Source organism: Luteimonas wenzhouensis (assembly GCF_007859305.1).
Classification (GTDB): Bacteria; Pseudomonadota; Gammaproteobacteria; order Xanthomonadales; family Xanthomonadaceae; genus Luteimonas; species Luteimonas wenzhouensis.
Map to the genome: position 1 here is coordinate 228,829 of NZ_VOHE01000003.1, position 111,455 is coordinate 340,283.

The window sequence follows — 111,455 nt, forward strand, 5'->3', positions numbered from 1 at the left end:
GGCCGCGTGCGCCCGCCGCGGTGGTGGTGCTGGCCACGCTGGCGGTCGGCTATACCCTGTGGGCGGCGCAGACGGTGCTGCTGCCGGTGCTGCTGGCGATGTTCTTCGCCCTGGTCAGCAGCCCGGTGATGCGGCTGCTGCGGCGGCTGTGGGTGCCGCGCTTCCTGGCCGCGCTGCTGGTGCTGTGCGCGGGACTGTCCGCGACCGGCGCGCTGGGCTACCTGATGCTGCCCTCGGCGGCGGCCTGGGCGCGCGAAGCGCCGGGCGAACTGCGCCAGCTCGCGCCCAAGCTGCGCGAACTGGCCAAGCCGGTGCGCGAGGCCAACCAGGCCGCGGAAAGCTTCGCCCGCGCCGCCGGCGGCCAGACCGGGCGCCAGCCGCAGCTGGTGCGCACCGAGGCCGATCCCTGGCGGCACCTGGTCACCACGCCGCGGCTGCTGGCCTCGCTGCTGGCGGTGGTGCTGCTGGCGTTCTTCTTCATGGTCTACGGCGAGAAGCTGCAGCGCGCCGCGATCGCGCTGCTGCCCGGGCGCCAGCAGCAGAAGTTCACGGTCGAGATCCTGCAGTCGATCGAGCGCGAGGTCTCGCGCTACGTGCTGACCATCAGCGTGATCAACGGCGTGGTCGGGCTGTCGTTCGCCTTCGCGCTGTACCTGATGCAGATCCCGCTGCCCGAGGCGCTGATGTGGGGCACGATGGTGGCGCTGCTCAACTTCGCGCCCTACGTGGGCCCGCTGCTGGGCGTGCTGGCGATGCTGCTGGTCGGGGTGATCACCTTCGACGAGCTCTGGCAGCAGCTGCTGCCGGCCGCGGTGTACCTGGTGCTGCACACCCTCGAGGGCCAGCTCGTGACCCCGATCATCCTCGGCCACCGGATGGCGCTCTCGCCGCTGGTGCTGATCCTGGCGCTGATGCTGTTCGGCTGGCTGTGGGGGCTGGTGGGCCTGCTGCTGGCGGTGCCGCTGCTGGTGTGCGTGAAGCTGGTGCTCGAACGCGTCGACGGCATGGAGGGCTGGGCGCGGCTGCTGGAGTAGCGCGCGGGCGCGGCGTGCGCGCCCGGCCTACAATGGGGCCGTGAACGCCAGCATCCGCGCCGTCACCCTCGACCTCGATGACACCCTGTGGCCGTTCGCCCCGATCGGGGCGCGGATCGAGCGCGTGCTCGACGCATGGATGCGCGAGCACAGCCCGGCCACCGCGGAGATGTTCCCGGTGGAGGCCATGCGCGCGCTGCGCGAACGGGTGTGGCGCGAGAACCCGCACTTGGCCCACGACATGGGCGCGCTGCGGCGGATGACCCTGGAGCGTGCGCTGCGCGAGAGCGGAGGCAACCCGGCGCTGGTGGACGCGGCGTACGAGGCGTTCTACGCCGAGCGCAACCGGGTGGAGTTCTACCCCGACGCGCTCGACGCGCTGGCGCGCATCGCCGCGCGGGTGCCGGTGGTGGCGCTGAGCAACGGCAACGCCGACCTGGTGCGCTGCGGCATCCACCAGCACTTCGCCTTCCAGGTGCATGCCCACGAGCATGGCGCCGGGAAGCCGGAGGCGAGCTTCTTCCTCGCCGCCTGCGAGCGGCTGCGCTGCGCTCCGCACGAGGTGCTGCACGTGGGCGACCACGTCGATGCCGACGTGCGCGGCGCGGCGCTCGCCGGCCTGCGCAGCTGTTGGATCAACCGGGTGCAGGCGCGCTGGCCGCACGAGGACGTGATCCCGGACCTGCACTTCGATTCGCTGGCCGGGCTGGCCGACTGGTTCGAACGCGTGGCCGAACCGGCCTGAGCGGCGCTTCAGTCGCTGGACAGGCGCCAGGCCAGCGGCCGCCAGGCCCGCGCGGCGTGCAGCGCGAACCGCGCCGGCCGCGACAGCGAGAACGCGCCGCTGGCCACCGGCTCGCGGTCGGGCAGCAGTTCGGCCATGTAGCCGCCTTCGCCGGACATGCTGTCGAAGCAGCGCAGCCCGGGCCAGGCGTCGGGCAGCGCCCGCATCAGCATCCACTCGTTGAGCCGGCCGGGGCTGTAGCGCTTGAACGCCGGGTCCCAGCCGCTCTTGAACGCGTGCAGGGTGTCGCCGAGCAGGATGTTGCTGGTGGAGGCGATGGCCTGGCCGTCGAGCACCAGTTCGCCGAACACCATTGCCCCGACCGCGCGGAAACGCGCGCACATGTCGCGGAAGAACGCGGCCTGGCGCTCGCAGGCCAGCAGCGAGGTGCCGGCCTCGCGCTTCCAGCCCTGGTGCTCCAGGCGCAGGTGGCGCTCGACCGCGGCCTCGCCGGCGTCGTTGCCGTGCAGCAGGCGGAACTCGACCGCGCCCTGCTCGCGCAGGCGGCGCAGGCGCCGCTCCAGGTCCTTGCGCACCGCGGCCGGCACGCGCGCCTCCACCGGGCCGGCGTCCAGGCGCAGCACCGGGCGCTCGAAGCGCGCGCGCTCGTGCCAGCTGCCGCCCAGGCGCGCGGCGCTGCGCTCGAGCTCGCGGCTGAGCGGATCGCCCAGCGCCAGCCGTTCGAACGACAGGCCGTGCCGCCGTCGCGGCGCCGCGGTGCGGGCCGACTGCAGCAGGGCCCGGGCCACGACGTCGTCCTCGCCGTCGCGCACCAGCAGCCCGCAGCGGTAGGAGTGCAGGCTGCGGAAGCTGCCCAGGCGCCGCAACGGCGCGAACAGGTCCGGGCCCTGGTCGACGAAGCAGCCCACCCCGAGCAACGCGTTGCCGCGCAGCACGCGCACCACGGCCGGCTCCGGGCCCTCCAGCCAGCGCGCCGCGGGCAGCACGAACTCGGGCATGGCGAACGGGTTCGACCACGACGTGCCCCGGCCGAGCGCGCTCCACTGTGCGAGTTCTTCCGCGCCGAGGGTCCCCAGCGGTCCCCAGCGCACGATCACGTCGTCCAAGATGTTCCGATCTGCTACCGATCCCCGTCCGTCCAAACGTCGAACGCGCCGTGGCCCGGCCACCGCGCGTGGGCAAGCGCGGCCGATTCGGTCAAACTTGCACGATGGACCAGCACCCCCTTCCGCCGGGCTTCGCGCCCCAGGACGCCGACGCCGCGCCGCTGCACCTCGTCGGCCACGACCGTTTCCAGGACTGGCTGCAGGCCCAGCCCGCGCTGGTGCAGGCCTGGCTGTCGCGGCAGCGCTTCACCGCCGCCGCCGGCAGCGTGGCGCTGCTGCCGGGCGAGGGCGGGGTGGCGGGCGCGGTGGTCGGGATCGGCGATCGGCTCGATCCCTGCGCCTATGCGCACGCGCCCACCGCGCTGCCCGGGGGCGACTGGCGCCCGGTCGCGGCGCCCGAACCGGCCGCCGCGCGTGCGCTGCAGCTGGGCTGGGGCCTGGGCGCCTACCGCTTCGACCGCTACAAGGCCGGCGGCCCGGCGCCGGCGCGGCTGGCGCTGGCCCTGGACCCGGAGGTGCGCGACGTGCTTGCCGCGTGCGTGCGGGTGCGCGACATGGTCAACACCCCCGCCCAGGACATGGGCCCGGCCGAACTGGAGGCCGAGATGGCCGCGATCGCCCGCGCCCACGGCGCCGGCTTCGCCAGCATCGTCGGCGACGCCCTGCTGGAGCAGGGCTTCCCGGCGATCCACGCCGTCGGCCGCGCCTCGCACCGCGCCCCGCGCCTGCTGCGCCTGGACTGGGACGCCGGCGGCGAAGGCAGCCGCCCGCACCTGGTGCTGGTGGGCAAGGGCGTGTGCTTCGATACCGGCGGCCTGGACGTGAAGCCGGCCGACGGCATGCGCAACATGAAGAAGGACATGGGCGGCGCGGCGCACGCGATCGCCCTGGCCGAACTGTTGATGGCGCGCCGGCTGCCGCTGCGCCTGACCCTGCTGGTGCCGGCGGTGGACAACGCCATCGGCCCCGACGCCTACCGGCCCGGCGAGGTCCTGGCCACGCGCAAGGGCGTGAGCGTGGAAATCGACAACACCGACGCCGAAGGCCGGGTGGTGCTGTGCGACGCGCTGGCCCTGGCCGGCGAGCTCGGGCCCGACCTGGTGCTGGACTTCGCCACCCTCACCGGCGCGGCGCGGATCGCGCTCGGCCCCGACCTGCCGGCGCTGTTCGCCAACGACGACGCGCTCGCCGCCGACTGGCTCGCGGCCGGCGAGCGCGAGCGCGACCCGCTGTGGCGGATGCCGCTGTGGCGCCCCTACCTGCGCTACCTGACCAGCCATGTCGCCGACATCGCCAATGCCGGCTCGCGCATGGCCGGCGCGGTCACCGCCGCGCTGTACCTGGAGCGCTTCGTGCCCGAGGGCACCAAGTGGGCGCACCTGGACGTGTACGCCTGGAACGACAACCACCGCCCCGGGCGCCCCGCCGGCGGCGAGGCGCTGGGCCTGCGCGCGGCCTACGCGATGCTCAAGGCGCGCTGCGGCGGCTGAGCCGCCTCAGCGCAGCCAGCCGCGCGCGGCGGCGCGGCGCGCGTACAGCCACAGCCCCAGTGCCACCAGCCACAGCAGCAGCGGGAACACCGCGCCCGCCGCGCCGGTCAGCGCCCATACCGGCGTGGTCGCGTACACGGCGACGAACTGCACGACCAGCGCCAGCAGCGAGGCCAGCAGCAGCGGCGTGGCCCAGCGCCGGCGCAGCAGCAGCGCCAGCATGCCGAGCACGCCGCCGATGGTGGCGATGGCGAACGGCAGCATGATCCAGCGCGGCATCGCGAGGGTGATCTCGCGCTGGGCGTCGGGCAGCGCCGCCACCGCTTCCGGGCTGATGGTGAGGTTGAGCCAGAACATCGCCAAGCCGTAGAGGTTCCACAGCAGGCCGAGCACGGCGATGACCCGGAACGGGACTGGCACGGAACGCGACATGGCGGCGGCTCCCGATGGACGTGGGCCGAGTCTAGACCCGCGCCGCGGGCAGGGCATGCTTCACCGCGGGATGGCCCGCGCCGGCGCTACAGCCAGCCCTTTTCGCGCGCCAGCCGGTAGGCCTCGATCCGGTTGCCCACGCCGAGCTTGCCGATCGCCTCGGACAGATAATTGCGCACCGTGCCGTGGGACAGGCTGAGGCGGCCGGCGATCTGGCCCGCGGACAGGCCCTCGCCGGCCAGGCGCAGCACCTGGCGCTCGCGGTCGCTGAGCGGGTCGGGTTCGCTCCAGGCTTCCAGCGCCAGCTGCGGGTCGATCGCGCGGCCGCCGCGGTGCACCTGGCGCAGCGCGTCGGCCAGCTGTTCGACCGGCGCGTCCTTGAGCAGGTAGCCCGACACGCCCGCGTCCAGCGCCCGGCGCAGGAAGCCGCCGCGGGCGAAGGTGGTCACGATCACCACCTTCACCGGCAGCCCGTGGCGCTGGATGCGCTGGGCGAGTTCGAGCCCGGTGAGGCCGGGCATCTCGATGTCGGTGACCAGCACGTCCGGCGAGAGCCGCTGCAGTTCGCGCCAGGCCGATTCGCCATCGCCGGCGGTGCCCACCACCTCGATGTCGGATTCCAGCCCCAGCAGCGCGGCCAGCGCGCTGCGCAGCATGGCCTGGTCCTCGGCCAGCACGACGCGGATCATCGGTTGGACCTGGGCGCCTGCATGGGGCGCAACGTTAGCAGTTCGACCCGCGGTGGCGCCGTCACGGCGTGCGCGTTCCGTCGTCGTCGGCCGCCAGCGGTACCCGCGCCTCGACCAGGGTGCCGCCTTTCCGGCCAGTGTCCACGCGCAGCCGGCCGCGCACGGCCTCGAGCCGTTCGCGCATGCCCGACAGCCCGTTGCCCGGCACGATCGTGCCGCCGCGCCCGTCGTCGACGATGCGCAGCACCACCTCGTCCCCCTCGAGCGTGAAGCTGACCTCGGCACTGCCGGCGCGGGCATGGCGCTGGATGTTGGTGGCGGCCTCGCGCACCGTCAGCGCAAGTGCGCTCTCCACGCCCGGCGGCAGCGCGCTGTCGCTGAAGCCCTCGTCGAAGCGGTAGGAGAAGGCGACGCCGTCGGTCTCCAGCAGCAGCTTGGCCGAGGCCAGTTCGGCGGCGATACCGGCGGCGCGGATGCCGCTGACCGCGCGCCGCACCTGCGCCAGCGCCTCGCGCGCGACCCGGCTGACTTCGCCGATCTCCGCGCGCGCGGCCTGCGGGTCGCGTTCGAGCATGCGCCCGGCCAGGTCGGACTTGAGCGCCACCATCGACAGCGTGTGCCCGAGCAGGTCGTGCAGGTCGCGGCCGATGCGTTCGCGTTCGGCCAGCGCCGCCAGCCGCCGCACTTCCTCGTGCGACAGGCTCAGGGCGGCGTCGCGCTCGCGCCCGATGCGGTCGAACATCACCAGCACGCAGACGATCGCGGTGACCATGGGGATCCACACCAGCGCCTGCCATGGATAGCCCAGGTGCAGGGCGTAGCCCACGAGCACCGCGTTGAGCGCCACCAGCGCGAGCAGGTAGGGCGCCAGCGACCGGCCGCTGCGCGGCTGCAGCATCACGCAGCCGAACACGAAGTAGCTCATGCCAGACGGATACCAGGGCAGCAGCAACAGGCACATCGCCACCATCGCCAGCGCGGCCGCGTAGGCCTTGCGCGGCGACTGCACCACGGTCATCGCGTACAGCCACAGGAACAGCGGGAACGACACCGCGGTGATCCCGGCCCAGCGCAGGGTGTAGCCGGCGAGGCCGCCGGCGAACGCCGGGGTGACGAACAGCCAGGCCGACCAGACCACGTGCACCATCGCCTGGCAGGGCGAGCGGCCCATGCGCTGGTCGGCCGCGGCGATCGATCCCGGCCGCGGCGAGAGCGCGTGCCGGAGCAGGCGCACGAGCGCCGCGCGCAAGCCTGCGGCGCGGCCCGGCCCGCGCGCGGCGGCGGAGGCGGGAAGCGGCTCGGGTCCGGATCCAGGGCCGGTGGTGGTCATGCGGTCCTCGGGTTGGATGCCGCCGGTCATCCGCCGGCGTGCAGGCGTCGCCGGGCCAGGGCGAAGAACGCCACCGTCGCCAGCGCCAGGACCGCGACGTGCGCCCAGGTCCGGCCGCCATCGTCGTGCCCCACCACCTTCAGTGCAAGCTGGCCCAGGTGGTAGGCCGGCCAGGCCGGTGCCAGCTTCGCCAGCCAGCCGGGCAGCATCGACAGCGGTAACCAAAGCCCGGACAGGAACGCCATCGGCAGATACAGCACGTTGAGCAGCGCCGGCGCGGCGTTGCCGCCGACCAGGGTGCCGATCCACAGCCCGATTGCCGCGAACGGCAGCACCCCGGCCATGTTCACCAGCGCCAGCCCGGCCCACTGCGCGGGTGCCAGCCGGACCCCGCCCGCGGTCGCCGCCAGTGCCGCCAGCAGCAGCGAGATCGCGGCGGCGAACAGCATCGCCATCGTCATCCTCGCCAGCAGCAGCGAACCCGGCGGCGTGGGCAGGGTGCGGCGCAGGCGCAGGTAGCCGCGGTCGCGGTCGACGGCGATGGTGACGCCGAAGCCGAACATCGCCGCGCCGATCACGCCGAACGCGCCGTAGCTCGCCAGCAGGTAGCCGGCGGCGCCGGGGTTGCCGCGGTTGAGCACCACCGCGAACAGCAGGTAGAACATCGCCGGGAAGCCGAGCACCGGCAGGCAGAACGCGGGCTCGCGCGCCATCCGCAGCAGTTCGCAGCGGGCCTCGGCGAGGTGGGCGCGCAGCGGCGCGCGCAAGGTGGTGGCGGCGTGCATCAGGCGGCCTCCTGCCGGGCGTCCGTGGAACGGGTCAGGGCGAGGAAGGCGTCGGCCAGGCCGGCGCGGCGGATCTCCAGTTCGCGCAGTGCGGGATCGGACTCGAGCAGGCGCCGCACCACCGGCTCGGCCGGTTCGGCGGCGATGCGCAGCGCCTCGCCCTCGCGCGCTGCCTCGACCACGCCCGGCCACTGCGCCACCGCCTCGGCGGCCAGGCGCGAGCGGCACCGGATCCGCCGCAACGAGACCCGCGCACGTACCTCGTCCACGCTGCCTTCCGCGACCAGGCGGCCGCCGTCGAGCACCGCCACGCGGTCCGACAACGCCTCGGCTTCCTCCAGGTAATGCGTGGTGAGCAGCACTGCGCTGCCTTCGGCCACCAGCTCGCGCACCGCGGCCCACAGACCCTGGCGGGCGTCGATGTCCAGGCCGGTGGTCGGCTCGTCGAGGAACAGCAGGCGCGGGCGGCCGCAGATCGCGAGCGCGAACTGCACCCGCCGCTGCTGTCCGCCCGACAGCTTCCCGTAACGGCGGCCGAGCAGCCCGTCGAGGCCGGCGAGCGCGACGCAGTCGGCCACGCTGCGCGGCCGCCGGTAGCCGGCGCGCACCATGTCCAGCAGTTCGCCCACCTCGAGCCGGTCGGGCAGTGCCGCGGTCTGCAGCATCGCCCCGCACTGGCGCCGCACCGCGAGGCTGCCCGGCGCCCGGCCGAACACCGAGGCCTCGCCGGCATCGGCCGCCAGCAGCCCCAGCAGCAGTGCGACCGCGGTGCTCTTGCCGGCGCCGTTGACGCCCAGCAGGGCAGTCACCTGGCCGGCGTGCAGCCGCAGGTCGACGCGGTCGAGCGCGCGGGTGGCGCCATAGCGCTTGCAGGCGCCGCGCAGCACGGCGAGGGGTGGTGTCGATTCCATGGGTCGTGCTCCGTCGTGGCGGGACCTGCCGGCATCATGCGGCGGCCGCGCGGACCCTGGCAGCCACGCACGTCAACGCATTCGGGTGACAGCTGTCAGGGGGCGCGCGCGCTCCCGGCCGCTATCCTTGTCCTGCCGCGGCCCATGGGTCCGTCCACGCGGTGGGTCACAATGGCCGCCGGCCCACGTCTGGTTCAACGATGAACACCAACGCCGACCTGCTCAGGGAACTCCGCATCGACCGCTCGCCCGGACCGCCGCCCTCGCGCAAGGGGCTGTGGATCGTGCTGGCGAGCATCGTGCTGCTCACGCTGCTGGCGCTGGGCGGCTGGTGGCTGTTCGGACGCCAGGCGCCGGTGCCGGTGCAGACCGCCACTGCGGTGTCGCTGTCGGCCGGCAACGCGCCGGCCTCGGTGCTCGACGCCTCGGGCTACGTGGTGGCGCGGCGCATGGCCACGGTCTCGGCCAAGATCACCGGGCGCGTGCGCGAGGTGCTGATCGAGGAAGGCATGCGGGTCGAGGAAGGCCAGGTGATGGCGCGGCTCGATCCGATCGACGCCGATGCCCAGCGCGCGCTCGCCCGGTCCCAGCTGCAGGCCGCGCGCAGCCAGGCCGGCAGCCTCGAGGCGCGGCTGAAGGAGGCCGAGGCCAACGCCGAACGGCTGGCGCAGCTGGTCGGCCGCCAGCTGGTGTCGCAGGCGCAGTACGACGAGGCGATCGCCCAGCGCGATGCCATGCGCGCGGAGCTGGCGGCGGCGCGGCGCAACGTCGAGGTCGCCGCCGACGGCCTGCGCATCGCCGACATCGGCGTGGACAACACCGTGGTGCGCGCGCCGTTCGCCGGCGTGGTGGTCGCCAAGGCGGCGCAGCCGGGCGAGATCGTCTCGCCGCTGTCGGCCGGTGGCGGCTTCACCCGCACCGGCATCGGCACCATCGTGGACATGGATTCGCTGGAGGTGGAGGTCGACGTGGGCGAGGCCTACATCGGCCGGGTGCAGCCGAAGATGCCGGTCGAGGCCACGCTCACCTCCTACCCGGACTGGAAGATCCCGGCCGAGGTGATCGCGATCATCCCCGCGGCCGACCGCGGCAAGGCCACGGTGCGGGTGCGGGTGGCGCTGAAGGAGAAGGACGCGCGCATCGTCCCGGACATGGGCGTGACCGTGCGCTTCCTGGAGAAGGCGCCGGAGGACGGCGAGGAGCCGCGCCCGGGCGTGCGCGTGCCGGCCTCGGCCGTGGTCCGGCGCGACGGCGCCAGCGCGGTGTACGTGGTGCGCGGCGACGGCACGGTGGAACTGCGCCAGGTGGAGGCCGGCGCGCCGCTGGCCGAGGACCGCGAGGTCGTCTCCGGGCTGGCCCCGGGCGAGACGGTGGTGGTCCGGCCGCCGGACGGACTCGCCGACGGCGCGCGCGTCGAGGCCGGCGCGAGGTGAACGCGGCCGGCACTGCATGACCTCCGGGCGCGGCGCGGCGACGCGCGGCGCACGGATCCCCGGGGACATCCCCGCCAACCCGACACAGCGAGGCAACGCCATGGCACCCCTGGTATCGATCCGCAGCCTGACCAAGACCTACCAGCGCGGCCCCGAGAAGGTGGAGGTGCTGCACGGCATCGACCTTGACATCGAGCAGGGCGATTTCGTCGCCCTGATGGGCCCGTCGGGCTCGGGCAAGACCACACTGCTGAACCTGATCGGCGGCCTGGACTCGCCCACCTCGGGCAGCATCGAGGTCGACGGCCAGCGCATCGACCAGCTCGGCGGCGGGCGGCTGTCGCACTGGCGCAGCCAGAACGTGGGCTACGTGTTCCAGTTCTACAACCTGATGCCGGCGCTGAGCGCGCAGAAGAACGTGGAGCTGCCGCTGCTGCTGACCAGGCTCGGCGCGGCGCAGCGCAAGCGCAACGCGCAGATCGCGCTGACCCTGGTGGGCCTGGCTGACCGCGTCTCGCACAAGCCGGGCGAGCTGTCGGGCGGGCAGCAGCAGCGCGTGGCGATCGCGCGCGCGATCGTCTCCGACCCCAAGCTGCTGATCTGCGACGAGCCCACCGGCGACCTCGACCGCCAGTCGGCCGAGGAGATCCTGGGCCTGCTGCAGACGCTCAACCGCGAGCATGGCAAGACCATCGTGATGGTCACCCACGATCCCAGGGCCGCCGGGTACGCCAGCCACACCCTGCATCTGGACAAGGGCACTCTGGTCGGGCAGCAGGCCCACGTGGCCTGAGCCGGGAGGCGCGCGATGAAATATTTCCACCTCATCTGGGCGGCGCTGTTCCGGCGCAAGGCCCGCACCTTCCTGACCCTGGCCTCGATCGTCGCCGCGTTCCTGCTGTTCGGCATGCTCGACGGCATCCGCACCACGTTCGCCCAGCTCGGCCAGAACGCCGACGGCGCGCAGCGGCTGCAGACCATGTCGCGGCTGTCGATGGTGCAGATGCTGCCACTGGCGCTGCGCTCGCGGCTCGAGCAGGTCGACAACGTCGAGGCGGTGACCTGGGCCAACTGGTTCGGCGGCGCCTACCAGGATCCGCGCAACCAGCTGTTCACCATCGCGGTCGCGCCCAACTACCTCGACCTGTATCCGGAGATCCAGGTCGATCCGGCGGAGCTCGAGCAATGGAAGGCCACCCGCAACGGCATGCTGGTCGGCGAGGACATGATGGCCCGCTTCGGCTGGGAGGTGGGCCAGACCATCCCGCTGCAGTCGACGATCTTCCCCAACAGCGACGGCAGCCTGAACTGGCAGTTCCGGATCGTGGGCGTGATCCGTCCGCGCGACGCCGAACAGGGCGGCTTCTTCGGCGCGATGATGCTGATGCACTACGACTACTTCGCCGAGTCCACGCCCTACGTCGACGACCAGGTGGGCTGGTACATCAGCCGGGTCTCGGACGTGAACCGCAGCGACGCGGCGGCCAAGGCGATCGACGCGCTCACCGCCAACTCGCCCAACGAGACCCGGACCATGACCGAGCAGGCGGCGATGGCCGCGCAGATCAAGCAGGTGGCCGACATCGGCCTGATCGTGGGCTCGATCATGGGCGCGGTGTTCTTCACCCTGCTGCTGCTCACCGGCAACACCATGGCCCAGGCGGTGCGCGAGCGCACCTCGGAACTGGCGGTGCTCAAGACCATCGGCTTCACCAGCCACAGCGTACTGGCGATGGTGCTGGCCGAATCGGTGCTGCTGGTGGTGCTGGGCGGCGTGCTCGGGCTCGGCCTGGCCGCGGCGCTCGGGCCGGTGGTCGGGGCGGCGAGCCGCGGTGCGATCAGCCTGCCGCCGATCGGCCCGGGCAGCTGGGTGCTGGGGCTGGGGCTGATGGTGGCGATCGGGCTGCTGGTCGGCGCGCTGCCGGCGATGCGGGCCATGCGCCTGAACATCGTCGACGCGCTGGCCGGGCGCTGACCCGCACTGGGAGGACATGCGGATGAACCTGATGAAGACACTGCTGCGCGGCCTCGGGATGGTGCTGTTGCTGATCGCGTTCCTCGCGGTCTGGGTGCTCTTGCCGTGGTACGGCGCGCTGGCGCTGGCGGTCGCGCTGGCGCTGTGGATGGCGCTGACCCGCACCGGCCGCCAGGCCGCCTCGGTGACCTGGGTCGGGGTTGGCACGCTGCGCCAGCGGCTGGGCGCCTCGTCGGTGGTGGTGGTTGGCATCGCCGGCGTGGTCGGCGTGCTGGTGGCGCTGCTGGCGATGGCCGAAGGCTACCGGCACACGGTCAGCAGCGCCGGCAGCGAGGACGTGGCGATCGTGCTGCGCGGCGGTTCCTCCGCGGAGCTGATGTCGGTGCTCTCGCGCGACGAGATCCTGGCGATCGAGCGCGCGCCGCAGATCGCGCGCGACGCGCAGGGCCGGCCGCTGGCCTCGGCCGAGCTCGTGGTCTCGGCCAACGTGCCGCGCCGCGACGGCGAGGAGGGCAGCGTGACCCTGCGCGGCGTCGGCAAGATGGCCTGGGCGGTGCGGCCGGGCGTGCGCCTGGTGGACGGGCGCCGCTTCGAGACCGGCCGTCGCGAACTGGTGGTGGGGCGCGGCGCGCAGCGCCAGTTCCAGGGCCTGGAGCCGGGCAACGAGGTGCAGCTGGGCAATGAACGCTGGACCGTGGTGGGCGTGTTCGAGTCGGGCGATGCCACCGAGTCGGAGATGTGGGCCGACGCCGAGGTGGTGGGCGCGACCTACCGCCGCGGCAGCAGCCGCGCCTCGCTGTACGCCAGGCTCACCGCGCCGGAGGCGTTCAACGCCTTCAAGGCCACCCTGGCCGCCGATCCGCGGCTGCAGGTGGACGCCGACACCACCCTGGGCTACTTCAGCAGCCAGTCACGGACCCTGACCACGGTGCTGCGCGTGATCGGCATCGTGGTGGGCTCGATCATGGCCATCGGCGCGGTGTTCGGCGCGCTCAATACCATGTTCGCCACGGTCGCCGCGCGCGCGCGGGAGATCGCGACCCTGCGCGCGATCGGCTTCCGCGGCCTGCCGGTGGTGGTCGCGGTGATGCTCGAGACGATGCTGCTGGCGCTGCTGGGCGGCCTGCTGGGCGGGATCCTGTCCTGGCTGGTGTTCAACGGTTACACCGCCTCTACCCTGGCCGGCGGTGTAGCCAGCCTGAGCTTCGAGTTCCGCGTCTCGCCGCAGCTGCTGTGGGAAGGCCTGAAGTGGGCGCTGGCGATCGGCTTCGTCGGCGGCCTGTTCCCGGCCGTGCGCGCGGCCACCCTTCCGGTCACCGACGCCCTGCGCGCGATGTAAGGGCGCGCGCAGTAGCGCTCCTTCCCCCGCTTGCGGGGGAACGCCGGGATGGGGGTGCACGGCAAGCGCGTGGCGCAGCAGGCGCGGCGACCTGCCGGCCCCCGCCCCGAGCCTCCCCCGCAAGCGGGGACGGCGCAGTGGGGTGGGGCTACGCCAGCAGCCCCGCCTCCCGCAGCGCCGCTTCCACCACCGCCTGGTTGGCCTCGGCCAGCGGCGTCATCGGCAGCCGCAGCGCGCCTCCGCAGCGGCCCAGCCGGGACAGCGCCCACTTCACCGGGATCGGATTGGCCTCGACGAACAGCTGCCGGTGCAGCGGCAGCAGCCGGAGCTGGATCTCCATCGCGCGCGCCACGTCGCCGGCCAGCGCCGCCGCGCACAGCTCGCGCATGAGCCGTGGCGCGACGTTGGCGGTGACGCTGACGTTGCCGTCGCCACCGCACAGCATCAGCGCCACCGCGGTGGCGTCGTCGCCGGAATAGACCAGGAAGCCCGCCGGTCGCTCGCGCACCAGCCACTGCGCGCGCTCGATGTCGCCGGTGGCTTCCTTGATCGCGCCGATCCCGGGCACCTGCGCCAGCCGCATCACCGTCTCGTGCCGCATGTCCGCGGCCGAGCGCCCGGGCACGTTGTAGAGCACGATCGGCAGGTCGCCGGTGGCCTCTGCGATCGCGCGGAAATGCCGGTACAGCCCCTCCTGCCCCGGCTTGTTGTAGTAGGGCACCACCTGCAGCTGGGAATCGGCGCCGACCTTGCGCGCGTACTCGGCCAGCGCGATCGCCTCGCGCGTGGAGTTGCCGCCGCAGCCGGCCATCACCGGCACGCGCCCGGCGGACTGCTCGACCGCGACGCGGATGATCTCGCAGTGTTCCTCCACGTCCACCGTCGGCGATTCGCCGGTGGTGCCGACCACGCCGATGCAATCGGTGCCCTGTTCGACGTGCCAGTCGACCAGCCTGCGCAGTGCGTCGTAGTCGACGCTGCCGTCCTCGTGCATCGGGGTGACGAGCGCGACGATGCTGCCGCGCGGGAGGCTGGTGCTGGCGTTCATGGCGTGGGCAAGGAGGCTGCGGGGCGTGGAGCCGCGCATTGTAGGCCGCGCCGCGGGCGTGCGCGCAGCGCTGCCGTTGCTCACCGATGCAACCGTTGCGCGGCGGCGCGCACCCGCCGGGCTACGCCTGCTGCGCGACCACCCGGCGCCGCGCGGCGAGCACGCCATCGGTCGCGAACACCGCCAGTCCGATCCAGATGAAACCGAATCCGATCGCCCGGTCAGGCCCGAAGTACTCGCCGAAGAACAGCACGCCCAGCAGTAGCTGCAGGGTGGGGCCGATGTACTGCAGCACCCCGACCACGCTCAGCGGCACCCGGCGCACGGCGTAGGCGAAGAAGATCAGCGGGATCGCGGTGAGCGCGCCGCCCATCACCAGCAGCAGGTCGGTCCAGCCGCCCCAGCGCAGCGAGAAGAAGCCGCCGTCGCCGCCCAACTCGATCCACGCCAGCCAGGCCAGCGCCGGTCCCAGCACGAACATGTTCTCCACCCCCAGCCCGCGCACGGCCTCGATTGCGGCGAACTTGCGGATCACCCCGTACAGGCCGAACGAGCCGGCCAGGCACAGCGCGATCCACGGGAAGTCGCCATAGCGCGTGGTCAGCCACAGCACCCCGCACGCGGCCAGCGCCACCGAGATCCACTGCGCCGCCGACAGCCGCTCGCGCAGGAACAGCACCCCGATCAGCACGTTGAGCAACGGGTTGATGAAATAGCCCAGGCTGGCCTCGACCACGTGGCCGGCGTTGACCGCCCACACGTACAGGCCCCAGTTGGCGGCGATCAGCACGCCCGACGCCGCCAGCATCGCCGCCAGCCGCGGCCTGGCCAGCACCTCGCGCAGCCAGCCGCGGCCGTGGCGCAGGGTCAGCCAGGACGCCACCAGTACCGCGCACCAGATCGCCCGGTGGAGCACGATCTGCAGCGAGGGCACTTCGCGCAGCAGGTGCCAGTACAGCGGCATCAGGCCCCAGATGACGAAGGCGCCCACCGCCACCCACAGCCCGCGCCGGTCGGGGATGCCCGGGCTCATGCCTGGTCGCCTGCGACCGTGCGCGCCGGGACCGCGCGTGCCCTGGCCAGGGTGATCGCGACCACGCCCGACAGCACCACGGCCATCGCGCCCAGGTCCTGCGGGCCGAAGCGTTCGCCGGCCAGCCACGCGCCCAGCAGCACCGCGATCACCGGATTGACGTAGGCATAGCTGCCGGCGAGCGCCGGGCGCACGTGGCGCAGCAGCCAGATGTAGGCGCTGAACCCCACCAGCGACCCGAAGCTGGCCAGGTACGCCACCGCCCACAGCCCGCCGGCCGTGGGCCAGTCGTCGAGGCGTTCCCCGATCGCCAGTCCGGCGACCACCATGGCCGCGCCACCGCACAGCATCTGCGCGGCCGCGGCCATGAACGGCTGCGGCAGGTCGCGGCCGCGGCTCCAGATCGATCCGTAGGCCCAGGCGATGGTCGCGACCAGCAGCGCCACCAGCCCGACCGGGGTCGCGGCCAGGCGGCTGCCCGCGTTGAGCCAGGCCACGCCCAGGAAGCCCACGCCCAGGCCGATCCATTCCGCGCGCCGCGGGTGCTCGCCGCGAAGCGCCGTGAACAGCGCCATCCACAGCGGCACCGACGACACCGCCACCGCGGCCAGCGCGACGGCGAGCGGCGACGCGGTCGGTCCGACCGGTGCGGAATCAGGGCGCATCGGGCACCGTGGGCAGGGAAGCGGCCGACGCGCCTTGCGTTGCGCCGGGGCGACATTCTACGGCGCGCGGCGCCGCGCCGGCAGGGCGACCGGACGGGATGGTGCTTCCCGATGGCGGTGGTCGCGCGCGCGCTGGCGCAGGGGTCTAGAGCGCCAGCGCGGCGTGCAGCGGGGCCGGGTCGTCCCAGCGGTCGCGGCCGCGCAACATCGACAGTTCGACCAGCACCTGCGCGCCGCAGACCCGCGCGCCCTGGCGGCGCAGCAGCGCGACCGCCGCGCGGAGGGTGCCGCCGGTGGCCAGCACGTCGTCGACCACCAGCACCCGCGCGCCCGCGGGCAGCGCGTCGGCATGGAGTTCCAGCCGGTCGCGGCCGTACTCGAGCGCGTACTCCTCGAACAGGGTCGTCCCCGGCAGCTTGCCGGGCTTGCGCACCGGCACGAAGCCGCAGCCGAGCTCGCGCGCCAGCGCCGCGCCGAGGATGAAGCCACGCGCCTCGATGCCGGCGACCGCGTCGGGGGGCGCGGCGCGCCAGGCCCCGGCGGACGCGTCGATGGCGCCGGCGAACGCGGCGGCGTCGGCCAGCACCGGGGTGATGTCCTTGAACACGATCCCCGGGCGGGGGAAGTCCGGGACATCGCGGATCAGGCGGGACCAGTGGGGCACGGCGGCACTCCTGGACGGGGGGCGTCCGGCGCCGGTGGCGTGCCGGCTCAGTCCTTCGGCGCGAGCCGCAGCAGGCGCCCGCCCTTGCCGTCCTCGATCACCCACAGCGCCCCGTCCGGGCCCTGGCGCACGCCGCGGATGCGTGCGCCCATGGCAAAGCGCTCGGCCTCGCGCGCGCCGCCCTCGCCGTCGAACTCGATCCGCACCAGCGACTGCGACGACAGGCCGCCGGCGAAGGCGTTGCCCTTCCACTGCGGGAACAGGTCGCCGTCGTAGAACATCAGGCTCGAGGGCGAGATCACCGGAGTCCAGGTGATCGCGGGGGCGTTGAACTCGGGCCGGGTGGCGTGGTCGGGGATCGGGCGGCCGTCGTAGTGGTCGCCGTTGGAGACGATGGGGTAGCCGTAGTTGGCGCCGCGCTCGACCCGGTTGAGTTCGTCGCCGCCCTTCGGGCCCATCTCGATGTCCCAGGGCTGGCCGTTCGCGTCGAAGGCCAGGCCCAGCGGGTTGCGGTGGCCCAGGGACCATACCTGCGCGGCGACCCCGCCCTGGTCGGCGAAGGGGTTGTCGTCGGGCACGCTGCCGTCCTCGTTGAGGCGCAGCACCTTGCCGAGGTTGGACTGCATGTCCTGGGCCGGGTCGAACTTCTGCCGGTCGCCCGAGGAGATCCACAGCTTGCCGTCGTGGAACGCGATCCGGTGCGCGTAGTGGCCGCGGCCGGTGACCTTGGGCACCTGGCGCCAGATGACCTCGAGCCCCTCGAGTCTGCCGCCGCCGGCCTCGTCGAGCAGCAGCCGCGCGCGCGCGACCGCCGCGCCGGCGGTGTCGTCCTCCCCGGCCTCGGCGTAGCTCAGGTACACCAGCCCGTTCTCGGCGAACTGCGGATGCGGCACCACGTCGCCGAAGCCGCCCTGGCCGCCGTACACCACCTCCGGTACGCCGGTGATCTCGCCGGCCTGGCGCGTCTGCGGGTCGAGCAGGCGCAGCGTGCCGGGCTTCTCGCTCACCAGCAGGCGCCCGTCGGGCAGGAAGTTCAGCGCCCAGGGCTCGTTGAAGCTGGCGATGGCCTCGACCTCGAAGGGGCCGATCGTGCGCGCCTCGCCGGCGGGGGATGCGGCCATGGCCTCGCCGCCGTCCGCGGCCGCGCTCGCGGTGGCCGCGTTGCCGTCGGCGTTGCAGGCGGCGAGCAGCGCGAGCGAGAGCAGGGCGGTGGTGATCGCGGATCGTTGCATCGTGGACCTCGTTCGGGTGCGGTACCGGGGGCATCATAGCGTCCACGCGGGCCGCCACCACGGCCCGCCGGAGCCGGAGGATGGACCTGCGCCCGCTCGGCCACGGCCACTGTCCCTGGTGCGGCGAGCCGCTGGAACTGGGCCTCGATCCGGGCGCCGGCGACCAGGACCGCATCGAGTACATCGAGGACTGCCAGGTCTGTTGCCGGCCGATCCTGGTGTCGGTGACGTTCGATCCGGAGGGCGCCGTCCGGCTGTCGCTGCGGCGCGAAGGCGACTGATGCCGAACGCGCGTGATGGCCGATGCGCGGCGCACGGATGGGTTGCCCGGGTCCGTGGAACATCCATGCGTCGGGTCACGCGATCGTGCGGCCTTCCTGAACCCGCGCCTGCGGCGAACGTGTTCTTAACTCCAGCCATGCGCCGGTCTTTATGGACGCGCCGGCAAGGTGGGCCCGTGCGGAAGCGGAACGACATGCCCGTCATGGACGCAATGCCGCGCACTTCCCCCATCCCTGGAGAACGTGATGAAGAATTCCCGCAAGCCGCTGGCCGGACTGATCGCCCTGGGCGCCGCCCTCGCCATCCCGATGGCCTTCGCCCAGGACGCGACGACCGCGCCGCCGCAGGATCCGGCGACGCAGGACTACCCGACCCAGTCCACCGCGCCGTCCACCAGCCAGCAGCCGCTGACCTGGGCCGACCTGGACGTCGACGGCAACGGCACGCTCAGCCGCACCGAGGCGGCCAGCCTGCAGTCCCTGGCGCAGGTCTTCGACCAGGCCGACGCCGACAGCGACGGCGAGTTGACCCCCGACGAGTACAAGGCGTTCGTGGCGGCGGCCAACGCCAGCCAGCCCGAGGGCGGCGGCACCGACTGACCGCGGCTGACGCCCGCTTCACCCGCCGGTGGCCCCTGGGGCCCCGGCCCACGGATCGGCGGCCCCCCGGGGCCGCCGATGCCGTGTCCGCACCCGCATAATGGCGCCATGGACACCGCGATCGAGATGGTCGGCTTCGACGCCGACGACACCCTCTGGCGCAGCGAGGATTACTTCCACGCCGCCCAGGACGAGTTCGAGCAGATCCTGGCGCGCCACGTCGACCTCGCCGACGCCCGCGTGCGCGAGCGGCTGTACGCGGTCGAGCGCGGCAACATCGCGGTGTTCGGCTATGGCGTGAAGGGCATGGCGCTGTCGATGGTGGAGGCCGCGGTGGACATCACCGGCGGCTCGATCCCGGCGCGCGACCTGCACCGCATCGTGCAGATCGCCAAGGACATGCTGCGCCACCCGGTGGAACTGCTGCCGGGGGTGCGCGAGGCGGTGGAGGCAGTGGCCGCCGAACACGCCGTGGTGCTGATCACCAAGGGCGACCTGTTCCACCAGGAAGCCAAGGTGCGCGACAGCGGCATGGCCACCCTGTTCCGCCGGATCGAGATCGTCAGCGAGAAGGACATCGCCACCTACGCACGGCTGATGGAGGAGTTCGGGATCCGTGCCGACCGCTTCGTCATGATCGGCAACTCGATGCGCTCGGACATCGTGCCGGTGCTGCGGCTGGGCGGGTGGGGCGTGCACGTGCCCTACCACCTGACCTGGGCGCACGAGAACGATGCCGAGGACGTGGTCGGCCATCCGCGCCTGCGCCAGGTGGCCTCGGCCGGGGACCTGCCGGCGGCGCTGCGCGACATCGTCGCCTCCGCCGCGGCCGCGCCGGTGGCACCGTGAGCCCCGGGCCTGCCGCCGCGGCCGCGGTGCTCGCGCTGGCGCTCGCCACGGCGGCGGGCGCCGCCGCGCAGGAAGCCGGCGGCGGGCCGCAGGCCGCGGCGGAGGAGGCGGCGCGGCCGGGGACCGGCGACGACTGGATCGACCTGCGCCTGGACGACATGGACCGCTACGCGGCGCGCTACCGCGACGCGTTCGTCGACGAGGTCGCGCGCTACCTCGAGGCGCCGCGCGCGCTGGTCGTCGATGCGCTCGGGCACGGCATGCGCCCGGGCGACGTGTATTACGCCTGCGCCCTGGCGCGGGCCTCCGGGCGCGCCTGCCGCGGCCTGGTCGAGGCCTGGCGCGAGGATCCGGGCGGCGGCTGGCCTGGCGTCGCCGAGCGGCTCGGGCTTGCGCCGGACGACCTGCATCGGCGCGTCCGCGACGACATCCGCGCCAGCTACCGGCGCTGGGCGCGACCCGACGGCCACCTCGCCCCGCGCCGGGGGCGCTGACGCGCCGCGCTTCTCGCCGCGTTGACGCCGTCCCGGCCCAAGATGGCGGCGATCGGGAAGGCGGGGCATCGGCATGATCGACGTGGCTATCGTGGGTGGGGGACCCGCGGGACTCACCGCGGCGCTGTACCTGCGTCGCTTCCACCGCTCCTGCGTGGTCTTCGACACCGGCGAGAGCCGCGCGCGCTGGATCCCGGAAAGCAACAACTGCCCCGGCTTCCCCGGCGGCGTCGGCGGGCGCGAGCTGCTGCAGCGCCTGCGCCGGCAGGCCGGTTCGGTGCAGGTGCCGTTCGAGCCGTTGCGCGTGGACCGCATCGCCGCCGCGGACGAGGGCTTCGACGTGGACGCCGGCGGCCGCCGCTGGCAGGCGCGCATGGTGATGATCGCCACCGGCCTGCGCGACCGCCTGCCCGGACCCTGGGGCGAGGAGGCATTGGCCTGCGGCGCGCTGCGCCTGTGCCCGATCTGCGATGCCTTCGAGGCCAGCGACGCCCACATCGGCGTGTACGGCCACAGTCGCGACATCGGCTCGCACGCGGGCTTCCTGCGCGCCTTCTCGCGGCGCGTGAGCGCGTTGCCGTACGACGGCGGTGATGGCGGCGAGGACGGCGCCGCCGCGCGCGCGGCCGGGGTGCGCTGGCTGGGCGCGGGCGAACTGGAGTTCGACGGCGAGCGCTGTCGCTACCGCGGCGACGGCGAGACGCTCGAACCCGACACCGTGTACTCGTTCCTCGGCTTCACCACCTCGGTGCCCACCGACGGCCTGGACCTGCGCCGCACCGACGGCGGCGAGATCCTGGTCGACCGCCACCAGCAGACGCGGACGCCGGAGCTGTACGCGATCGGCGACGTCGTCGGCGGGCTCAACCAGATCGCGGTTGCGGTGGGGCAGGCCGCGGCGGCCGCCACCCATGCCCATGGCCAGCTGCCCGAGCTGGCGCGCGGCGGCGCGGGCGGCCCGTGAACCCGGACTGGATCGGCTGGGCCGCCTCGGCGATCCTGCTCGCCACGCTGGTGCGGCAGATCCGCAAGCAGGTGGCCGATGGCGGAGCGGGCGTGTCGCGCTGGCTGTTCATCGGCCAGAGCCTGGCCTCGGTCGGCTTCATCGCCTACAGCGTGCTGCTCGACAACTGGGTGTTCATCGTCACCAACACCTGCATCCTGCTCACCGCGATCGTGGGCCAATGCCTGCGGCCCCGGAAACACTGAGCCGACGAGGCAACGCGCAGCCCCCTGCCACGACTGACGCCGAAGCGACCCGCAACCCCACGAAACGCGCATCACCGGGGGCGCGGCGCAAAGGCATCGGGCAAACAACGTCAAGCCGGGACGGGGCGGCCGCGATCCATCGCGCAGTCGTGCCGCGGGCGCGGTCGCGGAAGCACCGCCACGGAGATCCGGCGCGGCGGAAAAAAAGATTTCCGGACATGGCAATCTCCCCGAAAGGGGTACCACGTTTGCGACACGCCTGTGGCGGCCATCGGCCGGCGCATGCGGCTGCTTGCGGGCGTCGCGGCCGGGATGGCCGCAACGGTCGTGGTGCGAGGAGCCTGCACATGTACATCGGAGTCGGGGAATGCAAGAAATTCTCGCCCACGGCCGGGGCCGCGCACGTCGCGTGCGGCGGGCACTGCTGCCCGTGGCCTGCGCGATCCTGTCCGCTGCGCCCGCCGGGGCACAGGACACGCCGTCCATCGCCGGCTGGCAGCCGGGCGACCAGCAACAGGCGCTGAGCGCTCCCGCGTCGCCGCCACTGCTCGACACGATCACCGTCGACGTGCCCGCGCCGCGCGAGCGCGCCGGCGCGCAGGCCACCGTGCCCACGCGCGGGTTCCGCGTCGCGGGCGTCGGCGAACATCCGCGCCACGGCATCACTCCGGCCTCGATCCAGGCGCTGGTCGACGCGCGCTTCCGCGCGCTCGCCGGCGATGCGCCGGAGGCCGCGCTGACCTTCGCCCAGCTCCAGGACGTCGCTGCCGCGGTGACCCGTGCCTACCGCGAGGCGGGTTTCCTCGTCGCCACCGCCTACGTGCCGGCGCAGACCATCGGCGAGGACGGCGTGGTCACCCTCGAGGCCCTGGAAGGCCGGCTGGGCCGCGTGCTCGTCGAGGGCAACCGCCGCGTGCGCAGCAGCGCGATCGCGGCGCCCGCGCGGCGGCTGGAAGGACGCAGCCTGCACCGCGAGGAAGTCGACACGGCGCTGCTGTCGATGCGCGAGCTGCCTGGCGTCGATACCTCGGTCGTGCTGCAGCCGGGCGAGGCGCCGGGTGAGACCGACATGCGCGTGACCGCCACCGAGGAAGCGCGTCCGTATTCGGTGAGCCTGGCCACGAGCAACCACGGCAGCCCGATGACCGGTCGCTATCGCGCCCAGGTCGGCCTGGCCTGGCGCAATGCGCTGGGCCTGGGCGACGTGTTCAGCGCAAGCTACGCGCACGGCTTCTCGCCCGAGCAGAGCAGTGCGGTCTCGGTGGGAATGCAGGTGCCGCATCGGCCTGCCCGACTCGCCGATCCATGCCCGCGACCCGGACGCGCAGACGGTCACCGCCCTGGGCAGTCCGCCTGCGTACTTCTACATCGTGCGCCAGGAGGACGAGGTGTCCCTGGAGCCCGTCGTCCGGGCCCAGGTCGCCAGCCACCGCGAGGTTGCCCACCTGGATCCTGGCGCGTGGGCGTCCGACGCCCCGGACCATGGCGTCGTGGAGCCGGGCATCCGCCTGGCCGACGACCAGGCGCCGACCTGCGATCCGCAACGCCGGGCGCCGGACTGCGAGACCCTGCACTGAGGGCATCGGTCCCGGCAGGCGGGGCGGGGACCGGGCGCGAAAGCGGCGATCGCCGCCTCCGCGCCGCCGGCTTGGGTACGGAGGCAGGGGTTGGGCGGTATCCTTGCTTCGCGGCTTATGGGTCTGTATAAAAGCTTTTATGCTGGTTTTGACGGGGTAACAGCTCTTTTGAGAGTCGTTATACGTGGTGTTGTTAACGTGTTGTATATGAGCCCTTAGTGGTGTAGATTGGGGATAAGGTCCCCTTTTCGATCCATTACGCCATGGCGCCCGCTATCGATGCCCACCTGCGCGAACTGGGCGAGCGCGTCGCCCGGCTGCGCCTGGGCCGCAACCTCACCCAGGCCCAGGTGGCGCGCGAGGCGGGCACCTCGGTGAGCAGCGTCAAGCGCTTGGAAGCGGGCGAGAACACCTCGCTGGACACGCTGCTGCGGGTGCTCGGCGTACTCGGGCTGGAGCGCCACCTGCTCGACGCGCTGCCGGACCCGGCGGTGCGCCCGGCCGAGCGGGTCCGCCTGGGCGGTCGCGAACGCAAGCGGGCCCGGCCGGCCGCCGGTCACGTGCCCAAGGCCAGCGACTGGGCCTGGGGCGAGGAGGACGGCGGGTGACGGATGCGACGGTCCGCCTCTGGGGCCGTGACATCGGCGCGGTGACCTGGCTTTCCGATCGCCAGCACGCGGTGTTCCAGTACATGCCCGAGTTTGTCGGCAGCGGGATCGAACTGGCGCCGGTGATGATGCCGCTGCGTCCCGAGCCCTATGCCTTCCCGGGGCTGCCGCGCGAGTCCTTCCTCGGGCTGCCGGGCCTGCTCGCCGACTCGCTGCCCGACCGCTTCGGCAACGCGCTGATCGACGCCTGGCTGGCGTCGCGGGGGCGCCCGCCGGGCAGCCTCGATCCGGTCGAACGCCTGTGCTACATCGGCACCCGCGGCATGGGCGCGCTCGAGTTCCGGCCGACGCTGGCGCGCGGCGCGGCTGCCTCGCGCACCGTGGAGATCGACGCGCTCACCCGCCTGGCCAACGACGTGCTCAACGACCGCCTGGGCCTTGCCGGCGACCTCCACGGGGGCGATGACCGCGACGCGCTCGAGGACATCCTGCGCGTGGGGACCTCGGCCGGCGGCGCGCGGGCCAAGGCGGTGCTGGCCTGGAACCCGGACACCGGCGAATTCCGCTCCGGACAGGTCCGCGCCGGCGAGGGCTTCGGCGACTGGCTGCTCAAGTTCGACGGGATCGCCAACAACCGCGACCGGGAGCTGGCCGACCCCCAGGGCTTCGGCCTGGTCGAATACGCCTTCCACCTGCTCGCGGTGGCGGCGGGCATCGACATGACCGAATGCCGCGTGCACCGCGAGGGCGGCCGCGCGCACTTCATGACCCGCCGCTTCGACCGCGACGCGGCCGGCCGCAAGCTGCACATGCAGTCGCTGGCGGCGATGCGCCACTTCGACTACAACGCGCCCGGCGCGCATTCCTACGAGCAGGCGGTGGAGACGATCCGGATGCTCGGCCTGCCGCGCCACGACCTGGAGCAGCAGTTCCGCCGCGCGGTGCTCAACGTGCTGATCCGCAACCAGGACGACCACGTCAAGAACATCGCCTTCCTGATGGACCGCAAGGGCGAATGGCGGCTGTCGCCCGCGTTCGACGTGGCCTACGCGCACAACCCCGACGGCCACTGGACCAACCGCCACCAGATGAGCCTGGGCGGCAAGCGCGACGGCTTCGAACTGGACGACCTGGTGGAGTTCGGCCGCTTCTGCGGCTTCAAGCCGCCGGCCGCCCGCGCCGTGATCGGGGAGATCCACGCCCAGGTCGCGCGCTGGATCGACTTCGCCGACCGCGCCGGCGTGCCCGAAGCCATGGCCGCCGCCATCGCGCGCGGCCTGCGCCTCGGCCTGGTGGACGGCGGGCGCTCAGCGGCGAAGGGGTAACCTTCGCACTGCGCCCGATGGCCCGCCGCGCAACCCGGCCTCGGGCCCGTCCACGCGCCACGCCCCGTCCCGACACATCGCCGCGACACGCCGGCGCCCCACCACGCGATCCATCCCATGGCTTCCACCGCTTCCCCCGACACCACGATCCCGCCGGCGCGCGACGGGCAGCGCGCGACCGTCGCCGAGCGCCTGTCGGTGGCGCCGATGATGGACTGGACCGATTCGCACTGCCGCGTGTTCCATCGCCTGCTGGCGCCGTCGGCCCGGCTGTACTCGGAAATGGTGCACGCCAACGCGGTGATCCACGGCGACCGGGCGAAGCTGCTGGCGATGGATCCGGTCGAGCACCCGGTCGCGCTGCAGCTGGGCGGCAGCGATCCGTCGCTGCTGGCGCAGGCGGCGCGGATCGGGGCCGGGCACGGCTTCGACGAGATCAACCTCAACTGCGGCTGCCCCTCCGACCGGGTCCAGGCCGGTCGCTTCGGCGCCTGCCTGATGCGCGAGCCGGCGCTGGTGGCCGAGTGCGTGGCGGCCATGATCGAAGCGGTGGCGACGCTGGACCGGCCGGTGCCTGTGACGGTGAAATGCCGTCTGGGCGTGGACGACGACCACGACTTCGACCGCTTCATCGGCTTCATCGACGCGGTGGCCGCGGCCGGCTGCCGGATGTTCGTGGTCCACGCCCGCAACGCCTGGCTCAAGGGCCTGAGTCCGAAGGAGAACCGGGAGGTCCCGCCGCTGCGCTACGACTGGGCCTACCGGCTCAAGCGCGAGCGGCCCGGGCTGCAGATCGTGGTCAACGGCGGCATCGCCAGCGTGGACGAGGTGCGGGCGCACCTGGAGCACGTGGACGGTGCGATGCTGGGCCGGGCGGCCTACCACGATCCCTACACCCTGCATCTGGCCGACGCGGCGCTGCGCGGCGTCGCGCCGCTCCCGCGCGCCGAACTGCTGCGCGCGCTGCGGCCCTACGCGGAAGCGCAGCTGGCGCAGGGCGTGCCGCTGCGCCACCTCAGCCGCCACATCCTGGGTCTGTTCCACGGCCAGCCCGGGGGGCGCGGCTATCGCCAGGTGCTGAGTGCCGGCGCGCACCGGCCCGGCGCCGGCTGGGCGCTGGTGGAGCAGGCGCTCGCGGCCACCGCGCGGGGCGCCGCCGTGGCCTGACCGGGGGCCCCTGGCGGCGGGCGATGAACCGCGGCTGGGCGGTGAAGGAAAAGTTAATGCCCGTTCACCGCGGGCCGCCAAGAATGCCGGTCCACCCACGCGATACGCCCGTGCCCGCCCTGCAGTCCCCGCCATGACCGTGTCGTCCTTCCGTCCGTCCGTCGTCATCCTCGCCGCCTCGGTCGCGCTCGCCGCGCTGGCCGGCGCCGGGCCCGGCTGGGCCCAGGAATCGCCCCGCGAGCGGCGCGACCAGCCCCGGCACGGACACGAGTCGCCGCGGCCGCGCGGACCGTCGGCGCGGCCGCCCGGGCACAACCGCGACGCGCTGGCGGATTCGGTGCGCCGGTTCGAGCGCGACCATCGCGGCAGCCGCGTGCTGAGCGTGGAGCGCATGCAGTCCGACGGCCGCGACGTCAACCGGATCAAGGCGATGGACGATCGCGGCCGGGTCCGGGTCTACGTGGACGATCCCCAGCGCCGGCCGCCGCCGCGCCGCGCACCTACACGCGACGACCACGACTGACGCTGCATTCTGTTCAGGCAGGTCCGGCCACACTGGGGCCATCCTGAACAGACTGAACGGAGTGGTTGCATGCGCATCCTTCTCGTCGAAGACGAAGCCCCCCTGCGTGAAACCCTGGCCGCGCGCCTGAAGCGCGAGGGATTTGCCGTGGATGCGGCCCAGGACGGCGAGGAAGGCCTGTACATGGGCCGCGAGGTGCCGTTCGACGTGGGCATCATCGACCTGGGCCTGCCGAAGATGTCGGGCATGGAGCTGATCAAGGCCCTGCGCGACGAGGGCAAGCAGTTCCCGGTGCTGATCCTGACCGCGCGCTCGAGCTGGCAGGACAAGGTGGACGGCCTCAAGCAAGGCGCCGACGACTACCTGGTCAAGCCGTTCCACGTCGAGGAGCTGCTGGCCCGGATCAACGCCTTGGTGCGCCGCGCCGCCGGCTGGAGCAAGCCGATGCTCGAGTGCGGCGCGGTCGTGCTCGACCTGGCCGCGCAGACGGTCACCGTGCACGGCAAGAACGTCGACCTGACCAGCTACGAGTACAAGGTGCTCGAATACCTGATGATGCACGCTGGCGAACTGGTCTCGAAGGCCGACCTCACCGAGCACATCTACCAGCAGGACTTCGACCGCGACTCGAACGTGCTGGAGGTCTTCATCGGCCGGCTGCGCAAGAAGCTCGACCCCGAGGGCACGCTCAAACCGATCGAGACCGTGCGCGGCCGCGGCTACCGCTTCGCCATCCCGCGCAACACCGAAGCCTGATCCGCGCCGGCGGCCCGCGCCGGACCCGCCGCCGTGGCGGGCCGGGACACGGCTGCGGCGCGATCGGCTATCGTGGGCGACGGCGCCCCGCCGCCGCCCGTGCCCCGATCCCGTTCCGAACCCATGAGCAAAGGCAAGCCCTCGCGCGAACTGCCGTGGCGCCCGCGTTCGCTGCAGGCACGCCAGCTGACGGCCGCGAGCCTGGGCCTGGTGGCATTCCTGGCGCTGGCCGGCTATGCACTCGACCGCGCGTTCCAGGACGTGGCCAGCGAAGGCCAGCGCGACCGCCTGCGCAACTACGTGCTGGCCTACGCCGGCGAGGTGGAGTTCCTGCGCAACGGCGACCTGTACCTGCCCGACAACGGGCCGGACGAGCGCTTCGACCGTCCGGGCAGCGGCCTGTACGCGGAGATCGTGCTGCCTGACGGCAGTTGGGTCTCGCGGTCGGCGTCCGGGCCGCAGCTGCCCGAAGCGCCGATGCTCGGCGGCGGCGAGGAGCGGTTCGAGGGCCCGCTGCCGATGGTCCGCGCCGACGACACCCCCGGGCACGTCTACCGCTACGGCCTGGGCATGATCTGGGCGCCGCAGGGCTCCACCCCCGAATCGGAATTCCCGTACACCATCTACGTGATGGAGGACGCCGGCACCGTGCCGCGCCAGGTGCGGGTGTTCCGCGCCGCGCTGTGGGGCTACCTGGGCGTGGCCGGACTGATCCTGCTGCTGCTGCAGACCCTGGTGCTGCGCTGGAGCCTGTGGCCGCTGCGCAAGGTGATCGACGAACTCACCCGCGTGCAGCGCGGCCAGGCCCACCGCCTGGGCGAGCGCCATCCGCGCGAACTCGAGCCGCTGACCGACAGCATCAATGCGCTGATCGAGAGCGAACGGCGGAACCTGGAGCAGCAGCGCAACACCATGGCCGACCTCGCGCACAGCCTGAAGACGCCGCTGGCGGTCATGCGCGCGCGCCTGGATTCGGACGCCAGCGAGCAGGAACTGCGCGAGGAGGTCGCGACCCAGCTGCAGCGCATGACCGACCTGGTCAGCTACCAGCTCGGCCGCGCCTCGACCACCGGCCACACCCTGTTCGCCGCACCGGTCGAGATCGAGCCGCATGCCGAGGCGCTGGTGCGCAGCCTGGAGAAGATCTACGCGTCCAAGGGCGTGATCTGCGAGTTCGAGATCGACCCGGCCGCGCGCTTCCACGGCGAACCGGGCGACCTGCAGGAATTGCTGGGCAACCTGATCGAGAACGCGTTCAAGTGGGCGCGGTCGCGGGTGCTGCTCACGGTCGAGCCCGGGGCCACCGCGCCCAACCGGCGCCCGGGCCTGCTGCTGGCGGTGGACGACGACGGCCCGGGCATCCCCGAGGAGCGCATCCCGCTGGTGCTCCAGCGCGGCGTGCGCGGCGACGAGCGGGTGCAGGGACACGGCATCGGCCTGTCCATCGTCCAGGACATCGTGCGCAGCTACCGCGGCGAACTGCACGTGGGCCGGTCCGCCGAACTGGGCGGCGCGCGCTTCGAGGTGCGGCTGCCGCCTGGGCTGTAGCAGCGGCGCGCCCGTCGCGGCTCAGGCGCCGGCCGCGCGAGCGTCCGCCGGCGAGCGGCCGTAGAAGCGTTCCAGGTGCCGGGCCACGCGCGGCAGGTGCACGCGCAGCAGGGCCGGGTCGCTGAAGTGGTACTCGCTGCACACGGCGAAGAATTCCTCCGGCGCCTCGGCCGCGTAGGGATCCACCGCCACCTCCCGGCCGGCGTCGACCGCGGCCACGAAGCCGTCGTAGGCCTGCTGGAAGTCCCGTGCCCATTCGCGCTGCCACGCGCGCGGCAGCGGCGGCGTGCCATCGAGCACGCCGTCGAGCGCGTCGAGCTTGTGCGCCATCTCGTGCACCGCCACGCAGAAGCCGGCATAGGGGTCGTCGAGGTCGGCTTCCACGTCCGCCCACGACAGGATCAGCGGCCCGCCGTCCCAGGCTTCGCCGATCAGTTCGTCGTCCCATTCGTGCAGCACGCCGGCGGCGTCGACGTGGCTGCGGTTCACCCGGAACGCATCGGGATACACGATCAGCTGCGACCAGCCGTGCAGGCCCTCTGGGCCGAACTCCAGCAGCGGCAGGCAGCACAGCGCGGCGAGGGTGGCGCACTGGGCGGGGTCGAGTGCGAGCGGTTCGATCGGGGTGATGGTCTTGCGCTGCAGGAAGCGCGAGGCGAGCGCACGCAGCCGCTGCGCACGCCCCGGGTCCAGCGCGGCCACCCACGCGACGCGCGCGGCCACCTGCTGCCAGATGGCATCGTCGATCGGATCGGGTGCGCGGCCCAGCAGCCGCCGGATCAGTCCCGCGGGCACGCCCCGGAAACCGTCAGCGGATCATGCCCGGCAGGAAGCTGTGCCAGCGCGGCGGACGGGTGGCCGTTCCGGCATCGCCCGCGCGCCGCGTTGGCGTGGTGCGCGCCGGCGTGGGCGGCGAGGGGCGCTTGTCGGGGCGCAGCGCCGGGGTCTCTTCCGCGGCCTCGTCGTCGGTGCCGAGCGGGCAAGCGCTGGCACCGCCCCCGTTCGCATCCATCATCGCCGGCTGGCGCGCCGCCACGGGCAGCGCGGCCAGGGCCAGCAGCAGGCCCGACAGCAGCTGGATTCGGGTACTCGATCCTGGAGCCATGGCAGCCTTCCTTCGACAGCTGTTGCGGAGGCAACAACCCACTATACACAGGTCGGCGTGGGCTGCGCGCGGAGGAGGGCCGAACGTGCGCGCCGCCCGCTCGCCCGCCGGTCCCGCGCCGATCCCCGATAATCGGCCCATGACCCGGATCCCGCCGCCGTGACCACCGCCGCCGACCGCAGCCTGCTGATGCGCCTGGCCGAGGGACCGGTCTCGGGCGATGCGCTGGCGCGCGAGGCCGGCCAGACCCGGGCCGCGGTGTGGAAGCGGATCCAGGGCCTGCGCCGCGCCGGGGTGGCGATCGAGGCCTGGCCGGGCCGCGGCTATGCGCTGGCCGCGCCGCTGGACCTGCTCGACGCCGCGCGCATCCGGACGGCCCTGCCGCCCGCCGTAGCCGCCGGGATCGATGCGCTGGAGGTAGCCTGGTGCCTGGAGTCGACCAACTCCGAACTGCTCGGCCGGGCCCAGGGCGCCGGCGTGCAGGTCCTGCTGGCCGAACGCCAGAGCGGCGGACGTGGCCGCCGCGGACGGGCCTGGGCGTCGCCGCTGGCGGCCAACCTCTACCTGTCGGTGGCGCGCGGCTTCGAGGGCGGGCTGGCGCGGCTGGGCGGGCTGAGCCTGGTGGCCGGCGTCGCCGTCGCCGAGGCCCTGCGCGGGCTGGGCGCCGCTGCGGTGGGGCTGAAGTGGCCCAACGACATCGTGGTCGCGGACGCTGGCGGGCTGCGCAAGCTCGGCGGCATCCTGGTCGAAGGCGGCGGCGAGCACGCCGGTCCGGCGCGCGCGGTGCTGGGCATCGGCCTGAACGTGCGCATGCCGGCGGCGTTTGGCGCGGGCATCGACCAGCCGTGGACCGACCTGGGCGCGCTGCTCGACCCGGCGCCGTCGCGCGACGCGCTGGCCGCGGCGGTGCTCGCCGCGCTGCTGCCCGCGCTGGAGTGCTTCGACCGCGACGGGCTCGCTCCGTTCCTGCCGCGCTATGCCGCCTGCGACGCGATCGCCGGGGCACGGGTGCAGGTCCAGGCCGGCGACGGATGCCACGAAGGCCTCGCGCTCGGACCGGCCGCCGACGGCGCGCTGCGGGTGCGCACCGCGGGTGGCGAGCGCAGCTTCCACGCCGGCGAGGTCAGCCTGCGGCGCATGGAGCGCAGCGCATGAGCCGGTGGCTGTTCGACCTCGGCAACTCGCGGCTGAAGTTCGCGCCGCTCGACGACGCGGGCCGGATCGGCCGGGTGCAGGCGGTCGCGCACGACGCGCGCGCGTTCGCGCCGGGCTGGGACGACGCCCTGCCCGCGCGCATCGGGGAGGCCCACGTCGCCAGCGTCGCGGCGCCGGAGCTTCGGGTGGCCCTGCTCGATGGACTGGCGCGTCGCTGCGGCCGCATCGAACTGGCCGCTACCCAGGCACGCTGGGCCGGGCTGCGGATTGCCTACACCGAACCGGCCCGCCTGGGCGTGGACCGGTTCCTGGCCCTGCTGGCCGCGCACGCCCGCGGGGGCCCCTGGCTGGTGGTCGGGGTCGGGACCGCGCTCACCGTGGACCTGGTGGACGGCGACGGTCGCCACCACGGCGGCCGGATCGCGCCGTCGCCGGCGCTGATGCGGCAGGCGCTGCATGCCCGCGCCGCGCAGTTGCCGGCCGCCGGTGGCCGCTATCGCGAGTTCGCGGCCGGTACCGACGATGCGCTCGAATCGGGATGCACCGGGGCCGCGCTGGGACTGCTCGCACGCAGCCAGGCGGGGGCGCAGGAGGCCTGCGGCGCGGCGGTGCCGCTGCTGCTGCACGGCGGCGGCGCCGGGGCGCTGCTGGCGCACCTGCCGCAGGCCGTGCACGCCCCGGCGCTCGTGCTCGAGGGGCTGGCGCGCTGGGCCCGGCCCGACGCAAGCGCCTAGAATCGGCCGATGCCGATCCGCGCCCTGATCGTCCTGCTGGTGATCCTCAACCTCGGCGTCGCGCTGTGGTGGGTCACGCGCACGGAGCCGCCGCCGCCATCGGATCCGGCGCTGCCGGCGGGGGTCGAACTGCTGCGCCTGCCCGGCGAGGACGCGCCCGCCACGCCAGCGGCGCCCCCGGTCGCTGCGGAGGCCGCGACTGGCGATGCCGCGGACGCCGCTGCCGGGGATGGCGCCGGGGCTGCAGGCGTCGCGGCGTCCAGCGGGCCGCCGGCCGCGGCGCCGCCGGATCCGCCAGCCGTGGCGCCGGAACGCTGCCTGCGCCTGGGGCCGTTCGACGATGCCGCCGCGGCCGGCGCCGCCGCCGATGCGGTGCGCGCAGCGGTCCTGCGCCAGGCGGTCCGTACGCTGCCCGAGGCCACGCGTGGCTGGGACGTGCGCATGGCGGCGCTGCCCGACCGCACCGCCGCCGAGGCCATGGCCGGGCGCCTGGGCGCGGCCGGGTTCCACGACCACTACCTGCTGTCCCCGGACGAGGACGGCCGCGTCGACATCGCGCTCGGCCGCTTCAGCACCGAGGAGGGCGCGCAGCGCCATCGCCGCGCGCTGCAGGAGGCCGGCTTCGACGCGGTGGCCCAACCGGTCGGCGACGCGGGCGTGCGCCACTGGCTGCATGTGGCGGTCGCGCAGGCGGCCGACGCCGACGCGCTGCGGCGCATGGCCGGCGCCGCGCGCGCCTCCCGGGTCGACTGCGCCACGCTCGGCGCGGCGGGCCGCTGAGGCCCGTGGGCTAGAATGCGGGCGTCCGGTGCAGGCCGTCGCCGCTTTAGCTCAGCTGGTAGAGCAACCGCCTTGTAAGCGGTAGGTCGTCCGTTCGAATCGGACAAGCGGCACCAGCCTGCGGCCAGGGCCGCCGCGCCGGATCCCGGGAGCCCGCGTTGACGCCGGGCGCACCAGCGCCGCGCCAGTCTTTCACCATGCCCGACACGCCGCCCGTCCACGCGCCGCCAGCACGCGCACCCGGCCAGAACGGGGCGGGCCCGCGATGATGCGCCGCCTGCCTGCCGGATGGACGCCGGTGCCGCGTGCGTTCTACCGCCGCCATCCCACCCTGGTCGCGTCCGAACTGCTCAACAAGCTCCTGGTCCGCGACGATGGCCGCGCGGGGCGCATCGTCGAGGTGGAGGCCTACGCCGGCAGCGAGGATCCCGCGGCGCATTCGTATCGCGGCATGACCGCGCGCAACGCCACCATGTTCGGCGAGGCCGGGCACCTGTACGTGTACTTCAGCTACGGCCTGCACTGGGGCAGCAACGCGGTCTGCGGCGAAGTGGGCGAGGGCGCGGGCGTGCTGCTGCGCGCGATCGAACCGGTGGCCGGCATCGAGCGCATGCGCGCGCTGCGCCCGGCGGCGCGCCGCGACCGCGACCTGGCCAACGGGCCGGGCAAGCTGTCGCAGGCGATGGGCCTGGACCGCAGCCACGACGGGGCCGACCTGGTGCGCGGCGACCGCGGCGTGTGGATCGCCAGCGACGGCACGCCACCACCCGCAAACCCGCGCGTGGGGCCGCGCGTGGGCATTTCGCGCGCGGTCGATTTTCCCTGGCGGTGGCGCACGCCCTGACGCGCGCGCCGTGCCGCGTCGCGCATGCGTCGATGGCGCGCGATCGCTAGACTGGCGCGAGGCCATCACGGAGTTGCATGCATGCCCGCCCCCTATCCACCCGTCTCGATCTTCGGCGTCCCCACCGACGTCGGCGCCGGCACCCGCGGCGCCTCAATGGGCCCCGAGGCGCTGCGGGTGGCCGGGCTGGGCGAGGCGCTGGCCGCGCGCGGCGTGGACGTGGTCGACAACGGCGACGTGTACGGACCGAAGAACCCGTGGCGCGGGCCGGTCGACGGCTACCGCCACCTCGACGAGGTGGTGGCGTGGAACCGCGCGGTCTACCAGGCCGCGAGCGACATCCTGGACGCGGGCCGGATGCCGGTGATGCTCGGCGGCGACCACTGCCTGGCCATCGGCTCGATCGCCGCGGTCGCCGACCACTGCCGCCGCGCGGGACGCAAGCTGCGCGTGCTGTGGCTGGACGCGCACACCGACTTCAACACCAGCCAGATCACGCCCTCGGGCAACATCCACGGCATGCCGGTGGCGTGCCTGTGCGGCATCGGTCCGGACGCGCTGACCGGGATCGGCGCGCACGTGCCCGCGATCGCGCCGGCGCAGGTGCGCCAGCTCGGCATCCGCTCGGTCGACCAGGACGAGAAGCGGCTGGTGAAGGAGCATCGGCTCGACATCTACGACATGCGCTATATCGACGAGGTCGGGATGAAGCAGGCGATGGAGCAGGCGCTCGCGGGCCTCGACGCCGACACCCACCTGCACGTGAGCTTCGACGTCGACGTGGTCGATCCGGAGATCGCGCCGGGCACCGGCACCCCGATCCCCGGTGGCGTGAACTACCGCGAGGCGCAGCTGATCATGGAGATGATCGCCGATACCGGCCTGCTCGGGTCGCTCGACATCGTCGAGGTCAATCCCGCGCTCGACGCGCGCAACCGCACCGCCGAGCTCGCGGTGGACCTGGTCGAGAGCCTGTTCGGCAAGTCGACGCTGATGCGCGATTGAGCGCGGCGTTGACGCTGCGGCGACATCAATGAATGCCGCGCCCCGCGGCGGTCGCCCGCGTGCGCCGGCCATCCGGTTTTTCAACGTGGATTTCACGGCCGCCCGCGTGAGATGGCGCCGACGCTCGCGGGTCCGCCGCGATCGCAGTTCCAGGAGAATCCACATGAAGCGTTTGATGGCCCTCATCCTGATCGCCCTGTTCTCTGCCGGCACGCTCAGCGCATGCAACACGGTCAAGGGCGTCGGCAAGGATGTCGAGAAGGTCGGTGACAAGGTTCAGGACGCGGCCGACGACACCGGCGGCACCGATCCGCGCTGACTGCGGGCCGATGCGAATCCCAAAGACCGGCGCAAGCCGGTCTTTTTTCGTCTGTGCGCGTGCAGTGGCGCGACGTGCGCGTGGCGCCGGTCGCGCTCCCTGCCGTCTTCCGTGCGGCAATGGGGCGGGGCCGTTGACGCGTTCAGCGTTCGCGTGAAAGCCGGCTTACGAATCCTTGATCCGGCCGTGATGCCTGGGCGTGGATGATGTGGCCATCGGCGCGTGGGAGGGACTTGCGCGCCGATGCCTTCCCCTACGAACGAGGACGCATGACATGAACAAAGACATCATCGCCGGCAAGTGGACGCAGCTCAAGGGCCAGGCCCAGGCCAAGTGGGGCGAACTGACCGACGACGTGTTCGACGTCGCCGAAGGCGACAGCAAGTACCTCGCCGGCAAGCTGCAGGAGCAGTACGGCTGGGAACGCGATCGCGCCGAGCGCGAGGTGCGCGAGTTCGAGAAGACGCTCAACTGATGGGCAACCGGGCCTGCGGATGATCCGGGCTCGCCGGACCGCATCGCTCCAGTAGTCATCCCGATCGACTGCGAAGGGCCGGCCATGCCGGCCCTTCGTCGTATCCGCGCGCGCGGACGCGGCCGTTGCGTCGTCACCAGGCTGGCGGGTCGGGGACGAACCCGCCGGGGAACGCCCGCGGGCCGCGCGGGGGCGGAGCACGTGGCGTGTCGCGCGGGCCGATGCCGCGCGCCGCCAGCGCCCACGGTGCGTCGTAGCGCAGCTGGGTGAGCTGCGCGGGCTGGCGGCTCGCGCGCGCGAACGTGGCCTGTCCTGCCGGTGACCACTCGCGCGGGCCGTGGCCGGTGCCCAGTTGCTGCGGTACGCGGGACGGGCTGGCGTAGGCGTCGGGCCCGGCCTGCACCGCGGCCGGCGCGGCCGGCGCGGGCGACGCGTGCGCCCGGGCAACCGGTGGGCGCGACACCGCAGGCGCCGCCGCGCGCTCGCGGAACACCGCCACGCCGATGGTGCCGACGTTGCCCGGACGCCCGGTCCGCGCGGCATAGCTCCGGTCCGGCGACGTGAACACGAACGCGGCCACGTCCTGCCACGACTTGCGCCAGCCCTCGATTTCGGCGCTCTGCCAGGGCTCGAGCACGTAACCCGGTTGCGACGGGCGCGCGGTCTGGCCGGTAATGGCGTTGACGCCGTCGATCGACAGTACCGCCAGCACCCGCTCGCCGCTGGTGTTGGTCAGGCGCACGGCGTAGCGGTGGCCGGGGGTGCCGGCGATCCAGGCCTCCCCGCGGGCCCGGTATTCGGGCAGCCAGCGGCCCTGCTCGCGGTCGACGATGTCGATCCGGACCAGGGACGCGGCCACGGCTGGCGCGGACGGCAGCAGCAGGCACGACGACAGGAGCAGGGCGGGCAGGCGTTTCATGGCGGCACCTCGTCTCGGGATCCGAAGCTGCCAACGCCCGGGCGCGCCGGACGGGGTTGGCGCGGCGGCGGGGTAAACTGCGGATCCTTCCCGCCACCCTCCACGCGCCGCGCAATGCCCCAATCCCGTACCCGCGTCCTGACCGGCATCACCACGTCCGGCACCCCGCACCTCGGCAACTACGTCGGCGCGGTGCGGCCGGCGATCGCCAGCAGCCGGGCCCCGGGTACCGAAAGCTTCTTCTTCCTGGCCGACCTGCACAGCCTGATCAAGGCCCAGGAGCCCGAGCGCACCCAGCGCTCGACGCTGGAGATCGCCGCCACCTGGCTGGCCGCCGGCCTGGATCCGGCGCGGGTGTGGTTCTACCGCCAGAGCGACATCCCCGAGATCACGGAGCTCACCTGGTTCCTGACCTGCGTCGCCGGCAAGGGCATCCTCAACCGCGCCCACGCGTACAAGGCGGCCGTGGACCGCAACCGTGTCGAGGGCGAGGACGACGACGCCGGCGTGACCGCGGGCCTGTTCATGTACCCGGTGCTGATGGCCGCGGACATCCTGATCTTCAATGCCCACAAGGTGCCGGTAGGGCGCGACCAGGTGCAGCACATCGAGATGGCGCGCGATTTCGGCCAGCGCTTCAACCACGTCTACGGCCGCGAGTGGTTCACCCTGCCCGAGGCGGTGGTGGAGGAGCACGTGGCCACGCTGCCCGGCCTGGACGGGCGCAAGATGAGCAAGAGCTACGGCAACACCATCCCGTTGTTCGCGCCGCCGGCGGAGCTGCGCCGGCTGGTGTTCTCGATCGTCACCGACTCGCGCGCGCCGGGCGAGCCCAAGGACACCGAAGGCTCGGCCCTGTTCCAGCTCTACCAGGCCTTCGCCACCGCGGAGGAAACGGCCGCGTTCGCCCGCGCCTACGCCGAGGGCATCGGCTGGGGCGAGGCCAAGCAGCGCCTGTTCGACCTGGTCGAGCGCGAGATCGCGCCGCTGCGCGAACGCTACCTCGACCTCGTCTCCCGGCCGGGCGACATCGAGGATATCTTGCGCGACGGCGCGCGCCGCCTGCGCGAGCGCTACGCCACGCCATTGCTGGCGCAGCTGCGCGACGCGGTCGGCTTGCGCGACCTGTCGAAGCTGCGCATCGACGCGTCCGCGACCGCCGACGCCGCGCCTGCCGCGCGCCCGGCGCCGCCGGTGTTCAAGCAGTACCGCGAGGCCGACGGGCGCTTCTATTTCAAGCTCGTGCAGGGCGACCGCGTGCTGCTGCAGAGCCACGCGTTCGACGCGCCGCGCGCTGCCGGCCAGGCGATCGCGGGGTTGCGTCGCGGCACCTTGGCGCTCGCGCAGGCGCCGGCCGCACTGGGCGAGGGCGTGGCCGAGTCGGAGGTCCAGGCCGCGCTGGAGGCGCTGGCCGCCGCCGATGCCGAGCGCGCGGCGAAGGAGGCCTCGTGAACCCGCTGGTCGAACTCAACCTGACCCTGATCCTGTTCCTGCCCTGGTTCGCGATCCTGGCGGTGCTGTACTGGCTGTTCCCGCGCCAGCCGCGCGGCCCGGCGCGCGTGCTCTACGACCTGGCCACGCTGGCGCTGTCGGTGGGCGCGTTCCTGTGGAGCGTCTATTGGGCGATCGGGAACGCCGATGGCGGCTATGGCAGGCTCTGGCCGCAGATCCTCGCGACGGCAGTGGGCTACGGCGTGTTCCTCGCCGTGCTGGCAATCGCGTTCGGGCTGCGATTCGTGCTGTTTCGCGGCCGCTGACCTGGTCGACCGCCGCCGGCGCATCGGCGACACTTCCGGAAGTCCCCGCAAGCGAGCGCGCCATGCCAGGCGACGGCATCACCCTCATCGATACCGGCTACATCCGCCCCCACCTGTGCGCGGCCTACCTGGTGCACGGCGAGCGCGGCCGCGCGGCGCTGGTCGACTGCGGCACCGCGACCTGCGCCGGGCGCGTGCTCGAGGCCATCGATGCCGCCGGGGTGGCGCGCGAGGCGGTCGACTGGCTGCTGGTCACCCACGTCCACCTCGACCACGCCGGCGGCGCCGGGCCGCTGATGCGCGCGCTGCCCAATGCCCGGCTGGTGGTGCATCCGCGCGGCGCGCGCCACATGGTCGATCCGGAGAAGCTGATCGCGGGCGCGAAGCAGGTCTATGGCGAGGAGATGTTCGCCCGCGACCACGCCGGGATGCTGCCGGTGGACGCGGCGCGGGTGGTGGTGGCGGAGGACGGCCACGTGGTCGAACTCGCCGGACGCCCGCTGCTGTGCGCCAACACGCCGGGGCACGCGCTGCACCACTACAGCGTCTGGGACGCGGACACGCGCAGCTGGATCGCGGGCGACGCCTTCGGCCTGTCCTACCGCGAGTTCGACAACCACAACGGCGCCTTCGCCCTGCCGACCACCTCGCCGGTCCAGTTCGACCCGGAACAGATGAAGGCCTCGATCCGGCGCCTCGTCGCGCAGGGCCCGGCCGCGATCCGCATCGCCCACTACGGGGTCGTCACCGAATGCGCGCGGATTGCCGACGATCTGGTTGCCCAGGTGGACGCGATGGCGGCGATCGCCCGCGGCGTGGACGGCGCGCCTGACCGCCACGCGCGGATCGTCGAGGGGCTGACCGTGCTGTGCGTGGAGCGCGCGGCCGAACACGGCGTCGACGCGCCCGAGCGCATGGTGGCCGAGGTGCTCGGCGGCGACATCGAGATCAATGCCCAGGGCCTGGGCGTGTGGCTCGACCGCCTGGCCAGGGCCCGCTGAGCCCGTTCCCGTCCAATGCCGGAGGAAGTCCCGTGATCAAGCGCCTGCTGCCCTGCCTGTGCACCACGATCCTGGCCCTGTCCGCGCACGCGGCCGACGTGCCCGGAGGCGGCATCGATGGCGCGGCGCTGATGCGCCACGTGCAGGTGCTGGCCTCCGACCGGTTCGAAGGGCGCGCGCCGGCCACCGCGGGCGAGGAGCGCACGGTGGCCTACATCGCCGAACGCTTCGCCGAGGCGGGCCTGCAGCCTGGCGGCGACGGCGGCGGTTGGACCCAGGCCGTGCCGCTGGTGCGGGCGCGGGTCGAGGGACCGGTGGTCGCCACCCTGCACGTCGGCGGCGAGGACCGCGCGCTCGCCAACGGCGAAGACATCACCCTGCAGTCGCTCAGCCCGGTGGACCGGGTCGAGGTCGAGCGCGCGCCGCTGGTGTTCGTCGGCTTCGGCATCGACGCGCCCGAGCGCGGCTGGGACGACTACAAGGGCGCCGACCTGGCGGGCAAGGTCGCGGTGGTGCTGATCAACGACCCCGACTTCGAGACGCCCGAGCCGGGCGCGTTCGACGGCCGCGCCGTCACCTACCACGGCCGCTGGACCTACAAGTACGAGGAGCTCGCCCGGCGCGGCGCGCTCGGCGCGCTGATCGTGCACGAGACCGCGCCCGCCGCCTACGGCTGGGAGACGGTGCGCGCCTCGGGGCTGTCGCCGCTGTTCGACATCCCGCGCGCGGATGCCGCGCGGCACCACACCCTGCTGCGCGGCTGGATCCATCGCGACACCGCGGTGTCGCTGTTCGCGGCCGCGGGCCTGGACTTCGAGCGCGAGAAGGCGCGCGCGCAGACCGCCGCGTTCGCGCCGGTGGCGCTGGGCGACGCGACCCTGTCGGCCGCATTCGACGTGGTGCGCGACGAGGTGGTGACCCGCAACGTGGTCGGCCGCCTGGACGGCGCATCGCGCCCAGGGGAGACGGTGATCGTGTCCGCGCACTGGGACGCCTACGGCATCGGCGAACCGGACGCCAGCGGCGACCGCATCCGGCGCGGCGCGGTCGACAACGCCACGGGCGTCGCCGCGGTGCTGGAGCTGGCGCGCGTGTTTGCCGCCGGACCGCGCCCGGCGCGCAGCCTGCTGTTCGTCGCCCTGGCCGCGGAGGAAAAGGGCCTGCAGGGCGCGACCTACTACGCCGCCAACCCGCTCACCCCGCTGGAGACCACCGCCGCAGTGCTCAACATCGAGATGCTCAGCCCGGACGGGCCGACCCACGACATCGCCACCTGGGGCAACGGGCGCGTGTCGCTGGAGGACGACCTGGGCCGCATCGCCCAAGCGCATGGCCGCCGCCGATCGCCCGATCCCAACCTCGAATCCGGGTTCTTCTACCGCGCCGACCACTTCGCGTTCGCGCGCGCCGGCGTGCCGGCGATCACCATCGGCGCCGGGCTGGACATGGTCGAGGGCGGCGTCGAGCGCGGCACCGCGCTGCGCGAGGCCTACTTTGCCGACTGCTACCACCGCCCGTGCGACGCCTGGTCGCCCGACTGGGACCCCAGTGGCCAGGTGCGCGACGTCGAGCTGCTGTACGCGCTTGCGCGCGAACTCGCCGACGGCGACCACTGGCCACACTGGCACGAGGGCTCGGAGTTCAAGGCGCTGCGGGAGGCCAGCCAAGAGCGGCGCGCGCGTCCGGCGGAGTAGCCGTGTTCAGTCCCAGCGGTTGAGGTGCGGGCCGAACGGCTTGCGCTGCTGGCGGACCACGCAGAAGCGGTGGCCGCTGGGCGCCTCCATCACCACCCAGGTGTGGACGTTCCGGACCCGGCGCGCGCCGAGCGTCTCCAGCCGCCTGACTTCGGCCTCGACGTCGTCGGTCTCGATGTCCAGGTGCACGCGCGAAGGGTGCGAGACCTTCTGCAGCAGGATGATCGGCTCGTCGTCCGCGGTCTGCAGGCGGGCGTAGCGGCCGTCGCCGTCCTCGTCGGCGCGCTCGACGCGCTTGCCCAGGGCCTTGCTCCAGAACTCCACGTGCGGGCCGAGGTCCTCGACCTCGCAGTCCAGGACCAGGGCGCAAAGGCGGCTGTGGTGGGGCATGGGGGTTCCTCCTTGGATCAGGGCCAGGTGGAAGGCATGGCGCGGCGTGCGCCTTCGCGCATCGGGACCACGCAGAAACGTTGGCCGCTCGGGGCCTCCATCACCCACAGGCGTGCGCGCACGTGTTCGATCCTGCGTGCGCCCAGCGCTTCGAGACGGCGGACCTCGGCCTCGACGTCGTCCGCCTTGATGTCCAGGTGCACGCGCGGGGGATGGTCGACGCGCTGGACCTCGGCGTGCAGGCCGCCGGGCGCGGGGCCGAACACGGCGTAGCGGCCGCGCCCGCCTTCATCGGGATCGACCACCGGCAGGCCGAGTGCGCCGCCCCAGAACTTCGCCGCCGCTTCCAGCGTGCCGTCGCGGACGTCGATCATGAATCCTGCGAGGCGGCTGCGGTGCATGGCGGCGTGGTCGCGCTCAGTCGGGCAGGGCGAGATCGTCGAGCATCGCGCGCAGGAAGCGGGCCGCCTCGCCGCCGGTGCAGGCACGGTGGTCGAAGGTCAGCGACAGCGGGATCACCTTGCGCGATTCGAAGCCGCCGACGACCGGCGTGACCTGGTGGCGCGCGCGCCCGGCAGCGACGATCGCCACGCTCGGCGGCACCACCACCGGAGTGGCGTAGCGGCCGGCGAACATGCCGAAGTTCGACAGCGAGATGGTGTGGCCGGTGAGCTCCGAGGCGGGAATGCTGCGGTCCTCCACCTGCGCGCGCAGGCGGTCGACCGCGGCGCGCACCCCGCGTGCGTCGAGCAGGTCGGCGTTGCGCAGCGCGGGCACGAACAGGCCGTCGGCGGTGTCGACCGCGATGCCCAGGTCCACGTGCGGGTGCAGGGTGCGGGTGAGCGTGTCGCCGTCGAACCAGGCATTGAGCGCCGGCACCGCGGCCGCGGCCACGCAGATCGCGCGCACCAGGCGCACGGTGACGTCGTTGCCCGGGTGCCAGGCCTGGATGTCGGCATCGTCCACCAGGGTGGTGGGCACGACCTTGCTGTGCGCGTCGGCCATGACCCGCGCCATGTTCCGGCGCACGCCCCGGAGCTGCTCGGGCTGGCCGCTGGCGCTGACCGAGGGCGGTTGGGTGCGCATCGGCCGGCCGCTGGCCGAGAGCGCGGTGCGCTGCGCGGCGCTGCGCGTGCTCCCACCCCGGCCCTCTCCTGCAGGTGGGGAAGGGGCAGCGGGAGACTGGCGGAAGTCGGCAGCTCCCTTCCCCGCCCGCGGGGGAGGGTTGGGGTGGTGGCCTGCCGCCGCGGTGCCTTCCGCTGCCGCCCGCTTCACGTCCGCCATCGTCACCACGCCGTCGGCACCGGTGCCGGTCACGCGGCTGAGGTCCACGCGCAGCTTGCGCGCGAGCGCGCGCACCGCCGGCATCGCCCTGACGCCGCCGACCGAGAGCAGGCGGTCGCTCTGCACCGCGTCGGAGGACTGCATCGCGCCGACCACGGTGCCGCTGTCGGCGCGCTCGCCGCCGGCGTCCGATTTGCGTTCCGGCGGCGGCACGCCCGCATCCTCGATCGCACCGCCCTCGCTGGAGGCGACCACGCGGTCGTCCGGCGCGGGGTCCTGCGTGCCTACGCCCTTGCCGGCCGGGCGCGCCCCGTGGTGGTGGCCGGTGTCCTGGCCCTCGGCGCGCTGCGGCATCGAAGGATCGACCTCGAACTCGGCCAGCATCGCGCCGGTGGCGATGACATCGCCGGGGCCGCCGCCAAGCCTGAGCACCTTGCCGGAAACCGGCGAGGGCACGTCGACCACGGCCTTGGCGGTTTCCATCGACACCAGGTTGTCGTCCAGGCGCACCGTGTCGCCCACCTTGACGTACCACTCGACGATGGTGGCGTCGGGCAGGCCTTCGCCGAGGTCGGGGAGGAGGAAGGTGTTCCTGTTGCCCATGTCGATGCCGGAAGTGTCGTTGGTATGGATCGGGGGGAGGCCGCGCGGACGGGAGCGATGGCGATGCGCCCGCGCGGCGCATCGCGCGCGCCGGGCGCTACGAGGCCGCCAGCGTGCGCTTCGCCGCTTCCACGATGCGCGCGGTGGACGGCATGTACTTCATCTCCAGCCGGAACAGCGGCATGTGGGTATCGTAGCCGGTGACGCGCTCGACCGGCGCCAGCAGGTCGTACATCGATTCGCTGGCCAGGCGCGCCGCGATCTCGGCGCCGAAGCCCGCGGTCTTCGGTGCCTCGTGCACGATCACGCAGCGGCCGGTGCGGGCCACCGACTCGGCGATGGTGGCGAAGTCCAGCGGCTTGAGGGTGGCGACGTCGATCACCTCGGCGCTGATGCCTTCGGCCTCGAGCTGCTCGGCGGCCTCCAGCGTCTCCTTCACCTGCGCGCCCCATGTGACCAGGGTGACGTCGCTGCCGTCGCGCAGCACGTAGCACACGTCCAGCGGCAGCGCCTCGCCGTCGTCGGGCACCACTTCCTTGTACTGCCGGTAGATGCGCTTGGGCTCGAAGTAGATCACCGGGTCGGGTTCGCGGATCGCCGCCAGCAGCATGCCGTAGGCGCGCGCGGGCGAGGACGGCATCACCACCCGCAGCCCGGGCACGTTGGTGAACATCGCCTCGTTGGCCTCGCTGTGGTGCTCGGGCGCGCGGATGCCGCCGCCCCAGGGCACGCGCAGCACCATCGGGCAGGTGAGCCGGCCCCGGGTGCGGTAGCGGAAGCGCACCGCGTGGCAGATGATGTGGTCGAGCATCGGGTAGATGAAGCCGTCGAACTGGGCTTCGGCCACCGGCTTCATGCCCATCGCCGCCATGCCCACGGTGAGGCCGGCGATGGTGGTCTCGTCGAGGGGCGTGTCGAGCACCCGCATCGGGCCGAACTGCTGCTGCAGCCCGGCCGTGGCGCGGAACACGCCGCCGTTCACGCCCACGTCCTCGCCCAGCACCACCACCGAATCGTCGTGGCGCATCTCCCAGGCCAGGGCCTGGGTGATCGCCTCGATCAGGGTGATCGCCTTCGCCGCCGGCGCTGCGCCGGCGCCTGCCGCGTCGTGCTTCGCGACCGCCTTCATGCGCGTCCCTCCAGGGCCAGCAGCTGGGCCCGCTGCTCGAGGATGTCCGGCGGCGGGTCGGCGTACAGGTAATCGAACATCGCCTCGGCCGGCTGGCTCTTCGTGCCCAGGTAGGCGTCGATCTCGACATCGACCTGGCGCGTGCACTCGGCGATCCATTCCTGCTCCCGGGCCTCGTCCCACAGCCCCTGCGCGGTGAGCCAGGTGCGCAGGCGCGCGACCGGGTCGCGGGTCCAGGCCTCCTTCACCTCGGCCTCGTCGCGGTAGCGGCGCGCATCGTCGGCGGTGGTGTGGTCGTGCAGGCGGTAGGTGAGGAACTCGATGACCGTGCCGCCCTCGCCGGCGCGCGCGCGCTCCATCGCCCGGCGCATGCCCTCGAGCACCGCGAACAGGTCGTTGCCGTCCACCTGCAGGCAGTGCAGGCCGCCCGCCAGGCCCTTCTGCGCCAGGGTCCGCGCGCCGGTCTGCGCGCTGCGCGGCACCGAGATCGCCCAGCCGTTGTTGATGATGCACTGGACGAAGGGCAGGGTGTAGGCGCCGGCGGCGTTGATCGCGGCGTAGGTGTCGGCCTTGGAGCTGCCGCCATCGCCACAGCAGGTCACCGCGACCCGCTTCTCGCCGCGCAGCTTGAACGCCAGCGCGGCGCCGGCCGCGTGCAGGCACTGCGTGGCGATCGGCACCGCCCAGGGAAAGTCGTGGCGCGCGGGCTCGTTCTGGTAGTCGTTGCCGCGCTCGTCGCCGCCCCAGTACAGCAGGATCTCGCGCAGCTGTACCCCGCGCATGATCTGCGTGCCGTACTCGCGGTAGCTGGGCGCGAGCACGTCCTCGGGCCGCATCATCGCGCCGATCCCGATCTGGGTGGCCTCGTGGCCCAGGCAGGGCGCGTACGTGCCGAGCTTGCCGGTACGCTGCAGGGCCACGGCCTTGCCGTCGAAGGTGCGCAGGAACAGCATCTGCCTGAACAGCTCCAGCACCTCGTCCGCGGGCGGCGCCGCGGCGGGCAGCGCGGCCACCAGCGTCCCGTCGGGCCCGAGGTACTGCAGGTATTCGATCTCGAAACTCGCGGCTATGCGCATGGATCGCATCCGTGGGTCGTCGGGGGCGGGCATGATAAGGTTTCCGCGGTAAGGAAACGTTGCGCGGCGCGTCATGCAAGGCGGCGCGCAATGTGCTTGCCCGTGCATGTCGCGGCCGCCCGCGAGGGCCCCGTCCGGGCGTGTGTCCGGCAGGGTGGCCGGCCCCGCTCGCGCTCCGTCCGCGCCGTCCGGAACCGGCGTCGGCCCGGCCCACCCGCGGCCGCGCCGGCATCCCGCCGGCGCGAGCGCGCCGCGATTGCGTTAACCTCGCGCGATGGCAATCGATCGCAACGAACGGCCGCTCGAGGCGGGCATCCATACCGACCTCGAGGGGCGGATGACCTATGGCGGGTACCTGCACCTGGACCGCCTGCTGTCGGCGCAGCATCCGCGCTCGGATCCGCCGCACCACGACGAGATGCTGTTCATCGTCCAGCACCAGGTCTCGGAGCTGTGGCTGAAGCTGGCGATCCACGAGCTGTCGGCGGCGCTCGTGTTCCTGCGCCGCGACCAGGTGTGGCGCTGCCAGAAGGTGATCGCGCGCTGCAAGCAGGTGCTGCGCCAGCTTACCGAGCAGTGGTCGGTGCTGGAGACGCTCACGCCCTCGGAATACATGGAGTTCCGCGACGTGCTCGGGCCGTCGTCGGGCTTCCAGTCGCTGCAGTACCGCACGCTCGAGTTCCTGATGGGCAACAAGAATGCGGCGATGCTCAAGGTGTTCGCCCACGACCCGGAGGGGCAGGCGCGCCTGCGCGAGGTGCTGGCCGCGCCCGGCCTGTACGACGAGCTGCTGATGTACCTCTCTCGCTGGGGCCACGCGGTGCCGCAGCAGCACCTGGACCGCGACTGGACCCGGCCGCACGTGCGCGACGAGGCCTTGCTGCCGGTGTTCGAGGCCATCTACGAGCACACCGACCGCTACTGGCGCGAGTACGCGCTGTGCGAGGACCTGGTGGACCTGGAGACCCAGTTCCAGCTGTGGCGCTTCCGGCACATGCGCACGGTGATGCGGATCATCGGCTTCAAGCGCGGCACCGGCGGGTCCTCGGGGGTGGGTTTCCTCAAGCAGGCGCTGGAGCTGACCTTCTTCCCCGAGCTGTTCGACGTGCGCACGCACATCGGCCCGGGGCGCTGACCCGCGCAGCGGATGGCCGCGTCGTCGCCGGGCTGGGAATGGGGGCCGTGGCTGCTGGCCGCGGTGCTGCTGGCGCGCACCGCGCCGGCGCTGCGCAGGCACCTGGCCGGCGCCGACGCCGAGGCGCTGCGGGTCCTGGTGGTGGCGACGCTGGCGCTGGCGGCGATGCGCTGGTTCAACACCGCGGCGCTGCAGGGCGTGATGCTGCACTTCCTCGGCGCCACCATCGCCACCCTGATGTTCGGCGCCGGGGCCGCCTGCTGGGTCATGGCCGCCTCCAGCCTGGCGGGGGCGCTGATGGGCGCGGCCTGGCACGGCTGGGCCATGGATTTCCTCGCCACCGGCGCGCTGCCGGTGGCGGTGAGCGCGGCCGCTTCCCGCGCCGCGCGCACCTGGCTGCCGCGAAACATCTTCACCTACGTGATGCTCAATGCCTTCGCCGGCGGCGCGCTGGCGATGGCGGCCTCGATGCTGGCCAAGGCCGCAGTGGTGGCCTGGCTGGGCGGCCGGACGCTGGCCGCCTACCTGGCGGCCACCCCGATGCTGATGTTCGCCGAGGCCTTCTTCGCCGGCACGGTGATGGTGCTGGTCGTGGTCTACCGTCCGCACTGGTGCCGCAGCTTCGACGACCGCGACTACCTGTGGCCGCAGCGAGGCATGTAGTTGGCCCGTCCCGGCGGGTCGGCATGCCGGAAATGCACTAGGATGCGCCGCAGCCATCCAACAAGGGGAATCCCAGCGCATGAACCAGCCAGGCAACGCGCCCGCCAGCGGCCCGCGCAGCGTCGTCATCCGGTTCCTCGACGCCGTCGAACGGGTCGGCAACCGCCTGCCCGATCCGGCGGTGCTGTTCCTGTTGCTCATGCTGGCGGTCTGGGGCGTGTCGGCGCTGCTGGCCAGCGTCAGCTTCACCGAACTCGATCCGCGCAGCGGCGATCCGATCCGGATCCGCAACCTGCTCGAGGGCGCCAGCTTCACCGCGTTCATGGCCGACATGGTGCGCACCTTCGTCAATTTCGCGCCGCTGGGCGTGGTGCTGGTGGCGATGCTGGGCCTGGGCGTGGCCGAGCACACCGGCTTCATCAACGCCGCGCTGCGCGCGATCCTGTCGGTGACGCCGCGCATGCTGCTGACCCCGATGCTCATCGCGGTCGGCATTTTCAGCCACGTCGCGGTGGACGCCGGCTACGTGCTGGTGATCCCGCTGGGCGCGGTGATCTTCTACGCCGCCGGGCGCCATCCGCTGGCCGGCATCGCGGCCGCGTTCGCCGGCGTGTCGGGCGGCTTCTCGGCGACCTTCATTCCGTCGAGCCTGGATCCGCTGCTCTCCGGCCTTACCCAGGAAGCGGCCCGGCTGATCGACCCGGAGATCGTGGTCAATCCGCTCAACAACTACTTCTTCACCACGGCCTCGGCGGTGCTGATCATCCTGGTCGGCTGGGTGCTGACCGACCGCGTGATCGAGCCGCGCCTGCGCGGCACTCCGGTCGACGGCGACGCCACCGACATGCCGACGATGCAGGCGCTGGAGCCGCGCGAGCGCCGCGGCCTGCTGCTGGCCGTGGCATCGATGCTGGCACTGGCGATCGCGCTGGTGCTGACCGCCATGCCCGCCGGATCGGCCTGGCGCGCGCCGGCCGACGCGCCCAGCGGCGCCGGCGAGCTGCTGGTGGCCACCGCGCCGCTGATGCAGTCGATCGTGCCGCTGATCTTCATCCTGTTCCTGGTGCCGGGCGTGGTGTACGGCTATGCCGCGGGCTCGGTGAAGAACCACCGCGACGTGATCCAGGGCATGAGCAAGGCCATGAGCGGCATGGGCTACTACATCGTCATGGCCTTCTTCGCCGCGCAGTTCATCTACGCCTTCGGCCAGAGCAACCTGGGCGCGCTGCTGGCGATCAAGGGCGCGAGCCTGCTGCAGGCGCTGGGCATGCCGACCGGGGTGACCCTGATCGGGATCGTGCTGCTGTCGGGCCTGGTCAACCTTGCGGTCGGCTCGGCCTCGGCGAAGTGGGCGCTGATCGGCGCGATCATGGTGCCGATGCTCATGCAGCTGGGCATCTCGCCGGACCTGACCCAGGCCGCGTATCGCGTCGGCGACTCGAGCACCAACATCATCACCCCGCTGCTGCCGTACTTCCCGTTGATCGTGGTGTTCTGCCAGCGCTACGTGAAATCCAGCGGCATCGGCACCCTGCTGGCGCTGATGCTGCCCTTCTCGCTGGCCCTGCTGGTGGTCTGGAGCGCCTTCCTGCTCGCGTTCTGGGGCCTGGACATCCCACTGGGCATCGGCGCCAGCCACGCCTACCCGGGCGACTGATCCCGCCCGCCGTGGGGGAACCGGGTCCCGCGGGTTCCCAAACGGGGCGGCTGCGGCTAACGTTGCCGCTGCAACGACCGTCGCACGCGCGGCCGTGGTGCCGCCGAGGCCCGCACCGGGGGGCGACGGCATGATCCAGCCTGTTCCCGGGGGAGTGTCACCATCATGAATTCCAACCGCGTCGAGCCGGCGGGTCCGGGCATGGAGCAAGCCGTGCCCGGGTCCGGCATCCCGGCGTTCACCCAGACCCTGGGCCATCCGCGTCCGCTGTGGATGCTGTTCATGACCGAGTTCTGGGAGCGCTTCGCCTTCTACGGCATGCGCTGGGCACTGGCGCTGTACATCGTGGCCCAGTTCTATGGTGGCGACGCCTCGGGCGAGGCGCCGGCCAGCGAACTCTACGGCGCCTACCTGGCGCTGGTCTACGGGGCGGCGATCTTCGGCGGTTACGTGGCCGATCGCCTGATCGGCTACCAGCGCGCGATCCTGCTCGGGGCGGTGTTCATGGCCGCGGGCCTGTTCCTGATCACGGTGCCCAGCCAGGCCTGGCTCAAGATCGGTCTGGCCACGGTGATCGTCGGCAACGGCATGTTCAAGCCGATCATCTCCACCCTGGTGGGCAAGCTCTACGCCACCGGCGACCAGCGCCGCGACTCGGGCTTCACCATCTTCTACATGGGCATCAACATGGGCGCGTTCGCCGCGCCCCTGCTCACCGGCTGGCTGGCCGAGCGGATGTTCGGCGGCAACCCGGACATGCCGGCCTACAAGGTGGTGTTCATCGCCTCGGGCATCGGCATGGTCCTGAGCCTGGTGTGGTTCTGGTTCGGCCGCGCCCAGCTCAAGGGCATCGGCGCGGCGCCGGCCGGGGCGCCGGGCGCGGGACGGGTGCTGATGGTGGCCCTGGGCGCGCTTGCGGCGATCCCGGTGTTCTACGTCCTGCTGACCATCGACGCCGGGGTGCTGAACTGGATCCTGCTGGCGCTGTTCATCGTGCCGGCGATCATGCTGCTGGCCGAGGGTATCCGCGAGGGCGCGGTGCAGCGCGACATGGTGATCGCGATGCTGGTCATCTTCGGCTTCAACGTGCTGTTCTGGATGTTCTTCGAACAGGCCGGCAGTTCGTTCAACTTCCTGGCGCAGAACATCGTCGACCGCGACTTCGGCGGCTGGATCTTCCCGGTGGGCTGGTTCCAGTCGGTGAACTCGGTGGCGATCATCGTGCTGGCGCCGGTCATGGCCTGGCTGTGGGTGAAGATGGGCAGCGCCAACCCGTCGATTCCGCGCAAGTTCGGGCTGGGCCTGATCTTCAACAGCCTGGCCTTCCTGCTGCTGATGTTCGCGCTCTCGAGCCTGGTGGACCCGCAGACGCTCAAGATCCCCTTCTGGACCCTGGTCATGGTGTACGTGATCCAGTCGGTGGGCGAGCTGTGCCTGTCGCCGATCGGGCTGTCGATGACCACCAAGCTGGCGCCGGCCCGCCTGACCGGCCTGGCGATGGGCGGCTGGTTCCTGTCGGTGGCGATCGGCAACAACCTGTCGGGCATCTTCGCCTCCAGCGTCAGCGGCGAGGGCGGCATGACGGTCGAGTCGGCGCACGCGGGTTACACCTTCGGCTTCTGGGCGCTGCTCGGCGCCGGGGTGGTGCTGTTCCTCATCGCGCCGCTGATCCAGCGCCTGATGCACGGCGTGAAGTGATGCGTCCGCCCGCGCCCCGAGCGCGGGCCTGTCCCGCGGCGGCCGTGCCCAACCAGGCCGGCCGCCCGCCTGCCGCGAGCCCGTCCCGATGACCGATCCCGTTCCCCGCGCGCTGCCGCGCCCTTCGCCCGCACAGCGCTGGCTGGCCCTGGTGCTGGTCAGCGTGGCGATGTTCGGCAACTACTACGTCTACGATGCCTTCGGGCCGGTGGTGGACCTGCTGCGCGAGCAGGAAGGCTTCACCTACGACCAGATCAGCATGGTCTTCAGCGCCTACAGCGTCGCGGCGGTGGTGGTGCTGCTGATCGGCGGCTACGTGATCGACCGCTGGGGCACCAAGCGCTCGATCGCGCTGTTCGCCGCGATCTGCCTGGCCGCGGCGGCGCTGATGGCCTCGACCGCGCGCTTCGAGACGATGCTGGCCGGGCGCTTCCTGCTCGGGATCGGCGCCGAGCCGCTGATCGTGGCCGCGACCGCGGCACTGGCCAAGTGGTTCAAGGGCAAGGAGCTGTCGTTCGCGTTCGGCATCAACCTCTCGATCGCGCGCCTGGGCTCGGCCTCCGCCGACTGGTCCACCTCGTTCGCCAGCGGGCTCTACGCCAACTGGCAGGACCCGCTGTGGCTGGCCACCGGCGTGGCCACGGTGGGCCTGACCGCGGCGATGCTCTACTGGATGGTCGAGGCGCGGCTGGAAGGCCGGGTCGACCTCGGCGAGGCCGCGGCCACCGACCGGCTCGAACTCAAGGGCATGTACGCCTTCAGCGCCTCGTACTGGTACATCGTCGGCCTGTGCGTGGTGTTCTATTCCACCGTGTTCCCGTTCCGCGCCTTCGCCATCGACTATTTCCAGCAGGCACACGGGCTGGCGCGCGAGACCGCGGGCATGCTCAGCAGCCTGCTGCCGGTGGCGGCGATCATCGTGACCCCGCTGTTCGGCCTGTGGGTGGACCGGGTGGGGCGGCGTTCGCTGTTCATGGCGATCGGCTCGCTGGCCATGCTGCCGCTGTTCCTGCTGGTGACCTACGCGCCGCCCGGGCCCGACATCCCGATGCCGTTCACCGACGGCACCCGGGTGCCGCTGACGCTGCTGGTGGTGATGCTGATGCTGGGCGGGGTGTTCTCGCTGATCCCCGCGGTGATGTGGCCGGCGGTGGCCTACATCGTGCGCGAGAGCCGGCTGGGCTCGGCCTACTCGATGATGACCCTGTGCCAGCAGGTCGGGGTGGCCCTGGTGCCGCTGGTGGTCGGGCGTTTCAACACCGCCTTCGGCGCCGGCCCGGAGCATCCGGCCGGCTATGCCCCGGGGATGTGGTTCTACACCGCGCTGGCGGCGCTGGGGCTGCTGTTCTCGTACCTGCTGTGGCGGGCCGAATCCGGCCCCGCCGCGCACGGGCTCGAGTATCCGTCGGGCGAAAAGCCGGCCTGAGCGGGGCGAGGTCGGCGCAGCGGATCCGCGTCCGGCCCGGCACCCGACTGCCGGCCGCCGGGTACCGGGCGGCGCGCGGGGCGCCCGCGCCCGGGCCGTGCTCCTCTCCCCGCCACCGCCCCCGGCGGCATCCCCTGGTCCCTGGCTGCGGCCCTACAGGTGCCGCAGCATCGACTCCATGCCTTCGCCGGCCAGCTTGTCGATCAGTCGCGACAGGGTCTCGCGCTCTTCTTCCGACAGCGGCTCGAGCAGGCGGCGCTCGCAGGCCAGGGTCATCGGCGCGACCTCGTCGTAGACCGAATAGCCGGCCTCGGACAGGGTGAGCACCGAACGGCGGCGGTCGTCGCCGTGGATGTCGCGCCGGATCAGCTCGCGCTCCAGCAGCCGGGCGACGGCGCGGCTCACCGCCACCTTGTCCATGGCCGTGCGCTCGGTCACCTCGCGCGCCGACAGGCCCGGGTAACGGCCGAGCACGGCCATTACCCGCCATTCGGTGATCGCCAGGCCGAAGCGGCGGCGGTACTCGCTGGAGATGGCGGTGCTCACCCGGTTGGAGAGCACGCTCAGGCGGTAGGGCAGGAAGCGCTCCAGATCGAGGACCGCGTGCTCCTGCTCCTGTGGGACGGCTGGGTCGGACATGATGCGCTGCACCTTGATGTTGGTTACCCGTGAAACTATAAAATGGGGTCCAGTGCGGCCCGGCCGCTCCCCCTTCCCCCCGAGGAGTATCACATGACAGCGCAGTCACAGGCAGCCGCCGCGCCCGAGGCCGGCATGCAGGTCACCCGTTTCGAAAATCCGATGGGGATCGACGGTTTCGAGTTCGTCGAATACGCGGCCCCCGAAGGCCAGGCCGGCCACCTGCACGACTATTTCAAGCGCATGGGCTTCGTCCAGGTCGCGCGCCACCGCACCCGCCCGATCAGCACCTACCGCCAGGGCGATTGCACCTTCCTGATCAACGAGGATCCGGATTCGTTCGCCGCGCGCTTCGCCGCGCAGCACGGGCCGTCCGCCTGCGGCTTCGCGATCCGCTTCAGCAAGCTGGCCGAGTGGGTGCGGGTGCAGGCGCTGCAGAACGGGGCCGAGGAGTTCGCGCCCGAGGACGAGCTGACCAAGGCGGTGGCCGCGCCGGTAATCAAGGGCATCGGCGGCTGCATGCTCTACCTGGTGGACCGCTACGACGACAAGGGCACGATCCACGACCCCGACTACGAGATCCTGCCCGGCGTGGACCTGATGCCCGAAGGCTTCGGCCTGACCTTCATCGACCACCTCACCCACAACCTCTATCCGGGCAACATGGAGAAGTGGTCGGATTACTACGAGCGGCTGTTCAACTTCCGCGAGATCCGCTACTTCGACATCAAGGGCGCCAAGACCGGCCTGCTGTCCAAGGCGATGACCGCGCCCGACGGCATGGTGCGCATTCCGCTCAACGAGTCGAGCGACCCCAAGAGCCAGATCAACGAATACCTCGAGGCCTACCGGGGCGAGGGCATCCAGCACATCGCCTGCTTCACCAACGACATCTACACCACGGTGGAGAAGATGCGCGAGGCCGGGATCGAGTTCCTCGACACCCCCGACACCTACTTCGAGGTCATCGACCAGCGGATCCCGAACCACGGCGAGGATCTCGAGCGCCTGCGCCGCAACCGGATCCTGATCGACGCCGACCCGGAGACCAAGCAGCGCAAGCTGCTGCAGATCTTCACCCAGAACGCGCTCGGCCCGATCTTCTTCGAGATCATCCAGCGCAAGGGCAACGAAGGCTTCGGCGAGGGCAACTTCCAGGCCCTGTTCGAGAGCATCGAGCGCGACCAGATGCGGCGCGGCGTCCTTTAAGGACGCGCGCCCGCGGGCGACGGGACTGGCGGAGCGGGGCAGGCGATGGCGGACAGCAACTACATGTCGGGATTCGGCAACGAGTTCGCGACCGAGGCGATCCCGGGCACCCTGCCGGTCGGGCGCAATTCGCCGCAGAAGGTGGCGCACGGCCTCTACGCCGAGCAGCTCAGCGGCACCGCGTTCACCGCCCCGCGCGGGGAGAACCGGCGCAGCTGGCTGTACCGGATCCGGCCGGCGGCGATGCACGGGCGTTTCGAGCCGTTCGCCCAGCCGCGCCTGCACGAGCGCTTCGGCGAGGCACCGGTCTCGCCCGACCAGATGCGCTGGGACCCGCTGCCGCTGCCCGAGGCGCCGACCGACTTCGTCGAGGGCCTGTACACCGTCGCCGGCAACGGCGGCAGCGGCCTGCGCACCGGCGTGGGCATCCACCTGTACGCCGCCAATGCCACCATGCGCGGGCGCTACTTCTACAGCGCCGACGGCGAACTGCTGATCGTGCCCCAGCTGGGGCGGCTGCGGATCGCCACCGAGCTGGGGGTGCTGGAGCTCGAACCGCAGGAGATCGCGGTGGTGCCGCGCGGCGTACGCTTCCGGGTCGAGCTGCCCGACGGGCCCTCGCGCGGTTACGTGTGCGAGAACTACGGCACCCTGTTGCGGCTGCCGGACCTGGGCCCGATCGGCGCCAACGGCCTGGCCAACCCGCGCGACTTCCTCACCCCGGTAGCCGCCTACGAGGACCTGGAGGGCAGCTTCGAGCTGATCGCGAAGTTCGACGGCCACCTGTGGCACGCACCGATCGGGCACTCGCCGCTGGACGTGGTCGCCTGGCACGGCAACTACGCGCCGTACAAGTACGACCTGCGCCGCTTCAACACCATCGGCTCGATCAGCTTCGACCATCCCGACCCGAGCATCTTCCTGGTGCTGACCTCGCCCACCGAGACGCCGGGCGTGGGCAACCTGGACCTGGCGATCTTCCCGCCGCGCTGGCTGGTGCAGCAGGACACGTTCCGGCCACCGTGGTTCCACCGCAACGTGGCCAGCGAGTTCATGGGCCTGGTCCATGGGGCCTACGACGCCAAGGCCGAGGGCTTCGCGCCTGGCGGCTGCTCGCTGCACAACTGCATGACCGGGCACGGTCCGGATGCGGCGACCTTCGAGAAGGCCTCCACTGCCGACCTGTCGAAGCCGGACGTGATCACCGACACCATGGCCTTCATGTTCGAGACCCGCCTGGTGCTCAGGCCGACCCGCCAGGCGGTCGAGGCGGCGCACCGCCAGCGCGACTACCAGGCCTGCTGGGCGGGCCTGCGCAAGCATTTCACACCACCCGCCTGACGGTCCCGGTCCCTGTAGGAGCGGCTTCAGCCGCGACCGGAGCCAGCCGTTGCGACGACCGGCGACGACGGTCGCGGCTGAAGCCGCTCCTACAATGCCCCGGGACAGCCAACGGGGATGCACGATGAAGTACCTGCACGCGATGCTCCGGGTCCACGACCTGGACAAGACCAGCCGCTTCTTCACCGAGGGCCTGGGCCTGAAGCAGACCCGGCGCATGGACAACGAGGCCGGGCGCTTCACCCTGGTCTACTTCGCCGCGCCGGAGAATCCGGAGGTCGAGGTCGAACTCACCTACAACTGGCCGCCCGAGGACGGCTCGCCGCCGGAGGACTACGGCAGCGCCCGCAACTTCGGCCACCTGGCCTTCGAGGTCGATGACATCTACGCCATCTGCGCGCACCTGCAGTCGATGGGCGTGACCATCAACCGCCCGCCGCGCGACGGCCGCATGGCTTTCGTCCGCACCCCGGACCGGATCTCGATCGAACTGCTGCAGAAGGGCGAGGCCCTGCCGCCGGCCGAGCCGTGGGCGTCGATGCCCAATACCGGCAGCTGGTGATCCGCCCATCGCGGCGCGGCCGGTCCGCGCCGCAGGGCCGCCTCAGCCCGCCAGCGCCTGCGCCAGGTCGGCGACCAGGTCGTCGCCGTGCTCCAGCCCCACCGACAGGCGCAGCAGGCCGCCGGGCGTGGGCGACTCGGGGCCCTCGATCGAGGCGCGGTGCTCGACCAGCGACTCGGTCGAACCCAGCGATGTGGCATTGGTGAACAGCCGCAGGCGCGCGGCCACCGCCAGCGCGGCCTCGCGTCCGCCGGCGACCTCGAACGACAGCATCCCCCCGAAGCCGCGCATCTGCCGGGCGGCGACCGCATGCTGCGGATGCGAGGGCAGGCCGGGGTAGTGCACCGCCGCCGCCTGCGGGTGCGCGGCCAGGAATTCCGCCACCGTGCGCGCGTTGCGGCAGTGCCAGTCCATCCGCGCCGGCAGCGAGCGCACCCCGCGCAGGATCATCCACGCCGCGAACGGCGAGGCGGTGGCGCCGGCCAGCAGGCGCAGCTGGTGGCAGGCGTCCGCGTGCGCGTCGTCCTGCGCGAAGCACAGTACCCCGCCCATCACGTCGCCGTGGCCGCCGAGGTACTTGGTGGCCGAGTGCAGGACGATGTCCGCGCCCAGCGCCAGCGGCTGCTGCAGCACCGGCGAGGCGAAGGTGCCGTCGACCAGCAGGCGCGCGTCGGCGCCGTGGGCGATGTCGGCCAGCGCGGCGATGTCGCTCACCTTCAGCAGCGGGTTCGACGGCGTTTCCGCCCACAGCAGCACCGTGTCGGGCCGCAGCGCCGCGCGCACCGCGTCCAGGTCGGTGAAGTCGACGATGGTGTGCGTGAGCCCCCAGCGCGGGAACTGCCGTGCCGCCAGCGCCCGGAACGAGAAGTAGCTGTCGTCGCACAGCAACACGTGGCCGCCCGGCGGCAGCGCCTGCAGCGCGGTGGCGCCGGCGGCCATGCCGGTGGGGAACAGCAGCGCCCGCCGTGCGCCCTCCAGCGCCGCCAGCGCCTGTTCGGCCTGCTGCTGGGTGGGGTTGTCGTAACGCTGGTACAGGAAGCCATGCGGCAGCCGTCCATCCGGCGCGTGCTCGAAGGTCGTGGCCAGCTGCAGCGGCGGCGAGAGCGCGCCGCTGGTCGGATCCGGGCGGCTTCCGGCGCGTGCGGCGATGGTTTCGATATGGGTCATGGCGATCGGGGAATGGGGCGGAATTGCCGCGCGGCGAGTCCCGATGGTACGCGAGCCCGGCGGGCGTGGCGGTGCGCTGTGCAGGGGACGATAATGGCCCGCCCCGGCTTCGCCGGCTCCTTCACTGGACTGGACGCAACACGCCATGAATGCATCGACGCCGGCCGCCGGCGATACCGCCTCGCTGATCGACCTGGGCCACCGCTACTTCCTGCCGGTGTACAAGCAACGCGAAGTGGTGCTCGAGCGCGGCCAGGGCGCGCGGCTGTGGGACAGCGCGGGCCGGGAGTACGTCGACTTCGCCGCGGGCATCGCGGTCTGCAGCCTCGGCCACAACGACCCGGACCTGCATGCGGCCCTGGTCGAGCAGGCCGGCAAGCTGTGGCACACCAGCAACGTGTTCTTCAGCGAACCGCCGCTGCGCCTGGCCGAGGAGCTCGTGGTCGCCAGCCGCTTCGCCGAGCGGGTGTTCCTGTGCAACTCCGGCGCCGAGGCCAACGAGGCCGCGATCAAGCTGGTGCGCAAGTGGGCCGCCGCGCAGGGGCGCGCGCCCCGCGAGCGGGTGATCGTCACCTTCCGCGGCAGCTTCCATGGCCGCACCCTGGCGGCGGTCACCGCGACCGCCCAGCCCAAGTACCAGGACGGGTACGAGCCGCTGCCGGCGGGCTTCCGCTACGTCGACTTCAACGACATCGTGCAGCTCGAGACCGCGATGGCGGCCGGCGACGTGGCCGCGGTGATGCTCGAGCCGGTGCAGGGCGAGGGCGGGGTGACCCCGGCCGCGTCCGGCTTCCTCAAGCAGGTGCGCGAGCTGTGCGACCGCCATGGCGCCCTGCTGGTGCTCGACGAGATCCAGGCCGGCATGGGCCGCACCGGCACGCTGTTCGCGCACTGGCAGGACGACGTCGTGCCCGACATCGTGACCCTGGCCAAGGCACTGGGCGGCGGATTCCCGGTCGGCGCCATGCTGGCCGGGCCGAAGGTCGCGCAGGCGATGGGCTTCGGCGCCCACGGCACCACCTTCGGCGGAAATCCGCTGGCGGCGGCGGTGGCGCGGGTGGCGCTGCGCAAGCTGGCCTCGCCGCAGATCGCGGCCAACGTCTCGCGCCAGTCGCACGCGCTGCACGAAGGGCTGGCGGCGCTCGGCGAGGAATACGGCGTCTTCGCCCAGGTGCGCGGTCGCGGCCTGATGCTGGGCGCCGTGCTCGGGCCCGACTTCGCCGGGCGCGCCGGCGAGATCCTCGACCTCGCCGCGCACGAGGGCCTGCTCGTGCTGCAGGCAGGCCCCGACGTACTGCGCCTGGTCCCGGCGCTCAACATCACCGACGCCGACGTGGCCGAGGGCCTCGCGCGCCTGCGCAAGGTCGTGGCCAAGCTCGCCGCCTGAGCGGCGGGCCGTCCCCCGCAGCGTGGGTGGATGCCCACGCTGCATCCGCCGCCGCCACGTCGCAAGCCGCTCAGGCCAGGCGGCAGCGCTTGAGCACCCGCCCCAGGGTGCGCGGGTCGCGGACTGTGTCGGCCTGCAGCCCGGCGCAGCGGGCGCCCCGCACGTTGCCGAACAGGTCGTCGACGAACAGCGTATCGGCGGCGCTCCAGCCCAGCCGGTCGAGCGCGTACAGGTAGACCCGCGGCTCCGGCTTGCGGCCACCCAGGACGCCGCTGCATGGCACCCGGCAGGCGAGCCGCAGGGCCAGCGGCGCAACGACGCACGGGATCGCGTCGGCCATCAGTTCGCCATTGTTGCCCAGCACCGCCATTGGCAGCGCGGGATCGAGCGCCAGCAGGCGCGACATCGCGCCCGGATCGGCGCGGGTGGCGGCCATGCGCGCCGCCAGCCAGGCCTGCGTCCACCTCGGCGCCGATCGCCTCGCCCGGCATCCGCAGGTAGTCGGCGGTCGCCACCTCGCCCGCGTCGTAGCGCGCCTCGGGTCCGGAGCCGTAGAGCGCTTGCCAGACCCGGTCGAACGTGGTGGCCGCATGCGCGGCCAGGCGCGCCACCCGGACTTCGCGCCGGTAATGCGCGAGGACGTTGTCGAAGTCCAGCAGCAGCTGGCGGACGCTGCGCTGCCTCACCCGGCGGCGGCCACCTTGAAGGCCTCGCGCGCGGCCTCCAGCGTGGCGTCGACCACCGCGTCGTCGTGCGCGCTGGAGACGAAGCCCGCCTCGTAGGCGCTCGGCGCGAGGAACACGCCGCGCCCGAGCATGGCGTGGAAGAAGCGGTTGAACGCGGCGGTGTCGCAGGCCGTGGCCTGGGCGTAGGTCTCCACCTTCTCGCTGGTGAAGAACAGGCCGAACATCGCGCCGACCCGGTTGGTGGTGACCGCCACCCCGGCCTCGTGCGCAGCGGCCTCGAGGCCTTCGCACAGGCGGGCCGTGGTCGCGGCGAGGCGCGCGTGGAAGCCGGGCGCCTGCACCAGCTCCAGCATGGCCAGGCCGGCGGCCATCGCCACCGGATTGCCGCTCAGCGTGCCGGCCTGGTAGACCGGTCCGGCCGGGGCGACCTGCGACATCAGCTCGCGGCGCCCGCCGTAGGCGCCCACCGGCATGCCGCCGCCGATGATCTTGCCGAAGGTGGTCAGGTCCGGGACCACGCCGTAGTGCGCCTGCGCGCCACCGAGCGCGACCCGGAAGCCGGTCATCACCTCGTCGAAGATCAGCAGCGCGCCGTGACGGGTGCACAGCTCTCGCAGGTGCTGCAGGTAGCCCTCGCGCGGCGGGATGCAGTTGGCGTTGCCCACCACGGGCTCGATGATCAGGCCGGCGATCTCCGCGCCCGATTCCTCGAACAGGGCCGTGGCCGCGTCGAAATCGTTGTAGGGCAGGGTGAGGGTGAGGTCGGCCAGCGCCTTGGGCACGCCCGGGGACGTCGGCACGCCGAAGGTCAGCGCGCCGCTGCCGGCCTTGACCAGGAAGGAGTCGCCGTGGCCGTGGTAGCAGCCCTCGAACTTCACGATCTTCGCCCGCCCGGTGGCGCCGCGCGCCAGGCGGATCGCCGACAGCGTGGCCTCGGTGCCGGAATTGACCATGCGCACCATCTCGCACGAGGGCACCAGCCGGGTGATGGTCTCGGCCATGGTGACTTCGGTCGGGCACGGCGCGCCGAACGACAGGCCGTCGGCGATCGCCTTCTGCACCGCCTCGCGCACCGCGGGGTGGTTGTGGCCGACGATCATCGGGCCCCAGGAGCCGACGTAGTCGATGTAGCGGTTGCCGTCCACGTCGTACAGGTATGCGCCGTCCGCGCGCTGGACGAAGAAGGGCTCGCCCCCCACCGACTTGAACGCGCGCACCGGCGAATTGACGCCGCCGGGCAGCAGCTGCCGTGCGCGGGAGAACAGGGCGTGGGAGCGGTCGTGGTTCATGCGGGGGTCCTGCGGTTCGGGCGCCGGCGGGGGCCGGGCCGGTCAAGGGTCGCGGCGCGCGGCCGCGTGGTCGAAGGCGCGCTGGAAGGCGCGCGCGGCTGCGCCGGGGTCGGGGGCGCCGAATACGCCGTTCACCACCGCCACCAGGTCGGCCCCGGCGGCGATGAGCGCCGGGGCATTGTCGGCGGTGATGCCGCCGATCGCCACCCGCGGCACGCCCAGGTCCGCCGCGCCGCGCAGCAGTCCCGGGCCGGCGCGGCGGGTGGCCGCCTTGGTCGCGCTCGGGAAGAAGGCGCCGAAGGCGACGTAGTCGGCACCGGCCGCGACCGCGGCGCGCGCCAGCGCGAGCGAGTCGTAGCACGAAGCGCCCAGGATCGCGGCGGGCCCGAGTGCCGCGCGAGCGTCGCGCAAGGCACCGTCGTCCTGGCCCAGGTGGGCCCCGTCGGCGCCGCAGCCGGCGGCCAGCCGCCAGTCGTCGTTCACGATCAGCGGCACTCCGTGGGCCCGGCAGCGGGCCAGCAGCGCCGTGGCCTGTTCGCGGCGCAGCGCGGCATCCGCGGCCTTGTTGCGGTACTGCAGCCAGGCGGTGGAGGGCAGCACCGGTTCGACCAGCGCCAGCAGCCGGCCGGTGTCGGCGACGTCGGGAGTGATCGCGTACAGGCCGCGGGCGCCGCGCGTGCGAGCCCGGTCCGGGAAGGGCATACCGCCCTCGCGCGGGGAGTGGGACAATGCCGTGCTTCCGACTGGACCAGGCACGCATTATCCGATGAACGACACGCCTTATCGCAGCTGGATGTGCGTCGTCTGCGGCTTCATCTACGACGAGGCTGCCGGACTGCCGGACGACGGCATCCCCCCCGGCACGCGCTGGGAAGACATTCCCGAGACCTGGACGTGCCCGGACTGCGGCGTGACCAAGGACGATTTCGAAATGGTGGCCGTGTAGCGCCGGCCGGCCGCGCCGCTCAGTGCAGGCGCGCGGGCGCGCGGCCGGTCTCGACCAGCCGCAGCCGGATCGAGGCCGCGTCCTCGGCGTGCGGCCGCAGCAGCAGGTACCGCTGCAGGTCCTCGCGCGCACCGGCCACGTGCCCCAGCTGCAGGTAGCCGGCGCCACGGTCGCGCAGCGCCTCCGGGTCGCCGGGCAGCAGCCGCAGCACGCGGTCGGCGCTGCGGGTCGCGCGCTCCCAGTCGCCGTGCCCGTGGTACACCGCGTGCAGGTTGCGCAGCACCCGCACCAGGATGGCCCGGTTCGAGGCCGGGTTCAGGATCCGCGACAGCACTTCGTCGTCCGGCGCTCTGCCGCCGAGGTGCGCCTGCGCCCGTTCGCGCAGCTCGTCGACGTCCAGCGGCCGGCCACGGTTGAACGGGTCCATGACCAGCACCCCGTCGTCCACCGGAAGCCGCACCAGGAAGTGCCCGGGGAACGAGATCCCGTCCAGCGGCAGCCCGACCTCGCGCGCCACCGCCATCTGCACCAGGGCCAGCGACACCGGGTTGCCCAGGCGCCGTTCGAACACTTCGTTGAGGTAGCTGTTGCGCGGGTCGTAGTACTCGTCGTGGTTGCCCGCGTAGCCCACTTCCTCGAACAGGTAGCGGTTGATCGCGCGCATCTTCAGCGCCGGGTGCGACTCGCGCTCGACCACGCCGCGCAGGTGCGCCGCGTGCCCCTGTACGCGCAGGGCATAGCGGCGCGGGTCGAGGTCTGGATATTCGTCGCGCGCGATCAGCAGCGCCACGTCCAGCAACGGCAGCGCGTCGTCGTCGAGCGCCGCGAGCGTGTCCCAGCCGGGCAGCGTGCCGGTCGCGTCCATGCCCCCAAGCCTGCGCCGCCGCGGGCGCCGGCGCAAGCCTCGCCGGGCCTGCTCAGGGCATCGCCTGGAGCGCGGGCGAGAGCTGCAGGCGGGCGCCTTCGGCCAGCCCCAGGCGCGCGGCTTCGCCGGCGTTAAGCTCGAGCACGTAGCGCGCCGGCCGGTGGCTGGGGTACGGCGGACAGGCGTTGCCGGCCGAGCATGGCGGCACGTCGCGTTGCTGCGACACCAGTGCCAGTGCGCTGTCGAAGTACAGGATGTCCAGCGCGATCCGGGTGTTCTTCATCCAGTAGGCCTGCGGCTCCTCGCGATCGTGGATGAAGAGCATGCCGTGGCCGTCGGGCAGCGAGTCGCGGAACATCAGCCCGCGCGCGCGCGCGGCCTCGTCGACGGCGACCTCCACGGTGTAGCGCTCGCCCGCCAGCTCCACCCAGAACCCGTCCGCGCTCGCGCAGCCGCACAGCGCAAGGCAGGTGGCGAAGAGGGCGGTTCGGAGCATCTGGCGCATGGTCGGATCCGGTGCCGGGGGGACGGATGCAACATCGACCAGCCCCCGGGCGGCGTCAAGGCGGGAGGGGGCTAGGCAAGCGCGTCCCGAAGGTGCAGAATGCGCGCCCCGCACAGACGGGCCCGCCGCATCCGCGGCAGGCACCCCCGCCGTCCGGATCGCCCCTCACGGGGTGTTGACGGAAAGGAAAAACGGGCTAGAATGTGCGGCTCCCTTCGACGAAACGGCCTCGCGGCCGGCAAGCTGAAGGGAGGCGTCAGGACTCTCTCGCGGGGTGTTGACGAAAGCGAAAACCGCGCTATCATGTGCGGCTCCCTGAGGCGAAACGCCAACGGGTACGGAGGCAAGGCGCTGAGGCCTGTTTCCAGGATCTTTGACAGTGTGCGCAGGTGACTTGTGCGGGCGTCTGGCCGGTGGATGGTTGTCCATCTTGCAGACGTTCGAACAGAACCAAGTCGATTCAAAGCATGCAAATGCAGCGAGTAATTTGGCCTGGACGACGACTGCACTCAAAACTTTGGACTTCGGTCCGAAAATTTTAAGTGAAGAGTTTGATCCTGGCTCAGAGTGAACGCTGGCGGCAGGCCTAACACATGCAAGTCGAACGGCAGCGCAGGGGAGCTTGCTCCCCGGGCGGCGAGTGGCGGACGGGTGAGGAATACGTCGGAATCTGCCTTTTTGTGGGGGATAACGTAGGGAAACTTACGCTAATACCGCATACGACCTACGGGTGAAAGTGGGGGACCGCAAGGCCTCACGCAGAAAGATGAGCCGACGTCGGATTAGCTAGTTGGTGGGGTAATGGCCCACCAAGGCGACGATCCGTAGCTGGTCTGAGAGGATGATCAGCCACACTGGGACTGAGACACGGCCCAGACTCCTACGGGAGGCAGCAGTGGGGAATATTGGACAATGGGCGAAAGCCTGATCCAGCCATGCCGCGTGGGTGAAGAAGGCCCTCGGGTTGTAAAGCCCTTTTGTTGGGAAAGAAATCTTTCCGGTTAATACCCGGAGAGGATGACGGTACCCAAAGAATAAGCACCGGCTAACTTCGTGCCAGCAGCCGCGGTAATACGAAGGGTGCAAGCGTTACTCGGAATTACTGGGCGTAAAGCGTGCGTAGGTGGTTCGTTAAGTCTGATGTGAAAGCCCCGGGCTCAACCTGGGAATTGCATTGGATACTGGCGGGCTAGAGTACGGTAGAGGGTGGCGGAATTCCTGGTGTAGCAGTGAAATGCGTAGAGATCAGGAGGAACATCCGTGGCGAAGGCGGCCACCTGGACCAGTACTGACACTGAGGCACGAAAGCGTGGGGAGCAAACAGGATTAGATACCCTGGTAGTCCACGCCCTAAACGATGCGAACTGGATGTTGGGGGCAATCAGGCCTTCAGTATCGAAGCTAACGCGTTAAGTTCGCCGCCTGGGGAGTACGGTCGCAAGACTGAAACTCAAAGGAATTGACGGGGGCCCGCACAAGCGGTGGAGTATGTGGTTTAATTCGATGCAACGCGAAGAACCTTACCTGGCCTTGACATCCACGGAACTTTCCAGAGATGGATTGGTGCCTTCGGGAACCGTGAGACAGGTGCTGCATGGCTGTCGTCAGCTCGTGTCGTGAGATGTTGGGTTAAGTCCCGCAACGAGCGCAACCCTTGTCCTTAGTTGCCAGCACGTAATGGTGGGAACTCTAAGGAGACCGCCGGTGACAAACCGGAGGAAGGTGGGGATGACGTCAAGTCATCATGGCCCTTACGGCCAGGGCTACACACGTACTACAATGGGAAGGACAGAGGGCTGCGAACCCGCGAGGGCAAGCCAATCCCAGAAACCTTCTCTCAGTCCGGATCGGAGTCTGCAACTCGACTCCGTGAAGTCGGAATCGCTAGTAATCGCAGATCAGCATTGCTGCGGTGAATACGTTCCCGGGCCTTGTACACACCGCCCGTCACACCATGGGAGTCTGTTGCACCAGAAGCAGGTAGCCTAACCGCAAGGAGGGCGCTTGCCACGGTGTGGCCGATGACTGGGGTGAAGTCGTAACAAGGTAGCCGTATCGGAAGGTGCGGCTGGATCACCTCCTTTAGAGACCAAGACAGCTAATTGCCTGTCAGGCGTCCGCACAAGTAACCTGCACAATCCGCACAAGACAGACTGGGTCTGTAGCTCAGGTGGTTAGAGCGCACCCCTGATAAGGGTGAGGCCGGTGGTTCGAGTCCTCCCAGACCCACCACTTCGGGCCTTGGCCCAGCTGGGATGGAGTCCGCTGGCGCAGCCTGGCAGCTGGATCGCCGGCTGGCCAGGTCGCATACGGGGCCTTAGCTCAGCTGGGAGAGCACCTGCTTTGCAAGCAGGGGGTCGTCGGTTCGATCCCGACAGGCTCCACCACACTCCCCGGTCGATGCGGATTGCAGCGCACACGTCAGATTTCGAAGCCGTCCGGCAGTGGAGCCGTCCGGTGTTCTTTGAAAAACAAGGGAAGTAGCGAGCGTTTGAGACGAAACTGTCCAGACGTGTCGTAGAGGCTAAGGCGGGAGTCGAGAGATTCCTTATTTGAGTCGTTGCAATATTCGCGTCTGGAGCTTGTAACTCCAGGCACTGCAACCCCGAGGCGACTTGGGGTTATATGGTCAAGCGAATAAGCGCACACGGTGGATGCCTTGGCGGTCAGAGGCGATGAAGGACGTGGCAGCCTGCGAAAAGTGTCGGGGAGCTGGCAACAAGCTTTGATCCGGCAATGTCCGAATGGGGAAACCCACCTCGCAAGAGGTATTGCATGGTGAATCCATAGCCATGCAAGGCGAACCCGGTGAACTGAAATATCTAAGTAACCGGAGGAAAAGAAATCAACCGAGATTCCCTCAGTAGTGACGAGCGAACGGGGAACAGCCCAAAAGTCTGTATGGTTCTAGCGGAACGGCCTGGAAAGGCCGGCCATAGAAGGTGACAGCCCTGTATGCGAAAGGGCCATATGGATGAAATTGAGTAGGGCGGGGCACGAGAAACCCTGTCTGAACATGGGGGGACCATCCTCCAAGGCTAAATACTCCTGACCGACCGATAGTGAACCAGTACCGTGAGGGAAAGGCGAAAAGAACCCCGGTGAGGGGAGTGAAATAGACCCTGAAACCGTGTGCGTACAAGCAGTAGGAGCCCTTCGGGGTGACTGCGTACCTTTTGTATAATGGGTCAGCGACTTATTGTCTGTGGCGAGCTTAACCGTATAGGGGAGGCGAAGGGAAACCGAGTCTGATAAGGGCGCATAGTCGCAGGCAATAGACCCGAAACCGGGTGATCTAGTCATGCCCAGGGTGAAGGTACCGTAACAGGTACTGGAGGCCCGAACCCACTCCCGTTGCAAAGGTAGGGGATGAGGTGTGATTAGGAGTGAAAAGCTAATCGAACCCGGAGATAGCTGGTTCTCCTCGAAAGCTATTTAGGTAGCGCCTCGCATGTATCTTCCTGGGGGTAGAGCACTGTCATGGCTAGGGGGTCATCGCGACTTACCAAACCATTGCAAACTCCGAATACCAGGACAGACTGTGCGGGAGACACACGGCGGGTGCTAACGTCCGTCGTGGAAAGGGAAACAACCCAGACCCACAGCTAAGGTCCCAAATTACCGCTAAGTGGAAAACGATGTGGAAAGGCATAGACAGCCAGGAGGTTGGCTTAGAAGCAGCCACCCTTTAAAGAAAGCGTAATAGCTCACTGGTCGAGTCGGTCTGCGCGGAAGATTTAACGGGGCTAAGCGGTAAACCGAAGCTTGGGGTGCACACTCACGTGTGCGCGGTAGAGGAGCGTTCCGTAAGCCTGCGAAGGTGGGTCGAGAGGCCTGCTGGAGGTATCGGAAGTGCGAATGCTGACATGAGTAACGATAATGCGGGTGAAAAACCCGCACGCCGAAAGCCCAAGGTTTCCTTGCGCAACGTTAATCGGCGCAGGGTGAGTCGGCCCCTAAGGCGAGGCAGAAATGCGTAGTCGATGGGAAGCTGGTTAATATTCCAGCACCTCGCGCAAGTGCGATGGAGGGACGGAGAAGGTTAGGCAGGCCGGGCGTTGGTTGTCCCGGTGAGAGAGTTGAGGCGGTTCCCTTAGGCAAATCCGGGGGGACAACGTTGAGACTAAGGACGAGCCCTCTTGGGCGAAGCTGCTGATATCACGCTTCCAGGAAAAGCTCCTAAGCTTCAGCTTGCGCAGACCGTACCGTAAACCGACACAGGTGGGTAGGATGAGAATTCTCAGGCGCTTGAGAGAACTCGGGTGAAGGAACTAGGCAAAATAGCACCGTAACTTCGGGAGAAGGTGCGCCTCCTCTGGTGAATAGCTGGGGGGGGCCGAAGTGACCAGGCCGCTGCGACTGTTTATCAAAAACACAGCACTCTGCAAACACGAAAGTGGACGTATAGGGTGTGACGCCTGCCCGGTGCCGGAAGGTTAATTGATGGGGTCAGCCGCAAGGCGAAGCTCTTGATCGAAGCCCCGGTAAACGGCGGCCGTAACTATAACGGTCCTAAGGTAGCGAAATTCCTTGTCGGGTAAGTTCCGACCTGCACGAATGGCGTAACGACAGCGGCGCTGTCTCCACCCGAGACTCAGTGAAATTGAAATCGCTGTGAAGATGCAGCGTTCCCGTGGCAAGACGGTAAGACCCCGTGAACCTTTACTATAGCTTCACACTGAACGTTGAGTTCGTCTGTGTAGGATAGGTGGGAGGCTGTGAAACCCCGGCGCCAGCTGGGGCGGAGCCAACCTTGAAATACCACCCTGATGTGCTTGACGTTCTAACCTAGGCCCGTGATCCGGGTCGGGGACCGTGTGTGGTGGGTAGTTTGACTGGGGCGGTCTCCTCCCAAAGAGTAACGGAGGAGCTCGAAGGTACGCTCAGCGCGGTCGGACATCGCGCACTGTGTGCAAAGGCATAAGCGTGCTTGACTGCAAGATCGACGGATCAAGCAGGTACGAAAGTAGGACTTAGTGATCCGGTGGTTCTGTATGGAAGGGCCATCGCTCAACGGATAAAAGGTACTCCGGGGATAACAGGCTGATACCGCCCAAGCGTCCATAGCGACGGCGGTGTTTGGCACCTCGATGTCGGCTCATCACATCCTGGGGCTGTAGTCGGTCCCAAGGGTATGGCTGTTCGCCATTTAAAGTGGTACGCGAGCTGGGTTCAGAACGTCGTGAGACAGTTCGGTCCCTATCTGCCATGGGCGTTGGAGATTTGAGAGGGGCTGCTCCTAGTACGAGAGGACCGGAGTGGACGAACCTCTGGTGTTCCGGTTGTCACGCCAGTGGCACTGCCGGGTAGCTATGTTCGGAAGCGATAACCGCTGAAAGCATCTAAGCGGGAAGCGCGCCTCAAGATGAGATCTCCCGGGGCACAAGCCCCCTGAAGGAACCATCAAGACCAGGTGGTTGATAGGCTGGGTGTGTAAGTGCAGTAATGCATTGAGCTAACCAGTACTAATGATCCGTGAGGCTTGACCATATAACCTCAAGTGGCCTTGGACTCTGCGATGCGTCGCGGACGTTCGGAGCAACACGATTCGCTACTTCCCTTCCCTGCGAGAGCGTGAGCGCTGCTCCAACCGGAGCCGGCGACCCTCCACGGTCTCCCTGGTGACAATAGCTTTGTGGAACCACCCGATCCCATTCCGAACTCGGAAGTGAAACGCAAACGCGCCGATGGTAGTGTGCATTCGCATGCGAGAGTAGGTCATCGCCAGGGTCTTTATCCAAAACCCCCAGCCGAGTGCTGGGGGTTTTCTTTTGCCCGGGGTTCGCGGCCCGGACCCCGGCGATCGCGCCGACGCCGCCGAACCAAAGGCACTGCGGGAGAGCGCGGCACGTGTGCTAGCGTTCCGGCCATTCCCTTGGAGACAATCGCCATGACCAGATTCATTCCAGCGGCCGCCGCCCTGGCGCTTGCAGCAGCGGGCGTCGCGGCCGGCCCGGCCCAGGCCGAAGGAGCGCGCGCGGTGTCCGATCCGTACCAGTGGCTCGAAGGCGTCGAGGACCCGAAGGCGCTCGAGTGGGTGAAGCAGCAGAACGCGAAGGCCGAGGCTGAACTGGCCGGTACGCCGGAGTTCCGCCGGCTCGAGTCCGAACTGCTGGCGATCTACGATTCCGACGACAAGATCCCGGCCGTCTACAAGCAGGGCGACTGGTACTACAACTTCTGGCGCGACCGGAACAACCCGCGCGGCGTCTGGCGGCGCACCACCCTGGACGAGTACCGCAAGCCGCGCCCGCAGTGGGAGGTGCTGATCGACCTCGATGCGTTGAACCAGGCCGAGGGCGAGAACTGGGTCTGGCACGGCGCCGACTGCCTGCGCCCCGACTACACCCGTTGCCTGGTCGCCCTGTCGCGCGGCGGCGCGGACGCGGACGTGACCCGCGAGTTCGACCTGTCGACCAAGTCCTGGGTGGAAGACGGATTTTTCCGCGACGAGGCCAAGGGCGCGCTGCAGTGGATCGACCGCGACACCGTGTACGCCTTCACCGACTTCGGCGAAGGCTCGCTTACCAGCTCGGGTTACCCGCGCATCGTCAAGGAGTGGAAGCGTGGCACCCCGCTCGCCGAGGCAAGGGTGGTGTATGAGGGCCAGGACGGCGACATGTACATTTCCGCCGGACGCGACCACACGCCGGGCTTCGAGCGCGACTTCGTGGTCCGCACCATCGCGTTCTACAACGACGAGCTCTACCTGCGCAACGCGGACGGCAGCCTGAGCAAGGTCGATGCGCCGAATTCGGCGCAGAAGTCGGTGCGGCGCGAGTGGATCGCCCTGGAGCTGCGCGAGCCGTGGACGGTCGGTGGCCGGACCTACCAGGCCGGTTCGCTGCTGGCGGCGAGGTTCGACGACTTCATGGCCGGCAAGCGCGAGTTCGAGGTCCTGTTCGAGCCCACCGACACCACCTCGCTGGCGGGCGCGTCGTTCACCCGCAACCACCTGGTGCTCAACGTCCTGGATGACGTGAAGAACCGCCTGTTCGTGCTGACCCCGGGCACGGACGGCTGGAGCCGGCGGCCGCTCGCCGGCCTGCCCGAGTTCGGCACCGTCTCGGCCCAGGCGGTGGACGCGGACCAGTCCGATGCCCTGTGGATCACCGTCACCGACTTTCTCACCCCGACCACGCTCATGCTGGGCGACGCGGGCGAGGGCGCGGCCGCGCCGGAGGTGCTCAAGACCATGCCGGCGTTCTTCGACGCCTCCAGGCACGTGGTCGAGCAGCACTTCGCCACTTCGAAGGACGGCACCCGCGTGCCCTATTTCCTGGTGCGGCCGAAGGACCTGGCCTACGACGGCAGCAATCCCACCCTGCTGTACGGCTACGGCGGCTTCGAGATCTCGCTCACGCCGGGCTATTCGGGCGGCGTCGGCAAGGGCTGGCTGGAGAAGGGCGGCGTGTACGCGGTGGCCAACATTCGCGGCGGAGGCGAGTACGGCCCGCGCTGGCACCAGGCCGCGCTCAAGCAGAACCGCCACCGGGCCTACGAGGACTTCGCGGCGGTCGCGCAGGACCTGATCGATCGCAGGATCACCTCGCCCGCGCACCTGGGCATCCGCGGCGGAAGCAACGGCGGCCTGCTCACCGGCAACATGCTGGTGCAGTACCCGGAGCTGTTCGGCGCGGTCGTGATCCAGGTGCCGCTGCTCGACATGCAGCGCTACAACAAGCTGCTGGCCGGTGCGTCGTGGATGGCCGAGTACGGCGATCCGGACAAGCCTGAGGAGTGGGAGTTCATCCGCACCTTCTCGCCCTACCACCTGTTCGACCCGTCGAAGGACTACCCGCCGACGCTGCTGCTCACCTCCACCCGCGACGACCGCGTGCATCCCGGGCATGCGCGCAAGATGATGGCGAAGATGCTCGAGGCCGGTAAGGACGTGCGCTACTACGAGAACATCGAAGGCGGCCACGGCGGCGCCGCGGACAACCGCCAGGCCGCGCACATGGACGCGCTGTACCTGACCTTCCTCTGGCAGCAGCTCGCGCGCAGGTAACCCCCCGCCGTCCCCGGGTCGCAGCCCGGGGACGGCAAGCGCCCCTCCCGGCAGACCCACGATGAAGACCGCACTGCTGATTGCGACCACGATCCTCATGACCCTTTCCCATCCCACCGCGCACGCCGCGGATCCCACGCCCCCCGACGTTGAAAAGCGCCCCCACGTCGTGCGTGCCCCGCACGGCGCCGAGCGCCAGGACGAGTACTACTGGCTGCGCGACGACAAGCGCGAGGATCCGGCGATGCTGGCCTACCTGGAGGCCGAGAACGCCTACGCCGACCAGGTGATGGCGCCGTTGCGGCCGGTGCAGGAGCAGCTCTACTCGGAGATTGTCGGTCGCATCAAGCAGGACGACAGCTCGGTCCCGGTGCGCGAGCGCGGCTGGTGGTACTACGCCCGCTACGAGACCGGCAGGGACTATCCCATCCACGCCCGCCGCAAGGACGGCCCGGGGGTCGACGCGGTCTCGATCCAGCGCGCCAACGAGGCCGGCGATTTCGCCGGAGAAGAGATCCTGCTCGACGTCAACAAGCTCGCCGAGGGCAAGGACTACTACGCCGTCGGCGCGCTCGAGGTCAGCCAGGACAACACCATCATGGCCTGGGCCGACGACACCAACGGCCGCCGCCAGTACACCTTCCGCTTCCGCAACCTCGTCACGGGCGAGGACTACCCCGAGGAGATCAAGGGGACGTCCGGCGACCTCGTGTTCACCGACGACGCGCGGGTCGTGCTCTACGTCGAGAACGATCCGGAGACCCTGCTCACCAAGCGGGTCAAGCGCCACGTCATCGGAACCGACCCGGCCACGGACGCCGTGGTCTACGAGGAGCCGGACGACAGCTACTACATGGGCATCGACCGCACCCGCGACGACCGCTACATCGTCATCGGCGTGAGCAGCACGGTGTCCGACGAACTGCGTTACGCGCCGGCCGCGGACCCGCGCGAGTTCACCGTGCTGGCGCCGCGCGAGCGCGACCTGGAGTACAGCGCCGACCACCTCGACGGGCGCTGGGTGATCCTGACCAACGCCGACGGCGCGAAGAACTTCAAGCTGGTCCAGGCGCCGAGCGGCTCCCGCGACCGGCGCGACTGGCAGGACGTGGTCGGCCACGACCCCGACGTGCTGCTCGAGGACTTCGAGCTGTTCGACAGCTTCATCGCGCTGGGCGAGCGTTCGCAGGGACTGGAGCGCGTGCGCATCCTGCGCGCCGACGGCAGCGCCGAGTACGTCAAGGCCGACGAACCGGCCTATTCGATGGGTCTGGCCGCCAACAGCGAGCACACCACCACGCGCCTGCGCTACACCTACACCTCGCTGACCACGCCCGCCACCACCTACGAGCTGGACGTGGCCACCGGCGAGCGCCGCCTCCTCAAGCAGCAGCCGGTGATCGGCTACGATGCCACGCAGTACGTCACCGAGCGGGTGTGGGCGCCGGCGCGCGACGGCGAGAAGATCCCGGTCTCGCTGGTGTACCGGAAGGGTTACGCGAAGGACGGCACCGCGGCCCTGCTGCAGTACGCCTACGGCAGCTACGGGATCTCCTCCGACCCCGGCTTCAGCGTCACCGCGATCAGCCTGCTCGACCGTGGCGTGGTCTACGCCATCGCCCACATCCGCGGCGGCCAGGAACTGGGACGGCGCTGGTACGAGGACGGCAAGCTGCTGAAGAAGGTCAATACCTTCACCGACTTCATCGACGTCACCGACTTCCTGGTGGCCGAGGGCTACGCGGCGAAGGACCGCGTCGCCGCCTACGGTGGCAGCGCCGGCGGCCTGCTGATGGGCGCGGTGGCGAACATGGCGCCGGACAGGTACCGCGTGATCCTGTCCCAGGTCCCGTTCGTGGACGTGGTCACCACGATGCTCGACCCGAGCATCCCGCTGACCACCAACGAGTACGACGAGTGGGGCAACCCGGAGCAGCGGGAGTACTACGACTACATGGTCACGTACTCGCCCTACGACAACCTCAAGGCCCAGGCGTATCCGGCGATGTTCGTCGGCACCGGCCTGTGGGACTCGCAGGTGCAGTACTGGGAGCCGGCCAAGTACGTGGCGCGGCTGCGCGACCTCGACACCGGCGATGCGCCGGTGGTGTTCCGCATCAACATGGAAGCCGGGCACGGCGGCAAGTCGGGCCGTTTCCGCCGCTTCCGGGAACAGGCCGAGATGTACGCGTTCATGCTCGACCAGCTCGGAGTGAAGTAGGGCGGGCGCGGCGGACGGCGGTTAGGATGGCCGCATGCGTCCGCCGCGCCGCCTCCGCTGGGCCTGGTGGCTGTTGGCCTACGCCAGCCTGGGCCTCGGCCTGCTCGGCATGTTCCTGCCGGTGCTGCCGACCGTCCCGTTCATCCTGCTGGCCGCGTTCGCCGCGGCGCGCGGTTCGCAGCGCCTGCACCACAGGCTGCTCGCCGACCCGCGGTTCGGGCCGATGATCCGCGACTGGCAGGCGGGACGGACGATCCGGCGCCGCGCCAAGTGGATGGCGACCTGGACCATGTTCGCCTCGACCCTGGTCCTGGTGGCGGTCGTGCTGGCGACCGGCAGCGGCCGCTGGTGGGTGGTGGCGCTGCCGGTGGCCTGCATGGCGGCGGTCGCGACCTGGCTGTGGCGGCGGCCTGAACCGCCCGGTGGCGACGGCTGAGGGCGCACCGGCGGGACTCGTGCTCGCCCCGCGGCCCGGGCTACACTGCCGGCATGCGCAGATCCTCCCTGCTCCTCGCGCCGCTGGCGCTGCTGCTCGCCCTGGGCCTCGCCGCGTGCGGCAACAAGGGGCCGCTGGTCTACGCGCCGCTGCCCGCCGCCGAGGAGGTGGACGAGGCCGACGGGTCCGGCCGGGCGGACGAAGCCGGGGAAGGCGCGGAAAGCGATCCGGCCGGTGCCGACCAGGCCCTGCCGCCGGTCGACGGCGTGCCGCCCGCTCCGCTGCCCGCGGACGACGACGCCGCTTGAGCCGGTGGCCGTGACCGCCCCCCTGACGCCGCGGCACGTGATGACGCGATCGCCGCTGCGCTTCACCAAGATGCACGGAGCCGGCAACGACTTCGTGGTGATCGACCTGCGCGATGGCGCCGCGCCACCGGCGCCGGAGCGCTGCCGCGCCCTGGCCGACCGCCGCACCGGCGTGGGTTGCGACCAGATCCTGACCATCGAACCGCCCGCCAGCGCCGGCGCGGTGGCCGGCTACCGCATCTGGAACGCCGACGGCTCGGCCTCGGGCCAGTGCGGCAATGGCGCGCGCTGCGTGGCCGCCTGGCTGGTCCGCGACGGCGCCGCCCGGGGGCCGCGTTTCGTGCTCGACAGTCCCGCCGGCGTGCACGCGGTGGACGTGCTCGGCGGCGACCGCTATCGCGTCGCCATGGGCCGGCCGCGGTTCGCGCCGGCGCAGGTGCCGATGGCGGGGATCGAGCGCGAGGAGGTCCGCTACGAGGTCGTGCTGCCCGGAATCGGCACGCTGGGCCTGGGCGCGGTCTCGATGGGCAATCCGCACGCGGTGCTCGAGGTCGAGGACGTCGACCGGGCCGAGGTCGGGACGGTCGGGCCGGCACTGCAGGCCTCGGGCCTGTTCCCGGAATCGGCAAACATCGGCTTCGCCCAGGTGGTCGACCGCGGGCGGATCCGCTTGCGCGTGTACGAGCGCGGCGTGGGCGAGACGCTGGCCTGCGGCAGTGGTGCCTGCGCCGCGGTCGCGGTCCTGGCGCGTGCCGGGCGGGTCGACCGCGACGTGGCGGTGGCCCTGCCGGGCGGCGAACTCCGGATCACATGGCCGGACGAAGGCGCAGAGGTGCTGATGGCGGGGCCGGCCGCATTCGTTTTCGAAGGGGAATGGATCCAATGAGCAACGGCGAGTCACTCGGCGCGCACGAAGTCGCGGCCTGGCTGCGGCGGCACCCGACGTTCCTGCAGCAGTTTCCGGACCTGGCGCTGAGCCTGGTGGTGCCGCGCGAGGACGGGCCCGCGGCATCGCTGGCCAGCTACCAGCTGGAGGTGCTGCGCGACAAGAACCGCGAACTCTCGCGGCGGCTGCACGACCTGTTCGCGATCTCGCAGGAGAACGAGCGGCTGGCGGTGCGCACCCACCAGCTGACCCTGGCGCTGATGCGCCAGAGCGACCCGGCCGGGGTGGTACGGGCCATGGCCGCCACCCTGGAGGAGGATTTCGACGGCGACCTGGTGCGCGTGGTCCTGTTCCGTCCGGTGGACGGGCTCGGCGGGGAGCCGTGGCTGCAGGTGATCGAGCGCGACGATGCGGTGCTGCAACCCTTCGCCGACGCGCTGCGCTCGGGCGAGCCGCTGTGCGGGCGCCTGCACCCGGACAAGCACGCGCTGCTGTACGCGGCGCGTTCCGACGAGGTCCAGTCCAGCGCGCTGCTGGCGCTGGAAGGCACCGGGCTGGTGGCCGTGGGCAGCGCCGATCCGAACCGCTTCTACCCGGGCATGGGCACGCTGTTCCTGCGCATGATGGGAGAGGCGTTCGAGGTCGCGCTGCGGCGCTTCGATGGCTGACCGGCGGCCGGCCGCCGGTCGTGCGCGCGAGCGCGCGCCGCCGCGACCGCCGGCGGACCTTCCGCCGCCGTTCGCCGACTACCTCGCCCACCTGCAGGTGGAGCGCCGTGCATCGCCGCACACGCTCGCCAACTATCGCCGCGATCTGGAGGCGCTGGTGGCGTGGGCGGCGGAGGCGGGGGTGGACGCCGCCGCGCCCGCGGAAGCCGACGTCCGCGCCTTCGTCGCGTCCGAGCACCGGCGCGGGCTGTCGCCGCGCAGCCTGCAGCGGCGGCTGTCGGCGGTGCGCGGCTTCTACCGCTGGCGGCTGCGGCACGGCCACCTGGCGGCCAATCCCGCCGCTGGGGTCCGCGCGCCCAAGGCGCCGCGCAAGCTGCCCCAGGTGCTGGACCCGGACGAGGCCCGGACCCTGGTGGAGGTGCCGACCGACGCCCCGCTCGGGCTGCGCGACCGGGCGATGCTGGAACTGTTCTATTCCTCGGGACTGCGCCTGTCGGAGCTGTGCGCGCTGCGCTGGCGCGACCTGCACCTGGACGAGGGCCTGGTGGACGTGGCCGGCAAGGGCGGCCGCGAGCGCATCGTCCCGGTCGGCTCGTACGCGCGCCGGGCGTTGCGCGAATGGCGCGCCGAAAGCCGCGGCGAGGACGACGCGCCGGTGTTCCCGGGCCGTGGTGGACGGCCGATCAGCCCGCGCGCGGTGCAGCTGCGCATGCGCCAGCTGGCCCAGCGCCAGGGCCTGTTCAAGCGCGTGCACCCGCACCTGCTGCGGCACTCCTTCGCCAGCCACGTGCTCGAGTCCTCCGGCGACCTGCGCGGCGTGCAGGAGCTGCTCGGCCATGCCGACATCGCCACCACCCAGATCTATACCCACCTGGACTTCGGCCACCTGTCGAAGGTCTACGACGCGGCGCATCCGCGCGCACGGCGGCGCAAGGGCTAGCGCGCCCGCCGGCTTGACCTGGATCACGGCGGCCCCGCCTGCGCCGGGCGAGGATGAGGCATGGTCGAGACCATCCAGGGGTGGCGCTGCATCGGTTGCGGCAAGGTCGAGGCACCGGCGCCGTGCATCGGCGTGTGCGAGGACCGGCGGGTGGAACTGGTGCTGGCGCAGGATTACGCGGAACTGGCCTGGCGGGTCCGGGAACTGGAGGCGGCGCTCGCGCTGGTCGCCCGGGTGACGCCTACCGCCGGCGGACTCGAGGCGTCCTGGCGCGCATTCCAGGAGCGCGCCCGGCGGCTGCTGGACGCCGGAACGCCAGGTTCCTGAGCGGGCGCGGGCGCGCGGCCGGCCTGGGCTTGATCGCGCCCGCCGCGCCCCTATGTCTTGGACACCCGCCGTCCGGAGGCCCCATGGATCCCAGCCAGAACCCCAACGTGTTCCACGCCACCACGATCCTGTCGGTGCGCCGCGACGGCAAGGTGGCCGTGGCCGGCGACGGCCAGGTCACCGTCGGGCACACGGTGATGAAGGCCAATGCGCGCAAGGTGCGTCGGCTGGGCAAGGACGGGCAGGTGCTGGCGGGCTTCGCCGGGGCCGCGGCCGATGCGTTCACCCTGTTCGAGTTGTTCGAGTCCAAGCTCGAGAAGCACGGCCAGCTGCAGCGCGCCGCGGTCGAGATGGCCAAGGACTGGCGCACCGAACGCCGCTTCGGCAAGCTCGAGGCGCTGCTGGCGGTGGCCGACCGGGAAACGTCGCTGGTCATCAGCGGCACCGGCGACGTGATCGAGCCCGAGGACGGCATCATCGCCATCGGCTCGGGCGGCAGCTATGCGCTGTCGGCCGCCCGCGCGCTGCTCGCGCACACGCAGCTCGACGCGCGCGCGATCGCCACCGAGGCGCTGGCCATCGCCGGCGACATCTGCATCTACACCAACCGCAACGTGGTGGTCGAAGAACTGTGAGCGCAGTCCGGCGCGGGTTGCTCCCCCCGTCGCTCGCGGCGCAGGCGCGGCCCCCGGCCGCCGCGACCCGGGCCGGGGGCGGTCGCCGCGCCGCCGCTTCCCGCCCTTCCCCGCGAACCACCCGCCAGCCACAGGCCCCCCGCCCATGACCGACCCCGCATCCTCCTCCACCATGACCCCGCGCGAGATCGTGCAGGAGCTCGATCGCCACATCATCGGCCAGCAGACGGCCAAGCGCGCGGTCGCGATCGCGCTGCGTAACCGCTGGCGCCGTGCGCAGCTGCCCGACGAGCTGCGCAACGAGGTGATGCCCAAGAACATCCTGATGATCGGCCCGACCGGCGTGGGCAAGACCGAGATCGCGCGCCGCCTGGCCACGCTGGCCAACGCGCCGTTCGTGAAGGTGGAGGCCACCCGCTTCACCGAGGTCGGCTACGTCGGCAAGGACGTCGAGCAGATCATCCGCGACCTGGCCGACACCGCGGTCAAGCTCTACCGCGAGCAGGCCAAGAAGAAGGTGCGTACCCAGGCCGAGGAGCGCGCCGAGGAGCGCATCCTCGACGCCCTGCTGCCGCGGCGCGAGACCTCGCCGCCGGCGTTCGGTTTCGGCGTGCAGGCCGCCACCGTGGACATCGGCGCCGAACCGTCCGCGCAGGAATCCGAGACCCGGCAGAAGCTGCGCCGCCAGCTGCGCGCCGGCGAGCTGGACGAGCGCGAGATCGAACTCGAGCTGTCCACCGGCATCGGCGTCGACATCATGACCCCGCCCGGCATGGAGGAGATGGGCCAGCAGTTGCGGCAGATGTTCTCCAGCCTCGGCGGCGGCAAGACCCATGCCCGCAAGCTCACCATCAGGGCCGCGCGTCCGCAGCTCATCGAGGAGGAAGCGGCGAAGCTGGTGAACGAGGACGAGGTGCGCGAGGCCGCGATCGAGGCCTGCGAGCAGCACGGCATCGTGTTCATCGACGAGATCGACAAGGTGGCCCGCCGCAACGAGGGCGTGGGCGCCGACGTCAGCCGTGAAGGCGTGCAGCGCGACCTGCTGCCGCTGGTGGAGGGCTCCACGGTCAACACCCGGTACGGCCCGGTGAAGACCGACCACGTCCTGTTCATCGCCTCCGGCGCGTTCCACCTGGCCAAGCCCAGCGACCTGATCCCGGAACTGCAGGGCCGCTTCCCGATCCGGGTGGAGCTGTCCGCGCTGTCCAAGGACGACTTCGTGCGCATCCTCACCGAGCCGCGCGCGGCCCTGACCCGGCAGTACGTGGAGCTGCTCAGGACCGAGGGCGTGGAACTGGAGTTCACCGCCGACGCGGTGGAACGGGTGGCCGAGATCGCCGCCCAGGTCAACGAGCGCCAGGAAAACATCGGCGCGCGCCGCCTGCACACCGTGCTCGAACGGCTGCTCGACACGCTCAGCTACGAGGCGCCCGACCGCGACGGCACCCGGGTGACGATCGACCGCGCCTACGTCGATGCGCAGCTGGGCGACCTGCTGCAGGATCCGGACCTGAGCCGCTACATCCTCTGACCGGCATCGGCCGGCGGCCGCGTCCGGGCCGGGTCCGGGCGCGCCGCGCCGGCCGTACCGGATCCTGAACCGGGGGCGTGGGGCGGGTTTGTCGCCGCCGGCCGACAGGCTATGTTTCCAGCGCCTGCACGGCGCCTTCCGGGCGTGGCGGGCATGATCGGACAATGCCCGTCCGGGCAGCCCGGTGCAGGGGCTGCGGGCCGGGCCCTCCGGCAAGGCCGGCCGCGACATGGGCGGCCGCCGCTTCCGCTCCGCGCACCACCAGGGAGATCCCGATGCGATACCGCCCGCTTCCCGCCGTTCCCGTCCTCGCGTCCGTGCTGCTGGCCGCGGCCCTGTCGCTGGCCACCGCACCGGTGGACGCGCGCGACGTGTCGTGCCGGCTGTCGTTCAGCATGAGCGGCTGGTCGGTCTTCTACAAGACCGGCTCGGGCACCGGCCACGTGCGCTGCAACAACGGCCAGTCGATGGCCGTGCGCATCGAGGCGCGCGGCGGCGGCCTGAGCATCGGCAAGTCCGAGATCCGCGACGGGCGCGGCGAGTTCTCCGCGGTCCGCGACATCCGCGAGGTGCTCGGCACCTACGTCGCCGCCGAGGCCCATGCCGGTGCGGTCAAGTCGAGCAAGGCCCAGGCGATGACCAAGGGCGAGGTGTCGCTGGCGCTGGCCGGGACCGGCGAGGGCTGGGACCTGGGGGTGGCGTTCGGCGCGTTCACGATCCAGGCGCGCTGAGCGCGGCGCGCGCATGCCGCGGCCTGGTGCGCGATCGCCTTGCGCGGTGCACCGCGCGGGCGTCAGTCGACCCCGATGTCCTCGTTCCAGAGCAGCGGATTGGCGCTGATCCAGTCGCCCATCATCGAGATGCATTCCGGGTCCGCCAGGTCGACCACCCGGACCCCGTTCGCGCGCAGCCATTCGTGGCCGCCGCTGAAGTTCACCGATTCGCCCATCACCACCGTGCCGATGCCGAACTGGCGCACCAGCCCGCTGCAGTACCAGCACGGCGAGAGCGTGGTGACCATGATCGTGTCGCGGTAGGAGCGCTGCCGGCCGGCCTTGCGGAAGGCGTCGGTCTCCCCGTGCACGCTCGGGTCGTCGTCCTGTACGCGCCGGTTGCGGCCGCGCCCGAGCAGGGTGCCGTCGGCGCGGTAGAGCGCGGCGCCGATCGGGATCCCACCCTCGGCCAGGCCCGCGCGGGCCTCGTCGATCGCGGTCCGGAGCATGGCGCGGAAATCGGGGTCTGGAGCCTGGGTGGACATGCGGGTTCCTCGCGCGGGGCCGTCCCCATTATCGTGGCATCGACCGCGGCGCCGCGGGCGGACTTGCGGCGACAGGTCGCGCGCCGTGGCGCTGCGCCGCCGCCGGGATCCGCACGGCCCGCCGGTCGCGGCCGCCCGGCCCGGCGCATCCCGCACGGCGGGGCGGGGCCGGCGGTGCGATAATGCCGGCATGAGCGCATCCGACGATCCCCGCACCACCCATTTCGGCTACCGCGAGGTGTCGGTGGCCGAGAAGCGCCGGCTGGTGGGCCAGGTGTTCTCGTCGGTCGCCGGCAGCTACGACCTGATGAACGACCTGATGAGCCTGGGCATCCACCGGGCCTGGAAGCGCTACTTCGCGGCCACAGCCCAGGTCCGGCGCGGCGGCCGGGTGCTGGACCTGGCCGGCGGTACCGGTGACATCGCCGCGCTGCTGCGCGACCGGCTGGGACCGGACGGCGAGGTGGTGCTGGGCGACATCAACGCCCAGATGCTGCGCACCGGGCGCGACCGCATGACCGACCGCGGCCGCGTGCGCGGCCTGCGCTACGTTCAGTGCAACGCCGAGGCGCTGCCGTTTCCGGACGCCAGCTTCGACCTGGTGACGATCGCGTTCGGCCTGCGCAATGTCACCGACAAGGACGCCGCGCTGCGGGAGATGCTGCGCGTGCTCAAGGTCGGCGGCCAGGCCCGGGTGCTGGAGTTCTCGCAAGTGAAGGCCGAATGGTTCCGGCCCATCTACGATTTCCACTCGTTCCAGGTGCTGCCGCGCCTGGGCCGGCTGTTCGCTGGCGACGAGGACAGCTACCGTTACCTCGCCGAATCGATCCGCAAGCATCCGCCGCAGGAGGAGCTGAAGGCGATGCTGGAGGCGGCCGGCTTCGCGCGCGTGCGCTACCGCAACCTGTCGGGCGGGATCGTCGCCATCCACGACGGCTGGAAGGCCTGAGGCGTCCCGGCGCGCGACGGCGCGCACGGCGGGCGCGGCGCCCGCGGATTAGAATCGCGGTCCTGTTCCCGCACGAGGCATCCCCCGGCCATGCGATCCGTCCGCGCGCGCGCATTGCGCGCCTTCCCGATCCTGCTGTCCCTCGCGCTGCTGCTGGCGGCCTGCCAGCGCGACACGTCCGGACCCGATCCCGCCGCCGCACCCGCGCCCAGGCCCACCGCCATGTCCGAGACCGACGAGCACTCCCGCGCCGAGCCGGACAAGGTCGTCATCGAGGACCTCGCCCTGGATCTGGCGCTCGATTTTGACGCCCGCACCCTGTCGGGCACCGCCACCTACCGCCTGCAGTGGAAGGACCCGTCGGCGACGGTGCTGGCGCTGGACACGCGCGACCTGTCGATCGCGAAGGTCGAGGCCGAGGTCGACGGCGCCTGGCAGCCGCTGCAGTTCGCGCTCGACGAGGCCGATCCGGTCCTGGGCAGCCGATTGCGGATCGAGGCGCCGCAGCGCCCGGCGCGGGTGCGCGTCACCTACCGCACCTCGCCCGGGGCCTCCGGCCTGCAATGGCTGACGCCGGAGATGACCGAGGGCAAGCAGCTGCCCTTCATGTTCAGCCAGTCGCAGCAGATCCACGCCCGTTCCTGGGTGCCGCTGCAGGACACCCCGCAGGTGCGCTACACCTACACCGCCCGCGTCACCACGCGTCCGGACGTGATGGTGCTGATGAGCGCCGACAACGACCCGGCCGCCGAGCGCGACGGCGAGTACCACTTCGCCATGCCGCAGCCGATCCCGTCGTACCTGATGGCGATCGCGGCCGGCGACCTGGTGTTCAAGCCGATCTCCGAACGCTCGGGCGTGTGGGCCGAGCCGGCGATGGTCGAGCGCGCGCACGCCGAGTTCGCCGACACCGAGCAGATGATCGCCGCTGCCGAGACGCTGTACGGCGAGTACCGCTGGGGCCGCTACGACCTGCTGGTGCTGCCGCCGTCGTTCCCGTTCGGCGGCATGGAGAACCCGCGCCTGTCGTTCATCACCCCGACCGTGATCGTGGGCGACAAGTCGCTGGTGGCGCTGATCGCGCACGAGCTCGCGCACAGCTGGTCGGGCAACCTGGTCACCTTCGCCAACGCCCGCCACGGCTGGCTCAACGAGGGCATGACCAGCTACGTCGAGAACCGCATCGTCGAGGCGCTGTACGGCAAGGAGTTCAGCGACATGGAATGGGTGCTCGCGCGCGACGCGCTCAAGCGCGACATCGGCGCGATGCCGGAGCCGCGCCAGGCGCTGGCGATCCGCCCCGGCACCGAGGTCGACGCCGACGACGCGCTGAGCGGGGTGAGCTACGACAAGGGCGCCTGGTTCCTGCACTTCCTCGAGGAGCGCTACGGCCGCGACGTGTTCGATCCGTTCCTGCGCGGCTACTTCGACCACTTCGCGTTCCAGAGCATCACCACCGAGACCTTCCTGGCCTACGCGAAGGAGCACCTGCTGGGCCCTAACCCGGGCGTGGTGAGCGAGGGCGAGCTGGAGGAGTGGCTGTACGGCCCCGGCATCCCGGCCAGCGCGCCGCAGGTGCTCTCGCCGCGCCTGGGTATCGTCGATTCGGCGCGCCTGGGCTGGCGCGGCAGCAAGCAGCTGCCGCCGGCCCAGATCACCGCCAAGTGGAGCACCCAGGAGTGGCTGCATTTCCTGGAAGGCATGCCCGGGACCCTGCCGCTGGCCGACCTGGAGCAGCTCGACGCCGCCTACGGGTTCACCGGCACCGCCAACGGCGAGATCGCCATGCGCTGGTACCCGCTGGCGATCCGCAGCGGTTATGCCGCGGCGTATCCGGCGGCGGCGGAGTTCATCGCCCGGGTGGGGCGGCGCAAGCTGATCATCCCGGTGTACGACGCGCTGGTGGCCACCGCGCCGGGCCTGGCGCTGGCGCGCGAGACTTTCGAGCGGGCACGCCCGGGCTACCACCCGATCACCACCGCCTCGGTGGAGAAGCTGCTGGCCGAAGCGGAGCCGGCAGCCGCGCCCGCCGGCGGCGCGTCCGCGCCTTCGGACGACTGATCCGACGCCGCAGGGCTTGCGGCGGCCTGCGCCGCGCCCGACACTGGCGCGCGTCGCCGGCCGCGGCCGGCCCGGTCCGAGGATTCCGCCCGATGTCATCGCGCCTGTTCGCCGTCGCCGCCCTGGCCCTGCTCCTGCTGTCCGGCTGCAAGGACCGCGAGGCCGAGGCCGCGGCCCAGGCGGCCGCGATCGCGGCCGCCAACGAACAGGCCGCCGCCGAAGCCGAGCAGGCCTTCGACGCTGCGGTTGCCGACGGCAACTGGGCGCTGGCCAAGGCACAGGGCGACATCGTGTTCGCGCGCTGGCCCGACACCGAGGCGGCCGCGCGCCTGCGGCCCAGGTACGAGGAAGCGCGCGCCCGGGGCGCGGCCGAGAACGAGGCCCGTCGCCTCGAGGCGCTGTGGACCTACCAGACCATCGCGGTGAAGGGCGGCCAGCAGGTGTCGGCGGCCATCCACGCGAAGGAGCCGGTGGACGTCGACGGCAGCGGGCCCGGGCCGGTGCAGCTGATCTTCCGCGACCACCCCGAATGGGGCCGCAGCAGCTATCTGGTGCTCGAGGCGGGCGACTTCGCCCGGGCCTGCTACCGCGGCTGCCGGGTCGAGGTGACGGTCGACGACCAGGCGCCGCGGCGCATGGCCGCCAACCGCCCGGACACGGACGAAGCGATCGCCATGTTCATCGACGACGAGAAGGCGCTGTGGCGACTGCTGCGCGACGCGCGGCGGCTGCGAATCGCGTTCCCCACCCGCGACGCGGGCACCCAGGCGGTGGAGTTCGAGGTCGGCGGCCTCGACCGCTCGAAGATGCCCAGGTGGGACTGAGCCCGTCGGCTCAGGCCAGCGCGTAGCCGAACTGCTGCCGGAACTGGGCGGCGAACTCGTCGAAGTCGAAGCGCTGGTTCTGGGTGCCCGGGTGCTCGACCTTGAGCGCGCCCATGAGGTTGCCGACCCGGCCGATCGTCATCCAGTCGTAGCCCTTCTGGATGCCGAAGATCAGGCCGGCGCGGAACGCGTCGCCGCAGCCGGTGGGGTCGGTCACCCGGCGCTCGTGCGCGGGCGGGACCTCGTAGACCTTCTCCGGGGTGTGGATCACCGCCCCCTTGGGACCGCGGGTGACGATGTAGGCCTTCACCCGCTGCACGATGTCCTGCCCGCTCCAGCCGGTGCGCTGCTGCAGCAGGTTGGACTCGTAGTCGTTCACGGTCACGTAGTCGGCCTGCTCGATGAACGCGCGCAGCTCCTCGCCGTTGAACAGCGGCATCGCCTGGCCGGGGTCGAAGATGAAGGGGATCCCGCACTCGGCGAACTCGCGGGCGTTCTGGATCATCCCCTCGTAGCCGTCGGGGCTGACGATGCCGATGGTGACGCCCGGCACGTCCTTCACGTGGTTCTCGTAGCTGCGCATCATCGCCCCCGGGTGGAAGGCGGTGATCTGGTTGTTGTCGTGGTCGGTGGTGATGAAGGCCTGCGGGGTGAACAGCTCCTCGATCACCTTGACCCGCTCGAGCGTGATCCCGTTCTCCTCGAACCACTGCCGGTAGGGGCCGAAGTCCTGGCCCACGGTCGCCATCGGGATCGGGTCGCCGCCCAGCAGCTTGAGGTTGTAGGCGATGTTGCCGGCGCAACCGCCGAACTCGCGCCGCATCCGCGGCACCAGGAACGAGACGTTCAGGATGTGCACCTTGTCCGGCAGGATGTGGTTCTTGAACTGGTCGGGGAACACCATGATGGTGTCGTAGGCCAGGGAACCGCAGATCAGTGCGGACATCAGGGCAACTCGGCAGCGGGACGGGGCCGCTAGGGTAGCGGGGCGGCCCCCGCGAGGCCAGCGCGCGCCGGGGCGGCCGCGGGGCCCCCCGCGGCCGGCGCGGGCCGCGGACGGCCGCCGGAATGCGCTTTTTTGCTAGGCTAGCCGCCTCGCGCGTGCGCCCCTGACGGACCCTGCTCCCCGATGTTCAAGAAGTTCCGCGGCATGTTCTCCAACGACCTGTCCATCGACCTGGGCACGGCCAACACCCTGATCTTCGTCCGCGGGCAGGGCATCGTCCTGAACGAGCCTTCGGTGGTCGCGGTCCGGCAGGACCGGGCCGGCGGCCAGAAGGCGGTGGCGGCGGTGGGCAGCGAGGCCAAGATGATGCTCGGCCGGACCCCGGGGAACATCACCACCCACCGGCCGATGAAGGACGGCGTGATCGCCGACTTCACCTATACCGAGGAAATGCTCAAGCACTTCATCCGCAAGGTGCACAAGAGCCGTTTCCTGCGCCCCAGCCCGCGCGTGCTGATCTGCGTGCCGGCCGGCTCGACCCAGGTGGAGAAGCGCGCAATCCGCGATTCGGCGATGGAAGCCGGCGCCCGCGACGTGTCCCTGATCGAGGAGCCGATGGCCGCCGCGATCGGCGCCGGCATGCCGGTGACCGAGGCGCGCGGCTCGATGGTGGTGGACGTGGGCGGCGGCACCACCGAGGTGGCGGTGATCGCGCTCAACGGCATCGTCTACTCGCAGTCCGCGCGCATCGGCGGCGACCGCTTCGACGAGGCGATCATCAACTACGTGCGCCGCAACCACGGCATGCTGATCGGCGAGACCACGGCTGAGAAGATCAAGATCGAGCTCGGCTGCGCCTATCCGCAGGACAAGGTCGATTCGATGGAGATCTCCGGCCGCCACCTGGCCGAGGGCGTGCCCAAGGTGGTCACGATCACCTCCAGCGAGGTGCTCGACGCGCTGCGCGAGCCGCTGTCGGGGATCGTGGCCGCGGTGCGCCAGGCGCTCGAGCAGACCCCGCCGGAGCTGTGCGCGGACGTGGCCGAGCGCGGCATCGTGCTCACCGGCGGCGGCGCGCTGCTGCGCGACCTCGACCGCCTGCTCAGCGAGGAAACCGGCCTGCACGTGCAGATCGCCGAGGATCCGCTGACCTGCGTGGCGCGCGGCGGTGGCCGGGCGCTGGAACTGCTGGACCTGCACGGCAACGAGTTCTTCGCTTCCGAATGAGGGCGCGCGTGGATGGCGACGGGTAGCGGGTGATCCGCGGGGCCGGTCGGCCGGCCCCGCCCCAGACGAGCACCGACGCCGGCCGCGGCAGCGGCACCGGCTTCCGACCAACCGCCGAGCATCCCACGGTTCCCTATCGTGCCTTCCCTCGCCAACCCGGCCGCACCCCGACCCGGCGACGTCGCCGGAACGCTGCGGCTGCTGGCCTACCTGGCGATGTCGGTGGTGCTGATCGTGCTCGACCACCGCGGCGGCTGGCTCACCCGCGCGCGCGAGGCGGCCACGGTCGCGGTGCAGCCGCTGTGGCAGGTCGCCGGACTGCCCGCGCGGCTGGGGCAGGCGATGCGCGAGGACGCGGTGACGCGCTCGGTGCTGGCCGAGGACAACCGCCGCCTGCGCAACGAGCTGCTGGTGATGGGCGCGCGCCAGGCCCAGTTGCAGGTGGAGGCCGACGAGAACGCGCGCCTGCGCGGCCTGGTCGGCGCCGCCGCCCGCGGCGGCCTGGACGTGCAGCTGGCGCCGATCCTCGACGTCGACCTGGATCCGTCCCGGCAGCGGCTGCTGCTCAACGCCGGCGCCCGCGACGGCGTGCGCCAGGGCCAGACCGTGATCGACGCCGGCGGCGTGCTGGGCCAGATCATCGCGGTCACTCCCGACACGGCCACGGTGCTGCTGATCACCGACCTCGACCACGCGGTCCCGGTGTCGATCTCGCGTACCGGCGTACGGTTGCTGGCCTACGGCATCGGCCGCGCCGACCGCCTGGAGCTGCGCAACATCCCGGTCTCGAGCGACGTGCAGGTGGGCGACGTGGTGGTGACCTCGGGCCTGGGCGGGCGTTTCCCGCCCGGTTTCCCGGTCGGCCGCATCGTCGACCTGCGGCCGGACGACAGCCAGGCGTTCCTGATCGGCGGGCTGGCGCCGGCGGCCCAGCTCGACCGCGGCCGAGACGTGCTGCTGCTGCGCGGGACCGCGCCGGCGGCGCCGCGCGCCGGCAGCGACGCCGATGCCGGGGCCGATGCCGGCGCGGCCGGCGGGACGGTCCCGGGCGCATCCGCGCAGGCGGGCCCGCCGGATCCGCCGGGCGATGCAGCGGCCGCCACGGAGCGCACGCCATGAACCGCCGCGGCCGCCTCTGGCTGCTTCCGGTCACGGTGCTGGTGGCGCTGCTGCTGGCGCTGCTGCCGCTGCCGGCGCCGGTCCAGGGCCTGCGCCCCTACTGGCTGGCGCTGGTGGTGGCCTACTGGGTGATCGAGGAGCCCGGCCACGCCGGGCTCGGCTTCGCCTTCACCTCGGGCGTGGTCGCCGACCTGGTGACCGGGTCGCTGCTGGGCGAGCATGCGCTGCGGCTGGTGGTGATGGCCTTCATCCTGCAGCGCTTCCGCGCCCAGCTGCGGTTCTTCCCGCTCGGCCAGCAGGCGCTGGCGATCGGCGGCCTGCTGCTCAACGACCGGGTGGTGGCCGCGGCCCTCCACCTGCTACTGGGGCTGCCGCAGCTGCCGTGGCCGTACTGGCTGGCGCCGCTGGTGGGCGCGCTGCTGTGGGCGCCGCTGTTCCTGGTGCTCGACGCGTTCCGGCAGGCGCGGAGGCCGCGCTGATGCGGCGGCGGCCGGAGAAGATCCGAAATCCGTCCGCGGAGGCCGCGCAGTTCCGGGTGCGGGCGCTGGTCGGGCTCGGTCTGGTGCTGCTGGCGCTGGGGGGGCTGGCGGGGTGGTACTTCCGGCTCCAGGTGGTGCAGCACGACGACTTCGCGCGGCAGTCCGAGGCCAACCGGATCAAGCCGCGCCCGGTGGTGCCCGCGCGCGGGCTGATCTACGACCGCAAGGGCCGGCTGCTGGCCGACAACGTGCCCGCCTACCGGCTCGACGTGACCCCGGAGGACGCCGGCGACATTCCGCGCATGCTGCGCGAACTGTCGCAGGTGGTGGAACTCTCGCCCGAGGAAATCGAACGCTTCGAGGCCGCGCGCAGGGCCACCCGCAGCTTCCGTGCGATCACCCTCAAGCAGCGCCTGAGCGACGAGGAGGTGGCGCGCTTCGCGGTCGACCGCTGGCGCTTCCCGGGGGTCGAGGTGGTCGCCTACCTCAACCGCCGCTACCTGTACGGCGATCTTCTGGCGCACGTGATCGGCTACGTCGGCCGCACCGATGAGGGCGACGTCGAGCGCTATGGCAAGGACCATGTGCTGTTCCCGCATACCGGGCGCACCGGGGTGGAACGTTACTACGACGAGCAGCTGCGCGGAAAGATCGGCTACGAGCAGGTGGAGACCAACGTCGAGGGCCGCGCGCTGCGCAGCATCGGCATGGTCCCGGCGCGGGCCGGCACCGACCTGCGCCTGGGCATCGACCTGGACCTGCAGCGGGCGATGGTGATGGCCTTTGGCGAGCAGACCGGCTCGGCGATCGCGATCGACCCGCGCACCGGGGAGGTGCTGGCGATGGTGAGCCTGCCCTCGTTCGACCCGAACCTGTTCGTCAACGGGATCTCCAATGCCGACTACCGGCGGTTGATTGACGACCCCTCGCGCCCGTTGTTCAACCGCCTGGTGCTGGGCGGGGTGGCGCCGGGCTCGACGATCAAGCCGATGCTCGCGCTCGCCGGGCTCGACAGCGGCCTGCGCAAGCCGGAGGACCGGGTGCTGTCCACCGGCATGTTCTACCTGCCGGGCTCGAGCCGCGGCTGGGGGGACGCGAGCCGCGGCGGCCACGGCTGGACCGACCTGCGCAAGTCGATCTCGGCCTCGGTCAACACCTACTACTACCGGCTCGCGCTCGACCTGGGGATCGAGCGTTTCGCCAGCCACATGGCCCACTTCGGCTTCGGCCGCCCCACCGGCATCGACCTGGTGGGCGAGATCGGCGGGATCCTGCCGTCGCCCGAGGCCAAGCTGGCCACGCGCGGCGAGCGCTGGTACCCGGGCGACACCGTCAATGCCGCGATCGGCCAGGGCGACTGGAAGGTGACGCCGCTGCAGCTGGTCCGCGCAACCGCGGCACTGGCCGATGGCACCCTGCGGCGTCCGCACCTGGTCACCCAGGTGCGGGCCGGCTTCGACGCGCCATGGACGCGGCTGCCGCAGCCGCCGGGCGTGCCGGTGAGTCCGCACCCGGAGAACGTCGAGGTGGTGCGCCTGGGCATGCAGGACACGATGCAGCCCGGCGGGACCGGCTGGCGCACCGCGCTGGGCGCGCCCTACACGATGGCCGGCAAGACCGGCACCGCACAGGTGATCAGCCGCCGCGGCACGGCCGCGGTGGATCCGCGCAGCCTGCCGCTGCACCTGCGCCACCGTGCCCTGTTCATCGGCTTCGCCCCGGCCGAGGCGCCGACGATCGCGGTCGCGATCGCGGTCGAGGGCGGCGGCTACGGCGGCGCCGCGGCCGGACCCATCGCGCGCAAGATCTTCGATGCCTGGCTGCTGGGCAAGATGCCCGAGGCGGAGGACGGCGCCGCCGCCCCGCAGGCCGGGGCCACCCCGCCGCCAGCGCTCCGGGACGCCCCCGCGCCGGAGCGCGAGGCCGCGTCCGCGCCGCCCGCGACGGGCGCCGCCGGCACCCCGCCGGCCGCGAGCCCGGCCCCGCCGCCCGGCCCCCGGCCGTCGCCGCGCCGCCGCCGGCATCGCCGGAGGCCGGCCGCGTGAACGTCATCCTGCGCTGGCTGGCCGACCTGTTCGTGCGCCTGACGCGCACGCTCGACTGGCCGCTGCTGGCCGCGCTGGCCGCGTTGATGGGCATCGGCCTGGCGGTGCTGCACAGCGCCGGGGGCCAGAACATGTCGCTGGTGCGCTCGCAGGCGGCGCGCTACCTCGTCGGCCTGGGGGCGATGTGGCTGCTGTCGCGGATCCCGCCGCTGCCGCTGCGCCGGGCGACGCCCGCGGTCTACGCGGTCTCGCTGCTGCCGCTCGTGGCGGTGCTGTTCATTGGCACCGGGCGCAGCGGCGCGCACTGGATCAACCTGGGCCTGTTCTACTTCCAGCCGGCGGAGCTGATGAAGCTGAGCCTGCCGATGATGGCGGCCTGGATGCTGAGCCAGGCGCCGCTGCCGCCGCGCATGGGCACGATCCTGGCGACCGGTGCGGTGATCGCGATCCCCACCGCGCTGATCCTCGCCCAGCCGGATTTCGGCACCGCGATGCTGGTGGTGGCCAGCGGCGTCTTCGCGCTCTACCTGGCCGGGATGTCGTGGGTCTGGTTCGCGATCGCCGGGGTGGGCGCGGCGACGGCGGCGGGCCTGGCGCTGTTCGCGCCGATCTCGTGGTTCTCGTTCCTGCGTCCCTACCAGCAGGACCGGATCCTGACCTTCCGCGATCCCGAGAACGATCCGCTCGGCGCCGGCTGGAACATCATCCAGTCCAAGATCGCCATCGGATCGGGCGGCTTCACCGGGCAGGGCTGGGGCAAGGGCACCCAGTCGCACCTGAACTACGTGCCCGAGCACACCACCGACTTCATCTTCGCGGTGCTGGCCGAGGAGTTCGGCTGGGTCGGCGTGGCCACGGTGCTGGCGCTGTACGGCTTCGTGATCGGGCGCTGCCTGTGGATCGCGGCCGAGGCGCGCGACGCCTATGCGCGCATCCTCACCGGCACGCTCGGGCTGGCGCTGTTCGTGTACGTGGTGGTGAACGGCGGCATGATCTCCGGATTGCTGCCGGTGGTGGGCGTGCCGATGCCGCTGCTGAGCTTCGGCGGCACCGCGGCGGTGTCGCTGCTGGCGGGGATGGGCGTGGTGATGGCCGTGGGCGCCCAGGCGCAGGGCCGGCGCCGGTACTGACGCGACGCGCCGGCGTTCATGCGGTGGAATCCTTCGCGCGCAGGACGCGTGCTACCCTCGCGCCGATGACCCGACCCCCGGCCCCGCTGCTTCCCGCCATCGTGCTGTCGCTTGCGTTGGGTGCCTGTGCGACACCGGTGCCGGCCGGGTCCGCGGCGGCGCCCGACGCGCCCGCCAGCGGCTCTGGCGCAGCGGCCGCCCCGGCGCTGCTGCCGAAGGTGCCGCAGCCGCCCGAGCGCCCGGTCGCGCCGCCGCAGGTCACCGACCCGGCGATTCCGCGCGAGCAGCGGATCGCCGCCTTCGTCGACTACACCGCCGAGACCTACGGCGTGGACCGCGCGCTGGTCCGCGGGGTGCTGGCACAGGCGCAGCGGCGCCAGTCGATCATCGACGCCATGAACCGCCCGGCCGAGGCGGTGAAGCAGTGGCACGAATACCGCCCGATCTTCCTCAACCCCGCCCGCATCGACGGCGGCATCGCCTTCTACCGCCAGCACCGCGAGGCGCTCGAGCGGGTGGCCGCGCAGACCGGCGTGCCGGCCGAGCTGATCGTCGCGATCATCGGCGTGGAGACCAGCTACGGCCGGGTGACCGGCAACTACCGCGTGCTCGACGCGCTCTACACCCTGGCCTTCGACTTTCCGCGGCGGGCCCCGTTCTTCGCCGGCGAGCTGGCCCAGCTGTTCGCACTGAAGCAGGAGGAGCCGCAACTCGACCTGCTCGCGCTCAAGGGCAGCTATGCCGGGGCGATGGGCCTGGGCCAGTTCATGCCCTCGAGCTACCGGCTGTGGGCCAAGGACGGCGACGGCGACGGCCGCCGCGACCTGCTCACCCACCTGCCGGACGTGTTCGCCTCGATCGCCAACTACTTCGTGGTCCACGGCTGGGAGCCCGGCGGCCCGGTGGTGGCGCGCGCCAGCCGCGACCCGGGCGCCGAGGACTTCGTGCCCGACGGCTGGGATCCGGTGTTTCCACTGGCCGAGCTGGCCGCGCGCGGCTACCGGCCGCTGCCGGGCGAACCGGTCGCCGAGGGCGCGACCGTGCTCACCTTGCAGGGCGAGGCCGGCCCGGAGTACTGGCTCGCCTACCGCAACTTCTACGTGATCACCCGCTACAACCGCTCGCCGATGTACTCCCTCTCGGTCCACCAGCTCGCGCAGGCGATCCGCGCCGGAGTCGGAACATCGCCATGAGGCGGCTGCTGTTGCTGCTGGCGGTGCTGCTGCTGGCCGGCTGCGCCGGCACCGCGAAAAAGCCCGGGGCCGCGCCCGGCCAGGTGGCCGCCGGCCCCGCCGCGGCCGGAGCGCCGGACTGCACCGGCTTCAAGCCGTACCCGCCGGCGCGCGAGGATCTGTCCACCCGCGGCCACTACGTCGCCGGGGGGCTGTACCGCCCGGACGTGCGCGACTCGACGCCGGACCACATCCCCAACGTCGACTGCATCCCCGAACCGCGCGTGGTCGACGAACCGCGGTCGGCCTACGGGAACCGCTCCCCCTACCAGGTGCTCGGCCGCACCTACCACGTGCTCGAATCGGCCGACGACTACGTCGAGACCGGGGTGGCCTCGTATTACGGCGCCAAGTTCCACGGTCGCCGGACCTCCAACCAGGAGGTCTACGACATGTACGCCTTCACCGCGGCCCACCGGTCGCTGCCGCTGCCCAGCTACGCGCGCGTGACCAACCTGGACAACGGCCGCTCGGTGGTGGTGCGGGTCAACGACCGCGGACCGTTCCACGAAGGCCGGCTGATCGACCTGAGCTATGCCGCCGCGGTCAAGCTCGACATCCATCGCCAGGGCACCGGACGGGTCGAGGTACGCGCGCTGCGGCCGGGCGATGCCGAGGCGTCGACCCTGCAGGCGGCCGCGCCGGTGCCCGCCGCACCCCCTGCCGCGCAGGCAACGGGGATGGATGCCCTGGTCGGGCAGCTGGCCACGACACCCGATGCGCCCGCGCCGCGGGCCGTGGCCTCGGTGGCCGGCGCCGCGCCCGCGGGACGCCCGGCCGGACTGGCCGACCACCCGGACTACGGCCGCGAGGAGGACCGGTTCCGCCTGGTCGACGACAACGGCCGGGTCCGCAGCGCCGACGAATTCGATGCCTGGATGCGCGCCCGCCACGCGCGGCTGGCAGCCGCGGACGCCGCCCCGTCCAGGGCGGCGTCGGCCGCGCCGGCGCCCGCGGTGGCGGCTGCGGCCGCCCCCGCCCCGTCAGCCACCGGCGAGCCGGTCACGCTCCAGGTCGGCGTGTTCTCCGTGCGCGACAACGCCGAGCGCGTGCTTGCCACGCTGCGCGGCGCGGGCATCGCCCAGGCCTGGATGCAGGACGTGGCCAGCGCCGGCCGCACCCTGTGGCGCGTGCGCGTGGGCCCGGTGGGCGAGGCCGCGCTGGCTGAACTGTCCGCGCGCGTATCCGGCCTCGGCCTGGGCATGCCCCAGGTCGTGCGCGATTAGACTGTTCCGTCGCCATCGCGTCCGCGCCGTGTCGTGGGCGTCCCCCCTCGACCGGCCACGGACGACCGGACTACCGGAGTACCCAGTTCGATGAGATCCACCGCCGCCTTCCGCCGTTTCGCCGTCACCGCGCTGGCCACCTGCGCCCTGGGGTTCGCGTTCGCGCAGGACGCGCCGCGGCCGGGGCCCGCGCCCGCCGCGGCCGCGGCCGCGGAGCCGGCCGAGGCACTGCCCACGCCGCCGCCGCCGCCGGTGACCGCGACCGCGTGGCTGCTGATGGACTACGAGAGCGGCCAGATCCTGGCCGGCGAGAACATCGACCAGCGGGTCGAGCCGGCCAGCCTGACCAAGGTGCTGACCAGCTACGTGATCGCGGCCGAGATGAAGGCCGGCAAGATCTCCCCCGACGACCAGGTGATGATGACCGAGAACGCCTGGCGCAAGGGCGGCGCCGGCACCGACGGCAGCTACAGCGGCTTCCCGGTCAACCAGACCGCGCCGCTGGTGGACATGGAAAAGGGCATGGTGGTGCAGTCGGGCAACGACGCCGCGATCGCCCTGGCCGAGCACGTGGCCGGCAGCGAGGAGGCGTTCGCCGCGCTGATGAACGCCTATGCCAGACGCATCGGCATGAAGAACTCGAACTTCGTCAACTCGCACGGCCTGTCCGAGCCGGACCACTATTCGACCCCGCGCGACCTGGCCCTGCTCGGCGCCGCGATGGTCCGCGACTTCCCCGAGCAGTACGCCTACAACGCGATCAAGGAATTCACCGTCGGCCCGATCACCCAGCGCAACCGCAACCTGCTGCTATGGCGCGACCAGAGCGTGGACGGGATCAAGACCGGCCACCACTCTGGGGCCGGCTACTGCCTGATGGCCTCGGCCAAGCGCGGCGACCAGCGCCTGATCTCGGTGGTGATGGGCTCGACCGGCGAATCCCAGCGCGCCAACGACTCCCTGGCGCTGCTCAACTGGGGCTTCCGCTTCCACGAGACCCACCGCCTGTACGACCCGTCCAAGCCGGTGTCGGTGCAGAAGGTCTGGAAGGGCAAGGTGAACGAGGTCGCGCTCGGGGTCGACGCCCCGTTGCTGGTCAGCCTGCCGCGCGGCCGCTACGACCAGCTCAAGCCCTCGATGGACGTGCCCGCGACCCTGGTGGCGCCGATCGCCAGGGGCCAGGAGATCGGCCGGGTGCGGGTCACGCTGGACGGCAAGGTGGTCGCCGAGCGGCCGCTGGTGGCGCTGGAGGAGGTCGCCGAGGCCGGGTTCTTCAAGCGCCTGTGGCACGAATTCCTGATGTGGTGGTACGCCGACTGAGGCCCCTGTCCGGCCCCCGGCCCCGGTTTCGTCTTTGCTAAGATCCGCGCAGGGCGGGACGCTGGAGTGCGTTCCGCCCGTCCGCGGGGGCGGGCGCATGCGCCCGGACGACCATATCTTCAGGAAGAACGAAAGGGGTAACTCCATATGTCCGGATCCACTGGCAAGCGCGTGCTCACGCTCGCGCTCACGGCGGTCGCGATGGTCGCGGCCGCGTCACCGGCGCTGGCCCAGCGCCAGAGCGCACAGGAGCGACGCCAGCAGCAGGTGGCGCAGATCCCGACCTGCGCCCAGCCACTGGGCACGATTTCGGTGATCGAACCCGAGGACGGCGTGCACTGGTGGACCGGCCAGCAGCTGCCGGCGCCGTCGCGGCTGATCAAGGTGTTCGTCAACAAGTCGCGCTGCTTCACCCTGGTCGACCGCGGCGCCGGCTTGGACGCGGCCATGCGCGAGCGCGAGCTGGGGTCCGCCGGCGAGTTGCGCAACCGCTCCAACATCGGCCGCGGCCAGATCCGCGCGGCCGACTACGTGATGGTGCCCGACCTGATCGGCGCCAACTCCAATGCCGGGGGCAACGCCGTGGGCGGCCTGCTGGGCGGCCTGATCGGCGGTCGCGCCGGGGCCCTGGTCGGGGGCCTGAACTTCAAGAGCAAGACCGCCGACGTGGTGCTGACCGTCACCGACGTGCGCTCCTCCGAGCAGGTCGCGATGGCCGAGGGCCACGCCAAGAAGACCGACATCGGCTGGGGCGCGGGCGGCGGCCTGTTCGGCAGCAGCGGCCTGGGCGCCGCGGGCGTCGGCGGCTACGCCAACACCGAGCTCGGCCAGGTGATCACCCTGGCCTACCTGCAGGCCTATACCGACCTTGTCGCCCAGCTGGGCGGGCTGCCGGACAACGCCTCGGCGGCCAACGCCCACCAGGCGGTCACCGTCACCAAGCCCGCACGCCTGTTCACCGGCCCCGACGGCAAGGGCGTGGTGCGTTCGCTGGACGTGGGCATGATGCTGTACCCCACCGGCGAGAAGCAGGGGATGATGTGGGAGGTCGAGGACGAACTGGGCAACAAGGGCTGGGTGTCCTCGACCCTGCTCGAACTCTCGCGCTGAGCCGGGCCGTCCCGGCCGCGTGACGCAGGGGCCGCCTCCGGGCGGCCCTTCGCGTCCTGGCCGTGGCGGGTTGGGACCGGGCGATCCGGCCCCATAATCGAACGATGGAAATCAGGTCCGACAACCCCGAGCACGGCTTCCAGTTCCCGGGGGTCTTCGAAATCGCGGCCATCGGCAATGCCGGGCTGGAGGCCGCCGTGCCGCGGCTGCTGACCGAGGCCGGGCTGGTGGTGGTCGAAGGGTCGCTCAGCGTGCGTACCGCCCGCGGCGGGCGCTACGTCTCGGTCAAGCTGCACTTCCACGCCGAGGACCGCGGCCGCTACGAGGCCGCGCACCACGCGCTGCGCGCCCACCCGGACGTGAAATGGACGCTGTGAGCCGGCCGGCGCCGATGCGCGGCCGGGCGGGGCGCGGCGATGGCTGAACCCGTCGCCGGCCGGCCCGCGCCGCAGGCCCCCGCGCCGGACGCCGGGGCGCCCGTGGCCGCACCCCGGGCCTGCCTGGTCCGCGACCTCGGCCGCCAGCCCTACGAGCCGGTCTGGCGCGCCATGCAGCGCTTCACCGATGCGCGCGACGGGGCGTCGCTCGACGAGCTGTGGCTGGTCGAGCACGAGCCGGTCTTCACCCTGGGCCAGGCCGGCCGGTCCGAGCACGTGCTCATGCCGGGCGACATCCCGGTGCTGCACGTCGACCGCGGCGGCCAGGTGACCTACCACGGGCCGGGCCAGATCGTGGCCTATCCGCTGCTGGACCTGCGGCGGATGCGCTTGGGCGTGCGCGAGTACGTGCACCGGATCGAGCAGGCGGTGATCGACACCCTGCTGGAGTGGAACATCGTTGGCGTGCGCCGCGAGGGCGCCCCGGGCGTGTACGTGGCCGGGGCCAAGGTCGCCGCGCTCGGGATCCGGGTGCGCCAGGGCCGCAGCTTCCACGGCCTGGCGTTCAACATCGCCATGGACCTGGAGCCGTTCGCCCGCATCAACCCCTGCGGCTACGCCGGGCTGCAGGTGACCTCGATGCTAGACTTGGGCGGTCCGTCCGGCATGGACGCGGTCAAGCCCGTGCTGCTGGACGAGCTGGCACGGCAGTTCGGACTGGCGCTGGAGCATGCGCCGCCGCCGGACCTCGCCGACCCCCGACCGACCCCGTCGCGAGCCCCCTGAGCGCCATGTCCCAGTCCCCGTCCCGCCCGATCCCGCTGCAGATGGTGCCGGCCGACGCGCCGGCGTCGCTGGAGACCGGGGCCAAGCAGCTGGGCGGCGACAAGATCGCCCGCTCGCCAGTGGAGTTCGTCGACGCGCCGGTGCTGCGCAAGCCGTCCTGGATCCGGGTGCGGATCCCGTCCAACGGCGCGGTCGCCGCGCTCAAGGCCAAGCTGCGCAAGAACCGGCTGGTGACGGTGTGCGAGGAGGCCAGCTGCCCCAACATCCACGAGTGCTTCGGCCACGGCACCGCCACCTTCATGATCCTGGGCGAGGTGTGCACCCGCCGCTGCAGCTTCTGCGACGTGGCCCACGGCCGGCCGAAGCCGCCGGATCCCTCCGAGCCGGCGAACCTGGCCGACACCATCGCCGACATGCGCCTGAAGTACGTGGTCATCACCTCGGTGGACCGCGACGACCTGCGCGACGGCGGCGCCCAGCACTTCGTCGACTGCATCCGCGCGGTGCGGGCGAAGTCGCCGGGCATCCGGATCGAGATCCTGACCCCGGACTTCCGCGGCCGCGGCCGCATGGAGCGCGCGCTGGAGATCCTGGCCACGGCGCCGCCGGACGTGTTCAACCACAACGTCGAGACCGTACCCGACCTGTACCGCAACGTGCGCCCGGGCGCGGACTACCAGTGGTCGCTGACCTTGCTGAAGAAGTTCAAGGCCCAGCATCCGGACGTGCCGACCAAGTCCGGGATCATGCTCGGCCTGGGCGAGACCATGGAGCAGGTCCAGGGCACCCTGCGCGACCTGCGCGCCCACGACGTGGACATGGTCACCATCGGCCAGTACCTGCAGCCCTCGCCGCACCACCACCCGGTGCTGCGCTACTGGACCCCCGAGGAGTTCAAGGCGCTGGAGGACTACGGCATGTCGCTGGGCTTCAGCCACGTCGCCTCCGGCCCGCTGGTGCGCTCGTCCTACCACGCCGACCGCCAGGCGATGGAGGCCGGGCTGGACGCGGCCGCCTCCTGACCGTCCGCGGGGCGCGTCCGCCGCCGCCCGGCGACCGGCCCGGGCCATCCGGGCAGCTCCGTCCCGCGGCCGCGTTGCACGGGGGGCAACGGGACGTGCCATCATCGTTCACATCCCCGCAAGCCGCGGCCGATAGAGTGGGGCAGGCCCCCGCAACTTTGTGCACTGGCGCGGGGTCCAACGGGGGCGCCAACGTGGACGGGCGCCCACAGCCTTCCTCCCAGGACCGTTTCCGATGAAATTCACCCGCCTCGTCGCCGTGCCCCTAATTGCCCTGGTGCTGAGCGTGCCGCTGGGGATGATGGCGCGCGCCGAGGGCGACGCGCTGCCGGGCGCGCCCACCCCCGAGCAGATCACCACCGCCAAGCTGGTCTACGGGCTGCTGTCCGACAGCCGCTACGCCTACCGGCCGCGGCCGCTCGACGACACCATGTCGGCCGAGATCTTCGACCACTACCTCGAGGCGCTGGACCGCAACAAGCTGTTCTTCACCGCCGCCGACATCGCCCGCTTTGAGGCCCACAAGCCGCAGATGGGCGAGAACGTGCGCAGCGGCAGGCTCGAGCCGGCCTACGCCATCTTCGCCGTGTACAAGCAGCGCGTGGCCGAGCGCGTGGCCTACGCGCGCGAGCTGCTCGGGAAGGACATCTTCGATTTCACCGGCGACGACCGCTGGGAGTACGACCGCGAGGACGCGCCCTGGGCCGCCGACCGCGCCGAGCTCGACGCGCTGTGGCGACAGTCGGTGCGCAACGACTGGCTGCGACTGAAGCTGGCCGGCAAGAAGCCCGACGAGATCCGCAAGACCCTTGGCCGCCGCTACCTGAACCTCGGCAACAACGTGGCCGCGCTCAACCAGGAGGACGCGTTCCAGTCGTTCCTCAACGCGTACACGTCGACGGTCGATCCGCATACCGACTACATGAACCCGCGTACGGCCAAGCTGTTCACGCAGAACATGTCGCTGTCGCTGGAGGGCATCGGCGCACAGCTGCAGAAGCAGGACGACGTGGTGGTGATCCGCGAGCTGATCGCGGGCGGCCCGGCGGCGCTGAGCGGCAAGTTCAAGCCCGGCGACCGCATCGTCGGCGTCGGCCAGGGCAGCAGCGGGCCGATGGAGGACGTGGTCGGCTGGCGGCTGGACGACGTGGTCGAGAAGATCAAGGGCCCGAAGGGCACCCAGGTGCGCCTGGACGTGGTCCCCGGCGAGGCCACCCTCGACAGCGAACCGGTGCGGGTGGTGCTCACCCGCGCGCGGATCAAGCTCGAGGAGCAGGCGGCCAAGTCCGAGATCATCTCGCTGCCGGCCCCGGCCGGCGGCGGCGCCGACAAGCGCATCGGCGTGATCAAGCTGCCGGCCTTCTACCAGGACTTCGAGGGCCGGCGCAGCCGCAACGGCGAGTACACCTCGGCCACGCGCGACGTGGCCCGCCTGCTCGAGCAGTTCCGTACCGACGGCGTGGACGGCGTGGTGCTGGACCTGCGCAACAACGGTGGCGGCTCGCTCAACGAGGCGATCGAGCTCACCGGCCTGTTCATCGACAAGGGCCCGGTGGTGCAGGTGCGCGAGTCGGGCGGCCGCGTGAGCGTGGAGAGCGACCGCAACCCGGGCGTGGCCTGGGACGGCCCGCTGGCGGTCCTGATCAACCGCGGTTCGGCCTCGGCCTCGGAGATCTTCGCCGGCGCGATCCAGGACTACGGCCGCGGCCTGGTGATCGGCGAGACATCGTTCGGCAAGGGCACGGTGCAGAACATCGTCCCGCTCGACCGCTGGCCGGCGAAGGAAGGCGACCGCTTCGGCCACGTCAAGCTGACCATCGCCCAGTTCTTCCTGCCGGGCGGCAGCAGTACCCAGAACCGCGGCGTGGTGCCCGACATCGCCTTCCCGGTGACCGTGGACGCCAGCGAGTTCGGCGAGAGCACCTACGACAACGCGCTGGAATGGCGCCAGATCGCGGCCGTGCCGCACGAGCGCTACGGCGACTTCGCGCCGCTGTTGCCGCGACTGCAGGCGCGGCACGCCGAGCGGGTCAAGCAGGACCCGGAATTCCAGTGGTGGGTCGAGGACGTGGCGGAGTTCCGCGCCGAGCGCGAGAAGAAGTATGTCTCGCTCAACGAGGCCGAGCGCCGCGCCGAGCGCGATCGCGACGCGGCCAAGCGCAAGCAGCGCCAGGAGGAGCGCAAGCGCCTGGGCCTGGCGCTCGACCCGCTGGCCGATACCACCGACGACGGGCTGCAGGCCGGCGAGCGCAACGTGGCCGAGGACGCGGCGCGCGAGAAGGCCGCGGAGAAGCGGCCCGACCCGCTGCTGCGCGAGTCGGCGGCGATCCTGGCCGACGCGATCCACCTGCTCGACAGCGATCGCAAGCTCTCGGCGCAGGTGTTGCCCCGGTCGACCGCGCCGGGGATCTGGGCGCAGTAGCCGGGCGGCGGCCGGCCCCCGTGGAGCCCGCCACCCGGGCTCCCCGCCGGCGCCAGCCGGGCGTCAGGCCGGCCGGCGCGCCTGTTCGGCGTGGCGCTCGATCGCGTAGACCAGGATGCGCTTGGCCTCCTCGGCCGAGCCCCAGCCTTCGAGCTTGACCCACTTGCCCTTCTCCAGGTCCTTGTAGTGCTCGAAGAAGTGGCCGATGCGCTCGAGCCAGTGGGCGCTCACCTGGTCGATGTTCTCGACGTGGGCATAGCCTTGGAACACCTTGGCCACGGGGACCGCGAGCAGCTTCTCGTCGCTGCCGGCCTCGTCGGTCATCTTCAGCACGCCCACCGGACGACAGCGGATCACCGAGCCGGGGACCAGGGGCAGCGGCAGGACCACCAGCACGTCGGCCGGGTCGCCGTCGCCGCACAGGGTATTGGGCACGTAGCCGTAGTTGCAGGGGTAGCGCATCGGCGTGGACAGGACGCGGTCGACGAAGATCGCGCCGCTTTCCTTGTCCACTTCGTACTTGACCGGCTCGGCGTCCTTGGGAATCTCGATGATGACGTTGATCTCGTCGGGGGGATTCTTGCCGGTGGAGACGTGGTCCAGACCCATGCGTTGCAGCTCCGGAGGGGGGGCGGGGCGGAAGCCCGCGGAACAGGAGCGGCATTCTACGCGACTGATGCTGCATTGCGGAAAAACGGGGTGCGCGGCGGGACGGGGGCTCGGGCGCCGATCCCCGTTTGGCCTCGGCCTTGGGGATGGGAGCGTCGGGTCCGTCCGCCGGGCCCAGGCTGGGACGCAGCGGGCCCGCGGGCGGTGGATGGGGCCTCGCGGATGCCGGGGGCTCTCGACTGGTCCCGGGCGGACGCCGGGTGATCGCCGCGGTTGCCCGGGTCTCCGCCAAGGCGGAGGCCTCCCGGGTGAGGTTCGGGGCGAAGGCCTGCAGGCCGCCCCAGGCACACCGGCGTTCGGACGCGGTGGATCGCCCTGCACGGTTCGCCGGGCATCGCACAGGCCAGGGGCGGTCGCCTTCCAGGGCACTGGCGCCTGGCGCGACCCGTTTCCGGCGCCGCGGAAAAAGAAGCCCCGGCCAGGCCGGGGCTTCAGGGACCGCGGTCTGGCCCGGCTTACAGCAGCGGCACCAGCAGCAGGGCGACGATGTTGATGATCTTGATCAGCGGGTTGATGGCGGGGCCGGCGGTGTCCTTGTAGGGATCGCCGACGGTGTCGCCGGTGACCGAGGCCTTGTGCGCCTCGGAGCCCTTGCCGCCGAAGTTGCCGTCTTCGATGTACTTCTTGGCGTTGTCCCAGGCGCCGCCGCCGGTGGTCATGGAGATCGCCACGAACAGGCCAGTGACGATCGTGCCGATCAGCAGGCCGCCCAGCGCCTCGGGGCCCAGCAGCAGGCCGACCACGATCGGCACCACCACCGGCAGCAGCGAGGGCACGATCATCTCCCTGATCGCCGAGCGGGTGAGCATGTCTACCGCGCGGTCGTACTGCGGCTTGCCGGTACCGTCGAGGATGCCCTTGATCTCGCGGAACTGGCGGCGCACTTCCTCGACCACGCTGCCCGCGGCGCGGCCCACGGCCTCCATCGCCATCGCGCCGAACAGGTACGGGATCAGGCCGCCGATCAGCAGGCCGATGATCACGCGGTGGTCGGAGAGGTCGAACGCGAACTCGACGCCCGGCTTCGCCGCCTCGAGGTTGTGGGTGTAGTCGGCGAACAGCACCAGCGCCGCCAGCGCCGCCGAACCGATCGCGTAGCCCTTGGTCACGGCCTTGGTGGTGTTGCCGACCGCGTCGAGCGGGTCGGTGACGTCGCGCACCTCCGGCGGCAGCTCGGCCATCTCGGCGATGCCGCCGGCGTTGTCGGTGATCGGGCCGTAGGCGTCGAGCGCCACGATCATGCCCGCCATCGACAGCATCGCGGTGGCCGCGATGGCGATGCCGTACAGCCCGCCCAGGGCGAAGCAGCCCCAGATCGCCAGGCACACCGCCACCACCGGCAGCGCGGTCGACTTCATCGACACGCCCAGGCCGGCGATGATGTTGGTGCCGTGGCCGGTGGTGGACGCCTGCGCCACGTGCCGGACCGGGCCGTACTGGGTGCCGGTGTAGTACTCGGTGATCCACACGATCGCGCCGGTCAGCGCCAGGCCGATCAGCGCGCACCAGTACATGTTCATCGCGCCGTGGCTGTTTCCGGCCATCAGTTCCCGGGTGATCGGGTAGTAGGCGATCGCCGCCAGCACGCCGGACACGATCACGCCCTTGTACAGAGCCCCCATGATCGAGCCGCCCGGCTTCACCTTGACGAAGAACGCGCCGATGATCGAGGCGATGATCGAGGCCCCGCCCAGCACCAGCGGGTAGAGCACGCCGTTGCTGCCCACTTCGGACACCATCAGGTAGCCCAGCAGCATGGTGGCGATCACGGTGACCGCGTAGGTCTCGAACAGGTCGGCGGCCATGCCGGCGCAGTCGCCGACGTTGTCGCCCACGTTGTCGGCGATCACCGCCGGGTTGCGCGGGTCGTCCTCGGGGATGCCGGCCTCGACCTTGCCCACCAGGTCGGCGCCCACGTCCGCGCCCTTGGTGAAGATGCCGCCGCCCAGGCGCGCGAAGATCGAGATCAGCGAGGAGCCGAAGGCCACCCCGACCAGCGCGTGCAGCACCTCGGCGGTGGGCAGCTTCAGGGCGAGGTTGAGCACGGCCCAGTAGCCGGCGACGCCCAGCAGGCCCAGGCCCACCACCAGCATGCCGGTGATCGCGCCGCCGCGGAAGGCGACGTCCATCGCCGGACCCATGCCCTGGCGCGCGGCCTCGGCGGTGCGCACGTTCGCGCGCACCGAGACGTTCATCCCGATGTAGCCGGCCGCGCCCGAGAGCACCGCGCCGAGCAGGAAGCCGATTGCCGTGTACCAGTCGAGGAACAGTCCCACCAGCACGAACAGCACCACGCCCGCGATCGCGATCGTCAGGTACTGGCGGTTGAGGTAGGCGCGCGCACCCTCCTGGATCGCGCCCGCGATCTGCTGCATGCGTTCGTTGCCTGCAGGCTGCCGGTTGATCCAGCCTGCCGAGATGATGCCGTAAGCGATGGCCACCGCCGCGCACACGAGCGCCAGCGTCAATCCGTACTGCTCGAGCATGTATCCTCCCCGGGACAACCCGACCAAAAGTGCCACGACTATGGCACAGCCGGGCAGGTCCACCAATCGGGTCGGGGAGCGGGGCGGGGCGCGCCCGCGCGTTGTGCGGTGCGGCATGCGCCGGCACGGGCCGGCGTCGGAGGCCGGCCCCGGCGCCAGCGCGCGGGGCCGGTCCGGGAGCCGCGGGGTCAGGCCGCGGCGAACGCCTCGCGGGTGAGGTTGAGCGGGTCGCCCCCGGTGCAGACCACGTTGTCCTCGATCCGGATCCCGCCGTACGGGCGCAGCGCCTCGACCCGGTCCCAGTCGACCGCGCCGGCTTGCGGCGACGCACGCAGTTCCTCGAGCAGCATGTCGATGAAGTAGATGCCCGGCTCGATGGTCACCACGAATCCGGGCTCCAGCACGCGGGTCAGGCGCAGGTAGGGATGCCCGTCGGGCCTGGGGATCGTGCCGCCGCGGTCGGAGGCGGCGAAGCCGCCGACGTCGTGCACCTGCAGGCCCAGCCCGTGGCCGATGCCGTGCGGGAAGAACGCGCGGCTCACCCCGGTGGCCACGGCCTCCTCGGGTGACACCTTCACCAGGCCGGCCTCGCGCAGCACGCCGGCCAGGGCCAGGTGCGCGTCCAGGTGCAGCTGCCGGTAGTCGGTGCCGGCACGCACCTGGTCGCACATCCGCTGCTGGGCGGCGTCCACCGCGTCGATCAGGGCCTGGAACTCGCCCGGTTCCTGGGCGTGGGTGCGGGTGATGTCGCAGGCGTAGCCGGCGTGGCTGGCGCCGGCGTCGAGCAGGAAGCTGCGCACCGGCCTGGGCGGCAGGCGGTCGAACTCGGTGTAGTGGAGCACCGCCGCGTGCTCGTTGAGGGCGACGATGTTCGCGTACGGGAGCTCGTCGGTGTCCTGGCCGGCGGCCTGGCAGTAGGCCAGGTGGATGCCGAACTCGCTGGCGCCGGCGCGGAAGGCGCGTTCGGCCGAGCGGTGCGCGCGCACGCCGCGGCGGGTGGCCTCGCGCAGCATCTCGATCTCGTAGGGCGTCTTGTAGGCGCGGTGGTAGTCCAGGTAGTCGAGCACCGGGCCCGGATTGTTCGGACGGAACGCGCCGTAGCGGCCGAGCGCGCTCTGCGGCTCGCCCAGGATCGCGCAGCGCCCGGCGTTGCGCGGCAGGTGCTTGAGCGCCTCGTCTGGCCTGCGGATCACGACGATGTCGAAGTGCTCCACCCACTCACCCTCGGGCGCCTGTGGCACCACGTGCCAGTAGTCGCGCGGCTGCAGGTAGACCAGCCGCGGGCGCTGCCCGGGGGTGACCACCAGCCAGCAGCCCGGGTGCCGGGTCAGCGGCAGCCAGTGCTTGAACTGGGGGTTGGCCGCGTAGGGATACTCGCGGTCGTCGAACACCTGCACGTGGGGGGTGCCGCTGGGCACCACGAGGTGGTCGAAGCCGCCGCGCTCGAGTGCGGTCGCGGCGCGCTCGTGCAGGGTGGCGAGGTGGTCGGCGTACAGGGAACTGGCGGTGGACATCGTAAGGACGACCGGTGGGGCGGGGTCCGCATTCTGACCCAATGCGCGCCTGGCTGCAGGCCCGCCGGGCGCTATTCGTAGTGGCTGCCGGGCGCTTCGATCCAGGCCCGCAGGCGCCGCGCCTGGGTTTCGGAGACCGCGATGAACCGGAACCCGGCCCAGACCTGGTCCGGGGCGCTGGCACGGTCGCGCCACAGCAGGTGCGCGCCCACGTCCACCGGCTGGGCCGCGGTCCCGTCGGGCAGGGCGAAGCGCAGCTGGTAGAGCGCGTCGTCGGCCAGCGCCTCGCTGGCGATCAGCAGCATGCCGGTTTCGGAGAGGTTGCCAATCCGGCCGATCACCCGCTCGGTCATCGCGTCGGTGACCAGGATGGTGTCGGAGGCCTTGCGCCGCTTGGCCCGACGGAACTCGTGCATCATGCCGTCACCCCTTCCGTCCCGGCGTCCTTCTCGCCGAGGCCGGCGAAGCTGCGCAGGGCGTGCATCGCCGCCTGCCAGGCGCGGTCCACCAGGCGGGCCTGGCCGGCGGTGACGATCCGCGCCTGGCCCGCGGCCAGCATCCGCGCCACGCTGTCGAGCGACTGCTCGCCCACGCGCTGGCCGCGCTGGTTGACGAACAGGGCGCGGTCGGTGATCGGGCTGAACCACGACAGGCGCCGGCGCACCACGTCGCCCTGCTGGTTGGTGACGAACTCGATCCAGGTGCCGAACGGCATCACCTTGAGCTGCTCGTAGCGCGCCTGCTCCTCCGGCGTGCGCGGTGGCAGCTGCGGCTTCTTGCGCTCGGCGTCCTCGCCCAGGCGGGTGCGCGCCTTGAGCTTCATCGCCAGCTCGGTGCGCGAGGCGGGCTCGTCCTCGTCCTCGTCGGCGCGACTGCTGGTGAGCCGCTGGGCGATGACGCTGGCTTCCTCGCCGTGGTAGCCGACCTGGGCCAGCGAAGCCTCGATGTGCTGCACCAGCCCCGGGTCGCTCGGCGCGTCGTCGCGGCTGCAGGCGTCGATGATCCGGCGGGTGGCGTCGAGCTGGCGCTCCCAGGCCTCCGACTCCTCGCCCTGGCGCAGCAGGGTCAGGGTCAGCACGTCGGCCCAGGCCTGGTTGAGCAGGGCGCGGGTGAAGCGCGGCAGTCGCCGGTCGCCAACCAGGCCGGCCATCACCTCGGCCGTGCGCAGCTTGGCGATCTCCAGCTTCTCCTTGCCGCGCGCGGCCTCGGCGTGGCGCTTCTCGAGCAGTTCGGCCTTGCGCACCTGGGCCTGCAGGTGGGTCTGCAGCTGTTCGTTGGAGGCGGTGAACACCTCCAGGTCGCCGTGGTACTTCTCGATGACGTGGTTGACCGCCGCCTGCAGCGGCTGCAGGAACTGCGGGTCGAAGTCGGCGTCGTCGAGCCACTTGGCGGCGCTTTCGGCCACCGTGTTGAGCAGCTGCCGCGCGGGGTGGCGGCTGCGAACGAAGAACGCGCTGTCGCGCAGGGCGACCCGCAGCAGCGGCACCTGCAGGCGCTTGACCAGCGAGGCGGCCGGCGCGTCGGCGCGGATCTCCTCCTCGAGGTTGCCGAACAGCATCCCGAGCAGCTCGAAGGTGTCGTTGTCGCGCGGCGAGAGCTCGGCGTGCACCCCGCGGCGCTGGCGCGCCTGCGCCAGCAGGGTCTGCTTCACGTCGGCCAGGGTCTGCAGGGTGCCACCGGCGGTCATCGACTGCCCCTGCAGGTGGCCCAGCGCCGAGAACACCTCCTCGGTGGCGATCGGCGCACCGCCTGCGGACTTGCGGCCGGGACGCAGCTTGCCGAGCAGTTCGCGGCGACTGTTGAGCAGCTGCTGCAGCTGCTGGGAGGCAAGCTGCTCGTCTTCGTCCAGCTCCTCGATCGGTTCGCCCATCCAGCCGGTGTGCGGCCGCTGCGGATCGCCGGCGCGGTAGCCGCCGCGGCCGGGGGCGGGCGTGGCCGGCGCCCGGTCCGCCGGGGCGGCGTCGCGGGCCGGGGGCGTGGCGGCGGCCGGGCGCGCCTCGCCGGTCCGTTCGCGCGGCTGCGGCGACGGCCGGATGCGCACTGGCACGTAGGTCAGGCCCGACAGGATGCCCTCGCGGTCGAGCAGCTCGTCCAGCCGGTCCAGCACCCGCCAGAAACCCTGCATCACGTGGCGATCGAAGATCCGGTAAAGCAGCAGCCGCGAATCGTGCTCGATGTCCAGCGCATGGGCCGCGGCCCGCATCGCCCGGCACAGCGCCTGCGGGCCCAGCGGCAGGCGCTCGGTGTCGAAGGCGGGCGCGCCGGCGAGCACGCCGAAGCGCTGGCCGAGCAGGTGCAGGGCGAGGTTGGCGCGCGCTTCCTGGCGTGCCGCGATCTCGCGCAGCACCGTGTCCTCGTCCATCACCGACTCGTCCACCAGGCTCAGGGTGCCGAAGCCGGCGGTGGCAGGACCGTAGCCGGGGCCGCCAGGCAACGGGGTGGCGTGCGCCGAGCGCGGCGTGCGGATCGCGGCCACCTGTGCTTCGAGTTCGAGGATGAAACGCGGCACCAGGTCGGCGCGGTTGAGCCGGAAGCTGCGCAGCGTCTGCATGTAGCCCGACTCGATGCCCGGGTTGCGCGCCTGGTCGGCGAGCCGGAACAGTTCCTCCTCGAACTCGTCGAGCATCGCGCCCAGGTGCGGCTCGATGTCGTCGGTGACCACGGCCAGCGCCGCCTCGAGCGCCTTGCGGACGCGCGGAGGCAGTCCCGCGGCGGCGAGCGACCTGGGAGCCGCGTGTTCGGCGGGCGGAAGCGTGACGGGCATCAGGGCGGGTTTGGAACGGGTCGCCCAATAGTTACATGCCGCGGGCGCCGCGGCCAATGCCGCGCCCGGGCCGCTCCAGCCGCGCTCAGCCGGGCAGGAACAGGGCGACCACGTCGTTGTTGAAGCGGCGCCCGAGCGCGGTGGGGACCACGCGCTCGCCGCTGCGCTCCAGCCAGCCGCGGGCCACGGCCTCCTCCAGCGGCGCGGCGATCGCCTCCACCGGCAGTCCGCAGCGGGCCTGGAACGCCGCCAGACTGAAGCCCTCCACCAGCCGCAGCGCGTTGAGCATGAACTCGAACGGCCGTTGTTGCGGTGCAACGTACTCCTCGCCGCCGATCGCCGCCGCACTGCCGGCCGCCGCCTGCCAGGCGGCCGGATGCCTGGCCTTCCAGCGCCGCAAGACCTGCTGCGTCGCGCCCAGGGTGAGTTTGCCGTGCGCGCCGGCGCCGATTCCGAGGTAGTCGCCGTAGCGCCAGTAGTTGAGGTTGTGCGCGCACTGGCGACCGGGCCGCGCGTAGGCCGACACCTCGTACTGGGCGTAGCCGGCGTCGGCCAGGCGCGCCTGGCAGGCCTCCTGCATCTCCCAGGCGTGGTCCTCGTCGGGCAGGTCCTGCGGCGGGCGGGCGGCGAACACGGTGTTGGGCTCGAGGGTGAGCTGGTAGTGCGACAGGTGCGCGGGCCCAAGCGCGATCGCGCGCTCCAGGTCGTGCAGCGCCATCGCCGCCGTCTGCCCGGGCAGCGCGTACATCAGATCGAGGTTGAGGTTGTCGAAGCCGGCGTCCTGCGCCAGCCGCACCGCGGTCTCGGCCTGGGCGGCGTCGTGGATCCGGCCCAGCCGTCGCAGGCAGCCGTCGTCGAAGCTCTGGATGCCGAAGCTGATCCGGTTCACCCCGGCGGCGAGGTAGTCCTCGAAGCGGCCGTGCTCGGCGGTGCCGGGATTGGTCTCCAGGGTCACCTCCAGCCCCGGCGCGAACCGCAGCCGCGCGCTGGCGCCCTGCAGGAAGCGATCGATCTGCGCGGGCGGGAACAGGCTCGGGGTGCCGCCGCCGAAGAACACGCTGTGCACGGTGCGGCCCCAGGCCAGCGGCAGGTCGTGGTCGAGGTCGGCCAGCAGCGCGTCGACGTAGGCCTCGAACGGCAGCGGCCCGCGCGCCTGGTGCGAGTTGAAGTCGCAGTACGGGCACTTGCGCACGCACCAGGGCAGGTGCACGTACAGCGACAGCGGCGGCGGCACCAGTGCCGGGGCGTCGGTGCCGGCGGCGACCGCGCCGGGCGTGCTCATCGCGGGGGCGCGGCCGTCGCCGACAGCCGCTCGACGAGCAGCGCCAGCGCCTGGCCACGGTGGCTGATCCGGTTCTTCAGTTGCAGCGGCATCTCGGCGGCGGTCTGCCCGTGGACGGGATCGAGGAACACCGGATCGTAGCCGTGGCCGCCGCCGCCGCGGCGTTCGCGCAGGATCGTCCCGCGCCACTGGCCCTCGACCACGATCGGATGCGGGTCCTCCGGGTGGCGCAACAGCGCCAGCGCGCAGACGAAACCCGCGCCGCGGTCGGGGTCGGCGACGCCGTCGAGTTCGCGCAGCAGACGGTCGATGTTGCGGTCGGCGTCGCCGTGCCCGCCGCCGTAGCGTGCCGAATACAGGCCGGGTGCGCCATCGAGCGCGTCCACGCACAGCCCCGAATCGTCCGCCAGCGCCGGCAGGCCGGTGGCGCGGCTGGCGTGGCGCGCCTTGAGGATCGCGTTCTCGATGAAGCTCAGGCCGGTCTCTTCGGCGTCCTCGACGCCGAACTCGTCCTGGGCGCGGACCTCGAAACCGCGGCCGGCGAGCAGCGCCCGGAATTCCTCCAGCTTGCCTGCGTTGCCCGAGGCGAGCACGAGCGTCCGTGGCGCCGCGTTCATCGCGCCAGGGCGTCGCGCTGGTGCTGGAGCAAGGTGGCGATCCCGCCCTCGGCCAGGCCCAGCAGCGCGTCGAGCTCGTCGCGGCGGAAGGCATGGCCCTCGGCCGTGCCCTGCAGCTCGATGAAGCCGCCGCCGTCGTTCATCACCACGTTCATGTCCGTGTCGCAGCCGGCGTCCTCGGCATAGTCCAGGTCGAGCACCGGCACCCCGCGCCAGATGCCCACCGACACCGCGGCGACCGCTCCGAACACCGGGTCGCGGGTGATCTCGCCGCGCTTGCGCAGCCAGCGCACCGCGTCCACCAGGGCCACGTAGGCGCCGGTGATCGCGGCGGTGCGGGTGCCGCCGTCGGCCTGCAGCACGTCGCAGTCCAGGGTGATCGTGCGCTCGCCCAGCGCCGAGCGGTCGACACAGGCGCGCAGCGCGCGTCCGATCAGGCGCTGGATCTCCAGGGTGCGACCGCCCTGCTTGCCGCGCGCGGCCTCGCGGTCGCTGCGCGAATGGGTGGCGCGCGGCAGCATCCCGTATTCGGCGGTCACCCAACCTTCGCCCTTGCCGCGCAGGAACGCCGGGACCTTGTTGTCCACGCTGGCGGTGCACAGCACCCGGGTGTCGCCGAAGCACACCAGCACCGATCCCTCGGCGTGGCGGGTGAACCCGCGCTCGATGCGGACCTGGCGCATCTGGTCGGGTGCGCGGCCGCTGGGGCGGGTGATGTTCATGTGCTGCGATTCCGGCAAAAAAACGGGGCGCCAGATTACCATTGCCGCTTCGCCGGAAACGGCCCACGGGGACCGCGATGCCGATCCGAAGCATGACCGCCTACGCGTCCGGGGAACGCAGCACGCCCTGGGGCACGCTCGGCTGCGAGCTGCGCGCGGTGAACCACCGGTTCCTGGAACTGGGCCTGCGCCTGCCCGACGAACTGCGCGCGTTCGAGCCGCTGCTGCGCGAGCGGGTGTCTGCGCGCGTCTCGCGCGGCAAGCTCGACCTGGCCCTGCGCCTGCGCCCGGGGGAAGGCAGCGCCGCCCTGCAGCTGGACGAGGGCCTGGTGGCGCGCCTGGGCGAACTGGCCGGGCGCCTGCGCGGCCACTTCCCGGAGCTGCGCGTGGGGCTGGTGGAACTGCTGCAGTTCCCGGGCGTGCTGCAGTCGCAGGGCGCCGATCCGGCCGCGATGCAGGCCGAGGTGCTGGCGCTGCTGGACACGGTGCTCGACGAGTTCATCGCCGGCCGCGAACGCGAAGGGGCCAGGCTGGTAACGGCGATCCTGGAGCGGGTGGACGGGATCGAGCGCATCGCCGCCGAGGTGCGGACGCTGGTGCCGGATATCCGCGAGGCCCAGCGGACCCGGCTCCGGGCCAGGCTGGCCGAGCTGGCGCAGGGGGCCGACCCGGCGCGGGTGGAGCAGGAGCTGGTGCTGGCACTGCAGAAGCTGGACGTGGACGAGGAGCTCGACCGCCTCGCCAGCCACGTCGACGAGATCCGCCGCGTGTTCACCCAGCGCGAGCCGGTGGGCCGGCGCCTGGATTTCCTGCTCCAGGAGTTCAACCGCGAAGCCAACACCCTGGGGTCGAAGTCGGTGGACGCGCGCACCAGCCGCGCGGCGGTCGAGCTCAAGGTGCTGATCGACCAGATCCGCGAGCAGGTCCAGAACATCGAATGAGCCGGGCCCTGCGCGCGCGCCCGCGGCGGCGGGAACAGGTAGGATGTCCGGCCCGACCACGGCCGGCAGGGTGCCTGCCGTGAGCGGCCAGTCCCCGAACGCCACCAGCCAGGCCTCCATGCGCGGCACCCTGTTCATCGTCGCCGCCCCGTCCGGGGCGGGAAAGTCGAGCATCGTCAACGCGTGCCTGGCGCGCGACCGCAACATCTGCCTGTCGGTCTCGTTCACCTCGCGCCCGCCGCGCCCGGGCGAGCGCGACGGCGAGCACTACCACTTCGTCAGCGCCGAGCGCTTCGAGGCGATGATCGCGGCCGGCGACTTCTTCGAGTACGCCCAGGTCCACGGCGACTGGAAGGGCACCGCGAGGCAGTCGGTCGAGCCGCAGCTGGCCGCCGGCCGCGACGTGCTGCTGGAGATCGACTGGCAGGGCGCGCAGCAGGTCAAGGCCAAGGTGCCCGACGCGGTGGGCGTCTTCATCCTCCCGCCCTCGCGCGCCGCGCTCGAGGAGCGCATGCGCAAGCGCGGGCAGGACAGCGAGGAGACCATCGCCCGGCGCATGGCCAACGCGCGCGAGGAGATGTCGCACCACGGCGAGTTCGACTTCATCATCGTCAACGAGGTGTTCGAGACCGCGGTCGACGAGATGTGCGCGGTCTTCGCCGCCAGCCGCC

At 71.7% G+C, this 111,455-nt stretch carries 104 protein-coding genes, 3 tRNA genes, 3 rRNA genes and 2 pseudogenes (2 of these 112 only partly in view); 76 read left to right on the forward strand and 36 right to left on the reverse strand.

Translation table 11 applies throughout. The features are described from left to right. Both FQY79_RS07390 and FQY79_RS07395 read left to right on the forward strand, forming a co-directional pair. Positions 1-1,034, forward strand: partial view of an AI-2E family transporter gene (locus tag FQY79_RS07390; RefSeq protein ID WP_146312263.1) — the 3' portion only. 52 nt of this gene lie to the left of the window's left edge; the window shows 1,034 of its 1,086 coding nt (coding positions 53-1,086); its start codon lies beyond the left edge, outside the window; the stop codon is at positions 1,032-1,034. 40 nt (positions 1,035-1,074) lie between these two features. Then, a complete protein-coding gene (locus FQY79_RS07395) occupies positions 1,075-1,779 on the forward strand; it encodes an HAD family hydrolase (protein ID WP_146312265.1) in 705 nt (234 codons plus the stop codon). An 8-nt stretch (positions 1,780-1,787) separates the two neighbouring features. Here the strand turns inward: FQY79_RS07395 and FQY79_RS07400 are convergent, their stop codons facing one another. Continuing rightward, on the reverse strand, positions 1,788-2,876 hold the full coding sequence (locus FQY79_RS07400) for a GNAT family N-acetyltransferase (RefSeq protein WP_246123053.1): 1,089 nt from the start codon (positions 2,874-2,876) through the stop codon (positions 1,788-1,790). A gap of 113 nt (positions 2,877-2,989) precedes the next feature. Between FQY79_RS07400 and FQY79_RS07405 the strand changes: the two genes are divergently transcribed. Continuing rightward, the gene (locus tag FQY79_RS07405) at positions 2,990-4,375 is read left to right on the forward strand and encodes a leucyl aminopeptidase family protein (protein ID WP_146312269.1); all 1,386 of its coding nucleotides are present in this window, start codon (positions 2,990-2,992) and stop codon (positions 4,373-4,375) included. A 6-nt stretch (positions 4,376-4,381) separates the two neighbouring features. Here the strand turns inward: FQY79_RS07405 and FQY79_RS07410 are convergent, their stop codons facing one another. The 5 genes from FQY79_RS07410 to FQY79_RS07430 all read right to left on the reverse strand — a co-directional run bounded on the left by FQY79_RS07410 (position 4,382) and on the right by FQY79_RS07430 (position 8,522). Continuing rightward, positions 4,382-4,807, reverse strand: a complete 426-nt coding sequence (locus FQY79_RS07410) for a hypothetical protein (RefSeq protein ID WP_146312271.1) — start codon at positions 4,805-4,807, stop codon at positions 4,382-4,384. An 86-nt stretch (positions 4,808-4,893) separates the two neighbouring features. Beyond that, entirely contained in the window at positions 4,894-5,496 is a 603-nt protein-coding gene (locus FQY79_RS07415; protein ID WP_146312273.1) for a response regulator transcription factor, read from the reverse strand. 61 nt (positions 5,497-5,557) lie between these two features. Further along, the gene (locus FQY79_RS07420) at positions 5,558-6,745 is read right to left on the reverse strand and encodes a sensor histidine kinase (protein WP_186759845.1); all 1,188 of its coding nucleotides are present in this window, start codon (positions 6,743-6,745) and stop codon (positions 5,558-5,560) included. 107 nt (positions 6,746-6,852) lie between these two features. Beyond that, on the reverse strand, positions 6,853-7,611 hold the full coding sequence (locus tag FQY79_RS07425; RefSeq protein ID WP_146312277.1) for an ABC transporter permease: 759 nt from the start codon (positions 7,609-7,611) through the stop codon (positions 6,853-6,855). After that, the gene (locus FQY79_RS07430) at positions 7,611-8,522 is read right to left on the reverse strand and encodes an ABC transporter ATP-binding protein (protein ID WP_146312278.1); all 912 of its coding nucleotides are present in this window, start codon (positions 8,520-8,522) and stop codon (positions 7,611-7,613) included. Before FQY79_RS07430 ends, FQY79_RS07425 begins: the two co-directional genes overlap by 1 nt. A 200-nt stretch (positions 8,523-8,722) precedes the next feature. Here FQY79_RS07430 and FQY79_RS07435 point away from each other — a divergent pair, with 200 nt between their 5' ends. The 4 genes from FQY79_RS07435 (at position 8,723) to FQY79_RS07450 (ending at position 13,269) form a co-directional block, all read left to right on the forward strand. Then, positions 8,723-9,955 (forward strand): efflux RND transporter periplasmic adaptor subunit, encoded by a 1,233-nt coding sequence (locus FQY79_RS07435; protein WP_146312280.1) that lies wholly within the window; start codon positions 8,723-8,725, stop codon positions 9,953-9,955. Between the two features lie 100 nt (positions 9,956-10,055). Next, complete coding sequence (locus tag FQY79_RS07440; protein ID WP_146312282.1) at positions 10,056-10,748, forward strand: ABC transporter ATP-binding protein; 693 nt, start codon at positions 10,056-10,058, stop codon at positions 10,746-10,748. A gap of 15 nt (positions 10,749-10,763) precedes the next feature. After that, positions 10,764-11,930, forward strand: coding sequence for an ABC transporter permease (locus FQY79_RS07445; protein ID WP_146312284.1), 1,167 nt, complete (start codon positions 10,764-10,766; stop codon positions 11,928-11,930). A 31-nt stretch (positions 11,931-11,961) separates the two neighbouring features. Then, on the forward strand, positions 11,962-13,269 hold the full coding sequence (locus tag FQY79_RS07450) for an ABC transporter permease (protein ID WP_146312286.1): 1,308 nt from the start codon (positions 11,962-11,964) through the stop codon (positions 13,267-13,269). 148 nt (positions 13,270-13,417) lie between these two features. On the opposite strand, the gene dapA is transcribed toward FQY79_RS07450, so the two are convergent. The 5 genes and pseudogenes from dapA to FQY79_RS07475 form a co-directional block, all read right to left on the reverse strand. Next, positions 13,418-14,317: a 4-hydroxy-tetrahydrodipicolinate synthase gene (gene dapA, locus FQY79_RS07455; RefSeq protein WP_146312288.1), complete on the reverse strand. Its 900-nt coding sequence runs from the start codon at positions 14,315-14,317 to the stop codon at positions 13,418-13,420. A gap of 121 nt (positions 14,318-14,438) precedes the next feature. Further along, positions 14,439-15,350 carry an EamA family transporter RarD gene (gene rarD / locus FQY79_RS07460; RefSeq protein ID WP_146312290.1) on the reverse strand — a complete coding sequence of 304 codons (912 nt, stop codon included), beginning with the start codon at positions 15,348-15,350 and terminating at the stop codon, positions 14,439-14,441. Then, positions 15,347-15,961: pseudogene (locus tag FQY79_RS07465) on the reverse strand (EamA family transporter); the annotation flags it as partial. The gene rarD and the pseudogene FQY79_RS07465, both read right to left, overlap by 4 nt. 199 nt (positions 15,962-16,160) lie before the next feature. Then, complete coding sequence (locus tag FQY79_RS07470; RefSeq protein WP_146312524.1) at positions 16,161-16,730, reverse strand: adenine phosphoribosyltransferase; 570 nt, start codon at positions 16,728-16,730, stop codon at positions 16,161-16,163. Further along, positions 16,727-17,911, reverse strand: a complete 1,185-nt coding sequence (locus tag FQY79_RS07475) for a PQQ-dependent sugar dehydrogenase (RefSeq protein WP_146312294.1) — start codon at positions 17,909-17,911, stop codon at positions 16,727-16,729. The genes FQY79_RS07470 and FQY79_RS07475 overlap by 4 nt, the downstream gene beginning before the upstream one ends. 80 nt (positions 17,912-17,991) lie before the next feature. On the opposite strand from FQY79_RS07475, the gene FQY79_RS07480 reads away from it, so the two are divergent. From FQY79_RS07480 to FQY79_RS07540, 13 genes are all read left to right on the forward strand, one after another. Continuing rightward, a complete protein-coding gene (locus FQY79_RS07480; RefSeq protein ID WP_146312296.1) occupies positions 17,992-18,192 on the forward strand; it encodes a CPXCG motif-containing cysteine-rich protein in 201 nt (66 codons plus the stop codon). A 246-nt stretch (positions 18,193-18,438) separates the two neighbouring features. Beyond that, the gene (locus tag FQY79_RS07485) at positions 18,439-18,792 is read left to right on the forward strand and encodes an EF-hand domain-containing protein (protein WP_425463190.1); all 354 of its coding nucleotides are present in this window, start codon (positions 18,439-18,441) and stop codon (positions 18,790-18,792) included. Positions 18,793-18,900: 108 nt separating this feature from the next. Further along, on the forward strand, positions 18,901-19,641 hold the full coding sequence (locus FQY79_RS07490; RefSeq protein ID WP_246123037.1) for an HAD family hydrolase: 741 nt from the start codon (positions 18,901-18,903) through the stop codon (positions 19,639-19,641). After that, positions 19,638-20,135, forward strand: coding sequence for a hypothetical protein (locus FQY79_RS07495; protein WP_146312299.1), 498 nt, complete (start codon positions 19,638-19,640; stop codon positions 20,133-20,135). Before FQY79_RS07490 ends, FQY79_RS07495 begins: the two co-directional genes overlap by 4 nt. A 73-nt stretch (positions 20,136-20,208) precedes the next feature. Continuing rightward, on the forward strand, positions 20,209-21,099 hold the full coding sequence (locus FQY79_RS07500) for an NAD(P)/FAD-dependent oxidoreductase (RefSeq protein ID WP_146312301.1): 891 nt from the start codon (positions 20,209-20,211) through the stop codon (positions 21,097-21,099). Next, positions 21,096-21,344 carry a hypothetical protein gene (locus FQY79_RS07505; protein ID WP_146312302.1) on the forward strand — a complete coding sequence of 83 codons (249 nt, stop codon included), beginning with the start codon at positions 21,096-21,098 and terminating at the stop codon, positions 21,342-21,344. Before FQY79_RS07500 ends, FQY79_RS07505 begins: the two co-directional genes overlap by 4 nt. Before the next feature lie 367 nt (positions 21,345-21,711). Then, complete coding sequence (locus FQY79_RS07510) at positions 21,712-23,052, forward strand: POTRA domain-containing protein (RefSeq protein ID WP_146312303.1); 1,341 nt, start codon at positions 21,712-21,714, stop codon at positions 23,050-23,052. A gap of 132 nt (positions 23,053-23,184) precedes the next feature. After that, positions 23,185-23,529, forward strand: a complete 345-nt coding sequence (locus FQY79_RS07515) for a helix-turn-helix transcriptional regulator (protein ID WP_146312304.1) — start codon at positions 23,185-23,187, stop codon at positions 23,527-23,529. Beyond that, on the forward strand, positions 23,526-24,854 hold the full coding sequence (locus tag FQY79_RS07520; RefSeq protein WP_146312305.1) for a type II toxin-antitoxin system HipA family toxin: 1,329 nt from the start codon (positions 23,526-23,528) through the stop codon (positions 24,852-24,854). The genes FQY79_RS07515 and FQY79_RS07520 overlap by 4 nt, the downstream gene beginning before the upstream one ends. 117 nt (positions 24,855-24,971) lie before the next feature. Further along, positions 24,972-26,021, forward strand: a complete 1,050-nt coding sequence (gene dusA / locus FQY79_RS07525) for a tRNA dihydrouridine(20/20a) synthase DusA (protein WP_146312306.1) — start codon at positions 24,972-24,974, stop codon at positions 26,019-26,021. A 133-nt stretch (positions 26,022-26,154) separates the two neighbouring features. Further along, complete coding sequence (locus FQY79_RS15360) at positions 26,155-26,544, forward strand: hypothetical protein (protein WP_186759848.1); 390 nt, start codon at positions 26,155-26,157, stop codon at positions 26,542-26,544. Between the two features lie 69 nt (positions 26,545-26,613). Further along, positions 26,614-27,300 carry a response regulator transcription factor gene (locus FQY79_RS07535; RefSeq protein WP_146312307.1) on the forward strand — a complete coding sequence of 229 codons (687 nt, stop codon included), beginning with the start codon at positions 26,614-26,616 and terminating at the stop codon, positions 27,298-27,300. Positions 27,301-27,423: 123 nt separating this feature from the next. After that, positions 27,424-28,848, forward strand: coding sequence for an ATP-binding protein (locus tag FQY79_RS07540; RefSeq protein WP_146312308.1), 1,425 nt, complete (start codon positions 27,424-27,426; stop codon positions 28,846-28,848). Positions 28,849-28,869: 21 nt separating this feature from the next. Here the strand turns inward: FQY79_RS07540 and FQY79_RS07545 are convergent, their stop codons facing one another. Together FQY79_RS07545 and FQY79_RS07550 are read right to left on the reverse strand one after the other, a co-directional pair. Beyond that, entirely contained in the window at positions 28,870-29,643 is a 774-nt protein-coding gene (locus FQY79_RS07545) for a M90 family metallopeptidase (protein ID WP_425463191.1), read from the reverse strand. Positions 29,644-29,656: 13 nt separating this feature from the next. Next, complete coding sequence (locus FQY79_RS07550) at positions 29,657-29,953, reverse strand: hypothetical protein (RefSeq protein WP_146312309.1); 297 nt, start codon at positions 29,951-29,953, stop codon at positions 29,657-29,659. Between the two features lie 159 nt (positions 29,954-30,112). On the opposite strand from FQY79_RS07550, the gene birA reads away from it, so the two are divergent. The 8 genes from birA to FQY79_RS07590 all read left to right on the forward strand — a co-directional run bounded on the left by birA (position 30,113) and on the right by FQY79_RS07590 (position 35,265). After that, positions 30,113-31,108 carry a bifunctional biotin--[acetyl-CoA-carboxylase] ligase/biotin operon repressor BirA gene (gene birA / locus FQY79_RS07555; protein WP_281289296.1) on the forward strand — a complete coding sequence of 332 codons (996 nt, stop codon included), beginning with the start codon at positions 30,113-30,115 and terminating at the stop codon, positions 31,106-31,108. Next, the gene (locus FQY79_RS07560) at positions 31,105-31,842 is read left to right on the forward strand and encodes a type III pantothenate kinase (protein ID WP_146312310.1); all 738 of its coding nucleotides are present in this window, start codon (positions 31,105-31,107) and stop codon (positions 31,840-31,842) included. The genes birA and FQY79_RS07560 overlap by 4 nt, the downstream gene beginning before the upstream one ends. A 9-nt stretch (positions 31,843-31,851) precedes the next feature. Next, positions 31,852-32,622 carry an SPOR domain-containing protein gene (locus FQY79_RS07565; protein WP_146312311.1) on the forward strand — a complete coding sequence of 257 codons (771 nt, stop codon included), beginning with the start codon at positions 31,852-31,854 and terminating at the stop codon, positions 32,620-32,622. Between the two features lie 40 nt (positions 32,623-32,662). Beyond that, positions 32,663-32,738 (forward strand) — tRNA-Thr (locus tag FQY79_RS07570). Between the two features lie 149 nt (positions 32,739-32,887). After that, on the forward strand, positions 32,888-33,466 hold the full coding sequence (locus FQY79_RS07575; RefSeq protein WP_246123038.1) for a DNA-3-methyladenine glycosylase: 579 nt from the start codon (positions 32,888-32,890) through the stop codon (positions 33,464-33,466). A gap of 81 nt (positions 33,467-33,547) precedes the next feature. Beyond that, positions 33,548-34,471 carry an arginase gene (gene rocF, locus FQY79_RS07580; protein ID WP_146312312.1) on the forward strand — a complete coding sequence of 308 codons (924 nt, stop codon included), beginning with the start codon at positions 33,548-33,550 and terminating at the stop codon, positions 34,469-34,471. A 163-nt stretch (positions 34,472-34,634) separates the two neighbouring features. After that, complete coding sequence (locus tag FQY79_RS07585; RefSeq protein ID WP_146312313.1) at positions 34,635-34,790, forward strand: entericidin A/B family lipoprotein; 156 nt, start codon at positions 34,635-34,637, stop codon at positions 34,788-34,790. Between the two features lie 274 nt (positions 34,791-35,064). After that, complete coding sequence (locus FQY79_RS07590; RefSeq protein WP_146312314.1) at positions 35,065-35,265, forward strand: CsbD family protein; 201 nt, start codon at positions 35,065-35,067, stop codon at positions 35,263-35,265. Between the two features lie 133 nt (positions 35,266-35,398). Here the strand turns inward: FQY79_RS07590 and FQY79_RS07595 are convergent, their stop codons facing one another. Beyond that, on the reverse strand, positions 35,399-36,184 hold the full coding sequence (locus tag FQY79_RS07595) for a hypothetical protein (RefSeq protein ID WP_146312315.1): 786 nt from the start codon (positions 36,182-36,184) through the stop codon (positions 35,399-35,401). 114 nt (positions 36,185-36,298) lie between these two features. Between FQY79_RS07595 and FQY79_RS07600 the strand changes: the two genes are divergently transcribed. From FQY79_RS07600 to FQY79_RS07615, 4 genes are all read left to right on the forward strand, one after another. Continuing rightward, entirely contained in the window at positions 36,299-37,636 is a 1,338-nt protein-coding gene (locus tag FQY79_RS07600) for a tryptophan--tRNA ligase (RefSeq protein ID WP_146312316.1), read from the forward strand. Next, positions 37,633-37,941, forward strand: a complete 309-nt coding sequence (locus FQY79_RS07605; RefSeq protein WP_246123039.1) for a hypothetical protein — start codon at positions 37,633-37,635, stop codon at positions 37,939-37,941. The genes FQY79_RS07600 and FQY79_RS07605 overlap by 4 nt, the downstream gene beginning before the upstream one ends. Before the next feature lie 62 nt (positions 37,942-38,003). After that, positions 38,004-38,942, forward strand: coding sequence for an MBL fold metallo-hydrolase (locus FQY79_RS07610; protein WP_146312317.1), 939 nt, complete (start codon positions 38,004-38,006; stop codon positions 38,940-38,942). 35 nt (positions 38,943-38,977) lie between these two features. Then, positions 38,978-40,636, forward strand: a complete 1,659-nt coding sequence (locus FQY79_RS07615; RefSeq protein WP_246123055.1) for a M28 family metallopeptidase — start codon at positions 38,978-38,980, stop codon at positions 40,634-40,636. A 6-nt stretch (positions 40,637-40,642) separates the two neighbouring features. Here the strand turns inward: FQY79_RS07615 and FQY79_RS07620 are convergent, their stop codons facing one another. The 5 genes from FQY79_RS07620 to pdhA form a co-directional block, all read right to left on the reverse strand. Next, positions 40,643-41,026: a VOC family protein gene (locus FQY79_RS07620; RefSeq protein ID WP_027071178.1), complete on the reverse strand. Its 384-nt coding sequence runs from the start codon at positions 41,024-41,026 to the stop codon at positions 40,643-40,645. Between the two features lie 17 nt (positions 41,027-41,043). After that, on the reverse strand, positions 41,044-41,400 hold the full coding sequence (locus FQY79_RS07625; protein ID WP_425463192.1) for a VOC family protein: 357 nt from the start codon (positions 41,398-41,400) through the stop codon (positions 41,044-41,046). A gap of 43 nt (positions 41,401-41,443) precedes the next feature. Continuing rightward, positions 41,444-42,913 (reverse strand): dihydrolipoamide acetyltransferase family protein, encoded by a 1,470-nt coding sequence (locus FQY79_RS07630; RefSeq protein ID WP_146312319.1) that lies wholly within the window; start codon positions 42,911-42,913, stop codon positions 41,444-41,446. 97 nt (positions 42,914-43,010) lie between these two features. After that, on the reverse strand, positions 43,011-44,042 hold the full coding sequence (locus FQY79_RS07635; RefSeq protein WP_146312320.1) for an alpha-ketoacid dehydrogenase subunit beta: 1,032 nt from the start codon (positions 44,040-44,042) through the stop codon (positions 43,011-43,013). After that, on the reverse strand, positions 44,039-45,118 hold the full coding sequence (gene pdhA / locus FQY79_RS07640) for a pyruvate dehydrogenase (acetyl-transferring) E1 component subunit alpha (protein WP_146312321.1): 1,080 nt from the start codon (positions 45,116-45,118) through the stop codon (positions 44,039-44,041). Before pdhA ends, FQY79_RS07635 begins: the two co-directional genes overlap by 4 nt. A gap of 274 nt (positions 45,119-45,392) precedes the next feature. On the opposite strand from pdhA, the gene FQY79_RS07645 reads away from it, so the two are divergent. The 5 genes from FQY79_RS07645 to FQY79_RS07665 all read left to right on the forward strand — a co-directional run bounded on the left by FQY79_RS07645 (position 45,393) and on the right by FQY79_RS07665 (position 51,697). Then, positions 45,393-46,253, forward strand: a complete 861-nt coding sequence (locus tag FQY79_RS07645; RefSeq protein WP_146312322.1) for a tryptophan 2,3-dioxygenase — start codon at positions 45,393-45,395, stop codon at positions 46,251-46,253. Positions 46,254-46,265: 12 nt separating this feature from the next. Then, positions 46,266-46,916: an energy-coupling factor ABC transporter permease gene (locus FQY79_RS07650; protein ID WP_146312323.1), complete on the forward strand. Its 651-nt coding sequence runs from the start codon at positions 46,266-46,268 to the stop codon at positions 46,914-46,916. Positions 46,917-46,995: 79 nt separating this feature from the next. Continuing rightward, on the forward strand, positions 46,996-48,573 hold the full coding sequence (locus FQY79_RS07655; RefSeq protein ID WP_146312324.1) for an AbgT family transporter: 1,578 nt from the start codon (positions 46,996-46,998) through the stop codon (positions 48,571-48,573). A gap of 201 nt (positions 48,574-48,774) precedes the next feature. Then, positions 48,775-50,271, forward strand: coding sequence for a peptide MFS transporter (locus FQY79_RS07660; RefSeq protein ID WP_246123056.1), 1,497 nt, complete (start codon positions 48,775-48,777; stop codon positions 50,269-50,271). An 88-nt stretch (positions 50,272-50,359) separates the two neighbouring features. Beyond that, the gene (locus tag FQY79_RS07665) at positions 50,360-51,697 is read left to right on the forward strand and encodes an MFS transporter (protein WP_146312326.1); all 1,338 of its coding nucleotides are present in this window, start codon (positions 50,360-50,362) and stop codon (positions 51,695-51,697) included. 153 nt (positions 51,698-51,850) lie between these two features. Here the strand turns inward: FQY79_RS07665 and FQY79_RS07670 are convergent, their stop codons facing one another. Further along, positions 51,851-52,336: a MarR family winged helix-turn-helix transcriptional regulator gene (locus FQY79_RS07670; RefSeq protein ID WP_146312327.1), complete on the reverse strand. Its 486-nt coding sequence runs from the start codon at positions 52,334-52,336 to the stop codon at positions 51,851-51,853. 93 nt (positions 52,337-52,429) lie between these two features. Between FQY79_RS07670 and hppD the strand changes: the two genes are divergently transcribed. The 3 genes from hppD to FQY79_RS07685 all read left to right on the forward strand — a co-directional run bounded on the left by hppD (position 52,430) and on the right by FQY79_RS07685 (position 55,448). Beyond that, complete coding sequence (gene hppD, locus FQY79_RS07675; protein WP_186759851.1) at positions 52,430-53,545, forward strand: 4-hydroxyphenylpyruvate dioxygenase; 1,116 nt, start codon at positions 52,430-52,432, stop codon at positions 53,543-53,545. A 45-nt stretch (positions 53,546-53,590) separates the two neighbouring features. Further along, positions 53,591-54,886, forward strand: a complete 1,296-nt coding sequence (gene hmgA, locus FQY79_RS07680; protein ID WP_146312328.1) for a homogentisate 1,2-dioxygenase — start codon at positions 53,591-53,593, stop codon at positions 54,884-54,886. Between the two features lie 124 nt (positions 54,887-55,010). Then, a complete protein-coding gene (locus tag FQY79_RS07685) occupies positions 55,011-55,448 on the forward strand; it encodes a VOC family protein (protein ID WP_146312329.1) in 438 nt (145 codons plus the stop codon). 42 nt (positions 55,449-55,490) lie between these two features. On the opposite strand, the gene FQY79_RS07690 is transcribed toward FQY79_RS07685, so the two are convergent. Beyond that, the gene (locus FQY79_RS07690) at positions 55,491-56,615 is read right to left on the reverse strand and encodes a trans-sulfuration enzyme family protein (protein WP_146312330.1); all 1,125 of its coding nucleotides are present in this window, start codon (positions 56,613-56,615) and stop codon (positions 55,491-55,493) included. 145 nt (positions 56,616-56,760) lie between these two features. Between FQY79_RS07690 and FQY79_RS07695 the strand changes: the two genes are divergently transcribed. Next, positions 56,761-58,002: an acetylornithine transaminase gene (locus FQY79_RS07695; RefSeq protein ID WP_146312331.1), complete on the forward strand. Its 1,242-nt coding sequence runs from the start codon at positions 56,761-56,763 to the stop codon at positions 58,000-58,002. Positions 58,003-58,072: 70 nt separating this feature from the next. On the opposite strand, the pseudogene FQY79_RS07700 reads toward FQY79_RS07695, so the two are convergent. From FQY79_RS07700 to thiE, 3 genes and pseudogenes are all read right to left on the reverse strand, one after another. Then, positions 58,073-58,688, reverse strand: a pseudogene (locus FQY79_RS07700) (HAD-IA family hydrolase). Then, positions 58,685-59,977: a glutamate-1-semialdehyde 2,1-aminomutase gene (gene hemL, locus FQY79_RS07705; RefSeq protein ID WP_146312332.1), complete on the reverse strand. Its 1,293-nt coding sequence runs from the start codon at positions 59,975-59,977 to the stop codon at positions 58,685-58,687. The pseudogene FQY79_RS07700 and the gene hemL overlap by 4 nt, the downstream one beginning before the upstream one ends. Positions 59,978-60,019: 42 nt before the next feature. Next, a complete protein-coding gene (gene thiE / locus FQY79_RS07710) occupies positions 60,020-60,679 on the reverse strand; it encodes a thiamine phosphate synthase (protein WP_146312333.1) in 660 nt (219 codons plus the stop codon). Between the two features lie 64 nt (positions 60,680-60,743). Here thiE and FQY79_RS07715 point away from each other — a divergent pair, with 64 nt between their 5' ends. Further along, positions 60,744-60,923: a rubredoxin gene (locus FQY79_RS07715; protein ID WP_146312334.1), complete on the forward strand. Its 180-nt coding sequence runs from the start codon at positions 60,744-60,746 to the stop codon at positions 60,921-60,923. 19 nt (positions 60,924-60,942) lie between these two features. Here the strand turns inward: FQY79_RS07715 and FQY79_RS07720 are convergent, their stop codons facing one another. Further along, entirely contained in the window at positions 60,943-61,824 is an 882-nt protein-coding gene (locus tag FQY79_RS07720; RefSeq protein WP_425463193.1) for a SirB1 family protein, read from the reverse strand. 16 nt (positions 61,825-61,840) lie between these two features. Beyond that, a complete protein-coding gene (locus FQY79_RS07725) occupies positions 61,841-62,284 on the reverse strand; it encodes a DUF192 domain-containing protein (RefSeq protein WP_186759854.1) in 444 nt (147 codons plus the stop codon). Positions 62,285-62,832: 548 nt separating this feature from the next. Here FQY79_RS07725 and FQY79_RS07730 point away from each other — a divergent pair. From FQY79_RS07730 to FQY79_RS07810, 16 genes are all read left to right on the forward strand, one after another. Further along, positions 62,833-64,377: ribosomal RNA gene (locus tag FQY79_RS07730) — 16S ribosomal RNA — on the forward strand. Positions 64,378-64,448: 71 nt separating this feature from the next. Continuing rightward, positions 64,449-64,525 (forward strand) — tRNA-Ile (locus FQY79_RS07735). A 79-nt stretch (positions 64,526-64,604) separates the two neighbouring features. After that, a tRNA-Ala gene (locus tag FQY79_RS07740) sits at positions 64,605-64,680 on the forward strand. Positions 64,681-64,920: 240 nt separating this feature from the next. Next, positions 64,921-67,783: ribosomal RNA gene (locus FQY79_RS07745) — 23S ribosomal RNA — on the forward strand. A 127-nt stretch (positions 67,784-67,910) separates the two neighbouring features. Continuing rightward, positions 67,911-68,023 (forward strand): 5S ribosomal RNA (gene rrf / locus FQY79_RS07750). Together the 16S, 23S and 5S rRNA genes with 2 tRNA genes alongside form the textbook arrangement of a ribosomal RNA operon. Positions 68,024-68,183: 160 nt before the next feature. Beyond that, complete coding sequence (locus FQY79_RS07755) at positions 68,184-70,304, forward strand: prolyl oligopeptidase family serine peptidase (RefSeq protein WP_146312337.1); 2,121 nt, start codon at positions 68,184-68,186, stop codon at positions 70,302-70,304. A 61-nt stretch (positions 70,305-70,365) separates the two neighbouring features. Next, a complete protein-coding gene (locus tag FQY79_RS07760) occupies positions 70,366-72,525 on the forward strand; it encodes a S9 family peptidase (protein WP_246123040.1) in 2,160 nt (719 codons plus the stop codon). Positions 72,526-72,559: 34 nt separating this feature from the next. Further along, on the forward strand, positions 72,560-72,961 hold the full coding sequence (locus FQY79_RS07765) for a YbaN family protein (protein ID WP_146312338.1): 402 nt from the start codon (positions 72,560-72,562) through the stop codon (positions 72,959-72,961). Positions 72,962-73,014: 53 nt separating this feature from the next. After that, positions 73,015-73,269: an LPS translocon maturation chaperone LptM gene (lptM, locus tag FQY79_RS07770; RefSeq protein WP_146312339.1), complete on the forward strand. Its 255-nt coding sequence runs from the start codon at positions 73,015-73,017 to the stop codon at positions 73,267-73,269. Between the two features lie 40 nt (positions 73,270-73,309). Beyond that, positions 73,310-74,155 (forward strand): diaminopimelate epimerase, encoded by an 846-nt coding sequence (gene dapF / locus FQY79_RS07775; RefSeq protein ID WP_146312534.1) that lies wholly within the window; start codon positions 73,310-73,312, stop codon positions 74,153-74,155. Beyond that, positions 74,143-74,823 carry a DUF484 family protein gene (locus FQY79_RS07780; RefSeq protein WP_146312340.1) on the forward strand — a complete coding sequence of 227 codons (681 nt, stop codon included), beginning with the start codon at positions 74,143-74,145 and terminating at the stop codon, positions 74,821-74,823. Before dapF ends, FQY79_RS07780 begins: the two co-directional genes overlap by 13 nt. After that, the gene (gene xerC, locus FQY79_RS07785; RefSeq protein ID WP_146312341.1) at positions 74,816-75,763 is read left to right on the forward strand and encodes a tyrosine recombinase XerC; all 948 of its coding nucleotides are present in this window, start codon (positions 74,816-74,818) and stop codon (positions 75,761-75,763) included. The genes FQY79_RS07780 and xerC overlap by 8 nt, the downstream gene beginning before the upstream one ends. 60 nt (positions 75,764-75,823) lie before the next feature. After that, positions 75,824-76,090: a hypothetical protein gene (locus FQY79_RS07790; RefSeq protein WP_146312342.1), complete on the forward strand. Its 267-nt coding sequence runs from the start codon at positions 75,824-75,826 to the stop codon at positions 76,088-76,090. 83 nt (positions 76,091-76,173) lie between these two features. After that, on the forward strand, positions 76,174-76,725 hold the full coding sequence (gene hslV / locus FQY79_RS07795) for an ATP-dependent protease subunit HslV (RefSeq protein WP_146312343.1): 552 nt from the start codon (positions 76,174-76,176) through the stop codon (positions 76,723-76,725). A 145-nt stretch (positions 76,726-76,870) separates the two neighbouring features. After that, positions 76,871-78,256 carry an ATP-dependent protease ATPase subunit HslU gene (gene hslU / locus FQY79_RS07805; protein WP_146312344.1) on the forward strand — a complete coding sequence of 462 codons (1,386 nt, stop codon included), beginning with the start codon at positions 76,871-76,873 and terminating at the stop codon, positions 78,254-78,256. Between the two features lie 275 nt (positions 78,257-78,531). Beyond that, positions 78,532-78,987, forward strand: a complete 456-nt coding sequence (locus FQY79_RS07810) for a hypothetical protein (protein ID WP_146312345.1) — start codon at positions 78,532-78,534, stop codon at positions 78,985-78,987. A 62-nt stretch (positions 78,988-79,049) separates the two neighbouring features. Here the strand turns inward: FQY79_RS07810 and FQY79_RS07815 are convergent, their stop codons facing one another. Beyond that, the gene (locus FQY79_RS07815; protein WP_146312346.1) at positions 79,050-79,514 is read right to left on the reverse strand and encodes a nucleoside deaminase; all 465 of its coding nucleotides are present in this window, start codon (positions 79,512-79,514) and stop codon (positions 79,050-79,052) included. Positions 79,515-79,704: 190 nt separating this feature from the next. On the opposite strand from FQY79_RS07815, the gene ubiE reads away from it, so the two are divergent. The 3 genes from ubiE (at position 79,705) to FQY79_RS07830 (ending at position 83,348) form a co-directional block, all read left to right on the forward strand. Next, on the forward strand, positions 79,705-80,463 hold the full coding sequence (ubiE, locus tag FQY79_RS07820) for a bifunctional demethylmenaquinone methyltransferase/2-methoxy-6-polyprenyl-1,4-benzoquinol methylase UbiE (RefSeq protein WP_146312347.1): 759 nt from the start codon (positions 79,705-79,707) through the stop codon (positions 80,461-80,463). A 90-nt stretch (positions 80,464-80,553) separates the two neighbouring features. Further along, a complete protein-coding gene (locus tag FQY79_RS07825; RefSeq protein ID WP_146312348.1) occupies positions 80,554-82,524 on the forward strand; it encodes a M1 family metallopeptidase in 1,971 nt (656 codons plus the stop codon). Between the two features lie 92 nt (positions 82,525-82,616). Beyond that, positions 82,617-83,348, forward strand: coding sequence for a hypothetical protein (locus FQY79_RS07830; RefSeq protein ID WP_146312349.1), 732 nt, complete (start codon positions 82,617-82,619; stop codon positions 83,346-83,348). 10 nt (positions 83,349-83,358) lie between these two features. On the opposite strand, the gene FQY79_RS07835 is transcribed toward FQY79_RS07830, so the two are convergent. After that, on the reverse strand, positions 83,359-84,294 hold the full coding sequence (locus FQY79_RS07835) for a carbohydrate kinase family protein (RefSeq protein WP_146312350.1): 936 nt from the start codon (positions 84,292-84,294) through the stop codon (positions 83,359-83,361). Positions 84,295-84,477: 183 nt separating this feature from the next. Between FQY79_RS07835 and FQY79_RS07840 the strand changes: the two genes are divergently transcribed. The 13 genes from FQY79_RS07840 (at position 84,478) to FQY79_RS07900 (ending at position 99,789) form a co-directional block, all read left to right on the forward strand. Beyond that, complete coding sequence (locus tag FQY79_RS07840; RefSeq protein WP_146312351.1) at positions 84,478-85,521, forward strand: rod shape-determining protein; 1,044 nt, start codon at positions 84,478-84,480, stop codon at positions 85,519-85,521. Positions 85,522-85,659: 138 nt separating this feature from the next. After that, on the forward strand, positions 85,660-86,640 hold the full coding sequence (mreC, locus tag FQY79_RS07845) for a rod shape-determining protein MreC (RefSeq protein WP_146312352.1): 981 nt from the start codon (positions 85,660-85,662) through the stop codon (positions 86,638-86,640). Further along, positions 86,637-87,119: a rod shape-determining protein MreD gene (mreD, locus tag FQY79_RS07850; protein ID WP_146312353.1), complete on the forward strand. Its 483-nt coding sequence runs from the start codon at positions 86,637-86,639 to the stop codon at positions 87,117-87,119. Before mreC ends, mreD begins: the two co-directional genes overlap by 4 nt. Beyond that, positions 87,119-89,164: a penicillin-binding protein 2 gene (gene mrdA / locus FQY79_RS07855; RefSeq protein WP_146312354.1), complete on the forward strand. Its 2,046-nt coding sequence runs from the start codon at positions 87,119-87,121 to the stop codon at positions 89,162-89,164. The genes mreD and mrdA overlap by 1 nt, the downstream gene beginning before the upstream one ends. Then, positions 89,161-90,294 carry a rod shape-determining protein RodA gene (gene rodA / locus FQY79_RS07860; protein WP_146312355.1) on the forward strand — a complete coding sequence of 378 codons (1,134 nt, stop codon included), beginning with the start codon at positions 89,161-89,163 and terminating at the stop codon, positions 90,292-90,294. The genes mrdA and rodA overlap by 4 nt, the downstream gene beginning before the upstream one ends. 65 nt (positions 90,295-90,359) lie before the next feature. Then, positions 90,360-91,487, forward strand: coding sequence for a lytic murein transglycosylase B (gene mltB / locus FQY79_RS07865; protein WP_146312356.1), 1,128 nt, complete (start codon positions 90,360-90,362; stop codon positions 91,485-91,487). Then, positions 91,484-92,752, forward strand: a complete 1,269-nt coding sequence (locus FQY79_RS07870; RefSeq protein WP_146312357.1) for a septal ring lytic transglycosylase RlpA family protein — start codon at positions 91,484-91,486, stop codon at positions 92,750-92,752. Before mltB ends, FQY79_RS07870 begins: the two co-directional genes overlap by 4 nt. Before the next feature lie 90 nt (positions 92,753-92,842). After that, a complete protein-coding gene (locus FQY79_RS07875) occupies positions 92,843-94,072 on the forward strand; it encodes a D-alanyl-D-alanine carboxypeptidase family protein (protein WP_146312358.1) in 1,230 nt (409 codons plus the stop codon). 147 nt (positions 94,073-94,219) lie between these two features. Continuing rightward, the gene (locus tag FQY79_RS07880; RefSeq protein WP_146312359.1) at positions 94,220-95,182 is read left to right on the forward strand and encodes a CsgG/HfaB family protein; all 963 of its coding nucleotides are present in this window, start codon (positions 94,220-94,222) and stop codon (positions 95,180-95,182) included. A gap of 104 nt (positions 95,183-95,286) precedes the next feature. Then, complete coding sequence (locus FQY79_RS07885; protein WP_146312360.1) at positions 95,287-95,559, forward strand: DUF493 family protein; 273 nt, start codon at positions 95,287-95,289, stop codon at positions 95,557-95,559. A 39-nt stretch (positions 95,560-95,598) separates the two neighbouring features. Continuing rightward, positions 95,599-96,345, forward strand: coding sequence for a lipoyl(octanoyl) transferase LipB (gene lipB / locus FQY79_RS07890; RefSeq protein WP_146312361.1), 747 nt, complete (start codon positions 95,599-95,601; stop codon positions 96,343-96,345). 5 nt (positions 96,346-96,350) lie between these two features. Further along, positions 96,351-97,367, forward strand: coding sequence for a lipoyl synthase (gene lipA, locus FQY79_RS07895; protein ID WP_146312362.1), 1,017 nt, complete (start codon positions 96,351-96,353; stop codon positions 97,365-97,367). A 235-nt stretch (positions 97,368-97,602) separates the two neighbouring features. After that, positions 97,603-99,789, forward strand: a complete 2,187-nt coding sequence (locus tag FQY79_RS07900; protein WP_146312363.1) for a carboxy terminal-processing peptidase — start codon at positions 97,603-97,605, stop codon at positions 99,787-99,789. A 63-nt stretch (positions 99,790-99,852) separates the two neighbouring features. Here the strand turns inward: FQY79_RS07900 and ppa are convergent, their stop codons facing one another. The 8 genes from ppa to rph all read right to left on the reverse strand — a co-directional run bounded on the left by ppa (position 99,853) and on the right by rph (position 109,843). Beyond that, positions 99,853-100,398 carry an inorganic diphosphatase gene (gene ppa / locus FQY79_RS07905; protein WP_146312364.1) on the reverse strand — a complete coding sequence of 182 codons (546 nt, stop codon included), beginning with the start codon at positions 100,396-100,398 and terminating at the stop codon, positions 99,853-99,855. 515 nt (positions 100,399-100,913) lie between these two features. Continuing rightward, positions 100,914-102,944 (reverse strand): sodium-translocating pyrophosphatase, encoded by a 2,031-nt coding sequence (locus FQY79_RS07910; RefSeq protein WP_146312365.1) that lies wholly within the window; start codon positions 102,942-102,944, stop codon positions 100,914-100,916. Between the two features lie 188 nt (positions 102,945-103,132). Then, entirely contained in the window at positions 103,133-104,458 is a 1,326-nt protein-coding gene (gene pepQ, locus FQY79_RS07915; RefSeq protein WP_146312366.1) for a Xaa-Pro dipeptidase, read from the reverse strand. Positions 104,459-104,529: 71 nt separating this feature from the next. Continuing rightward, complete coding sequence (locus tag FQY79_RS07920; RefSeq protein WP_146312367.1) at positions 104,530-104,877, reverse strand: PilZ domain-containing protein; 348 nt, start codon at positions 104,875-104,877, stop codon at positions 104,530-104,532. After that, a complete protein-coding gene (locus FQY79_RS07925; RefSeq protein ID WP_146312368.1) occupies positions 104,874-107,222 on the reverse strand; it encodes a DUF1631 family protein in 2,349 nt (782 codons plus the stop codon). Before FQY79_RS07925 ends, FQY79_RS07920 begins: the two co-directional genes overlap by 4 nt. A gap of 85 nt (positions 107,223-107,307) precedes the next feature. After that, positions 107,308-108,504, reverse strand: a complete 1,197-nt coding sequence (gene hemW, locus FQY79_RS07930) for a radical SAM family heme chaperone HemW (RefSeq protein ID WP_146312369.1) — start codon at positions 108,502-108,504, stop codon at positions 107,308-107,310. Next, the gene (gene rdgB / locus FQY79_RS07935; RefSeq protein ID WP_146312370.1) at positions 108,501-109,121 is read right to left on the reverse strand and encodes an RdgB/HAM1 family non-canonical purine NTP pyrophosphatase; all 621 of its coding nucleotides are present in this window, start codon (positions 109,119-109,121) and stop codon (positions 108,501-108,503) included. The genes hemW and rdgB overlap by 4 nt, the downstream gene beginning before the upstream one ends. After that, on the reverse strand, positions 109,118-109,843 hold the full coding sequence (gene rph / locus FQY79_RS07940) for a ribonuclease PH (protein ID WP_146312371.1): 726 nt from the start codon (positions 109,841-109,843) through the stop codon (positions 109,118-109,120). Before rph ends, rdgB begins: the two co-directional genes overlap by 4 nt. A 92-nt stretch (positions 109,844-109,935) precedes the next feature. On the opposite strand from rph, the gene FQY79_RS07945 reads away from it, so the two are divergent. After that, on the forward strand, positions 109,936-110,784 hold the full coding sequence (locus FQY79_RS07945) for a YicC/YloC family endoribonuclease (RefSeq protein WP_146312372.1): 849 nt from the start codon (positions 109,936-109,938) through the stop codon (positions 110,782-110,784). 118 nt (positions 110,785-110,902) lie between these two features. Next, positions 110,903-111,455, forward strand: partial view of a guanylate kinase gene (gene gmk, locus FQY79_RS07950; RefSeq protein ID WP_146312535.1) — the 5' portion only. It continues 65 nt past the right edge of the window; 553 of the gene's 618 nt are visible here — the first part of the coding sequence; the start codon lies at positions 110,903-110,905; the stop codon falls past the right edge of the window.

What these genes read in the sequence shown, in the direction of transcription:
- FQY79_RS07405 (WP_146312269.1), top strand. Translation starts at nt 2,990, where the DNA reads ATGGACCAGCACCCCCTTCCGCCGGGCTTCGCGCCCCAGGACGCCGAC.
- FQY79_RS07410 (WP_146312271.1), bottom strand. Translation starts at nt 4,807, where the DNA reads ATGTCGCGTTCCGTGCCAGTCCCGTTCCGGGTCATCGCCGTGCTCGGC.
- FQY79_RS07415 (WP_146312273.1), bottom strand. Translation starts at nt 5,496, where the DNA reads ATGATCCGCGTCGTGCTGGCCGAGGACCAGGCCATGCTGCGCAGCGCG.
- FQY79_RS07425 (WP_146312277.1), bottom strand. Translation starts at nt 7,611, where the DNA reads ATGCACGCCGCCACCACCTTGCGCGCGCCGCTGCGCGCCCACCTCGCC.
- FQY79_RS07430 (WP_146312278.1), bottom strand. Translation starts at nt 8,522, where the DNA reads ATGGAATCGACACCACCCCTCGCCGTGCTGCGCGGCGCCTGCAAGCGC.
- FQY79_RS07435 (WP_146312280.1), top strand. Translation starts at nt 8,723, where the DNA reads ATGAACACCAACGCCGACCTGCTCAGGGAACTCCGCATCGACCGCTCG.
- FQY79_RS07440 (WP_146312282.1), top strand. Translation starts at nt 10,056, where the DNA reads ATGGCACCCCTGGTATCGATCCGCAGCCTGACCAAGACCTACCAGCGC.
- FQY79_RS07445 (WP_146312284.1), top strand. Translation starts at nt 10,764, where the DNA reads ATGAAATATTTCCACCTCATCTGGGCGGCGCTGTTCCGGCGCAAGGCC.
- FQY79_RS07450 (WP_146312286.1), top strand. Translation starts at nt 11,962, where the DNA reads ATGAAGACACTGCTGCGCGGCCTCGGGATGGTGCTGTTGCTGATCGCG.
- dapA (WP_146312288.1), bottom strand. Translation starts at nt 14,317, where the DNA reads ATGAACGCCAGCACCAGCCTCCCGCGCGGCAGCATCGTCGCGCTCGTC.
- rarD (WP_146312290.1), bottom strand. Translation starts at nt 15,350, where the DNA reads ATGAGCCCGGGCATCCCCGACCGGCGCGGGCTGTGGGTGGCGGTGGGC.
- FQY79_RS07475 (WP_146312294.1), bottom strand. Translation starts at nt 17,911, where the DNA reads ATGCAACGATCCGCGATCACCACCGCCCTGCTCTCGCTCGCGCTGCTC.
- FQY79_RS07480 (WP_146312296.1), top strand. Translation starts at nt 17,992, where the DNA reads ATGGACCTGCGCCCGCTCGGCCACGGCCACTGTCCCTGGTGCGGCGAG.
- FQY79_RS07485 (WP_425463190.1), top strand. Translation starts at nt 18,439, where the DNA reads ATGAAGAATTCCCGCAAGCCGCTGGCCGGACTGATCGCCCTGGGCGCC.
- FQY79_RS07490 (WP_246123037.1), top strand. Translation starts at nt 18,901, where the DNA reads ATGGACACCGCGATCGAGATGGTCGGCTTCGACGCCGACGACACCCTC.
- FQY79_RS07500 (WP_146312301.1), top strand. Translation starts at nt 20,209, where the DNA reads ATGATCGACGTGGCTATCGTGGGTGGGGGACCCGCGGGACTCACCGCG.
- FQY79_RS07510 (WP_146312303.1), top strand. Translation starts at nt 21,712, where the DNA reads ATGCAAGAAATTCTCGCCCACGGCCGGGGCCGCGCACGTCGCGTGCGG.
- FQY79_RS07515 (WP_146312304.1), top strand. Translation starts at nt 23,185, where the DNA reads ATGGCGCCCGCTATCGATGCCCACCTGCGCGAACTGGGCGAGCGCGTC.
- dusA (WP_146312306.1), top strand. Translation starts at nt 24,972, where the DNA reads ATGGCTTCCACCGCTTCCCCCGACACCACGATCCCGCCGGCGCGCGAC.
- FQY79_RS15360 (WP_186759848.1), top strand. Translation starts at nt 26,155, where the DNA reads ATGACCGTGTCGTCCTTCCGTCCGTCCGTCGTCATCCTCGCCGCCTCG.
- FQY79_RS07535 (WP_146312307.1), top strand. Translation starts at nt 26,614, where the DNA reads ATGCGCATCCTTCTCGTCGAAGACGAAGCCCCCCTGCGTGAAACCCTG.
- FQY79_RS07540 (WP_146312308.1), top strand. Translation starts at nt 27,424, where the DNA reads ATGAGCAAAGGCAAGCCCTCGCGCGAACTGCCGTGGCGCCCGCGTTCG.
- FQY79_RS07550 (WP_146312309.1), bottom strand. Translation starts at nt 29,953, where the DNA reads ATGGCTCCAGGATCGAGTACCCGAATCCAGCTGCTGTCGGGCCTGCTG.
- FQY79_RS07560 (WP_146312310.1), top strand. Translation starts at nt 31,105, where the DNA reads ATGAGCCGGTGGCTGTTCGACCTCGGCAACTCGCGGCTGAAGTTCGCG.
- FQY79_RS07565 (WP_146312311.1), top strand. Translation starts at nt 31,852, where the DNA reads ATGCCGATCCGCGCCCTGATCGTCCTGCTGGTGATCCTCAACCTCGGC.
- FQY79_RS07575 (WP_246123038.1), top strand. Translation starts at nt 32,888, where the DNA reads ATGATGCGCCGCCTGCCTGCCGGATGGACGCCGGTGCCGCGTGCGTTC.
- rocF (WP_146312312.1), top strand. Translation starts at nt 33,548, where the DNA reads ATGCCCGCCCCCTATCCACCCGTCTCGATCTTCGGCGTCCCCACCGAC.
- FQY79_RS07585 (WP_146312313.1), top strand. Translation starts at nt 34,635, where the DNA reads ATGAAGCGTTTGATGGCCCTCATCCTGATCGCCCTGTTCTCTGCCGGC.
- FQY79_RS07590 (WP_146312314.1), top strand. Translation starts at nt 35,065, where the DNA reads ATGAACAAAGACATCATCGCCGGCAAGTGGACGCAGCTCAAGGGCCAG.
- FQY79_RS07595 (WP_146312315.1), bottom strand. Translation starts at nt 36,184, where the DNA reads ATGAAACGCCTGCCCGCCCTGCTCCTGTCGTCGTGCCTGCTGCTGCCG.
- FQY79_RS07600 (WP_146312316.1), top strand. Translation starts at nt 36,299, where the DNA reads ATGCCCCAATCCCGTACCCGCGTCCTGACCGGCATCACCACGTCCGGC.
- FQY79_RS07610 (WP_146312317.1), top strand. Translation starts at nt 38,004, where the DNA reads ATGCCAGGCGACGGCATCACCCTCATCGATACCGGCTACATCCGCCCC.
- FQY79_RS07620 (WP_027071178.1), bottom strand. Translation starts at nt 41,026, where the DNA reads ATGCCCCACCACAGCCGCCTTTGCGCCCTGGTCCTGGACTGCGAGGTC.
- FQY79_RS07625 (WP_425463192.1), bottom strand. Translation starts at nt 41,400, where the DNA reads ATGATCGACGTCCGCGACGGCACGCTGGAAGCGGCGGCGAAGTTCTGG.
- FQY79_RS07630 (WP_146312319.1), bottom strand. Translation starts at nt 42,913, where the DNA reads ATGGGCAACAGGAACACCTTCCTCCTCCCCGACCTCGGCGAAGGCCTG.
- FQY79_RS07635 (WP_146312320.1), bottom strand. Translation starts at nt 44,042, where the DNA reads ATGAAGGCGGTCGCGAAGCACGACGCGGCAGGCGCCGGCGCAGCGCCG.
- pdhA (WP_146312321.1), bottom strand. Translation starts at nt 45,118, where the DNA reads ATGCGCATAGCCGCGAGTTTCGAGATCGAATACCTGCAGTACCTCGGG.
- FQY79_RS07645 (WP_146312322.1), top strand. Translation starts at nt 45,393, where the DNA reads ATGGCAATCGATCGCAACGAACGGCCGCTCGAGGCGGGCATCCATACC.
- FQY79_RS07650 (WP_146312323.1), top strand. Translation starts at nt 46,266, where the DNA reads ATGGCCGCGTCGTCGCCGGGCTGGGAATGGGGGCCGTGGCTGCTGGCC.
- FQY79_RS07655 (WP_146312324.1), top strand. Translation starts at nt 46,996, where the DNA reads ATGAACCAGCCAGGCAACGCGCCCGCCAGCGGCCCGCGCAGCGTCGTC.
- FQY79_RS07660 (WP_246123056.1), top strand. Translation starts at nt 48,775, where the DNA reads ATGGAGCAAGCCGTGCCCGGGTCCGGCATCCCGGCGTTCACCCAGACC.
- FQY79_RS07665 (WP_146312326.1), top strand. Translation starts at nt 50,360, where the DNA reads ATGACCGATCCCGTTCCCCGCGCGCTGCCGCGCCCTTCGCCCGCACAG.
- FQY79_RS07670 (WP_146312327.1), bottom strand. Translation starts at nt 52,336, where the DNA reads ATGTCCGACCCAGCCGTCCCACAGGAGCAGGAGCACGCGGTCCTCGAT.
- hppD (WP_186759851.1), top strand. Translation starts at nt 52,430, where the DNA reads ATGACAGCGCAGTCACAGGCAGCCGCCGCGCCCGAGGCCGGCATGCAG.
- hmgA (WP_146312328.1), top strand. Translation starts at nt 53,591, where the DNA reads ATGGCGGACAGCAACTACATGTCGGGATTCGGCAACGAGTTCGCGACC.
- FQY79_RS07685 (WP_146312329.1), top strand. Translation starts at nt 55,011, where the DNA reads ATGAAGTACCTGCACGCGATGCTCCGGGTCCACGACCTGGACAAGACC.
- FQY79_RS07690 (WP_146312330.1), bottom strand. Translation starts at nt 56,615, where the DNA reads ATGACCCATATCGAAACCATCGCCGCACGCGCCGGAAGCCGCCCGGAT.
- FQY79_RS07695 (WP_146312331.1), top strand. Translation starts at nt 56,761, where the DNA reads ATGAATGCATCGACGCCGGCCGCCGGCGATACCGCCTCGCTGATCGAC.
- hemL (WP_146312332.1), bottom strand. Translation starts at nt 59,977, where the DNA reads ATGAACCACGACCGCTCCCACGCCCTGTTCTCCCGCGCACGGCAGCTG.
- thiE (WP_146312333.1), bottom strand. Translation starts at nt 60,679, where the DNA reads ATGCCCTTCCCGGACCGGGCTCGCACGCGCGGCGCCCGCGGCCTGTAC.
- FQY79_RS07715 (WP_146312334.1), top strand. Translation starts at nt 60,744, where the DNA reads ATGAACGACACGCCTTATCGCAGCTGGATGTGCGTCGTCTGCGGCTTC.
- FQY79_RS07725 (WP_186759854.1), bottom strand. Translation starts at nt 62,284, where the DNA reads ATGCTCCGAACCGCCCTCTTCGCCACCTGCCTTGCGCTGTGCGGCTGC.
- FQY79_RS07755 (WP_146312337.1), top strand. Translation starts at nt 68,184, where the DNA reads ATGACCAGATTCATTCCAGCGGCCGCCGCCCTGGCGCTTGCAGCAGCG.
- FQY79_RS07760 (WP_246123040.1), top strand. Translation starts at nt 70,366, where the DNA reads ATGAAGACCGCACTGCTGATTGCGACCACGATCCTCATGACCCTTTCC.
- FQY79_RS07765 (WP_146312338.1), top strand. Translation starts at nt 72,560, where the DNA reads ATGCGTCCGCCGCGCCGCCTCCGCTGGGCCTGGTGGCTGTTGGCCTAC.
- lptM (WP_146312339.1), top strand. Translation starts at nt 73,015, where the DNA reads ATGCGCAGATCCTCCCTGCTCCTCGCGCCGCTGGCGCTGCTGCTCGCC.
- dapF (WP_146312534.1), top strand. Translation starts at nt 73,310, where the DNA reads ATGACGCGATCGCCGCTGCGCTTCACCAAGATGCACGGAGCCGGCAAC.
- FQY79_RS07780 (WP_146312340.1), top strand. Translation starts at nt 74,143, where the DNA reads ATGGATCCAATGAGCAACGGCGAGTCACTCGGCGCGCACGAAGTCGCG.
- xerC (WP_146312341.1), top strand. Translation starts at nt 74,816, where the DNA reads ATGGCTGACCGGCGGCCGGCCGCCGGTCGTGCGCGCGAGCGCGCGCCG.
- FQY79_RS07790 (WP_146312342.1), top strand. Translation starts at nt 75,824, where the DNA reads ATGGTCGAGACCATCCAGGGGTGGCGCTGCATCGGTTGCGGCAAGGTC.
- hslV (WP_146312343.1), top strand. Translation starts at nt 76,174, where the DNA reads ATGGATCCCAGCCAGAACCCCAACGTGTTCCACGCCACCACGATCCTG.
- hslU (WP_146312344.1), top strand. Translation starts at nt 76,871, where the DNA reads ATGACCGACCCCGCATCCTCCTCCACCATGACCCCGCGCGAGATCGTG.
- FQY79_RS07810 (WP_146312345.1), top strand. Translation starts at nt 78,532, where the DNA reads ATGCGATACCGCCCGCTTCCCGCCGTTCCCGTCCTCGCGTCCGTGCTG.
- FQY79_RS07815 (WP_146312346.1), bottom strand. Translation starts at nt 79,514, where the DNA reads ATGTCCACCCAGGCTCCAGACCCCGATTTCCGCGCCATGCTCCGGACC.
- ubiE (WP_146312347.1), top strand. Translation starts at nt 79,705, where the DNA reads ATGAGCGCATCCGACGATCCCCGCACCACCCATTTCGGCTACCGCGAG.
- FQY79_RS07825 (WP_146312348.1), top strand. Translation starts at nt 80,554, where the DNA reads ATGCGATCCGTCCGCGCGCGCGCATTGCGCGCCTTCCCGATCCTGCTG.
- FQY79_RS07830 (WP_146312349.1), top strand. Translation starts at nt 82,617, where the DNA reads ATGTCATCGCGCCTGTTCGCCGTCGCCGCCCTGGCCCTGCTCCTGCTG.
- FQY79_RS07835 (WP_146312350.1), bottom strand. Translation starts at nt 84,294, where the DNA reads ATGTCCGCACTGATCTGCGGTTCCCTGGCCTACGACACCATCATGGTG.
- FQY79_RS07840 (WP_146312351.1), top strand. Translation starts at nt 84,478, where the DNA reads ATGTTCAAGAAGTTCCGCGGCATGTTCTCCAACGACCTGTCCATCGAC.
- mreD (WP_146312353.1), top strand. Translation starts at nt 86,637, where the DNA reads ATGAACCGCCGCGGCCGCCTCTGGCTGCTTCCGGTCACGGTGCTGGTG.
- mrdA (WP_146312354.1), top strand. Translation starts at nt 87,119, where the DNA reads ATGCGGCGGCGGCCGGAGAAGATCCGAAATCCGTCCGCGGAGGCCGCG.
- mltB (WP_146312356.1), top strand. Translation starts at nt 90,360, where the DNA reads ATGACCCGACCCCCGGCCCCGCTGCTTCCCGCCATCGTGCTGTCGCTT.
- FQY79_RS07870 (WP_146312357.1), top strand. Translation starts at nt 91,484, where the DNA reads ATGAGGCGGCTGCTGTTGCTGCTGGCGGTGCTGCTGCTGGCCGGCTGC.
- FQY79_RS07875 (WP_146312358.1), top strand. Translation starts at nt 92,843, where the DNA reads ATGAGATCCACCGCCGCCTTCCGCCGTTTCGCCGTCACCGCGCTGGCC.
- FQY79_RS07880 (WP_146312359.1), top strand. Translation starts at nt 94,220, where the DNA reads ATGTCCGGATCCACTGGCAAGCGCGTGCTCACGCTCGCGCTCACGGCG.
- FQY79_RS07885 (WP_146312360.1), top strand. Translation starts at nt 95,287, where the DNA reads ATGGAAATCAGGTCCGACAACCCCGAGCACGGCTTCCAGTTCCCGGGG.
- lipB (WP_146312361.1), top strand. Translation starts at nt 95,599, where the DNA reads ATGGCTGAACCCGTCGCCGGCCGGCCCGCGCCGCAGGCCCCCGCGCCG.
- lipA (WP_146312362.1), top strand. Translation starts at nt 96,351, where the DNA reads ATGTCCCAGTCCCCGTCCCGCCCGATCCCGCTGCAGATGGTGCCGGCC.
- FQY79_RS07900 (WP_146312363.1), top strand. Translation starts at nt 97,603, where the DNA reads ATGAAATTCACCCGCCTCGTCGCCGTGCCCCTAATTGCCCTGGTGCTG.
- ppa (WP_146312364.1), bottom strand. Translation starts at nt 100,398, where the DNA reads ATGGGTCTGGACCACGTCTCCACCGGCAAGAATCCCCCCGACGAGATC.
- FQY79_RS07910 (WP_146312365.1), bottom strand. Translation starts at nt 102,944, where the DNA reads ATGCTCGAGCAGTACGGATTGACGCTGGCGCTCGTGTGCGCGGCGGTG.
- pepQ (WP_146312366.1), bottom strand. Translation starts at nt 104,458, where the DNA reads ATGTCCACCGCCAGTTCCCTGTACGCCGACCACCTCGCCACCCTGCAC.
- FQY79_RS07920 (WP_146312367.1), bottom strand. Translation starts at nt 104,877, where the DNA reads ATGATGCACGAGTTCCGTCGGGCCAAGCGGCGCAAGGCCTCCGACACC.
- FQY79_RS07925 (WP_146312368.1), bottom strand. Translation starts at nt 107,222, where the DNA reads ATGCCCGTCACGCTTCCGCCCGCCGAACACGCGGCTCCCAGGTCGCTC.
- hemW (WP_146312369.1), bottom strand. Translation starts at nt 108,504, where the DNA reads ATGAGCACGCCCGGCGCGGTCGCCGCCGGCACCGACGCCCCGGCACTG.
- rdgB (WP_146312370.1), bottom strand. Translation starts at nt 109,121, where the DNA reads ATGAACGCGGCGCCACGGACGCTCGTGCTCGCCTCGGGCAACGCAGGC.
- rph (WP_146312371.1), bottom strand. Translation starts at nt 109,843, where the DNA reads ATGAACATCACCCGCCCCAGCGGCCGCGCACCCGACCAGATGCGCCAG.
- FQY79_RS07945 (WP_146312372.1), top strand. Translation starts at nt 109,936, where the DNA reads ATGACCGCCTACGCGTCCGGGGAACGCAGCACGCCCTGGGGCACGCTC.